Source organism: Tritonibacter horizontis (genome assembly GCF_001518015.1).
Classification (GTDB): domain Bacteria; phylum Pseudomonadota; class Alphaproteobacteria; order Rhodobacterales; family Rhodobacteraceae; genus Epibacterium; species Epibacterium horizontis.
The window spans coordinates 57,145-172,487 of record NZ_LPUY01000138.1; the positions used below are offsets into that span (position 1 = coordinate 57,145).

Annotated in this window: 98 protein-coding genes and 1 tRNA gene (2 of these 99 only partly in view); 50 read left to right on the top strand and 49 right to left on the bottom strand. The window is 61.5% G+C overall.

The window, feature by feature from the left end; genetic code table 11:
• The 12 genes from TRIHO_RS22235 to TRIHO_RS22290 all read right to left on the bottom strand — a co-directional run.
• Positions 1-2,119, bottom strand: the 5' portion of a protein-coding gene (locus tag TRIHO_RS22235) for a nitrate reductase (RefSeq protein WP_068248913.1). It extends 515 nt beyond the left edge of the window; only the first 2,119 of its 2,634 coding nucleotides appear in the window; its start codon is at positions 2,117-2,119; its stop codon lies beyond the left edge, outside the window.
• Positions 2,119-2,448 (bottom strand): nitrite reductase small subunit NirD, encoded by a 330-nt coding sequence (gene nirD, locus TRIHO_RS22240; RefSeq protein ID WP_068248917.1) that lies wholly within the window; start codon positions 2,446-2,448, stop codon positions 2,119-2,121. The genes TRIHO_RS22235 and nirD overlap by 1 nt, the downstream gene beginning before the upstream one ends.
• Complete coding sequence (gene nirB / locus TRIHO_RS22245; protein WP_068248918.1) at positions 2,445-4,874, bottom strand: nitrite reductase large subunit NirB; 2,430 nt, start codon at positions 4,872-4,874, stop codon at positions 2,445-2,447. Before nirB ends, nirD begins: the two co-directional genes overlap by 4 nt.
• Before the next feature lie 5 nt (positions 4,875-4,879).
• On the bottom strand, positions 4,880-6,556 hold the full coding sequence (locus TRIHO_RS22250) for an ABC transporter ATP-binding protein (protein WP_068248919.1): 1,677 nt from the start codon (positions 6,554-6,556) through the stop codon (positions 4,880-4,882).
• A 5-nt stretch (positions 6,557-6,561) separates the two neighbouring features.
• A complete protein-coding gene (locus tag TRIHO_RS22255; RefSeq protein WP_068248920.1) occupies positions 6,562-7,644 on the bottom strand; it encodes an ABC transporter permease in 1,083 nt (360 codons plus the stop codon).
• Positions 7,645-7,751: 107 nt separating this feature from the next.
• Positions 7,752-9,119 (bottom strand): CmpA/NrtA family ABC transporter substrate-binding protein, encoded by a 1,368-nt coding sequence (locus TRIHO_RS22260; protein WP_068248921.1) that lies wholly within the window; start codon positions 9,117-9,119, stop codon positions 7,752-7,754.
• A gap of 269 nt (positions 9,120-9,388) precedes the next feature.
• Positions 9,389-10,564, bottom strand: coding sequence for an ABC transporter substrate-binding protein (locus tag TRIHO_RS22265; protein WP_068248922.1), 1,176 nt, complete (start codon positions 10,562-10,564; stop codon positions 9,389-9,391).
• Complete coding sequence (locus TRIHO_RS22270) at positions 10,561-11,145, bottom strand: ANTAR domain-containing response regulator (protein WP_068248923.1); 585 nt, start codon at positions 11,143-11,145, stop codon at positions 10,561-10,563. Before TRIHO_RS22270 ends, TRIHO_RS22265 begins: the two co-directional genes overlap by 4 nt.
• Positions 11,146-11,341: 196 nt before the next feature.
• The gene (locus TRIHO_RS22275) at positions 11,342-12,643 is read right to left on the bottom strand and encodes a hypothetical protein (protein WP_068248925.1); all 1,302 of its coding nucleotides are present in this window, start codon (positions 12,641-12,643) and stop codon (positions 11,342-11,344) included.
• Positions 12,644-12,652: 9 nt separating this feature from the next.
• A complete protein-coding gene (locus TRIHO_RS22280) occupies positions 12,653-13,036 on the bottom strand; it encodes a hypothetical protein (protein WP_068248927.1) in 384 nt (127 codons plus the stop codon).
• A complete protein-coding gene (locus TRIHO_RS22285) occupies positions 13,033-15,825 on the bottom strand; it encodes a hypothetical protein (protein WP_068248928.1) in 2,793 nt (930 codons plus the stop codon). Before TRIHO_RS22285 ends, TRIHO_RS22280 begins: the two co-directional genes overlap by 4 nt.
• A 335-nt stretch (positions 15,826-16,160) precedes the next feature.
• Positions 16,161-16,472, bottom strand: coding sequence for an ETC complex I subunit (locus TRIHO_RS22290; RefSeq protein ID WP_068248929.1), 312 nt, complete (start codon positions 16,470-16,472; stop codon positions 16,161-16,163).
• Between the two features lie 194 nt (positions 16,473-16,666).
• Between TRIHO_RS22290 and uvrB the strand changes: the two genes are divergently transcribed.
• The 4 genes from uvrB to TRIHO_RS22310 all read left to right on the top strand — a co-directional run bounded on the left by uvrB (position 16,667) and on the right by TRIHO_RS22310 (position 20,839).
• A complete protein-coding gene (uvrB, locus tag TRIHO_RS22295; RefSeq protein ID WP_068249119.1) occupies positions 16,667-18,862 on the top strand; it encodes an excinuclease ABC subunit UvrB in 2,196 nt (731 codons plus the stop codon).
• A gap of 221 nt (positions 18,863-19,083) precedes the next feature.
• Complete coding sequence (locus tag TRIHO_RS22300) at positions 19,084-19,473, top strand: hypothetical protein (protein ID WP_068248931.1); 390 nt, start codon at positions 19,084-19,086, stop codon at positions 19,471-19,473.
• Positions 19,474-19,509: 36 nt separating this feature from the next.
• The gene (locus tag TRIHO_RS22305) at positions 19,510-20,100 is read left to right on the top strand and encodes a hypothetical protein (protein WP_068248933.1); all 591 of its coding nucleotides are present in this window, start codon (positions 19,510-19,512) and stop codon (positions 20,098-20,100) included.
• A 139-nt stretch (positions 20,101-20,239) separates the two neighbouring features.
• Positions 20,240-20,839 (top strand): hypothetical protein, encoded by a 600-nt coding sequence (locus TRIHO_RS22310; protein WP_068248935.1) that lies wholly within the window; start codon positions 20,240-20,242, stop codon positions 20,837-20,839.
• Positions 20,840-20,909: 70 nt separating this feature from the next.
• Here TRIHO_RS22310 and TRIHO_RS22315 read toward each other — a convergent pair whose 3' ends face one another.
• Complete coding sequence (locus TRIHO_RS22315) at positions 20,910-21,230, bottom strand: antibiotic biosynthesis monooxygenase family protein (RefSeq protein ID WP_068248936.1); 321 nt, start codon at positions 21,228-21,230, stop codon at positions 20,910-20,912.
• A gap of 110 nt (positions 21,231-21,340) precedes the next feature.
• Between TRIHO_RS22315 and TRIHO_RS22320 the strand changes: the two genes are divergently transcribed.
• Together TRIHO_RS22320 and TRIHO_RS22325 are read left to right on the top strand one after the other, a co-directional pair.
• On the top strand, positions 21,341-22,027 hold the full coding sequence (locus tag TRIHO_RS22320) for a hypothetical protein (protein WP_232367862.1): 687 nt from the start codon (positions 21,341-21,343) through the stop codon (positions 22,025-22,027).
• 107 nt (positions 22,028-22,134) lie between these two features.
• Positions 22,135-22,623: a HugZ family pyridoxamine 5'-phosphate oxidase gene (locus TRIHO_RS22325; protein ID WP_068248938.1), complete on the top strand. Its 489-nt coding sequence runs from the start codon at positions 22,135-22,137 to the stop codon at positions 22,621-22,623.
• A gap of 39 nt (positions 22,624-22,662) precedes the next feature.
• On the opposite strand, the gene TRIHO_RS22330 is transcribed toward TRIHO_RS22325, so the two are convergent.
• The 5 genes from TRIHO_RS22330 to TRIHO_RS22350 all read right to left on the bottom strand — a co-directional run bounded on the left by TRIHO_RS22330 (position 22,663) and on the right by TRIHO_RS22350 (position 28,879).
• Positions 22,663-24,948 (bottom strand): glycosyl hydrolase family 28-related protein, encoded by a 2,286-nt coding sequence (locus tag TRIHO_RS22330; protein WP_068248940.1) that lies wholly within the window; start codon positions 24,946-24,948, stop codon positions 22,663-22,665.
• Positions 24,949-25,081: 133 nt separating this feature from the next.
• Entirely contained in the window at positions 25,082-25,519 is a 438-nt protein-coding gene (locus TRIHO_RS22335) for a DUF4864 domain-containing protein (protein WP_082705286.1), read from the bottom strand.
• A 75-nt stretch (positions 25,520-25,594) separates the two neighbouring features.
• On the bottom strand, positions 25,595-26,716 hold the full coding sequence (locus TRIHO_RS22340; protein ID WP_131811245.1) for a hypothetical protein: 1,122 nt from the start codon (positions 26,714-26,716) through the stop codon (positions 25,595-25,597).
• 41 nt (positions 26,717-26,757) lie between these two features.
• On the bottom strand, positions 26,758-27,060 hold the full coding sequence (locus TRIHO_RS22345; protein WP_068248944.1) for a PAAR domain-containing protein: 303 nt from the start codon (positions 27,058-27,060) through the stop codon (positions 26,758-26,760).
• A gap of 163 nt (positions 27,061-27,223) precedes the next feature.
• Entirely contained in the window at positions 27,224-28,879 is a 1,656-nt protein-coding gene (locus TRIHO_RS22350) for a lysine--tRNA ligase (protein ID WP_068248946.1), read from the bottom strand.
• A 210-nt stretch (positions 28,880-29,089) separates the two neighbouring features.
• Here TRIHO_RS22350 and TRIHO_RS22355 point away from each other — a divergent pair, with 210 nt between their 5' ends.
• Entirely contained in the window at positions 29,090-29,512 is a 423-nt protein-coding gene (locus tag TRIHO_RS22355; RefSeq protein WP_068248948.1) for a tellurite resistance TerB family protein, read from the top strand.
• Positions 29,513-29,684: 172 nt separating this feature from the next.
• On the opposite strand, the gene TRIHO_RS22360 is transcribed toward TRIHO_RS22355, so the two are convergent.
• From TRIHO_RS22360 to ettA, 6 genes are all read right to left on the bottom strand, one after another.
• Positions 29,685-30,938 (bottom strand): ABC transporter permease, encoded by a 1,254-nt coding sequence (locus TRIHO_RS22360; RefSeq protein ID WP_068249124.1) that lies wholly within the window; start codon positions 30,936-30,938, stop codon positions 29,685-29,687.
• A 5-nt stretch (positions 30,939-30,943) separates the two neighbouring features.
• The gene (locus TRIHO_RS22365; RefSeq protein ID WP_068248950.1) at positions 30,944-31,750 is read right to left on the bottom strand and encodes an ATP-binding cassette domain-containing protein; all 807 of its coding nucleotides are present in this window, start codon (positions 31,748-31,750) and stop codon (positions 30,944-30,946) included.
• 79 nt (positions 31,751-31,829) lie between these two features.
• Positions 31,830-32,822: a taurine ABC transporter substrate-binding protein gene (locus tag TRIHO_RS22370; protein ID WP_068248952.1), complete on the bottom strand. Its 993-nt coding sequence runs from the start codon at positions 32,820-32,822 to the stop codon at positions 31,830-31,832.
• Positions 32,823-33,073: 251 nt separating this feature from the next.
• Complete coding sequence (gene dacB / locus TRIHO_RS22375) at positions 33,074-34,558, bottom strand: D-alanyl-D-alanine carboxypeptidase/D-alanyl-D-alanine endopeptidase (RefSeq protein ID WP_068248954.1); 1,485 nt, start codon at positions 34,556-34,558, stop codon at positions 33,074-33,076.
• A gap of 104 nt (positions 34,559-34,662) precedes the next feature.
• Positions 34,663-35,265, bottom strand: a complete 603-nt coding sequence (locus TRIHO_RS22380) for a nicotinate-nucleotide adenylyltransferase (protein ID WP_068248956.1) — start codon at positions 35,263-35,265, stop codon at positions 34,663-34,665.
• A gap of 133 nt (positions 35,266-35,398) precedes the next feature.
• Positions 35,399-37,066 (bottom strand): energy-dependent translational throttle protein EttA, encoded by a 1,668-nt coding sequence (gene ettA, locus TRIHO_RS22385; RefSeq protein WP_068248959.1) that lies wholly within the window; start codon positions 37,064-37,066, stop codon positions 35,399-35,401.
• Between the two features lie 721 nt (positions 37,067-37,787).
• On the opposite strand from ettA, the gene TRIHO_RS22395 reads away from it, so the two are divergent.
• Positions 37,788-38,024 carry a hypothetical protein gene (locus TRIHO_RS22395; protein ID WP_068248963.1) on the top strand — a complete coding sequence of 79 codons (237 nt, stop codon included), beginning with the start codon at positions 37,788-37,790 and terminating at the stop codon, positions 38,022-38,024.
• 199 nt (positions 38,025-38,223) lie between these two features.
• Here TRIHO_RS22395 and TRIHO_RS22400 read toward each other — a convergent pair whose 3' ends face one another.
• A complete protein-coding gene (locus TRIHO_RS22400; RefSeq protein ID WP_207498771.1) occupies positions 38,224-38,916 on the bottom strand; it encodes an arylesterase in 693 nt (230 codons plus the stop codon).
• A gap of 52 nt (positions 38,917-38,968) precedes the next feature.
• Here TRIHO_RS22400 and TRIHO_RS22405 point away from each other — a divergent pair, with 52 nt between their 5' ends.
• Both TRIHO_RS22405 and TRIHO_RS22410 read left to right on the top strand, forming a co-directional pair.
• Positions 38,969-39,673, top strand: a complete 705-nt coding sequence (locus TRIHO_RS22405; RefSeq protein ID WP_068248965.1) for an ABC transporter ATP-binding protein — start codon at positions 38,969-38,971, stop codon at positions 39,671-39,673.
• Positions 39,670-42,213: an ABC transporter permease gene (locus tag TRIHO_RS22410; RefSeq protein WP_068248967.1), complete on the top strand. Its 2,544-nt coding sequence runs from the start codon at positions 39,670-39,672 to the stop codon at positions 42,211-42,213. Before TRIHO_RS22405 ends, TRIHO_RS22410 begins: the two co-directional genes overlap by 4 nt.
• Here TRIHO_RS22410 and TRIHO_RS22415 read toward each other — a convergent pair.
• Positions 42,210-42,677, bottom strand: a complete 468-nt coding sequence (locus TRIHO_RS22415) for an RrF2 family transcriptional regulator (RefSeq protein ID WP_068248968.1) — start codon at positions 42,675-42,677, stop codon at positions 42,210-42,212. The genes TRIHO_RS22410 and TRIHO_RS22415 overlap by 4 nt on opposite strands.
• 97 nt (positions 42,678-42,774) lie before the next feature.
• Here TRIHO_RS22415 and TRIHO_RS22420 point away from each other — a divergent pair, with 97 nt between their 5' ends.
• Together TRIHO_RS22420 and TRIHO_RS22425 are read left to right on the top strand one after the other, a co-directional pair.
• Positions 42,775-43,344 (top strand): gamma-glutamylcyclotransferase family protein, encoded by a 570-nt coding sequence (locus TRIHO_RS22420; RefSeq protein WP_068248969.1) that lies wholly within the window; start codon positions 42,775-42,777, stop codon positions 43,342-43,344.
• Positions 43,341-44,519 carry a DUF2254 domain-containing protein gene (locus tag TRIHO_RS22425; protein WP_068248970.1) on the top strand — a complete coding sequence of 393 codons (1,179 nt, stop codon included), beginning with the start codon at positions 43,341-43,343 and terminating at the stop codon, positions 44,517-44,519. Before TRIHO_RS22420 ends, TRIHO_RS22425 begins: the two co-directional genes overlap by 4 nt.
• 140 nt (positions 44,520-44,659) lie before the next feature.
• On the opposite strand, the gene gltX is transcribed toward TRIHO_RS22425, so the two are convergent.
• The gene (gene gltX, locus TRIHO_RS22430) at positions 44,660-45,985 is read right to left on the bottom strand and encodes a glutamate--tRNA ligase (protein ID WP_068248971.1); all 1,326 of its coding nucleotides are present in this window, start codon (positions 45,983-45,985) and stop codon (positions 44,660-44,662) included.
• Between the two features lie 246 nt (positions 45,986-46,231).
• Between gltX and TRIHO_RS22435 the strand changes: the two genes are divergently transcribed.
• Positions 46,232-47,170 (top strand): MBL fold metallo-hydrolase, encoded by a 939-nt coding sequence (locus TRIHO_RS22435; protein WP_068248972.1) that lies wholly within the window; start codon positions 46,232-46,234, stop codon positions 47,168-47,170.
• A gap of 78 nt (positions 47,171-47,248) precedes the next feature.
• Here the strand turns inward: TRIHO_RS22435 and TRIHO_RS22440 are convergent, their stop codons facing one another.
• Together TRIHO_RS22440 and TRIHO_RS22445 are read right to left on the bottom strand one after the other, a co-directional pair.
• Complete coding sequence (locus tag TRIHO_RS22440) at positions 47,249-48,544, bottom strand: NAD(P)/FAD-dependent oxidoreductase (RefSeq protein ID WP_068248973.1); 1,296 nt, start codon at positions 48,542-48,544, stop codon at positions 47,249-47,251.
• A 134-nt stretch (positions 48,545-48,678) separates the two neighbouring features.
• The gene (locus TRIHO_RS22445) at positions 48,679-50,337 is read right to left on the bottom strand and encodes an NAD+ synthase (RefSeq protein WP_068248975.1); all 1,659 of its coding nucleotides are present in this window, start codon (positions 50,335-50,337) and stop codon (positions 48,679-48,681) included.
• A 170-nt stretch (positions 50,338-50,507) separates the two neighbouring features.
• Between TRIHO_RS22445 and TRIHO_RS22450 the strand changes: the two genes are divergently transcribed.
• The 4 genes from TRIHO_RS22450 (at position 50,508) to TRIHO_RS22465 (ending at position 55,057) form a co-directional block, all read left to right on the top strand.
• Positions 50,508-51,989: an MORN repeat-containing protein gene (locus tag TRIHO_RS22450; protein ID WP_068248976.1), complete on the top strand. Its 1,482-nt coding sequence runs from the start codon at positions 50,508-50,510 to the stop codon at positions 51,987-51,989.
• 14 nt (positions 51,990-52,003) lie between these two features.
• Complete coding sequence (locus tag TRIHO_RS22455) at positions 52,004-53,068, top strand: hypothetical protein (protein ID WP_068248978.1); 1,065 nt, start codon at positions 52,004-52,006, stop codon at positions 53,066-53,068.
• A gap of 9 nt (positions 53,069-53,077) precedes the next feature.
• The gene (locus TRIHO_RS22460) at positions 53,078-53,374 is read left to right on the top strand and encodes a hypothetical protein (protein ID WP_131811246.1); all 297 of its coding nucleotides are present in this window, start codon (positions 53,078-53,080) and stop codon (positions 53,372-53,374) included.
• 111 nt (positions 53,375-53,485) lie between these two features.
• A complete protein-coding gene (locus tag TRIHO_RS22465; protein WP_068248980.1) occupies positions 53,486-55,057 on the top strand; it encodes a 2-isopropylmalate synthase in 1,572 nt (523 codons plus the stop codon).
• A 105-nt stretch (positions 55,058-55,162) separates the two neighbouring features.
• Here TRIHO_RS22465 and TRIHO_RS22470 read toward each other — a convergent pair whose 3' ends face one another.
• Positions 55,163-55,945 carry a 23S rRNA (adenine(2030)-N(6))-methyltransferase RlmJ gene (locus TRIHO_RS22470; RefSeq protein WP_068248982.1) on the bottom strand — a complete coding sequence of 261 codons (783 nt, stop codon included), beginning with the start codon at positions 55,943-55,945 and terminating at the stop codon, positions 55,163-55,165.
• Positions 55,946-56,056: 111 nt separating this feature from the next.
• On the opposite strand from TRIHO_RS22470, the gene TRIHO_RS22475 reads away from it, so the two are divergent.
• From TRIHO_RS22475 to TRIHO_RS22510, 8 genes are all read left to right on the top strand, one after another.
• Positions 56,057-56,791 (top strand): lysozyme family protein, encoded by a 735-nt coding sequence (locus tag TRIHO_RS22475; RefSeq protein WP_068248983.1) that lies wholly within the window; start codon positions 56,057-56,059, stop codon positions 56,789-56,791.
• A gap of 223 nt (positions 56,792-57,014) precedes the next feature.
• The gene (locus TRIHO_RS22480; RefSeq protein ID WP_068248984.1) at positions 57,015-58,061 is read left to right on the top strand and encodes a rod shape-determining protein; all 1,047 of its coding nucleotides are present in this window, start codon (positions 57,015-57,017) and stop codon (positions 58,059-58,061) included.
• Positions 58,062-58,118: 57 nt separating this feature from the next.
• Positions 58,119-59,066 carry a rod shape-determining protein MreC gene (mreC, locus tag TRIHO_RS22485; protein WP_068248985.1) on the top strand — a complete coding sequence of 316 codons (948 nt, stop codon included), beginning with the start codon at positions 58,119-58,121 and terminating at the stop codon, positions 59,064-59,066.
• Positions 59,059-59,598: a rod shape-determining protein MreD gene (locus tag TRIHO_RS22490; protein WP_068248986.1), complete on the top strand. Its 540-nt coding sequence runs from the start codon at positions 59,059-59,061 to the stop codon at positions 59,596-59,598. Before mreC ends, TRIHO_RS22490 begins: the two co-directional genes overlap by 8 nt.
• Complete coding sequence (gene mrdA / locus TRIHO_RS22495; protein WP_068248987.1) at positions 59,595-61,541, top strand: penicillin-binding protein 2; 1,947 nt, start codon at positions 59,595-59,597, stop codon at positions 61,539-61,541. Before TRIHO_RS22490 ends, mrdA begins: the two co-directional genes overlap by 4 nt.
• The gene (gene rodA, locus TRIHO_RS22500; protein ID WP_068248988.1) at positions 61,538-62,677 is read left to right on the top strand and encodes a rod shape-determining protein RodA; all 1,140 of its coding nucleotides are present in this window, start codon (positions 61,538-61,540) and stop codon (positions 62,675-62,677) included. Before mrdA ends, rodA begins: the two co-directional genes overlap by 4 nt.
• Positions 62,678-62,749: 72 nt before the next feature.
• The gene (locus TRIHO_RS22505; RefSeq protein ID WP_068248990.1) at positions 62,750-63,160 is read left to right on the top strand and encodes a VOC family protein; all 411 of its coding nucleotides are present in this window, start codon (positions 62,750-62,752) and stop codon (positions 63,158-63,160) included.
• Complete coding sequence (locus TRIHO_RS22510; RefSeq protein WP_068248992.1) at positions 63,157-64,083, top strand: 2-hydroxyacid dehydrogenase; 927 nt, start codon at positions 63,157-63,159, stop codon at positions 64,081-64,083. Before TRIHO_RS22505 ends, TRIHO_RS22510 begins: the two co-directional genes overlap by 4 nt.
• Before the next feature lie 76 nt (positions 64,084-64,159).
• Here TRIHO_RS22510 and TRIHO_RS22515 read toward each other — a convergent pair whose 3' ends face one another.
• The 8 genes from TRIHO_RS22515 to TRIHO_RS22550 form a co-directional block, all read right to left on the bottom strand.
• Positions 64,160-66,175 (bottom strand): M3 family metallopeptidase, encoded by a 2,016-nt coding sequence (locus TRIHO_RS22515; RefSeq protein WP_068248994.1) that lies wholly within the window; start codon positions 66,173-66,175, stop codon positions 64,160-64,162.
• Between the two features lie 163 nt (positions 66,176-66,338).
• Positions 66,339-67,145: an amino acid ABC transporter permease gene (locus tag TRIHO_RS22520; protein ID WP_068248995.1), complete on the bottom strand. Its 807-nt coding sequence runs from the start codon at positions 67,143-67,145 to the stop codon at positions 66,339-66,341.
• A 72-nt stretch (positions 67,146-67,217) separates the two neighbouring features.
• Positions 67,218-68,009, bottom strand: coding sequence for a transporter substrate-binding domain-containing protein (locus TRIHO_RS22525; RefSeq protein ID WP_068248996.1), 792 nt, complete (start codon positions 68,007-68,009; stop codon positions 67,218-67,220).
• Position 68,010: 1 nt separating this feature from the next.
• Positions 68,011-69,090 carry a HesA/MoeB/ThiF family protein gene (locus tag TRIHO_RS22530; RefSeq protein WP_068248998.1) on the bottom strand — a complete coding sequence of 360 codons (1,080 nt, stop codon included), beginning with the start codon at positions 69,088-69,090 and terminating at the stop codon, positions 68,011-68,013.
• A complete protein-coding gene (gene dut, locus TRIHO_RS22535; RefSeq protein WP_456300662.1) occupies positions 69,087-69,551 on the bottom strand; it encodes a dUTP diphosphatase in 465 nt (154 codons plus the stop codon). Before dut ends, TRIHO_RS22530 begins: the two co-directional genes overlap by 4 nt.
• 551 nt (positions 69,552-70,102) lie before the next feature.
• A complete protein-coding gene (locus TRIHO_RS22540) occupies positions 70,103-70,477 on the bottom strand; it encodes a response regulator (RefSeq protein ID WP_068248999.1) in 375 nt (124 codons plus the stop codon).
• 313 nt (positions 70,478-70,790) lie between these two features.
• Entirely contained in the window at positions 70,791-72,002 is a 1,212-nt protein-coding gene (coaBC, locus tag TRIHO_RS22545; RefSeq protein WP_068249000.1) for a bifunctional phosphopantothenoylcysteine decarboxylase/phosphopantothenate--cysteine ligase CoaBC, read from the bottom strand.
• 267 nt (positions 72,003-72,269) lie between these two features.
• Positions 72,270-73,148 (bottom strand): RNA polymerase factor sigma-32, encoded by an 879-nt coding sequence (locus tag TRIHO_RS22550; protein WP_068249001.1) that lies wholly within the window; start codon positions 73,146-73,148, stop codon positions 72,270-72,272.
• Positions 73,149-73,329: 181 nt separating this feature from the next.
• Between TRIHO_RS22550 and cobU the strand changes: the two genes are divergently transcribed.
• The 4 genes from cobU (at position 73,330) to TRIHO_RS22570 (ending at position 76,783) form a co-directional block, all read left to right on the top strand.
• Entirely contained in the window at positions 73,330-73,863 is a 534-nt protein-coding gene (gene cobU / locus TRIHO_RS22555) for a bifunctional adenosylcobinamide kinase/adenosylcobinamide-phosphate guanylyltransferase (protein WP_068249003.1), read from the top strand.
• A complete protein-coding gene (locus TRIHO_RS22560) occupies positions 73,860-74,441 on the top strand; it encodes a histidine phosphatase family protein (protein ID WP_068249005.1) in 582 nt (193 codons plus the stop codon). Before cobU ends, TRIHO_RS22560 begins: the two co-directional genes overlap by 4 nt.
• Before the next feature lie 58 nt (positions 74,442-74,499).
• Positions 74,500-75,189: a glutathione S-transferase gene (locus TRIHO_RS22565; RefSeq protein WP_068249007.1), complete on the top strand. Its 690-nt coding sequence runs from the start codon at positions 74,500-74,502 to the stop codon at positions 75,187-75,189.
• 85 nt (positions 75,190-75,274) lie between these two features.
• Positions 75,275-76,783 carry a YifB family Mg chelatase-like AAA ATPase gene (locus TRIHO_RS22570; protein WP_068249009.1) on the top strand — a complete coding sequence of 503 codons (1,509 nt, stop codon included), beginning with the start codon at positions 75,275-75,277 and terminating at the stop codon, positions 76,781-76,783.
• 7 nt (positions 76,784-76,790) lie between these two features.
• On the opposite strand, the gene gshB is transcribed toward TRIHO_RS22570, so the two are convergent.
• The 3 genes from gshB to rsmI are packed head-to-tail and all read right to left on the bottom strand — an operon-like array spanning position 76,791 to position 79,019.
• Complete coding sequence (gene gshB / locus TRIHO_RS22575) at positions 76,791-77,723, bottom strand: glutathione synthase (RefSeq protein ID WP_068249011.1); 933 nt, start codon at positions 77,721-77,723, stop codon at positions 76,791-76,793.
• Between the two features lie 60 nt (positions 77,724-77,783).
• Positions 77,784-78,158, bottom strand: coding sequence for a YraN family protein (locus TRIHO_RS22580; RefSeq protein WP_068249013.1), 375 nt, complete (start codon positions 78,156-78,158; stop codon positions 77,784-77,786).
• 3 nt (positions 78,159-78,161) lie between these two features.
• Positions 78,162-79,019, bottom strand: coding sequence for a 16S rRNA (cytidine(1402)-2'-O)-methyltransferase (rsmI, locus tag TRIHO_RS22585; protein ID WP_068249134.1), 858 nt, complete (start codon positions 79,017-79,019; stop codon positions 78,162-78,164).
• 97 nt (positions 79,020-79,116) lie between these two features.
• Here rsmI and TRIHO_RS22590 point away from each other — a divergent pair, with 97 nt between their 5' ends.
• From TRIHO_RS22590 to murJ, 3 genes are read left to right on the top strand one after another with little or no spacing between them, the layout of a single operon-like run.
• Positions 79,117-80,292 carry a penicillin-binding protein activator gene (locus TRIHO_RS22590; RefSeq protein WP_068249132.1) on the top strand — a complete coding sequence of 392 codons (1,176 nt, stop codon included), beginning with the start codon at positions 79,117-79,119 and terminating at the stop codon, positions 80,290-80,292.
• Positions 80,252-83,080 (top strand): [protein-PII] uridylyltransferase, encoded by a 2,829-nt coding sequence (locus tag TRIHO_RS22595; protein ID WP_068249015.1) that lies wholly within the window; start codon positions 80,252-80,254, stop codon positions 83,078-83,080. Before TRIHO_RS22590 ends, TRIHO_RS22595 begins: the two co-directional genes overlap by 41 nt.
• The gene (murJ, locus tag TRIHO_RS22600) at positions 83,077-84,624 is read left to right on the top strand and encodes a murein biosynthesis integral membrane protein MurJ (protein WP_068249016.1); all 1,548 of its coding nucleotides are present in this window, start codon (positions 83,077-83,079) and stop codon (positions 84,622-84,624) included. The genes TRIHO_RS22595 and murJ overlap by 4 nt, the downstream gene beginning before the upstream one ends.
• A gap of 80 nt (positions 84,625-84,704) precedes the next feature.
• On the opposite strand, the gene TRIHO_RS22605 is transcribed toward murJ, so the two are convergent.
• Positions 84,705-85,391 carry a rhomboid family intramembrane serine protease gene (locus TRIHO_RS22605; protein WP_068249018.1) on the bottom strand — a complete coding sequence of 229 codons (687 nt, stop codon included), beginning with the start codon at positions 85,389-85,391 and terminating at the stop codon, positions 84,705-84,707.
• 118 nt (positions 85,392-85,509) lie between these two features.
• On the opposite strand from TRIHO_RS22605, the gene trpS reads away from it, so the two are divergent.
• Both trpS and TRIHO_RS22615 read left to right on the top strand, forming a co-directional pair.
• Positions 85,510-86,538 carry a tryptophan--tRNA ligase gene (gene trpS, locus TRIHO_RS22610; protein ID WP_068249136.1) on the top strand — a complete coding sequence of 343 codons (1,029 nt, stop codon included), beginning with the start codon at positions 85,510-85,512 and terminating at the stop codon, positions 86,536-86,538.
• 138 nt (positions 86,539-86,676) lie between these two features.
• Positions 86,677-88,413, top strand: coding sequence for an OmpA family protein (locus TRIHO_RS22615; RefSeq protein WP_068249020.1), 1,737 nt, complete (start codon positions 86,677-86,679; stop codon positions 88,411-88,413).
• Positions 88,414-88,606: 193 nt separating this feature from the next.
• On the opposite strand, the gene TRIHO_RS22620 is transcribed toward TRIHO_RS22615, so the two are convergent.
• The 4 genes from TRIHO_RS22620 to paaI form a co-directional block, all read right to left on the bottom strand.
• Positions 88,607-88,867, bottom strand: a complete 261-nt coding sequence (locus tag TRIHO_RS22620) for a glycine zipper 2TM domain-containing protein (RefSeq protein WP_068249022.1) — start codon at positions 88,865-88,867, stop codon at positions 88,607-88,609.
• Between the two features lie 204 nt (positions 88,868-89,071).
• The gene (locus TRIHO_RS22625; protein ID WP_068249024.1) at positions 89,072-89,668 is read right to left on the bottom strand and encodes a TetR/AcrR family transcriptional regulator; all 597 of its coding nucleotides are present in this window, start codon (positions 89,666-89,668) and stop codon (positions 89,072-89,074) included.
• Positions 89,669-89,674: 6 nt separating this feature from the next.
• Entirely contained in the window at positions 89,675-90,997 is a 1,323-nt protein-coding gene (paaK, locus tag TRIHO_RS22630; protein ID WP_068249026.1) for a phenylacetate--CoA ligase PaaK, read from the bottom strand.
• 45 nt (positions 90,998-91,042) lie between these two features.
• The gene (gene paaI / locus TRIHO_RS22635) at positions 91,043-91,498 is read right to left on the bottom strand and encodes a hydroxyphenylacetyl-CoA thioesterase PaaI (RefSeq protein WP_068249028.1); all 456 of its coding nucleotides are present in this window, start codon (positions 91,496-91,498) and stop codon (positions 91,043-91,045) included.
• A gap of 166 nt (positions 91,499-91,664) precedes the next feature.
• Between paaI and paaZ the strand changes: the two genes are divergently transcribed.
• The 13 genes from paaZ to galU all read left to right on the top strand — a co-directional run bounded on the left by paaZ (position 91,665) and on the right by galU (position 109,203).
• Complete coding sequence (paaZ, locus tag TRIHO_RS22640) at positions 91,665-93,695, top strand: phenylacetic acid degradation bifunctional protein PaaZ (RefSeq protein ID WP_068249029.1); 2,031 nt, start codon at positions 91,665-91,667, stop codon at positions 93,693-93,695.
• Between the two features lie 87 nt (positions 93,696-93,782).
• A complete protein-coding gene (locus tag TRIHO_RS22645; protein ID WP_232367863.1) occupies positions 93,783-94,559 on the top strand; it encodes a PaaX family transcriptional regulator C-terminal domain-containing protein in 777 nt (258 codons plus the stop codon).
• A 159-nt stretch (positions 94,560-94,718) separates the two neighbouring features.
• Positions 94,719-94,795 (top strand) — tRNA-Met (locus TRIHO_RS22650).
• A 438-nt stretch (positions 94,796-95,233) separates the two neighbouring features.
• Entirely contained in the window at positions 95,234-98,008 is a 2,775-nt protein-coding gene (locus TRIHO_RS22655) for a PAS domain-containing hybrid sensor histidine kinase/response regulator (RefSeq protein WP_068249030.1), read from the top strand.
• A 107-nt stretch (positions 98,009-98,115) separates the two neighbouring features.
• Positions 98,116-100,389 carry a methyl-accepting chemotaxis protein gene (locus tag TRIHO_RS22660; protein WP_068249031.1) on the top strand — a complete coding sequence of 758 codons (2,274 nt, stop codon included), beginning with the start codon at positions 98,116-98,118 and terminating at the stop codon, positions 100,387-100,389.
• 193 nt (positions 100,390-100,582) lie between these two features.
• The gene (locus TRIHO_RS22665) at positions 100,583-101,614 is read left to right on the top strand and encodes a LacI family DNA-binding transcriptional regulator (protein ID WP_068249032.1); all 1,032 of its coding nucleotides are present in this window, start codon (positions 100,583-100,585) and stop codon (positions 101,612-101,614) included.
• Between the two features lie 118 nt (positions 101,615-101,732).
• The gene (locus TRIHO_RS22670) at positions 101,733-103,034 is read left to right on the top strand and encodes an ABC transporter substrate-binding protein (RefSeq protein WP_068249033.1); all 1,302 of its coding nucleotides are present in this window, start codon (positions 101,733-101,735) and stop codon (positions 103,032-103,034) included.
• 102 nt (positions 103,035-103,136) lie between these two features.
• The gene (locus TRIHO_RS22675; protein WP_068249034.1) at positions 103,137-104,003 is read left to right on the top strand and encodes a carbohydrate ABC transporter permease; all 867 of its coding nucleotides are present in this window, start codon (positions 103,137-103,139) and stop codon (positions 104,001-104,003) included.
• Positions 104,004-104,017: 14 nt separating this feature from the next.
• A complete protein-coding gene (locus tag TRIHO_RS22680) occupies positions 104,018-104,848 on the top strand; it encodes a carbohydrate ABC transporter permease (RefSeq protein WP_068249035.1) in 831 nt (276 codons plus the stop codon).
• A gap of 12 nt (positions 104,849-104,860) precedes the next feature.
• Positions 104,861-105,868 carry an ABC transporter ATP-binding protein gene (locus tag TRIHO_RS22685; RefSeq protein WP_068249037.1) on the top strand — a complete coding sequence of 336 codons (1,008 nt, stop codon included), beginning with the start codon at positions 104,861-104,863 and terminating at the stop codon, positions 105,866-105,868.
• Entirely contained in the window at positions 105,865-106,635 is a 771-nt protein-coding gene (locus TRIHO_RS22690; RefSeq protein WP_068249038.1) for an L-iditol 2-dehydrogenase, read from the top strand. The genes TRIHO_RS22685 and TRIHO_RS22690 overlap by 4 nt, the downstream gene beginning before the upstream one ends.
• The gene (locus tag TRIHO_RS22695) at positions 106,635-108,131 is read left to right on the top strand and encodes a mannitol dehydrogenase family protein (protein ID WP_068249039.1); all 1,497 of its coding nucleotides are present in this window, start codon (positions 106,635-106,637) and stop codon (positions 108,129-108,131) included. Before TRIHO_RS22690 ends, TRIHO_RS22695 begins: the two co-directional genes overlap by 1 nt.
• A gap of 178 nt (positions 108,132-108,309) precedes the next feature.
• The gene (gene galU, locus TRIHO_RS22700) at positions 108,310-109,203 is read left to right on the top strand and encodes a UTP--glucose-1-phosphate uridylyltransferase GalU (protein WP_068249040.1); all 894 of its coding nucleotides are present in this window, start codon (positions 108,310-108,312) and stop codon (positions 109,201-109,203) included.
• Between the two features lie 45 nt (positions 109,204-109,248).
• Here galU and TRIHO_RS24270 read toward each other — a convergent pair whose 3' ends face one another.
• Positions 109,249-109,647: a hypothetical protein gene (locus TRIHO_RS24270; protein WP_232367864.1), complete on the bottom strand. Its 399-nt coding sequence runs from the start codon at positions 109,645-109,647 to the stop codon at positions 109,249-109,251.
• Between the two features lie 187 nt (positions 109,648-109,834).
• Positions 109,835-111,256 (bottom strand): alkaline phosphatase D family protein, encoded by a 1,422-nt coding sequence (locus tag TRIHO_RS22710; protein ID WP_068249044.1) that lies wholly within the window; start codon positions 111,254-111,256, stop codon positions 109,835-109,837.
• Between the two features lie 196 nt (positions 111,257-111,452).
• Here TRIHO_RS22710 and TRIHO_RS22715 point away from each other — a divergent pair, with 196 nt between their 5' ends.
• Complete coding sequence (locus TRIHO_RS22715) at positions 111,453-112,967, top strand: malonate--CoA ligase (RefSeq protein WP_068249046.1); 1,515 nt, start codon at positions 111,453-111,455, stop codon at positions 112,965-112,967.
• A gap of 116 nt (positions 112,968-113,083) precedes the next feature.
• Here TRIHO_RS22715 and TRIHO_RS22720 read toward each other — a convergent pair whose 3' ends face one another.
• Complete coding sequence (locus TRIHO_RS22720) at positions 113,084-113,770, bottom strand: fumarylacetoacetate hydrolase family protein (RefSeq protein WP_068249048.1); 687 nt, start codon at positions 113,768-113,770, stop codon at positions 113,084-113,086.
• A gap of 387 nt (positions 113,771-114,157) precedes the next feature.
• On the opposite strand from TRIHO_RS22720, the gene TRIHO_RS22725 reads away from it, so the two are divergent.
• The gene (locus TRIHO_RS22725; protein WP_068249050.1) at positions 114,158-114,937 is read left to right on the top strand and encodes an HAD-IIB family hydrolase; all 780 of its coding nucleotides are present in this window, start codon (positions 114,158-114,160) and stop codon (positions 114,935-114,937) included.
• Positions 114,930-115,343, top strand: partial view of a glycosyltransferase family protein gene (locus TRIHO_RS22730; RefSeq protein ID WP_068249052.1) — the beginning only. Its footprint extends 813 nt past the window's final position; only the first 414 of its 1,227 coding nucleotides appear in the window; its start codon is at positions 114,930-114,932; its stop codon lies off the right edge, out of view. Before TRIHO_RS22725 ends, TRIHO_RS22730 begins: the two co-directional genes overlap by 8 nt.

Genomic DNA, 115,343 nt, shown 5'->3' on the forward strand with positions numbered 1-115,343 from the left:
GCGACACGGCAAAGCCATACCAGGCCGCGCGATAGGGACGCACCGCAACCACGCTTGCCTTGCTTTCAGGCTGGCCAGAAACCGGGTCTGTCGCACCGGGCACCAGCGCATCAATGCGCGCGGATGGGGCCGTCTCGCCAGTCCAGTGCATCGAGGCAAAGACCTGCCCCGGCTGCACCGCGTCGGTGATCCGGGCGCGCAGGATCGCGGTGGCCAGCGGGCTTTGCACCTCGACCAGATCCGCCGGCAGGATTTGGAGCAAAGTTGCATCTGTCGGGTGGATTTCCAGAAACGGCTCCGCCAGATGCGCCGACAGCTTCGGACTGAGCGCCGTGCGCGTCATCGTGTGCCATTGATCCCGCACCCGTCCGGTGTTCAGCCGGAACGGATAGCGCGGTTCGGTTCTGGCCGCCGGCGGGCGGTGACGCACGGGCAACAGCCGCCCCTTGCCACCAGGGTGAAAGAAGCCGCCTTCTGCGAAAAACCGCCCCCCCTGCCGCTCTGCTGTGACGGGCCAGCGCACCGGCTCCAGCTGCTCGTAGGCGGCATCGCCCAGCGCCGCGAGGCCGGAGATGTCAAAATCGCGACCGAACTTGGCTGCAATCCCGGACAAAGCGGCATGCTCGCGGAAAATCTCCGCCGGGGTTTCGTAATCAAAGGCCTTGGTCCAGCCCATCCGCTGGCCGACTTCAGCCAGGATCGCCCAATCCGGCCGCGTGTTTCCCGGTGCAGGCAGGGCGGCGCGCTGGCGACTGATGGTGCGGTCGGAATTGGTGACAGTGCCGTCCTTTTCCCCCCAGGCGGTTGCTGGCAACAGCACATCCGCCAACCGCGCCGTATCGGTGGCGGCAGTGATATCGCTGACCACCGTGAAGGGACAGGCGGCAATGGCATCGCGCACCAGATCCGCTTCGGGCATCGAGACGACAGGGTTGGTGTGAATGATCCACAGCGCCTTGATCCGCCCGTCGCCGACAGCACGGAACATATCCACCGCCTTCAACCCCGGCGCATCCGGGATATCGGTCGGCGCATCCCAGCAATCGCGTACGGCGGCCCGGTGGTCGGGGTTTTCCAGATCCAGATGGCAGGCCAGCATATTGGCCAGCCCGCCAACCTCGCGGCCGCCCATCGCATTGGGCTGACCGGTGACCGACAAGGGCCCCATGCCCGGTCGTCCGATCCGGCCGGTCGCAAGATGGCAGTTCAGGATCGCATTCACCTTGTCAGAGCCGCTGGTGGACTGGTTGACCCCCTGGCTGAAGATGGTGACAACCTTTTCGGTCGTCCGCCACAGATCGCAAAACGCCGCAATCTCGGCCTCCTGCAACCCGGTCACCGCGACATCATCGGCCTCTGCCGCAGCCAGCGCGGCGTCAAACCCTTCGGTCCGGGCAAGATAGTCGTGATCAATCGCCCCATGTTTGGCCAGATCGCTCAGCAAGCGGTTGAACAGGGCCACATCGCTGCCCGGCGCCAGCGCCAGATGCATGTCCGCGCCATCACAGCTGGCGGTACGGCGGGGATCAACTACCACGATCCGGGTCCCGCGCGCCTTTTTCGCCGCCAGAAGCCGCTGATTGAGAACCGGATGGCACCAGGCCAGGTTGGACCCGACCAGCACCACCAGATCGGCCTCTTCGATATCCTCATAGGTGCCGGGCACGGTATCGGTGCCAAAGGCACGGCGATGCCCCGCCACTGTGGACGCCATGCAAAGCCTTGAATTGGTGTCAATATTCGCCGAGCCGATGAAACCCTTCATCAGCTTGTTGGCAAGATAGTAGTCCTCGGTCAGCATCTGCCCGGAGACGTAAAAGGCCACGCTGTCGCGCCCGTGTTCGGCGATGGTCTGCTTGAACCGGTTGGCGACCAGCTGCAAGGCGGCGTCCCAATCGGCCTCCTGCCCGTCGATCTGCGGGGCCAACAGGCGTGACTCCAGCCCCAGCGTTTCCGCCAACGCCGAGCCCTTGGAGCACAGACGCCCGAAATTCGCCGGGTGGTCCGGGTCGCCGCGCACCGACAGGCCGCCCTGCCCGTCCGCGCGCAGCAGAACGCCACAACCGACCCCACAATAGGGGCAGGTCGAGCGTGTTTCGGGCAGGCCTGCGCCATCCATCACGCCGCGCTCCGTTTGCCCAACGCGGTTCCGTCCAGAAAAATTCGACCGCTCTCCAATTTGACCGGATAGGTGTCGATCTGAGCGTCTTCGCCCACCGCCTGCCCGGTATTAAGATCAAACACCCAGTTGTGCAGCGGGCAGGTCACCTTGTTGCCATGCACGATCCCCTCGGCCAGGGGGCCGGCCTTGTGCGGGCAGGTGTTGGAAACGGCAAAAACCTCCTCGGGGGCGGTGCGAAACAGGGCAACACAGCCCAGCGGCGTTTTCACCACGCGGGCACCGCGCTCCGGGACGTCGTCGATTTGTCCAATGTCGATCCAGCTCATTCCGCGGCCTCCAGGGTCAGATCCGCAAGGGGGGCAAAGTCGCGGGACTTGTCCGCATGTTCTGCCCAGGGGTCCTTGCGATAGATGGTTTGTGACAGTTCAAAGGCGTCGATCAGCCGGCGCCGTTCCTCCAGATCCATGATCCGTTCGCGCACCCAGTCCAGCCCGACCTTGGCGACCCATTTGTAGGGCCGGTCGAGGTATTTCGCGGATTCGCGATAGAGCTGCACAAAGGCGACCGTGACGTCGATGGCCTCCTGCTCTGTCGGCACATCAAGCAGCCGCTCGGTTTCCTTCAGGTCCATGCCCGCCGCTCCGCCGACACCCACCTGATAGCCACTGTCGACACAGATGATACCGACATCCTTGCAAGTCGCCTCGGCGCAGTTGCGCGGACAGCCCGAGACCGCCAGCTTGACCTTATGCGGCGTCCACGATCCCCAGAGCATCTGCTCCAGCTTGATGCCAAGCCCGGTGGAATCCTGGGTGCCAAAGCGGCAGTGGTCGGTCCCGACACAGGTTTTGACGGTGCGCAGCCCCTTGGAATAGGCATGCCCCGACACCAGCCCGGCCCGGTTGAGATCGGCCCAGATGGCGGGCAGATCCTCGCCCTTGACGCCCAGAAGGTCGATCCGCTGGCCGCCGGTGACCTTGACCGTCGGCACCCCGAATTTTTCCGCCGCATCCGCAATGGCCCGCAGCTCGCCGGGGTTGGTGATCCCCCCCCACATGCGCGGAACCACGGAAAACGTGCCGTCTTTCTGGATGTTGGCGTGTTTGCGTTCGTTGACGAACCGGCTCTGCGGGTCGTCACGATATTCCAGCGGCCAATCCGCCAGCAGGTAAAAGTTCACCGCCGGGCGACAGACATGGCAGCCGTTGGGCGTTTTCCAGCCCAGCTCCTGCCAGACGGCGGCCTGCGATTTCAACTCCTGGGATTTGATCAGACGGCGCACATCCTCGTGGCACAGATCGGTACAGCCACAGACCGGTTGCACCGTCGGCATCTGGAAGTCATCGCCAAGCGTGACCTGCAAGAGCTGCTCCACCAGACCGGTACAGGTCCCGCAGGACGCACTCGCCTTGGTGACTGCCTTGACAGCCCCCAGATCGTTGGCCCCCGCCTGGATCGCCTCGACGATGGTGCCTTTGCAAACGCCGTTACAGCCACAGATTTCCGCCTCAGGCGGCAAGGCTGCAACGGCTGACAAAGGGTCCGATTGGGCACCCCCCTGAAACGCCGGGCCAAAGATGACCGTGTCGCGCATATCCTCGATCGAGGTCGCGTCCTTGATCAGGCCAAAGAACCAGTTGCCATCGGCCGTGTCGCCATACATGACGCAGCCCACCAGCCGGTCGCCTTCGATCACCAGCCGTTTGTAGACGCCGCGTGCGGGGTCGCGGAAAACAATGTCTTCGCGCCCTTCGCCCTCGGCGAAATCACCGGCGCTGAACAGATCGCAGCCGGTGACCTTGAGCTTGGTCGACAGCGTCTTTTGCACAAAAGTCGCCGCCTCGCCCATCAGGGTCTGTGCCGCCACGCGGGCCTGATCGTACAGCGGTGCAACCAGGCCAAAGATCGCGCCATCGTGTTCGACACATTCGCCAACAGCCAGGATATTCTCGTCCGAGGTCAGCATCTGGTCATCGACATGAATGCCACGCCCGACCGCGAGGCCGGCCTCTTTGCCCAGGGCGATATTGGGGCGAATGCCCACCGCCATCACCAAAAGGTCACAGGGCAGTTCGGTGCCATCGTCCAGCTGCAGGGCCCGGACCTTGCCGTTTTCGCCAAGGATCTGCTTGGAGTTGGCGCTGACGCGGACCGTGATGCCCTTCTCTTCCAGCGACTTCTTCAGCAGATAGCCTGCCGCCTCGTCCAGCTGGCGTTCCATCAGGTGGCCCATGATATGGATCACGGTGACATCCGCGCCGCGTGCGGCCATGCCGGCCGCCGCCTCCAGCCCGAGCAGGCCGCCGCCGATCACCACCACCCGGTTGCCCTCGGTCATGGTCATCATGCGTTCGGTGTCTTCCAGATCGCGGTAGGCGATCACCCCTTCCAGATCGTGGCCGGGCAATGGGATGATAAAGGGGTTGGACCCGCTTGCCACCACCAGCTTGTCATAGGACAGGGTGCCGTTCTCGCCCTCGACTTCGCGGTTTTCGCGATCGATGCGCAGCACTTTTTCACCAAACCGGCAGGTGACCCCATGTTCGGCGTACCAGGCATCGGAATGGGTCACGATCTCGTCGTAGGTCTTGTCACCTGACAAGACCGGCGACAGCATGATCCGGTTGTAGTTGCCGCGCGGCTCTGCGTTGAACAAGGTAATGTCATAGGCGTCAGGGGCATGTTCGAGCAGCTGCTCGATGACCCGGCCCGAGGCCATGCCGGCCCCGATGATAACAAGTTTCTGTTTCATGTGCGTCACTCCGCGGCCATGGTTTGGGTTTTGGGCTTGGGTTTCGCCCCGTGCTCGTATTCCTCAAGAAAATCGAGCACTTCCTGCCGATAGGCGTAGTAATCGGGATGTTCGAGCAGCGCCTTGCGGGTGCGCGGGCGCGGCAGGTCGACATGGGTGATCTTGCCGATGGTGGCCTGCGGACCGTTGGTCATCATCACCACCCGGTCGGCCAGCAGGATCGCCTCGTCCACGTCATGGGTGACGCAGATGGCGGTAACCTTGGTCCGGCTCCAGACCTCCATCAGCACCTCCTGCAGCTCCCAACGCGTCAGGCTGTCGAGCATGCCAAAGGGTTCATCCAGCAGCAGCAGTTTCGGCGACAGCGCAAAGGCGCGCGCGATACCGACCCGTTGCTGCATGCCGTTGGACATTTCCGCCGCCGGCTTGTCCATCGCATCGGCCAGGCCGACCCGTTCGAGGTAATATTCCACCACGTCCTGCCGCTCGGCCTGGCTGGCGCGCGGATAGACCTTGTCGGCGCCGATGGCGACGTTTTCCTTGGCGCTGAGCCAGGGAAAGAGGTTCGGGGACTGGAACACCACCGCGCGTTCCGGATCGGCGCCTTCGACGTGGCGGCCATCCAGTTTGATCGCGCCTTTTGAGATCGAGTTCAGCCCCGCCGCCATGGTCAGAACCGTGGATTTGCCACAGCCGGAATGGCCGATCAGGCTGATGAATTCACCCCGGTCGATCTTGAGGTCGAAATCTTCGACCACCGTCAGCGGGCCCTTTGGCGTCGGATAGATCTTGTGCAGTTGGCTGAAGTTCAGGAACCGCTCGTCGATCATGGTTTTCTGCGCCGTCTTGACCGCCGCAGGCAGGCTGTGGATCGGCGTCACCTCCGGAAGCAGGCGGGTGCCTTCGACCTTGGCTTCGATGCCGACATCCATCAGATACTTGGTGACTTCGGCCCGCAGATGTTTGAACGCTTCGTCGCTGTTCATGGCGCTGCGGTCGCGGGGGCGCGGGATCGTGACCCGGAATTCTTCCCCAAGCGTGCCATCAGGGTTCAGCGCGATGATGCGGTCCGCGAGGATGATCGCCTCGTCCACATCGTTGGTGATCAGCACGCAGGTCTTCTTGTCCTGTTCCCAGATCTGTTCGATCTCATCCGCCAGATTGGCCCGGGTCAGCGCATCCAGCGCCGACAGCGGTTCGTCCAGCAGCAACATTTCCGGGTTCATCGCCAGGGCACGCGCCACGTTGACCCGCTGGCGCATGCCGCCGGACAGTTCCGCCGGGCGACGTGCCGCCGCATGGCCGAGGCCAACCATCTGGACGTAATGGGCGACTTTCTCGGCCTTTTTCGCCTTGGACAGGCCGGGAAACACGGTATCGACCGCCAGCCCCACATTGCCGCTGACCGTCAGCCAGGGCATCAGCGAATAGGACTGAAAGATCACACCGCGCTCCGGGCCAGGGCCGGTGATCGGCTTGCCCTTGAAGGTGGCGCTGCCCTTGGTCGGGGCCTCCAGCCCCGCCATCAGGTTGATCAGGGTTGTCTTTCCGGTACCGGAAAAGCCCAGGATGACCAGGAATTCGCCTTCGGCAACCTCCAGATCAATGTTCTTCAGAACATGGGTTGCATGGGTGCCACTGCCAAAACTCTTGGACAGATTGTCGAATTTGAGAATGCTCATATCGCTCACCGGTTATTCGTGAAGGTAAAGAGCGACTGCAGAGCGAACATCACACGGTCCAGCATGAAGCCGATGATGCCGATGGTCACCACGGCGACCATGATCTTGGCGAGGCTGCTGGAAGAGCCGTTCTGGAATTCGTCCCAGACGAATTTGCCCAGTCCGGGGTTCTGCGCCAGCATTTCCGCCGCAATCAGAACCATCCAGCCCACACCAAGCGACAAGCGCAGCCCGGTAAAGATCAGCGGCAGCGCCGAGGGCAGCACCAGCTTGGTGATCTTGGTCCAGGTGTTCATCTTCAGAACCTTGGAGACGTTGACCAGATCCTTGTCGATGGAAGCCACGCCAAGCGCCGTGTTGATCAGCGTCGGCCACAGCGAACACAGGGTCACGGTGATGGCCGAGATCAGAAAGGATTTGGCGAACAGGCCGTCCTGCGACACGGAGACCGCGCTGACGACCATGGTGACGATCGGCAACCAGGCCAGCGGCGACACCGGTTTGAAGATCTGGATCAGCGGGTTCAGCGCCGCATTGGCCATCGGCGACAGACCGGCGGCAATGCCCAGCGGCACAGCGATGGCGGTGGCGATCAGGAACCCGAAAAACACGGTCTGGATCGAGGTCCAGATCTGGTGATAAAAGCTCGGCGCGCCGGTATAGGCGACAGTTTTGACCTCATCCGCACGCCCCGCCTCGATCAGGCGCTCGTTGCGCTTTTCGACCATGGCATCGAATTTTTCCTGCTTGGCGGCCTTGGCCTTGGCATCCTGATGGAGGTTCACCACCTCCTCCCAGACCTGCGCCGGGCCGGGCACCGCACCAAGGCTGGTCTGCACCTTCGGCGCCAGCGCCCCCCAGAGCAGAAGAAAGCCAAAAATCGCCAGCAGCGGCACCGCCAGCAGACGCCAGATTTCCTTGATCTGCGCGCGTGGGTTGTCACCGGCACAGGCTTTCAACAGCGGGGTGATCCAGCTCAGCCCAAGCACCTGGAACCACTTGTCGGCAACGTTAATACGGGTGAAAAGCCGCGCACGCCGCGCTTCGCGGTCGGCGGTTTCAGAGAAATTCGGATCGACGGTCGTCATTGTCATGTCCTCGTCCTGAGGGGCAAGGCCCCGGGGCTGCGCCCGGGGCGCGATGTTGATGAGATGGGAGCCCCGGATCCGCTCCGGGGCAGGCCTGTCTTCTGGGCTCAGCCCTTGACCTCGGTCCCGGCGATGGTTTCATCGCCCTTCAGACCGATCGGCAGACTGTCGAGATAGGCGTTCGGGGTGCGGCCGTCATAGACAATGCCGTCGATGATATCGGCCGCAGGTGTCGGGGCCTTGTAGCCGTCGCTGTCCCAGGGGAAATCCGCCTCGTTGGCGAGATTTTCGTCAACCAGCATCCGGGCCGCCTGAAGATAGATGTCGGGCTTGTAGACCGAGCGCGCGACCTCGTCATACCAGCTGTCCGAACGCGGCTCGGAGATCTGGCCCCAGCGACGCATCTGCGTCAGATACCAGACCGCATCCGAATAGAACGGATATGTAGCGTGGTGACGGAAGAAGACGTTGAAATCGGGGATGTCACGCTTGTCGCCCTTTTCGAATTCGAAAAAGCCGGTCATCGAGTTGGCAATCACCTCGGCATCCGCGCCGACATACTCCGGGCGGCTCAGGATCTCGACCGCCTCTTCCCGATTGGCGTTGTCGTTTTCGTCCAGCCAGATCGCGGCGCGGATCAGCGCCTTGGTCACGGCGAGCGTGGTATTGGGGTTTTCCTCGACAAAGGCGGCATTGAGGCCAAAGACCTTCTCGGGGTTGTTTTTCCACAACTGGTAGTCGGTGATGACCGGCACGCCGATCCCCTTGAACACCGCCTGCTGGTTCCACGGTTCGCCAACGCAATAGCCGTTGATGGTGCCGGCCTCCAGGGTGGCAGGCATCTGCGGCGGCGGGGTGACAGAAAGGAACACATCGGCGTCGATCTGGCCGGTGACATTCTCGGGGCTGTAATAGCCCGGATGCAGCCCGCCCGCCGCCAGCCAATAGCGCAGCTCGTAGTTGTGGGTGGAGACGGGGAACACCATGCCCATGTTAAACGGCTTGCCCTCGTCCTTGAACTCCTGGACCACCGGCGCCAGCGCGCTGGCAGAGATCGGGTGCTGCGGGCGGCCATCTTCCATCTTCGGGATATGCGGCAGCATTCTTTCCCACACGTCGTTGGAGACGGTGATGCCGTTGCCGTTCAGATCCATCGAAAAGGGGGTGACGATATGCGCCTCGGTGCCGAATCCGATGGTCGCCGCCAGCGGCTGACCGGCCAGCATATGCGCGCCGTCCAGTTGGCCGTCGATGACGCCGTCCAGCAGCACCTTCCAGTTGGCCTGCGCCTCCAGCGTGACAAACAGACCCTCGTCGAGGAAGTAGCCCTGCTCATAGGCGACCGCCAGCGGCGCCATGTCGGTCAGCTTGATAAAGCCAAACGTCAGCTCGTCTTTTTCCAGTTCCAGCATTTCGGCGAGCGCAGGGCTGGCCAATGCAGTTGATGCAACAAGGCTCATGATCAATTTATTCATCGTCTGTCCTTTCCATGGACCGGCGGAGGGGAGACCGCGATCTAAACGCAAAAAGGCCACATCACTGTCCACCGGAGGAGACCGGTAGAGAGTGAGCGACCTTGCTCAGCATTCCCTGTCATTGGGAGAATTTCGGATCAGTGCACGCCATTGTGCGCCGATGGTTCAACCTATGAAGATCGCGGATGCGGTTTCCAGAAAAACCTGCTGCGCTGCGGCACATCCGGCGCAATCATTGGATCAAAGAGAGAGGCGTGCCCGTTTTTTGGTCAGCTTTCGGCGTCTGGATCAAAAACCCAGCCATCAAAAAACGAATCTGGCAGCAACGTCAGCTGCCCTTTCTGGGAGGCCACCGCGGTGGGATAGCGAATCGAACCTTCCAGTTTTTCCGACGCGCCCGGCATATCCGCCTCGCTGCCGGACATATGGGTGCGAAAGAGATCGCTGCGATAGACCTGTGCGGCCCGATCCATGGCGTCCTCCGACGGCAACCCGTGGCGTTGGCTCAGTCGGTGGGCCATCCAGCGGGCCTGACTGCGCCAGGGAAAGCTCGCCGCGCCCTTGTGGAACTCGACGAAACACGACACTTCGCGCTGCTCCGCCTGTCCCGAAATGGTAAAGCGCCCGTGCAAGGCCCGGTCGATCAGCTCTGCCGGCATATCGAGATAGGCCTTGCGCGACAGGATTTCGGCGGCCGCGGTGCGGACCTCGGGCTGTGACAGCCACTGCCCCGCCTTCCAGACCGCCCGCATCAGACGCCGCAACAAATGGGGTTCGGTTTCGGCCCAGCCAGTTCGCACGGCCAGTACTTTTTCCGGGGCATAGGACCAGATCGCATTGCCCGGCAGCAGCAACGCGCCGGCCCCCTGATCCACCGCAACAGAGCCCCAGGGCTCCCCGACGCAAAAAGCATCCACATCGCCCGCCGCCAGAGCCTCCGCCATCAGCGGGGGGGGCACGGTGCGGATCTCGACTTCCGTCTGGCCCAGCTCGGACCGCTCGAACCAGTAGCGCAGCAATTCGGTGTGCATGGAAAATGGGAACGGCACGCCAAAGACCATCGGCCCGTCCGCCACCGCCGCCAGCGCCCTGGCCGCCGCCGCCGCATCCGCAAAGTCGAACCCATAGCCCGCCGCGCGCAGCCGGTCTTCCAAACTGCGGCCGACGCCGATCACATTGCCATTGACCGACAGCACCATCACCGCCGACACCGAGGTCGCCACCCCGCCCAGGCCCATGGTCATCGCCACGGGCACCGGTGACAAGAGATGCGCCGCATCGACACGGCCAAAGGCCAGCATATCGCGCACCGAGGACCAGGACGGGGCCGCGATGAGATCCAGCGCGATCCCTTCCGCCTCGGCAAAGCCCATTTCCTGTGCGACGATCAGCGGCGCCGCGTCGACAAGCGGCATATAGGCAACCGGCAAAGTGACCATTTTCATCGCAGCAATCCCGATGCGGTGACCAACGCCTCCGCCACATCAGCCACGCGCCGACCCTGGTCCATCGCCGTCTTGCGCAACAGCGCATAGGCGGCGTCTTCGTCAATTCCCTTGGCCTTGATCAACAGGCCCTTGGCCCGGTCGATCACCTTGCGTTCTTCCAGCGCGCGCCGGGTCTCGGCCAGCTCGGTGCGCATCTGTTTGACCATGCGAAAGCGGGCAATGGCGGTATCCATCACCGGTTTGAGCCGCTCTGGCGACAAACCGTCCACCACATAGGCCGACACCCCTGCCTCGATGGCGGTCTTGGCCAGACCGCCCGCTTCGCCGGAAACGAACATCGCCACCGGGCGTTCCAATGGGCCGGACGCCAGCGTCAGCTCTTCCAGCATGTCGCGGGTCGGGTTGTCGATGTCGATCAGCACGATATCAGGTGCATGGGCCACAATACGCCGGGCCAGCCCGCTGGCATTGGCTATCACCACAACCTCGTGGTTGCCCGTGGACTTCAACGCATCGACGATTGCGATCGCGCGGTCCCGGTCATCTTCGACGACAACAATGGTGAGTGCTGGCTCCATGGCTGTTGAATGGCAAGCTGCCAGCCAACAGACAAGCGAAATCCGTCGTCAATTGGAACACATATGCCAAAGTCCGCGCCCCGGCGCCGCCTTTGGTCAGGGAATAGGCGCCCCGAAGATCCGGGCGGCGGTTCCGGCAGCCGTGCGGGCGTCAATTCCCCCAGACAAGGGTAAGAATCACGTCGCAGGTTCCGGCTCAGGCCGCCTTGGCAATCATCGCCATCTGCCGCAGGGCCGCGCCCAGCGGCGCCTTGACCGGAACAGAAATCGAGAAGGGGTTGTTTTCGACCAACTCGATCACCGGATCGGACTTCAGAAAGGTGGAATAGGCGGCGATCTGCGCCAGCAACGCCTTTGCCGCCGTCTTGCGCGCATCGCCACTGCTGAATTTCATCTCGAACAGCGCCTTCATCAGCGCGGTCTGGTTGCCGTCGGTCACACCGGCCAGACCGGCATCTGCGATCTTGGCCAGCACCGGATGTCCCTGCCCGCGCAGCGCCGATTGCAGGGCCGAAATACCGTCATCCACATCTTCCTTGGCCGCCATCCAGATCGCCATCGGATCGCCCGCCGGATCACTCAACGGCGCGGCGTCCTGTGCGACGGGCGCATCAAGCGCGGCTGCCAGTGCCTTGAGCCCCGCGACCGCCCCGGTCAGGTCGCCCGCTTTCAGCTGGGCGTCGATCTCGCGCGCCTGCAATGCCAATGGGGCCGCTTGCGCGGGCGGTCGTGTCTTCAGCTTGGCGACCTGTGCCAGCAACAGTTTTTTCAGCTTTGCGGCCTGTTGCGACTGGCCCTCGCCACCGTCGCCAGCCTCCGGCCCTGTTTCTGGTCCGGTATCTGATCCGGTTTCTGGCCGCACCGCAAGTTTGGTCAGCGCCGCCTCCAGCCGGGTCAGCCGGGCATCGCAGCCCGGAAGATCCCCCTGCCCCAACAGCTGTGCGCAGGCCTTCACCTCCGGCGCCAGTTTTTTGGCCAGGTCCGGGTTCGGCAAGCCTTTGATCGCCGTCGCGGCAGCTGCCACGCGGCGCTTCAACAGGGCAGGATCCAGCGATGGGGTCGCCGGGCCACCCGGATCCGGCGCGCCGGGTTGCTCCGGGCCGGCGCCCTCTTCGATCTCCGCCTCATCGCCATCGGGCAGCATGTCCTCGTCAAGAACGCTGCCGTCCTCGGACAGCAGGATGGGGTTGTATTTCACCATCCCTTCGACGCGGAATTTCTTCTTCAGCTGTTTGACCATGCCCTTGAGCGGCTTCACCGGCTGCAGCCGCACATCGGTCTCCTCGACGCTGAGCACGCCAAAGCAGGTCTTTTTGATCGCGGCGTCCTTCTTGATCTGTTCGCGCAGGACCTTGCCCGGCTTGCGCAGATCAATCACCAGACCGCAGTCTTCGGCCTTTGTCGCCAACCCAAAGGCAAAAGGCAGCTCCCCGCCGGAAGACTTGGCCTTTTTCAGCAATTTCACGATGGCATCTGCGTCAAAAACCGAAGTCGACATTGCATTCTCCTAGTTGGCATCGCCCGAAACAGCGGCCCAGTCTTCCGGGCTCATGTCGACAAACTCCAGCTCCGCTTCATCGCCCGGCTCCGACAGGCTGCGATCAGGCCAGATCATCTCGTGTGCGTGGCGAAAGATCGCGACAAGGTCGCGCTCATCAAAGGGATATTGCAGACCGGCAAATTCCTCGATGCGGCCAGAGGGGTCGGCAATCAGGGCATCCAGCGCCAGCCGCAGCCAGTCGAGGTTGCCGTCCTGATAGGCCCGTTTGTGCATGGTCCGGATATCGGCATCGAAATTGGACAGATCCGACATCGGATCCGGCGCGTTCACCGCCCGCCCCGTGGTCAGCAGCCGGATATACTGGGCGATCATTTCCTTGCGAATTTTCATGGGATCATATTACTCGGGTTGGCGTTTTTATATGTCTTGGTTTCATTGTCCCACCCTTCCGCGACGGGGAATTGCTGCATCATCACCCAACGACCGGGAATGCTGGCCGGGGCCGTATTGTGGCGGATTTGGTAATGTTTGACATAGTCGGCATTATCCTGCGGCGTCACTTCGTCATGGACGGTTGGATCAACCGGAAAGGCGGTGGTTTCCGCAGGCAACGTCGCCGGCTCCCAGATGAAATTCACAAAGGCGCGGGTCAGCCCTTCGATTTCCTCGAAGGTTTCATAGGTCTTGTCGTTGATCACCTCACCGCTGTTTTCTTCAATCTTCACCTGACGCTTGTGCCCGATAAAGGCCTTGTCGATGGGGCGGCCGTGTTCCACCGTAAATTCCGCAGACTCCTCCGGCGCGGTCAGGGGATCGCCCGTATAGGTCATCACGGTCACGTCGAGGTCGATCCCCTTGGCGGCGGCGGCCTCTGCCGCGATCTGGCGGCCGGCCAGCCAGTCCTGGGCGCTGTGAAACTTTGACGAGGCCCCCGTAAACGAACGCTCGTCATCGGTCTTGGCGTTTGGCGGCTTGCCGGATTTCAACCGCTCGATCAAAGCGGCATCATCAACGGTCGGCCCGTGCCGGTCCAGCGAATGCCCGGCCCGACTGCCAGTCCCGTCCCGCGTCTCGCAGGCCTCGGCAGCGGCGGTGCACTGGACCGCCAGATCGGTGCGAATGCCCTCGAAAGCGGTCTCGGCGGTCTTGAATTCAAGCGCCTTGGCAGCCGTTTCCGCAGCGGTGATCCGGTCCTTGAACGGTTGCAACGTCGAAACATCAACCGCCTCATGTTCAAGCGCGCCAATGATGCCTTTGACCTGGAACCGCGCCGTCGCCATCGGACGCACGGTTTTCAGCAGCGCCTCGTGCTGGTCCAGCAGCAGGAAGGCATCGCCATATTCCTTGTCGGTCAGGGCGCGCGCTTTGGCCGCTGCCAGTTGCTGGTCCAGCGCGTCCTCCGCCTCCGGCAGTTTCAGATAGGCCTTGATCCGCGCATGGTCCTGTTCGACCCGTTTCAGCTTCTTGTCGAAATCGGCCATCGCCAGCGCCAGGTCGAGATAATCCGTACCATCCAGCACCGCCTGCAAATCCGCTGTGGCCTTGACCGGATCCCCCAGCACGGTCACAGCCGCAGTCTTGATTGCCGTGTCAAGCGGGCCGGTCAGCGCATCCTCGCCGGACGGCAGCACCGCCAATAGCGACTCTGCCGCGGCCTTCACCTCCAGATATTTCGGAACCAGGCGAAGCTGCGCCAAAACCGCAGGCACGGCGGCAATCGCGTCCATGTATTTCTCGGCTGCGATGTCATCGTTCAGGGGGGTGTGAAAATCAAAACCGGCAGCTTCGGGGTACTGGGCCAGGATCGCCGCGATCTCGTTGCGCTCATCCGCCACCTTTGCCAGCTGGAACAGGGCTTCGAGCTTGGGCAGATATTGCGCCGCGCCGGTGGTGGCCGTGAAATCCCCGGCCGTGACCCGCGCCTCATGCGCGGTCCATGTGGCGATCAGATCGCTCAGTTCCGGGTCCTTCAGCACTTTTTTCAGCGCCTCGTATTTGCTTTGCAAGCTGCTGAGAACCTGTTTCGAAAGGCTCTCGTTCATGACGGTGCCGTTGGTTTTCGCCCAGTTCACCAACCAGGTCCGCGCGGCTTTTGGCTTGTTGCCCTGGCCCAGCGCATCCTGTTTCTGCACTTCCAGCATGGCCGCCTTGAAGGTGGCGTCTGTTGGCATCATCGACATGTCAAATCCGCGCAGGTAGCGCGCCAGCCTGGTGCGCGCCGGCGTCGCGTAATCCATCAGCGCCTGCAGCAGGGCCCTGGCGGCTGTGTAGTCCCGTTCGGTCGCCTTGGTCTTGGCGTTCTTCAGGTGGCTCTTAAAGGTTTTGACGTCGCGCAGCTGGCTGGCCAGAATGATCTGACACCGGCTGTGGTACTTCTGCATATATGTCTCAAGAAGGGCATCGTAGGCGACAGCGTCGTCCAGGTCGTCCTCGTCGGCAAGGTTGCTTTTCCAGGCTTGCAGCGCCGACTTGGCGGTGGCGAAATCTCCGGTTTTCGAAGCGCTGGCCGCCGCCGTCATCTGGGTGTTGCGGGCGGTGGCCAATGTGTCACGCGCCGCGATCTCGACGGGATCACTCTTTGGCATGGACGAGATCAGCGCCAGTGTCGCCCGTGTCCAATTGTCAAAATATGCACCATAGGTCTGAGCCTCGGTGGCGCGGGTGACACAGTCGGTGGCATCGCTTTCGACGCCTTCGAAATCGGCCACGGAAACGGCGTTGCCCATCGCGACCCGCGCCGCATTGACCAGCCGCTCCAGATAGGTAAAGGCCCCCTGATCCAACGCATCACGGACCGCCTCGAATTTCGCTTCCGCCGCCGCAAGGGCGGTCTGCGCCGCCGCCCGTGCCAGCGCGATTTGGCGCTGCGTGGCAATCTGCGCCGCCAGATCGGCAATATCCGTATCCAGCCCGTCAAACGCCCCGATGTCGGTGGCGCCCGACACCTCCCGTTTCAGCGCCTTGCGCCCGCCAGCAAATGCACGGCGCGCGCCAGAGGCCAGTTCAGCGCCGATGCTGATCTTTGCAAGCTCCGCCAGGGCCGCCGTCCGGCGCGCTTCCAGGGCAAGATCCTCATCGCTCAGCGGGTCAGGAATGGTCCAATCCTTGATGCTGTAAAACCGTTCAGCCCATTGGCGAATGGCCGGATTGTTCGCAAGCGGATCAGGGGTATTGGCCAAAAGTCACCTCAATTCGATCTGCAGCGCGGCGCGATGAACAGGCAACGCCGATGCAGCCAACCACAACCATAGGTTACGGCTCGCCAACAAATCAACACATAAGGCCGCCCACTCAACATTCAGAGGTTTAGGACGCGTGGCGGCGGCACAGAGGTTGGTGACACACCGGCAGGCACGAAGGATCAACAAGACAACAGGCCAGAACAAAAGGCGCAGCCCGTCGGGTGCGCCTTTGGGTCGATACCATGTGGCACAAAGCACAAGGCACGAAAATCAACGCCATCTGCAGCCTGCCCCGACCTTAGGCAGCCTCAGACGGTTCGGTGGGCCGTGTCTCAGTGCGTCCAGGGGCCGCGCCGGTTGGTGGCGAAGTTTTCGCCATAGCCGCCTGCGCGCAGGTTTGGCTTGCGCGTCTTGGGCTCCTGGACCTCCGCCTCGATGCCGTGGTCCTTGGCGTATTCCAGCGCTTCTTCCTTGCTGTCGAACCGCAGGCGCACCTGGCTTTGGGTGTCAGAGGACGAGGTCCAACCCATCAGCGGATCCACTTCACGGGCGCTCTGCTGCGCAAACTCCAAAACCCATTTGCGTGTTTTTGCCATGCCAGAGGTCATGGCATTTCGAGCTGGCCGGTAAATCCGCGCGCGCATGGCTGTCTCCTCGAGTAGATTCCTTTGGCCTTGTATGCGATGGATGTGCCCGCGCGGCAAGATCGCAAATGTGTTGCAATGCACAGGGTTGCCCCATCGCACCCCGGTTTGCCAGGGCTTGTCTGTTTGACTCGCCGCTTGAAGTGGAACAAAAACAGACCAAACTCTCTGTGCATGCCGACAAGGAACCGCAGATGCCCTACGCCAATTCCGACACCTCTTCCCTGCCGATGATGGCTGACCGCGCGCCCGAACGCCGCGAGAAGCTGGAAGGCGGCAGACGGTTCACCATGAAAACGGAGTTCTCGCCCGCCGGCGACCAGCCCCGCGCCATTGCCGAACTGTCACAGGGCGTGCTGAACGGCGATCGCGATCAGGTCCTGTTGGGCGCCACCGGCACCGGCAAGACCTTTACCATGGCCAAGATCATCGAGGAGACCCAACGCCCCGCGATCATCCTCGCCCCGAACAAGACGCTGGCGGCGCAGCTATATGGCGAGTTCAAAGGCTTCTTCCCGGACAACTCTGTCGAATATTTCGTGTCCTTCTACGACTACTACCAGCCCGAGGCCTATGTGGCGCGGTCAGACACCTATATCGAGAAGGAAAGCCAGATCAACGAGCAGATCGACCGGATGCGCCACTCCGCCACCCGCTCGCTGCTGGAACGCGACGATGTGATCATCATCGCATCTGTGTCCTGCATCTACGGCATCGGCTCGGTCGAGACCTATTCGGCGATGACGCAGGATTTGCTGGTGGGCAAGGACTACGACCAGCGCCAGATCATGGCCGATCTGGTGGCGCAGCAATACAAGCGCAACGATCAGGCGTTCCAGCGCGGATCGTTCCGGGTGCGTGGCGACACGCTGGAGATCTTTCCCGCGCATCTTGAAGATCGCGCCTGGAAACTGTCGTTCTTTGGCGAGGAACTGGAGGCGATCACCGAATTCGATCCGCTGACCGGTGAACGCACCGGCAGTTTTGAAAAGATCCGCGTCTACGCGAATTCGCACTATGTGACGCCAAAGCCGACGCTCAACCAGGCTGTCATCTCGATCAAGCAGGAGCTGCGCCAGCGGCTGGATGCGCTGGTCGGTGAAGGCAAACTGCTGGAAGCGCAGCGGCTGGAACAGCGCACCCAATTCGACATCGAAATGCTGGAGGCCACCGGCCATTGCAACGGGATCGAGAATTACTCGCGCTATCTGACCGGCCGCGCCCCCGGCGAGCCGCCCCCGACCCTGTTTGAATTCATTCCCGACAATGCCATCGTCTTTGCCGACGAAAGCCACGTGTCGGTGCCGCAGATCGGCGGCATGTACAAAGGCGACTACCGGCGCAAATTCACGCTGGCAGAGCACGGCTTCCGCCTGCCCTCCTGCATGGACAACCGGCCGCTGAAATTCGAGGAATGGGACGCGATGCGCCCGCAATCGGTCTTTGTCTCCGCCACGCCCGCCGCCTGGGAGCTGGAGCAGGCCGGCGGGGTCTTTGCCGAACAGGTGATCCGCCCCACGGGCCTCTTGGATCCGCAGGTGGAAATCCGCCCCGTTGACATGCAGGTCGATGATCTTCTGGACGAAATCCGCAAGGTCACGGCGCAGGGCTATCGCACCCTGGCCACTGTTCTGACCAAACGTATGGCCGAAGATCTGACCGAATACCTGCACGAACAGGGGATCAAGATCCGCTACATGCACAGTGACATCGACACGCTGGAACGGATCGAGATCCTGCGCGACCTGCGGCTTGGCGCCTTTGACGTGCTGGTGGGGATCAACCTCTTGCGCGAGGGTCTGGACATCCCCGAATGCGGGTTGGTGGCCATTCTGGACGCAGACAAGGAAGGCTTCCTGCGCTCTGAGACCTCGCTGATCCAGACCATCGGCCGCGCCGCCCGGAACGCCGACGGGCGCGTCATCATGTATGCAGACCGGATCACCGGATCGATGGAACGGGCGATTGGCGAAACCGACCGGCGCCGCGAGAAACAGATCGCCTATAACATCGAACACGGGATCACGCCGGCGACCGTACGCAAGAACGTCGATGACGTGCTGGCCGGGCTTTATCAGGGCGACACCGACATGTCGCGCGTCACTGCCAGTCTCGACAAACCGATGCATGGCGCCAACCTGGAAGCCCACCTGGCCGGTCTGCGCGACGATATGCGCAAGGCGGCCGAGAACCTCGAATTCGAGGAGGCCGCCCGCCTGCGCGACGAGGTCAAGCGACTGGAGGCGGTCGATCTCGCCATCTCTGCCGACCCGCTGGCGCGCCAATCCGCGGTCGAGGCCGCAGCCGAGCAGGCCACCAAGACCCGCGGCCGCTCCACCGCCGGCAAGGCCGGACAACGCGGTGGCAATGTGAAACGGCGAGGACGGTGACCGGCGCGGGCCATCGGGGAAACGGCAACGGTGCGTCGGGCGCCCCTGCCGTGCCGCCGCAGCACGCCGCTGCCCCCTTGGCCGGTGGCGCCGCTGCCCGGCACGGCCGCGCCGGCACCCATTTGGTCAGCAGGACGGCCCTTGACATCGAATAACTTTCCACAATGTGGTGTTATACATACAGACGCCGTTTGTTTCACCATCCTCACAGGACATTTTTCATGCCCCGCTTGCTCCTGTCTCTTTCGATCTTGGCCCTGCTGACCGCCTGTGCCACGCCACAACAGCGCTGTATCCGGGAAGGCTCCGCCACCCAGAACCGGCTGGTGAAAGAGATCACAGAGACCGAAGCCAATATCGCCCGTGGCTACGCCATCCATCGTCAGACCGTGCCAGAGACGATTTTTCACACCTGCCGGCGGGTCAGGGACGGCACCGTCGTCGGCTATTACCCCTGCCCGGAAACCTACTACCGAACCATTGAAACCCCCGTTGCCATTGAGGTGTCTGAAGAGCGGAAAAAGCTCACTGGCCTCAAAGACGCGCTCCCCGGTGCCCAACGACGTGCCGAAGAAGCCACCGCTCAATGCCGTATACAATTTCCTGACTAAGCCCCCCTGGACACTCCGACCCCTGAGGAATTTTTTATGATCCGTTTGGCCCTCCCCATGACGCTCGCGCTTGTTCTGATCTCCTCCGCCGCGGTTGCGGATCGGGGGTTTGCCGGGCGGAAGGGGTGGAATCTGCAGCTGAACGACGACACCACCAACAGCATTGTGGAACAGCTGAAACGGGATTTTCGCACCTGTCAGAACAAACCCAAGGTCTATCGCTACGACTGCTATCGCCGCAGCTATCGGACCGGGGCACAAGAGCTGAACGGCAGCCGCGAATACGGCCCGGTGGCAGAGGCGCTGGCGCTGGTCGAAAAACGGATTGGCGCCGCCGTCCAGGCCAACCTCGATCCCAGCCAGCCGCCGCTTCGCGACAATATCTTTATTCAGCACCGCGCCGTCAAACCCGAGGCACTGCCCCTGATCAAACAGGCGACCCTTGCCGCAATGGAAGAGGCCACCACCATCCTGCTGCGCACCCCCGACAACGAACAGCAAAAGCACTTCCAGCGGGTCGCCGCCGTCATTCAGTCCAACAAGGTCCTGTTGCGCTCTGCCCTGTTGGCGCTGCCACGCCCGATGATCCGTCTGGCGCAGATGTTCGCCCCCAGCCTTCACGGCTAGCGCCCCCACCCCGCCCGGCCTGCCTGCGCCCGTGCCTGCCGGGCCACCGGATAGGACCAATCCCGGCCAACTCCGCCTAGGGAAATCTTTGCTCCCTATGCTAGGCTGGTCGCGATTGTGTTAGCGGGAGTATCAAGTCATGCGTTTTTCTCTGTCCATTCTGGCAATGGTCACCTGTCTTGCGGCCACCTCCGTCTCTGCCGGGGAACGGGGCGGCGACAGTTCCAGTGGCGATGCAAACTCGGCCAATACCGTCAACACCCGCACCACCACCGAACTGGTCCGCCAGATCACCCGCGACATGCAGGAGTGTTTTCAGCTGTTCGAAGCCTATCGGTTTGATTGCTACCACAGGGCCTTCAAATTCGCCGCCGTGAAGGTCAAGGGCAGCATCGACTATCAACCGGCCTATGAGGCGCTGCGCCATGCCGAAAACCGCATCAATGCGGCGGTGCAGGCCAATCTGGACCCCGGTGCCAAGAAGATCCGCAAGGGGTTTCAACGCTTTAGCGCGGTGAAACCGGCGGCGGTCGCGGCCGTCAAACAGGAAACCGTTCGCGCCCTGGAAGAGGCGCAAACCATCCTGCTGCGATCGCCGGCGCCGCATCAAAAACCCCATTTCCAGAAAATCGCCGCCGTGATCGATTCCAACAAGGTGCTGATCCGCTCGGCCCTGCGCGCCCCGCATCTGCTGTTGCGGCGTCTGGCGCTGGGGTTCTGGGCCGACCGTTTCGGCTGAACCGGGCCCGGCCGCGCGCGCCAGATCGGTGCGATCCCGCGCGCGCGGACGCGGACAGAGGGGTCATTGCCTAGTCGAAAGCAGCAACCACGTCATACATCACCGGCTCGAAACTGCGGCACAGCGTGTTCAGCACCCGGTTGCGCTTGCGCATTTCATCGCTACGCAGCATGTCCATGAAATCTTCCCGCTGCCGCCACTGCGAATAATTCGCAACCCGCGTCTGGGCATCGTTCACATGTAACGCCGCCGAGATGAACCCAGGCTGGTGCGAGATGAATTCCGCAATCGCCGCCTGCAGCGTATCAATGAGATCCTGACAGGTGCCCGGCGTCACCTCAAAGGTGGTGATAACCGTTTGCACCTCGGTTGATTTCGTAATCGTCGGCATGGTGGGCCTCCTTTGCGTCCTCCGGGTCAGACTATCCCCTCCGGCTTGAAAGTCGATGGTGTTCTGTTCTACCAAAGGTAGAACCTGACGGACAGAGAGAGGTCTGCCGCGTGCTGAGATCCGCAGCGCTTCTGGTGTTATTCTGCTCGGTCTTCCCTGTGGCGCTCCTGACCGGGCCACGGTCCCCACAGGCGGGCGCTTGGCTGGAGCAGACGCAGCGCGGGTTCATCTCTTCCAGCCTCCGGCTGCGCCCCTCCGGCCAAGAGCTCAGCGCCTATGCCGCCTATGGCGTCACCCCGACGCTGACCTTCGGGCTGGATCTCAACCAAAGCGACAGCGGCGGGGTTCAGTCCGCCCATGCGCTGGCCTTTGCTCGGCTGCCCCTGCGCCAGCACGACACCGGCTGGCAATGGGCGATGGAGCTGGCCGCCGGGCAGAGACGCCACAGCAGCAGCTGGTCCGGGGTCACGCGGGTGACCCTTTCGGCCGGGCGCGGCTGGCAACTGGCCGGACGCAGCGGCTGGATCGCGGGTGATCTGGCCCGGGAATGGGGCGGCCCGGACGCCACCCAGGCCTGGAAACTCGACAGCACGCTTGGCTTCAACGCCCGCAGCGGAGCAGCCCCGATCCTGCAAATCGAACTTTACCAACCGCGGGAGGCGGCGTTGGTGTCGAAACTGCTCCCCGGCCTTCGCTGGTCGCTCCGCAACGACAGAGAGTTGCTCACCGGGGTGGAGTGGCGGTCCTTTGGCGACACACGGCTTGGCCTGCGGCTGGAGCTATGGCACAGGTTCTAGGTGCCCCCGGCGCGGTCTGGACTGCTCTGGTCTGGGCTGCTCTGGTCTGGACTGGCTTGCGCTGGACTGGCATGACCTGCCCGCAGACCCCAATCAGGAACACCCGAATGGCACTAAGCCCCCTCCGCCCCACCGATGACGAGGCCCGCGCGCTGGCACATGAATTGCTGCGCGCCGCGCGATATGCATCGCTTGCCACCTTGACAGAGGCTGGCCACCCGATGCAGAGCCGCATCGCCTTTGGTCTGGATGGCGCCGGGCAGCCGATCTCTTTGGTTTCCACCCTCGCGGCCCACACGCAGGCGCTGCGCACCCGGCCCCAGATTTCGCTGCTGGTGGGGGAGCCGGGCGACAAGGGCGACCCTCTGACCCATCCCCGGCTGACCCTGAATGGCCGGGGCGAGATACTGCCCAACACCGGCGAGCGCCACGCCGAAATGGCCGCGCATTATCTGCGCAGCCACCCCAAGGCCAAGCTCTATATCGGGTTTGGCGATTTTCATTTCCTGCGGTTCCACATCACCGACGGGTTTCTCAACGGCGGCTTTGGCAAGGCGTTTCAGATGACGCAGGCGGATCTGTTCCAGGTCGAATAGCCCCTGCCACAGCCTCCCCCTCGCCTCTACCGCCACGCGTTAGCGATCCATACGGATCAGGACCCGCACCGTGCCCCGGACCGCTTCGGGCCAGACCAGGTCGATGCGGTCGTTGTTGCTGCCTTGATTGGTGCGCACATAGGGGGTCGGATACACCACCGAGCCGCCGGAGTTACGCATGGATCCTTCCATCACCACGCTGTCCACGCCACGGCTGTGACCGGAGAAGGGCAATGACCCATCGGTGTCCACCGACCAGGTGCTGGCGGCACTGCCCTCGTCATGTTCGACACGCAGCGGATTGCGCGACTTGGTGTCTACGTTGTGGAACGTGTTGCCGTCAAAGAAGACATCGCGGCTGCGGGTGAAATCCAGATCGGCAAAGCTGGTATCGACCCGTTCGGCGCGGTCAATCGTGCCGTTGATCGAGCGGAACTTGTTGCCGGTGACCGACACACCATTGAGAAAATGCCCGCTGCCATAGGGTTTGATCACGATATAGCTGAACCAATTCGCGACATCACCGCTGAGAAACACATTGTCGGTGATCGACATTGCCGAGAATGAAAACCCGGTGCTGAAATCCGGGGTCGCGTCATATTCGTTGGTCCACTCGACAAAGCAATTGTCGATGTAGTTTTCCGAAATCGTATGGGAGGCATAGGTATCCGTCACCACGATGCCTGCCGTGCGCACGCCGCCTGCGACGCTGTCGCCCTGAAAGAAATGGTTGCCGGTGATCGTGTGGTTGGAGCCGGCCATGACCGCCCAATGCAAAAACCGGGTGGCGCGGTTGTGGCGCAGTTTGACATCGTTGGAATTGGCGTTGAGCGCGATGCTGACCCGGTCCGAGACATCCTCGGCATCCTCATCCGACAGGAACTGGCAATTGTCCACCAGCATGCCCTGACAGCCATTGCCGATCGAGGTGATCGCGCGGGCCTTTGGTTTGGTGAAATAGCAGTCATGCAGCACAAAGACCGACCCGGCGGGGGCCAGCCGCAGGGCGCTGGCCTCGCCATTGCATTGAAACTCCACCCCGGAGATGCCGAATTTCTTGATCGCCGAGAAGCCGGAGAAATCCAGCATGTATTTGAACTGGGTGAAGGTGAAGTTCTGCCGCCCCTCGGCATCAAACAGCGGCTGGCTGAGGGTCAGCTCGCCCGCGCCGGTGTTCTTTTCCCGCACGTAGACCTCGCGCCCGACGCCTGCGCCTTCGACGAGGGCCCCGACCGGAATGGCCGCGATATTGTTGACATCTGTCAACTTTCGGTTGTCCGAGCTGCTGTAGGACGCCTGCGAAGTGACCACATCGTGATCCCAGGGCGCGCCGGCCTGCGCGGTGAACTGGCCATTGCGGATATAGCGCCGGGTGGCATAGCTGGTGCGGTTCGGCACCGCCGCCTGCATATCGATGGGTTCGTGCAGCGTGATACTGCGCCCGCCAAGATCCAGGCTTTCATGATCGACGCTGTTCAACAGCGCCTGAAACGCCTTTTTGAAGGCCAGCGCCTCGTCGTCAAATGCGGCGGCATAGGTCGGGTAGTTGTAGCTTTTGGTCAGCAGCAACATCGCGTCATCCGGCATCGACAGCGTGCCCTCGAACACCACGTCATGGTTGAGCGACAGGGTGCTGTTGATCAGGAACTCTCCCTCCGGGACCAGAATGCGCCGCCCGTCTGCGGCATCGTCGGCGGCCTCGAAGGCGGCGTGGCAATCGGTGCTGCCGTTTCCGACCGCACCATAATCGACAACATCCACGACGCTCAGCATGTCGCGCAGGAAAACACTGGTGACGTCCTCGATGATCAGGTCATCGACACGGATCACCCCGCCGTTGGGACCGGTCAGGTCCAGGCCAAGGTGGCCATAGGCCGCTGCGATCCCCCAGGGCATGTCTACGCCGGTCCGGGTGCCTGTGCCGACAATCGCCTGCACTTCGACCACCTCGCCATAGGCGGACAGGGTGACTCCGGGACCGACCTCGACCACGCCGGACACATGACTGTCGTTGCTGGCGCCGGCCCAGCCGGAAATCCGCACCGTTGGCAATGCGCCACTCATCGCTTTGACCCGCGCGGTCACCCGCAGATAGCAGCCCGGCAGGATCGGGGTTTCGCCCATGTAGCGCAGATGCTGGGTGCTGGCGGTCTTTTGCAGCTCAAGACAGCCCGCGAAATGCGCGTCCCCCGCCACAAGTGCCGCGTTTGCGGCCCCGTCGTAGGTGTCCGAACCGGGCGTTCCGTCGCCACTGGACCAGACATCAAGCCCCTGCGCAAATGCAGGCGGCATCAATTGCAGACCGTCGGTAATCGCCTTGTTCATGAGTAGTACCTTTCCTGTTCCAGCATGCCGGGATCGGGAAAAGGTCTATCAGTCCGGGATTAAATCCGGCTCAGGTGGGCGCACGCCGGGAGCGCAACACCCGCCCCTGGCCGCGCCCCTGGCCGGGCCGTGGTCAGACGCTGCCGGACGGGGCCTTGATCAGCTGTACCGCGTTGATTTTCCAACCAGTACCGGAGTTCACCATCTGGTAGTCAAGCAGATGCACCCCCCCCGATTTATCGGTCATCATGACCCGTTGCCACAGCTTGCCGGCAATCTCGCGCAGGTCGAGATACTGCACCTCTGCCGGGCGCCAGACCATGGGGTAGCCCTGTTCGACCATGGTGATGAAATTGCCCGGCGTGCCGAAATGTTTTTGGATGGAGGGCGAGGCATAGCCAAAGGCCGCCTGTGCATCCTCCGCCTGAAAGGCCTCCAGCTGGGCATCGATGACACCGATGATCTGGTCGCTCTGGGCGCTCTGAGCGCGCGCGGGCGCGAGCCAGGCCCCGGCAGCACATATGAAAACCGCCAGCCACACGCCGCATGTTCGTACAAGTTTCCGTCGCATCGCCACACTCCTTCAAGACAGCCCTGATGTGTCAGGAGCTAGCGTTGCGCAGGCTGTCGTCAAAGGGCGCGGGGATCAGGGCGCGAAATCGCAGGCCGAACAGGCGCCAAAGGGCTGCTGGCCCATCACCTTGGTCAGCACCGATCCAAGCGCCGCGATCACCTCCAGGAACGGGGTGATAGGCGGTGGCGGCATCAGGGTCGTCATGGAGGACATCAGCGCCAGGCCTGCGGCATTGGCGGTCTGCCCGCCGGCGATCACATCGTGCACATCCGGCAGCAGTTCAAACTGGCTAAGAAGGTCGGCGGCTGGCAGCGGAAACGGAATGCGTTTCTTGGACCAGTGGCTGTACATCGCATTGATCCGCGCCAGCCCGGAGGGGGTCAGCGCATCCTCGCCAAAGGCCTCGTGGATCACATCCAGGTCGGCCATCTGCGCCGCCAGCGCCATCAGCAGCGACAGAGGCGTTTTCATCCGGGGCACCGGGAAATTCTGCAATGCCGCGAACTGGCGCTTGAGCTGGTCGATAAAGGCGGGGGTCAACGGCGGCTTGTTCAGTGCCGCCGTGGTGGTGGCAAGCCCGGCCAGTTGGGTGGCCAGTTTCAGCTGCGGCAGCGGCAGGCCAAAGGCCGGCAGACGCATCTTTGGCAGGCGGGTGGCAAATTGCAGCGTCGCGGACTGGCGCGAGACGCTGGTGCCCGAGTCGCCCATGGTCATGGCCTCGCCCAGCTCGGCCTCCATCACCTCGAAGGGGCACAGGCCCTGGGTGCGCAACGCCAGCGTCATATGCGCGCCCATCGCAAGGTTGCTATAGGCCGGCGACGGCATCTGAGAAATCGAATGGGTCTTGGCCATCACGTTTTCCTCAAGGCTGAGGATCGCTTCGGTCAGCGCGTTCTTCAAGGCCTCAAGATCATCCAGCGGGAAAATCGCCGCCGGGATCGCCAGCCGCGCGGCCAGGGCCAGAACCGGGCCGCCGCGCGGCGGCAGCACCGCAGGCAAGGTGCCGTTCGGGGCCTGTGCGACGATATTGGCGGTGAGCCAGTTCTGATCCGTCGGAAGCATCTCGGCCAGGTTCAGATCCGTCCTGGCGCTGAGGTTCACGTTCAATTTCATCAGCTTGAGCATATTGGCAAGCTGGGGCGGCGGCGCATCCATCCGCAGGCTGTCGCGCTGAGGCGACGGCAGCGCCGACACCAGGTCGAGGTCTTTGCAAAAGCAAACCATCTGCTGTCAGCTCAGCCGCCGATGATGACGGTTGGGGCACCAACACTCACCATACCGCCATGGGCACAGGTATCGATCACAATCCGCACCGCAGGTTTTCCACACACAATCACCGTGGAAGATCCTTTTGCCAGCGTATCAGGTGGTCCGACACAGATTGCTGCGTCCCCCATAATTGCCTGAGGCAGACCGCAGGTCAGGACTGTCGTCGCGCTGGGTCCAGCCACCGGACCACCGACATGCGGAACGGGTGGGACAAGCGGCGACACCATGGGACAGACATGCATATCAGTAAGTCGCGCCGCTGGCATCATAATCCGATCCTCCAAAATATCCTTACTCTAGAGGATAAACACCTCAGCGCCCAAAAAGAAGTGAGTAGCTGTGGAAGTTTCTTGAAAAAGTTCGCCAGACGGCAAAACGGGCGCCGATTGCCGACGCCCGCCTGTCTGTTGCAGAGATCCGGAACCGGTCCGGTCAGGCAGTTTCGGACACCAGGTCGCCTGCCAGCGCCGTTTCGATCAGGGCGATGGTATCGCTGACCCCATACAGCGCGATGAAGCCGCCAAAACGCGGCCCCTGGGTCGCGCCCAGCAGCACCTCGTAGAGCGTCGAGAACCAGGCGCGCAGCGGATCGAACCCGTGGATCTTGCCGATGGCAAAGACCACCGATTGCAGGAATTCCTCGTCCGCGAAATCGGCCTCTGGCAGCGGGTCGTCATTGCCGACCAGTTCGTTCTTCCGGGCGATGGTCGCCAGGGCGGCCTCGGGGCTCTGCAGGGCAGTGGCAAGATCGCTCAGCGCCGCGCGTTCCTGATCGCTGGGCAGGCGGAACACCTTGGCCGGTTTCACGAAGTCCTGGAAATAGCGCACCGCGAACCCTGCCGCCTGATCCATGCCGGGATGGGTCGCAGCGGTGGCATCGGGGGCGTATTTGTTGATGAACCCCCACAGGGTTTCCTTGTCCTCGGCGCTGGAGGCGCTGGCGAGGTTCAACAGCATCGAGAAGGAAACCACCATATCCGACTGCGGTACAGCGCCGCCGTGGATGTGCCAGACCGGGTTGTTGAGCTGCCCCTTGAGGTCCTGACCGTGGTAGGCACGCAGCTGCTGATGATATTCGTCCACCGCCTTCGGGATCACGTCAAAATGCATCCGCTTGGCGGTTTTGGGCTTTTGATACATGAAATAGGACAGGCTCTCGGAGGAGGCATAGGTCAGCCATTCGTCAATCGAGATGCCGTTGCCGGAGGTTTTGGAAATCTTCTGTCCGTTTGCATCCAGAAACAATTCATAGGTGAAATGTTCTGGCGCGCGCTGGCCCAGCACCCGGCAGATGCCGTCATAGATCGGCGTATTGGTGGAATGGTCCTTGCCATACATCTCGAAGTCCACTTCGAGCGCCGCCCAGCGGGCGCCAAAGTCGGGCTTCCACTGCAGTTTCACATTGCCGCCGGTGACCGGCAGCGTCCATTCGCGGCCGTTTTCGTCGTCAAAGGTCACCTCGTAGGTCTCCGGGTTCACCTTTTTCATCGGCACATAGAGCACGCGACCGGTTTCCGGGTGGATCGGCAGGAAGATCGAATAGGTCTCGCGCCGTTCATCCCGCAAGGATTTCAGCATGATTTCCATGATGGCGTCATAGCGTTCGACGCAGCGTTTGAGCACCTCGTCAAACTGGCCCGAGGCGTAGAATTCGGTCGAGGAGTAGAACTCATACTCGAAACCAAACGTATCCAGGAACCGGCGCAACATGGCGTTGTTGTGGTGGCCAAAGCTGTCAAATTCGCCAAACGGATCCGGCACCGAGGTCAGCGGCTTTTGCAGATGATCCTTCAGGCCCTCGGCGTTCGGCACGTTGCCGGGGATCTTGCGCATGCCGTCGAGATCGTCCGAGAAACAGATCAGTTTGGTCGGGATGTCGGAAATCACCTCGAAGGCGGTTTTGATCATGGTGGTGCGGGCCACCTCGCCAAAGGTGCCGATATGCGGCAGACCGGAGGGACCGTAGCCGGTTTCAAACAACACATAGCCCTTTTCCGGCGCGCCCTTGGCGTAACGTTTGAGAACACGGCGTGCTTCTTCAAACGGCCAGGCTTTGCTCTTGAGAGCTTCTTCGCGCAGATCAGACATGATGTACTCCAGTCAGCGTCTTTTTCGGGATCATCGGCTGCACCATGCAACCCGACGCGCTTCTCTATTGTGCTGGTGCGGCACGAGTCAACACGGCGCCCCTCAAAGCGACCGGCGGAAAACCACTTTTTGCAAGGCTTCGGCGTTGAACGTGGCTGCTGCGCCCCCTATCCTACGCGCCGAACACACGGGCACAAAGGACGCCGGACAATGACAGAAGAGACCCTCCCCCTGCTGACACCGCAGGATTGCCTGGTGGCCGTCATGGTGGCGGTTTCCGCCTCGGACGAGGACATTCGCACCGTCGAGCTGGTCAAGATCCAGAACGCCGTCAACATGCTGCCGGTTTTTGCCGACTACGATGCCGACCGGATCACCGCCGTGTCGGGCACGGTGTTTGATCTGTTCGAGCAGGAGGACGGGCTGGATGCCTTGTTCGGGCTGGTGCGTGACATCCTGCCCCAGCGCCTGTTCGAGACATGTTATGCGCTGGCCTGTGATGTGGCGGCGGCAGACGGGACGCTGAACGACAACGAACTGCGCCTGCTGGAAGAGATCCGCTATGAGTTGAATGTGGAGCGTCTGCACGCGGCTGCCATCGAACGGGGCTCGCGCGCGCGCCACATGGTGTAAGGCGGGGCCTAAGCCGGGCCGCACGGGATCACGGAACCCAGTCGCGGCGCGGCCGGTCGGCCATCGGACGCAATCCGGACAAAAGGAAGGGGCCGCCCCAACCCGGCAAGAGGAAGGGGCCGCCCCATTTTTCACGCAACGGGCTTTGTTCGCCGCGGGCGCGGGTGCCGGGTCAGCTGCGCCCTTTCCAGGGCACCAGGAAATCCTCGGCCTTGCGCATCAAGATATCAATGCCGTAGCCGATGACCCCAATCAGGATGATCCCCATCAGGACGATATCCGTCAGCTGGAATTTCGACGCGGCGATGATCATCATGCCGGCCCCTTTCTGCGCCGCGACCAGTTCAGCCGCAACCACCGTCCCCCAGCAAACCCCCATGGCCACCCGCGCGCCGGTAAAGATCTCCGGCAGCGAATTTGGCACGATCACATGGCGCAGGATCTGCGGCTTGGACGCCCCCAGCGAATAGGCGGCGTGCACCTTGGTGATATTGACGCCCGACACCCCGGCCCGGGCCGCAATGGTCATGATCCACAGCGCCGCAAGGAACAGCAGAACGATCTTGCCGCTTTCCCAGATGCCAAACCAGATGATCACCAGCGGGATCAGCGCCAGCGGCGGCACCGGGCGCATGAATTCCACAATCGGATCGAACCAGCCGCGCACCCAGGAGCTGAGCCCCATCGCATAGCCAAGCGGGATCCCAACAAGCGAGCCAAGCACGAACCCCGCCAGCACCCGCAACAGCGACCAGCCCAGATGTTCCCAGAGGGTGAAGTTTTGATAGCCTTCGGAGGCGATCTCGACAAAGCGCGCGAACACGGCCTCGGGGCTGGGCATCCAGATCGGTTCCATCTGGAACCCCTTGTCGGGTTCAAAATTCAACGCGCCGCGCCGGGACATGGTGACATGGCCGTTGGGCACGGTCACTGTCTCTCCGGGGAGCAGCGGCTGGCCTTCGACCGCGGTCACGGTGACGTCGTCACCGTCGTTATCGGCCGCCTTGACCAGCACCGACCGCCAGGCCGCGACCTTGTCGGCATCGTTCTGGGCAAAGCCGGGGTTGGGAGCGATTTCCGGCGTCTCGGCCTCCGCGCCGAATTCATGGACCCGGATGACCACCGTCGCCTCGGCCGTCTCACCGGTCGCGGAGGTCGCGGTATAGGTGAAACTGGTGTCGCCGCGAAACGGGCCCGGCACATGGATCGGCACCAGTTTGGAGCCGGTGAAGGCCCCCCAGATCAAGAAGATCACCAGGATCGAGATAACCGAGGCCGCGCGGTTCGGGGTGATGGCGCTTTCGTCGCCAAAGGTCACTGTCTTGAGGCTGGTGAAATTCACCCCCGTGCGCATCCGGTCCTGCAGACGGTCAACAATGAAATAAGAGGCTGCGAACAGCGCCACATAGGCCAGAAGGATCAGCAGACCAGTCATGCCGCGCCCTCCGTCCGGCCCATGATTTCCTCTTCCATTTCCCAGATCATCGACAGGATTTCATCGCGGGTCTCGGCAAAACCGTCGAGTTTCTTGACGGCGCGCAGATCCATGTTGACCCCCTGTTCGGCAAAGGGCAGCCGGTATTCCTTGTGGATGCGACCGGGACGCGGCGCCATCACCAGCAGCCGTTCGCCCAGCAGCAGCGCTTCTTCGACGGAATGGGTGATCAGGATCACGGTCTTGCCGCTCTTTTTCCAGAGCTTGAGCACCAGCGCCTGCATTTTCTCGCGCGTCAGCGCGTCCAGCGCCCCCAGCGGTTCGTCCATCAGGATCACGTCGGGGTCATTGGCCAGGCACCGCGCCAGCGCCACCCGCTGCTGCATGCCGCCAGAGAGTTCATAGACCGCCTTTTCGCCAAAATCCTGCAGGCCGACGGTTTCCAGCAGCTGGTCGCAGATCTCGTTGCGCGCCGCCATTGCCATCCCTTTCATGCGGGGGCCGAATTCGACGTTTTCCCGCACGCTCATCCATTCGAAGAGGGCCCCTTTCTGGAACACCATGCCGCGTTCCGGCGCCGGTCCCCTGACGGTATGACCGTTCATCCGCACCGCGCCATCGGTGGGCGCCAGAAAGCCCGCGCAAATGTTCAGAAGGGTCGTCTTGCCGCATCCCGAAGGACCAAGAACGGACATCAGCTCACCCTTTCCGATCTCGATGGAGACATCTTGCAAGGCCTGGATATGCGTGCCGTTGGGCAAGTCAAATCGCATCGACAGGTGATCAATGTGGAGACCGTCCATGAGGAGCTCCTGCTCTCTGTGTGAAATGGAAAGGAAAGTGGCGCCAGATGCGGCGCCACTCTCGAAAGGCTGCGGCTGGTTAGTCCGCCACAGCCGCGAGGAAGCTCGCATCCACGGTGGAGGCATAGCTGTCCAGCGCCTTCGGGATCGAGCCCGCTTCGGCAAAGACGCCCGCCACGCCGATCATGAAGTCCTGAACCCCGCCGCCCAGCCATTTCTCGCTCAGCGCGTCTTCGGTTGAAGGGAAGGTGAAGGTGGCAATGGTCGCCTCGGTATCGGCGACATCCATGCCGGCGTCCTTGGCGATCACTTCGATCATCTTGTCCTTGTCGGTGCCCGCGTTCCACATCGCGTTGGCTTCTGCGGTGACCGCGAGGAATTTGGTCATCAGCTCGCCATCACTGGCAACAAAATCGGACGGTGCGGAGATCACATCGAACACCAGAATGCCGGCCGCTTCCTTTTCGGCCCCGGTCATCAGCACATTGCCGTGTTCTTTCATCCGGCGCAGCGCCCCGCCCCAGCCACAGACCATATCGAGCGAGCCCTGGGCAAAGGCCGCAGCGCCTTCTGGCGGGGCCATGTCAACGATCTCCATCGTGGTGATGTCTACGTCGAAATGCTCCATCTGCTTGAGAAACCCAAAATGCGCCGCCGTGCCAATCGGCACCCCGACGCGTTTGCCTTCCAGCTCCTTGGCCGAGGCACCGTCGATTTCCAGCGTCTCGGCCACCACGCAGTTGTCGTTTTCCGAGTATCCGACCGCGATGTCTGTGATCACCAGATCCTGTCCTGCGGAGGCCGCCACGACGAAGGGCGGCAGACCCTGGCTGACGGCGATCTGAACGTCGCCGGACGCCATCGCCGCGGACATAGCGGTGCCGGTGTCAAAAGCCACCCAGTTGATGCCGACCCCCATCGCCTCTTCATAGGTGCCCATCGCCTTGGCATATTGGAACGGCATCGGCCATTCGAGGAAATAGGCAACTGTAATATCTTCGGCCATTGCCGTGGTGCCCATCATCAGGGCGAGGGCCGTGGATGTGCCGCAAAGTGTGGTCTTGAAAGACATGTGGGTTCCTCCGTGTTGAACCGGTATCGCGATCAATCGCTTTTTCTGGAGGTCGCTCTTTTTAGAAATTTTTATGCTGACCTGCGCAAATGCTTACGATGAAGACCCGGTCTGACAACTGTCACAGCACCACTGGCCCCACGGAAACTGGATTCTGGGCTTATCCGTCAGGATTTTTTGCCTCTTTGGGGGCAAACTGGTCTTATCGGAGGGCACAGCTGCGGCGCGCGCGCACCGCCAGCGTCAACGGCTCAACTGCCGTAGACCTGCCCCCAGCGCAGCAGCAGCGCGTGTTGCAGGCGTTTGGCGCGGGCATTCCAGCTGCGCGCACCGGGCGGGCGTTCACGTTCGGCGCGGCTGATACGGTCACGCGCCGGCAGATCCGCCGAGAAAATGGCAAAGGCCAGCTCCCTGCCGTCTTCGGCGGTCACAAAGCCCCCCAGCCCGGAGACAAAATTGAGCGTTCCAGTCTTGGCGGCGATCTTGACCGGGTGACCCTTGATCGGGCGCCCCTTGTCATCCTGCAGGTAAATCGGTTTCAGCAACGGCTTTAACACGCCGCCCTGCTGGGCCACCACCAGCGCGCGCACCAGATCGTGTGCGGTCAGGCGAGAGGCCTCGCCCAGACCGGAGTGATCAACCAGATGGGTCTGCTGCATCCCGTAGGTCTGCGCGGCCCAATCGCTCATCCGGCGGCCAGAATCGGACAGGGAGGTCGGTCGCCCCCCGCGCTGCAGGCTGGCGGTCATGCCGATCATTTCCGCCATCAGATTGTTGGAGTATTTCAGCATCGCCAGCAAAAGCTGCGACAGTTGCGCGCTTTGATGCTGCGCCAGGACGGTGCCGGATGGCAGGCGGTCGATCTGTTTCGGGGTCGGCAGGGCAATGCCATGGGACCGCGCCAGCGTCTGAAACACGTCACCCACATAAAGCGCCGGATTGCGCACCGGCAACCAGCGCGAGCCGCCGTTGCCCAGCGCGCTGCTGGCCACGGTCCACTGGTCGATGCCGGAGTGTTCCGCGTAGGTATAGACCGGTGCCGCGCGGCGCACGACCGCCATTTTCGAGGTGAAGACCTCCGGGCGATATTTCTCGGTCCGGGCGTCCATGCTGACAGCCCAGGCGCTGCCGGCGCGTTTCCATTCAAAATGCACGCGGTTGAAATTGAGCGCGACCCCCGACACTGCGGGGCTGTAGCCGACATGATCCGGCTGACCGGGATCAATCGAGGCCACATGCGGCAACAGCCCATCCCAGATCAGGAACTGGCCGCGTATTTCGCGCAGACCGGCGGATTTCAATCCCGCCGCCAGCTCTGCCAGATCATTGGTATCAAGGGTCGGATCGCCGCCGCCGACAAAAACCAGATCGCCGTGCAAAATCCCGTTCTGAACCGGGCCGGTTGCGATCAGCCGCGTGCTGAACCGGTATCCGGCACCGAGACTGTCCAGCGCATAAAGCGTTGTCAGGATTTTTGCCACGCTGGCCGGGGGCAACCCCTTGTCGCCCTCAACCGTCTCCAACACCTGGCCGCTCCGGGCATCGGCCACGGCGCAGACCACCTCGCCAGAGATCTTGGCGCCTTGAAGCACCGCCTTCAGCCCATCCCGGCCCGGGCTGAGCGGATTGAGGCCGCGCATTTTCGGGCGCGGCGTATAGGTCGGAGCATTTGCAAACGCAGGGCCGGAACCGAGCGTTGCGAGAGCGGAGGAGATAAAGGCGCGACGAGAGATCATGGTGCGTATTTTGAATCAAATTCCCTGCCATTCGGCAAATGCTTTGATGGGAAAATGAAAAATAAGTGTCGTGACAGGACACCTTTGTCCCCAAACGGGTCAGCCTAACCCGACCACTCACCCCGGTTGCGGATCTCGGTCGAGGATGCATTGACCATCGGCACGTTCAGAAAACACCAGGCCGGGGCGTCGGCGCGGGCCAGCCGCTGGCTCTGGCTGGCGGGAATACGGGCGTTACCAAAAGCACGGGCGGCGGGCGACAGCCGTGCCGAGATCCGCTCGCCCGGGCGGGCCAGAACCCCAACCGGCACCGTGTTGAGGATATCGCGCCAGTCTTTCCAGCGGTGGAAATGGGCGAGGTTGTCCGCGCCCATCAACCAGACAAAGCGCACATGCGGATAGACCTGGCGCAAATGGCGCAGGGTCTGCGCCGTGTAGCGGGTGCCAAGCCGGGCCTCGATATCCGAAATCCGCACGCGCGGGTGATCCATCATGCGCGCCGCCGCCTGCATCCGCCGGGCCATCGACGCGGGCGGATTTTCCTTGAGCGGATTGCCCGGCGTAATCAGCCACCACAGCTGGTCGAGGTCGAACCGTTTGAGCGCGGCCCGCGAGATCTGCACATGCCCCTGATGGGGCGGATCAAAAGATCCACCCAAGAGACCCACGGTCATGCCGGGGCGCAGAAAGGGATACGCAGGTTTCATCGCGGAATTGATGCACAGATTTGGACGGCGATAGCAACGGCGGATGGCAGGGACGCGTGGCAGGGGGCAAAAAGAACGGGCCTCTCCGGATCGGAAAGGCCCGTCGCATCTGTCCTGTCTGAACCCGAGGCGGTTAGCGCACGAATTTCTTGTGCTTCAGGCGCTTGGGCTCCAGCGCGTCGGGGCCCAGACGGCGTTTCTTGTCTTCTTCGTAGTCCTCGAAGTTGCCTTCGAACCATTCCGCATGGGCATCGCCTTCAAAGGCAAGGATATGGGTGCAGATCCGGTCGAGGAAGAAACGGTCGTGCGAGATCACCACCGCGCAGCCCGCGAAATCCACCAGCGCATCCTCGAGCGCCCGCAGGGTTTCCACATCCAGGTCGTTGGTCGGTTCGTCGAGGAGGAGCACATTGCCGCCCTCTTTCAGCAGGCGGGCCATATGGACCCGGTTGCGTTCCCCGCCCGAGAGCAGCGACAGTTTCTTTTGCTGGTCGCCGCCCTTGAAGTTGAAGGAGGAACAATAAGCGCGGGAATTGACCTGCGCATCGCCCAGTTCGATGATTTCAGCGCCGCCCGAGATCGCTTCCCAGACCGTATCGCCGTCGTTGAGATCGTCGCGGGACTGGTCAACATACGACAGCTTGACCGTGTCGCCGTATTCCACCGTGCCCTCGTCAGGCTGTTCCTGACCGGTCAGCATCCGGAACAGGGTCGATTTACCGGCCCCGTTGGGGCCGATGACACCGACGATCCCGCCCGGCGGCAGGGAGAATTCCAGACCGTCGATCAGCAGCGTGTCGCCAAAGCCCTTTTTCAGGCCGCTGACCTCGATCACCTTGGAGCCAAGCCGCGGACCGTTGGGGATGACGATCTGCGCGCGGCCGACTTTTTCGCGTTCAGAGGTATTGGCCATCTCGTTATAGGCCGCGATCCGGGCCTTGGATTTGGCCTGACGGGCCTTTTGGCCCTGCTGCATCCATTCCAGTTCGCGTTCCAGGGTCTTTTGCTTGGCCTTGTCTTCGCGCGCTTCGTGCTGCAGGCGTTTGGCCTTCTGCTCCAGCCAGCTGGAATAGTTGCCCTCATAGGGAATGCCCCGCCCCCGGTCGAGTTCGAGAATCCAGCCGGTGATGTCATCCAGGAAATACCGGTCGTGGGTGACGCAGAGGATGGTGCCCTTGTAGTCGATCAGATGCTGTTGCAGCCAGGCGATGGTTTCCGCGTCCAGGTGGTTGGTCGGTTCGTCAAGAAGCAGCATATCGGGCGCTTCCAGCAGCAGCTTGCACAGGGCCACCCGGCGCCGTTCACCGCCCGACAGGTCCTTGATCGGCGCGTCGTCCGGCGGGCAGCGCAGCGCCTCCATCGACACGTCCACCTGACTGTCCAGATCCCAGAGGTTTTCGGAATCAATCGCATCCTGAAGGGTCGTCATCTCCTCCATCAGCTCGTCGGTATAGTTTTCCGCCATTTCAACCGCGATCTGGTTGAAGCGGTCCACCTTCGCCTTTTTCTCCGCCACGCCGAGCATGACATTCTCGCGCACGGTCAGCGTCTCGTCCAGCTGCGGTTCCTGTGGCAGGTAGCCAACTTTTGCGCCTTCGGCCGACCAGGCCTCGCCGGTGAAATCCGTGTCGAGGCCGGCCATGATCCGCATCAGGGTCGACTTACCGGAGCCGTTGACGCCGACCACACCGATTTTCACACCCGGAAGGAAGGACAGGTGGATGTTTTCAAAGCATTTCTTGCCGCCGGGATAGGTCTTGGAGACACCCTGCATATGGTAAACGTACTGGTAGGAAGCCATTCGTGTTGCTCCGTCATAAAGGGAAACTGGTTGGCAGGTGTGATAACGCGTGTGCCCGGCAGGGGCAATCGCTGCTGCGCAGACCGTGGCTGCGGTCGCACTTGCGGTGCAACCGGCAGTTTCGCGCTCAAATGACGTGCCATAGCGTCATTTTCCTTAGTTTTGCCGGATTTTTCGACGACACTCGATCCTGAGCCCGCCACGTCAGGCAGGCGACAGGAGATTCGCTATGGTTGTGGGACATATCCTCGTTGCAATTCTTGCGAGCATGACGGCCGCGCTGTCCGCAGGCTATGTCTTCGACGCATCCTTTTGGATCTGTTGTTTCATTTACGTTCTCTCCGGTTGTGTCAGCGCCTGTTGTGTCGCTGGCTTTTCCATCGCGAAACTGGCGCGGGACCGACGCATCCAAGCCGCGCATCCGCTTGCGAACGCCTAGACTTACTTCTCTGGCCTGCCAGGCCCGAGGCCATCGTCAAAGCAATACCCCGCGCAAGCGGCTGCATTTACCTTCGTTAAAATGGTCACAGGACCTCTCATCTGTTAACCTTTTGGAAAGGAAGACGACTTAATTTTTAGCCCTGAGGACCAAGGATTTTGACGCTTTCAAGCAAAAAGACAAACTGAGTGAGCGTTGAGCAGAAGTTTCGTGAGCACGTCGCGTATGGTGGATAGCCTGGGATAAACCCGGCTGTGGAAGCATAGGAAGAGGTCAGATCAAATGGCTATTCTAGGACTGCTTTTCGGTATGATTGCCGGTCTTGTGACCGGATCCATCGCCATGTTTTCCTTCGGTCTGCCGTTCTGGATCTGCCTCGGCATCTACGCGATCGTCGGCGCGCTCTCTGCACTCAGTGTCACCTGCATCGCCTATGTCCTGCGCAGCGAACCAGGCGCCGATCCAAGTGATCAGGACGGCTGGTCCGCGTCCAAGAAACAACGCACAGCCACCGGGTGAAGATGCCGCCTCTTGAAGATCTGGCATCTGCGTCGGCTTTCGGCGCCCCGTGCCCGTGACATGGGACCTGTGGCGCGGGACCTGTAGCAAAGGCTGAAACACGGGTCAGAACCTCAAGCCGGACCCTCAGGCAGAAACTCAACCCCACATTCAGGCCGAAGTTCAGACCAAAATCGCGGCTGGCACCAGGCCTGCCCCCCTACCCGTCTTCTCGGGTTTCATTCTGCCCGGCGTCGCGTGCCGCGATCCGGTCCAGCAGGTCGAGGACAACCGGGCCAAGCGCGTCAATGTTGGCCGCAACCCCTAACGCGTTGGGATGAATACCGTCGGGCTGCAAATAGGTCCCGAACGCCGCCGGGTCCTGACCTGCGGCCTTTACGATCCCTTCAAAGGCATAAGGGTGCAGCAGCACACCATGAGAGGCAACCAGCGCCGGGTAGATCTGGTCAAATTCCGCTTTGTATTCGGGGCCGAAATTCAATGGCGCCTCCATCCCGATCAGCATCACCTGTGCACCGGCTGCCTGCGCCGCATCTACGATCTGGGTGAGATGACGCCGTGCCGCCGCCGGAGGAAGGCCGCGCAGCACATCGTTGCCGCCCAGCAGGACGATCACCCCGTCGGGCGCTTCTGCCAGCGTCCAGTCGATGCGGGCCGCGCCCCCCGCCGTGGTATCGCCGGAAACGCCGGCATTCAGGATGTCGACATCCCCGCCCTGCGCTTCGAGCCAGGCCTCCAGCTGTGGCACAAACCCCTGATCCTGCGGCAGGCCATAGCCCTGCACCAGACTGTCGCCAAAGGCGGCCAACCTGACCGGTTCCGCCGCAGTCATCGCCCCCGACACCGTAAATACAACCAAAGTAGCTGCAATTTTCTTCAGGAACTTGTGCATAGCTGTGGAACCTCCATATCCAATGAGAGCAAAACAAACAGGTTGCATCCACATGAGCACTGACGCCCGCCCCGTTCTCTCGCTTCAAGATGTGCATTTGTCGCTGAATGGCAATACCGGCCCGATCACCATCCTGCAGAACATCACGCTTGATGTCACCCGCGGCGAGACATTGGCCCTGGTCGGGCCGTCGGGTTCGGGGAAGTCGTCCTTGCTGATGGTGATGGGGGGGCTGGAGCGGGCCAGCGGTGGCGAGGTCGCCGCCATGGGTCAGGATCTGACCCGCCTTGACGAGGACGCGCTGGCGCGGTTCCGCAGGCATCACATGGGCGTGGTGTTCCAGAGCTTTCACCTGATCCCGACCATGACCGCACTGGAGAATGTGGCGACGCCGCTGGAGCTCTCTGGCGCGCGCGACGCGTTTGATCGGGCGCGGGCAGAACTGGAGGCGGTTGGCCTTGGTCATCGCTGCGACCACATGCCGGCGCAGATGTCGGGCGGCGAGCAACAGCGCGTGGCGCTGGCGCGGGCAGTCGTGACGCAGCCGGATATCCTGCTGGCGGATGAACCCACCGGCAACCTCGATCAGGCCAATGGGGCGCAGGTGATGGACCTGCTGTTTGACCTGCGCGACCGCCACAACTCCACCTTGGTGATGGTCACCCATGCGCCAGAGCTGGCCGCGCGCTGTGACCGGGTTGTACGCCTGCGCGATGGGCGCATTCACGGCGACGCGGCGCAAGAGGCGGCAGAATGAGTGCTGGACGCGGCCGCGTCCCCGGTCCGTTCCGTCTGGCCTGGCGGTTTGCATGGCGGGAATTGCGCGGCGGCCTGCGCGGATTTCGCCTGCTTCTCGCCTGCCTCGCATTGGGCGTCGGTGTCATCGCCGCCATCGGGTCAATTCGTGCCTCGATCGAGGCCGGGCTGGCGCGGGAGGGCGCGAGCCTTCTTGGCGGCGATGCGGAGCTGACCTTTACCTATCGGTTCGCCACAGAGGCCGAACGGAGCTGGATGGCCGAGGTTGCATTGGCGCAGTCCGAAGTGGTGGAGTTCCGGTCCATGGCGGTCGTCGGCGAGGAACGCGCACTGACGCAGGTCAAATCCGTCGATGCCGCCTACCCGCTGCGCGGGACAGTGTCTTTGACCTCCGGCCTGCCTCTGGCGGCGGCCCTCGCGGAACAGGACGGCCTGCCCGGCGCGGTGATGGAGCGGGTGCTGGCGGACCGGCTGGGCCTCACTGAGGGCAGCCTCTTTCGGCTTGGCAGCCAGGAGTTCCGGCTAAGCGGCATTTTGGACTGGGAACCCGATGCGGCCGGCTCCGGGTTTTCCATCGGGCCGCGCACCCTGGTGCGCACCGAGGCGCTGGCACAGTCGGGGTTGCTGGCCCCGGGGACGCTCTATTCGACCAAATACCGCCTGAACCTGTCGCCCGACCAAGACCTGACCGCGCTGGAACAACAGGCGAAATCGCTTTTTGCCGAGAGCGGCATGCGCTGGCGCGATGCCCGCAACGGCGCGCCCGGTATCGCGCGTTTTGTCGAACGGCTCGGCGCGTTTCTCGTGCTTGTCGGCCTGTCTGGACTGGCTGTCGGCGGTGTCGGCGTGTCGACCGCAGTGCGGGCCTATCTCGCCACCAAGACCGAAACCATCGCCACCCTGCGCACGCTGGGGGCGGAACGGCGGGTGATCTTTCTCACCTACTTCCTGCAGATCGGGGTGTTGTCCCTGTGCGGGATCGCGCTGGGTCTGCTGCTGGGCGGGCTGGTTCCGGTCTTGCTTGGTCCCGTGATCGCCGCGCAGCTGCCATTTCCGGCAATTTTCTCCGTCTTTCCCGACGCCCTGCTGGAAGCCGCACTTTATGGCGTTTTGACCGCGCTGTTGTTTACGATCTGGCCGCTGGCCCGGGCAGAGCGGATCCGGGCCGCCGCGCTTTATCGCGATGCCGTGGCGGGCGGGGTCACCTGGCCTGCGCCCCGCTATATCATTGCAACCTTGCTGACGCTGGCAATCCTCGTGGGATCCGCCGCCGGGATGAGCGGCGCGCCGCAACTGGCCCTGTGGACGGCTGCCGGTTTGATTGCCGCGCTGCTGGTGCTGTTGATGGCCGGGGCGGCCATCGGCGGGCTGGCAAAGCTGGGCAACCGGCTGGCACGCGGCCGCCCGGCGCTGCGCTGGGGGCTGGCCTCGGTTGCGGCCACCCGCGAAGGCGCGATGCCCACGGTGCTTGCCCTCGGGCTGGGACTGACCGTTCTGGCCGCCATTGGCCAGATCGACGGCAACATGCGCCGTGCCATCGCTGGCAATCTGCCAGATGTGGCGCCCTCCTATTTCTTTGTCGATATCCAGCGCGATCAGATCCCGGCCTTTCTCGACCGGGTCGAAGGCGATCCGGCGGTCAGCAAAGTCGACAGCGCGCCGATGCTGCGCGGGGTCATAACCCGGATCAACGACCGTCCCGCCCGGGAGGTCGCAGGCGATCACTGGGTCATCCGGGGCGATCGCGGCGTGACCTATGCCGCCGCCAAACCGGCCACGACCACGGTCACGGCCGGCGCATGGTGGCCCGAGGATTACGAGGGGGCGCCGCAGATCTCCTTTGCGGCGGAAGAGGCCGAGGAAATGGGCCTGAGCCTGGGCGACAGCATGACCATCAACGTGCTGGGCCGGGACATCACCGGCACCCTTACCAGTTTCCGCGAGGTGGATTTTTCCAACGCTGGCATGGGGTTCATCCTCACCATGAATGAGGCCGCCCTGCGCGGAGCCCCCCACAGCTATATCGCCAGTGTCTATGCCGAAGCCGATGCCGAAGCCGGGATCCTGCGCGATGTGGCCCGGGCGATGCCGAATGTGACCGCGATCCGGGTGCGCGATGCGATCGACCGCGTGTCCGAGATCCTTGGCCAGCTGGCAACCGCAACCGCCTATGGCGCGGCGGCGACGCTTTTTACCGGCTTTCTCGTCTTGCTCGGCACGGCCGCTGCGGCGGAACCCGCGCGCCGCTACGAGGCAGCCCTGCTGAAAACACTCGGCGCCAGTCGCGGTCAAATCCTGCGCAGCTTTGCCCTGCGGTCGGCCATTCTGGGCGCGGCGGCGGGCGGCGTGGCATTGCTGGCTGGCATTCTGGGTGCCTGGTCGGTCAGCCGGTTCGTGTTTGAAACCGACTATGCGGTGATCTGGCCCAATGCGCTTGGCGTGATCGGCGGCGGCATACTGGTGACCCTGCTGGCAGGTCTGGCCTATGCCTGGCGGCCGCTGATCGCGCGTCCGGCGCAGGTATTGCGCGCGCGCGACTAGCCACGCGGCATCGCCTGCGCTTGCCGACAAGGCGCGGGCGCAAGCAACTGGTAGAGATCGAAATTGTCACAGGTCAGGCTATCAAGCGTGACATGATCCAGCGCGACATAGAACGCCTCGCCCGCGCGCATCAAGGCATTGCGCAGACGGCAGGCCGACACCAGCGGGCAGGTGTTGTCCAGGTCGGCAAAACACTCCACCAGGGGCAGCTTGCCCTCAAAGGCGCGAAAGATTTCGCCGATGCAGATCTCGGCGGCCGGACGCGCCAGTTGCAGGCCACCATTGCGGCCGCGTCTGGTGGCCAGAACCCCCACCTGCCCCAGTTGATTGACCACCTGCGCCAGATGATTTTCCGAAATATTGCATCGCGCCGCGACTTCTGACCGTGTCACAAGGCGCCCCTCATGGACGGCACAGTACATCAGCAGGCGGACCGCGATATTGGTTCTCTTGGTGATACGCATCGCAATCTCCCTGCATGGTCGCCCCCGCAGTGTTGCAAATCCCGTCAAAACGCGGTTTGACATATATCAATTGGCGCAGAGAATATCGAAAGGCCTCATGACACCTCATTTTTTCGGCTTCGGCAGCCTCGTGAACACGGCAACACATGTCTACGGCAATACCCGTCCGGCTCGCCTGCAAGGCTGGCGGCGCACCTGGGTGCATACCGGCGACCGATCGCAGGCCTTTCTGAGTGTCACGCCCACCGAGGGACATGCCATCGACGGCCTGATCGCCGCGGTCCCGGATGGGGACTGGGCGGCGTTGGACGAACGCGAAATCGGCTATGTCCGGGTCGATGTCACCGCGCAGGTCGGTCATGACATGCTGCCTGCGCCGCAGATCTCGCTCTATCAGGTGCCGCAGGACAGTCAGGGCACCGACACCGGCCTGCACCCGATCCTGATGAGCTATCTCGATGTTGTCCTGCGCGGCTACACCGAAGTTTTTGGCCAGGAGGGCGCGCAGGCCTTCATGACCAGCACCGATGGCTGGGAAACGCCGATCCTCGACGACCGTGCGGATCCGCTGTATCCCCGTCACCAACCCCTCAGCGACAGCGAGCGCGCATTTCACGATGCGCTGATCGCCGGTATCGGCGCGTCGTTTCTGACGGACAGCGGCTGATGTCGCGCCTGCTGCTGTTCTTGCGCCGCCTGCCACGGCAGCTTTGGTTCAGGGTTGTTGCCCTGTCCTTGTTTTCCCTGCTGGCGCTGGCGATGGCGCCGCTGATGACGCCGTTCCTGTCGGATGATCTGTCGGATCGTTTCGGGCGCGAGGCGGTCCTGCCGGTGCTGACAATCCTGGCCTCTGGCATGCTGGCCGTGACCACCTTTTCCCTGAACGTGATGGTCAGCGCCTACCGCACCGCTTCCAGCACGGCCACCCCGCGCGTCTACCGCCTGCTGCTGGAAGACACGGTCACCCAGAGTGTCCTTGCGACCTTCACCGGCGGCTTTGTCTATGCGTTGAGCGCCATTATCCTGTTTCGGGCAAAGGTTTACACGCCCGAGGCTGCGGTCATCGTATTTGGGCTGACGGTCTTGATGGTGGTGCTGATCGTGATCGCGATCCTGCGCTGGATCGACCACCTGTCGGACCTCGGCAGTATGGATCACACGCTGCGGCTCATCGAAACGCGCAGCCGCGACAGCCTGCAGGCCCGCAAGACCACGCCCTGCCTTGGCGGGCGGTGCCACACCGGCGCCGAGGTGCCCGAAGGCCCCCCCATTCCCGCCGCCCGGAGCGGTTTCGTGCGGGTCATCGACATGGCGGCCATCAATGCCCGGGCGCAGGATGCGGATGTTGATGTCTATCTGACGCGCCTGCCCGGTGAATTCGTCCTGCGCGGGCGGCCACTGGCCATCGCGCCACAAGCGGATGACGACTTCTGCCAAGCCATTTCAGAGCTGGTGGACATTGGCGATGTGCGCAGTTTCGAACAGGACCCGACCTTCGGGCTGACGCTTCTGGCGGAAACCGCGCAGCGGGCGCTGTCGCCCGGTGTCAATGACCCCGGCACCGCAATCGAGGTCATGGGACGGATCGAGCGGTTGCTGTGGGAAACCCTGCCCGAGGACACCGACGCCCGGGATGACGACGCCCGGTTCGCGCGGGTTCACCTGGCGCCGGTGACGGCTGCCGCGCTGCTCAAGGCGAGCTTTCCGCCCATTGCCCGCTGTGCCAAAGAGGCGCCCGAGGTTCTGGCCTGGATGGACAAGGCGCTGACCGCGCTGGAGCACCATCCCAACGCCGAAATGCCCGGCGCGGTACAGGACCTGCGCAAATCCCTGTTGGGCTGACCTGTGCGGCCGCCAGAACAACAAAAACGGGCAACGCCCATCGGCCCTGCCCGTTCGATACCCCACCGGTTCCCTATCCCAGCGATTTCAGATCCGGCAAGCTGTACTCAGCCACGCAGGCCTTGCGACCGGGCCTGTGATTAGCCGCGGGCCCGCACCACTTGCATCAACGACAACAGTGCCGACATGTCCGGGCCACGTTCCATTCCGGTAACCGCCTTGCGCAGCGGCATAAACAGGCCCTTGCCCTTGCGACCGGTTTTTTCCTTCACCTCGGCGGTCCATTTGCCCCAGCTTTCGCTGTCATAGGGGCCTTCGGGCAGCAGCGCCATTGCCTCCGCGATGAAATCCTTGTCTTCATCGGCGATCAGCGGCTCAGCCCCGTCGCGGCAAAGGATCCACCAGCCCTCAAGATCCTTGAGCGTGGTGATGTTTTCCTTTGCTACCGCCCAGAAGGTGTCCTGCTGGTCGGCAGGCACGCCAATGGCATCAAGCTCTGTCGTGACGGCGGCAAGCGGCAAGGTCTGCAGATAGCGCGCCGTGAGCGGATAGAGGTCCTCGGCATCGAATTTGGTCGGGGCGGAGCCGAACCGGGTGATGTCGAACCCCTCGATCAGCTCGGCCATGTCGGTCCGCAGCTCAACCGGGTCCGACGAGCCAAGCCGCGCCATCAACGACAGCAACGCCATCGGTTTCACGCCCGCCTCACGCAGGTCGCGCAGCGCCAGCGTGCCGAGGCGTTTGGACAGCGCCTCGCCCTGCGGACCCGTCAGCAGCGAATGGTGGGCAAACTCCGGATGGCCATGGCCAAGGGCGGCCATGATCTGGATCTGCGTCGCGGTATTGGTCACATGGTCAGAGCCGCGCACCACATGGGTGACCCCCATGTCGGTGTCGTCCACAACGGAGGCAATGGTATAGAGCACCTGCCCATCGCCCCGGATCAGCACCGGATCCGAAACAGAGGCCGCATCAATGGAGATGTCGCCAAGGATGCCATCGGTCCATTCGATGCGTTCCTGATCAAGCTTGAACCGCCACACGCCATTGCCGCGCTCGGCCCGCAGCGCGTCCTTATCCGCGTCGGACAGTGAAAGCGCCGCACGATCATAGACGGGTGGCTTGCCCATGTTGAGCTGTTTCTTGCGCTTGAGGTCGAGTTCGGTCGGGGTCTCGAAAGCCTCGTAAAAGCGGCCGATCTCGCGCAGTTTGTCGGCAGCCTCCGCATAGCGGTCGAACCGTTCCGACTGGCGTTCGACCCGGTCCCAGGTCAGGCCGAGCCATTCGAGGTCCTGCTTGATCGCGTCAACATAGGCCTCTTTGGACCGTTCCGGATCGGTGTCGTCGATGCGCAGGATGAAGGTGCCGCCGGCCTTGCGGGCTATCAGAAAGTTCATCAGCGCGGTGCGCAGGTTGCCAACATGGATATAGCCGGTGGGCGACGGCGCAAAACGGGTGGTGGTCATGACAAATCTCCTGTTGGCGTTGCTGTGTCACAGGCACGCGGAATTGTCCAGTTTCGCACGATGGCCAAACACGATGGCCAAAGGAGAGATGTCATCAGGAACGCGCTCCCTGCCCGGCCTCCCCCGCCGCCGGTTGAGGTCGTTTGAAGACGGTGAACCTCCCACGCATTCGTGATGGGGCTGAAACAGACTTGTGCTTCTGTCGTGCTAGCCTTTGGCTCATCATCACAAACAGGGAGTTTCAGGATGACATTGAACTTGACCCGCCGCGCCGCTCTGGCCGGTGTCGCCGCCGCGCCGCTGACCGCTGGCCTTTCGTCCCCATTGCACGCCGCCGGGTCCGGTGAGGCGCCAAAGCCCCTGCATGCGCGGGCCTTTCAGGTTGGCGATTACACCGTGCACAGTCTGCTCGCCGGCAGCGCCGCCCGCGACGGGGTGCAGGACATTTTTGGCGGTGGCGCGACGGATGACGCTTTTGCCGAGGTCGCTGCCGAAAACTTCATTTCTGACGACAAGGCCCAGTTTTATTTTACGCCGACGCTGGTCGACACCGGCAGCCAGAAGATCTTGTTCGACACCGGGCTGAACGCGGCCGGCATCACCCAGGCGCTGGCCGATGCCGGGGTGACACCGGACGAGATCGACGTGGTTGTGCTGACCCATATGCATGGCGATCACATCGGCGGCATGACCACCGAAGCTGGAGCGGTCACATTCGCCAATGCCAGCTATGTGACGGCAGCGCAGGAATACGACCATTGGGTCGGCCTGCCCGAAGGCAATGGGGGCGCGGACCGGGTGCGGGCCAATGTTGCGCCACAGGCCGAAAAGATGACCTTTATCGAGGATGGCGGCAGCGTTGCCTCTGGCATCACGGGGATGGCGGCCTATGGGCACACGCCCGGCCACATGGTCTATATGATCGAAAACGGAGGCCAGCGGTTGCTGCTGACGGCGGATCTGGCCAACCACTATGTGTTCCCCTTTGCCAATCCGGAGTGGCAGACCAGTTTTGACACCGACAAGGACGCGGCTTCGGCCTCGCGTCGGCGGGTGCTGGAAATGCTGGCAGACAGCCGCACGCCGATGATCGGCTACCACATGCCCTTCCCCGCTGCGGGCTTTGTCGAGACACGCGGCGATGGGTTCCGCTTCGTGCCAGTCAGCTATCAGATGATGGGCTAAACCACCGTGGCCCAAACCACGTGGCCCCGGTCATCGTCCGGGGCCTCCCTGCCGTCAAGGCGACCGCGGGGCGCGCGCCTAGAACCGGCTGAGGCGGAAGGGGCGCGGATCGACGATGGGCGTGTCACCAGTCACCAAATCAGCGGTCAACCGTCCGGCTGCGGGACCGAGCCCGAACCCATGGCCGCTGTAACCGGTGGACAGGAACAGGCCGGGTCGGTCCTGAACTTCAGAGATCACCGGCAGCTCGTCCGGGGTCACGTCAATCAGCCCGCCCCAGCTTTGGGTCACATCGGCCTGTGCCAGCGCCGGGAAGGCATCGCGGGCTGCCACGAGGGCCCGGCGCATGGATTTTTGTGACGGCTGAGGGTCAAGCACCCGCGTCTGCTCAAAGGGCGAGCGATCCTGCGGGCCCCAGGGCCGGGCCTCTGCTGTTTCGATCGCCCAGCGGTCGGAGAGGCGAAAGCCCACAGCCGTCACATCCTGCAAAAAGGCCGGCAAGAAACGATGCCCGATCCGGAAGGTGTCCGGCACGATATCAAAGGTGTTTTCGCCCCCCGCAGCCACGGTAAAGCCCCCATCGGCGCGTTTGCGAATCGCAAACCCTTTGGCCCAGATCGCCGTGTCCGGGACCCCCTCGACCGGCGAGAGGCGCATCACCGAGTTCAGCACCTTGAGTTGCGGCAGGAACAGGCCCTCGTTGCGCAGGAACAGGCGCGACCATGCGCCCCCGGCCAGCACAACGGCGGTGGCGCTGACGCGGCCCTTTTCGGTGATCACCCCGCGAATGCGCCCCGCCTCGACATCAAGCGCCCGCACCGCGCAGCCGGTGATGATCGCCGCCCCCTTGTCGCGCGCGGCCGCGGCAATGGCATGGGTCGCCATCTGCGGCTCTGCGCGGCCATCCTCGGGGGTGTGATAACCGGCCCGCAAGCGGCTCCCGAAACCGGGTGCAACCGCCTCCAGCGCCGCCCCCGTCAACATGTGCCCGCCGAGATCGAAATCGTTCAGATGCGTCGCCCATCGGGCCAGTTCCGCCTCGCGCCGCCGGCTGCGGGCGGTAAAGAGGATGCCGGATTTCACATAGCCAGTGCTATAGCCGGTGCGGGTGTCCAGCGTGTCCCAGATGTCCAACGCATGGGCCATCAATGCCATTTCACGGGGGTCACGCTGAGACATGCGAACCCAGCCCCAGTTGCGCGAGCTTTGTTCGCCCGCGATCTGGCCCTTCTCGCAGAGCAGCACACTGTGCCCCCGCTCTACCAGCTCCAGAGCGGTGGACGCACCAATGATACCGCCCCCGATGACGACGACATCGACCGCAGGTGGCAGCGTACGATCCGCATTGAAGTGAGGCAGCTGAGGAGCAGGCATGGGTTTGTTCTAATCCGCGTGGATTTGACGGGTCTAGCCGTCAATAACGACAGGGAGCCGGTTCCCCCCGCCTGTGCTCTTGTAGCCGCAATCGAGTTCGGGCCGATCCTGTTTTTTGAGGCCGAAAACGAAGGTCAGCTTGGGTCGCGCCAGCGGTTCACAATCGGGTAGCGCCTGTCGAGCCAGAACGCCCGTTTCGTCAACCGTGCCCCGGGTGCGGACTGAAAGCGTTTGTATTCGCTTATGTAAATCAAATGTTCGATCCGCTTGGCAACCGCGCGGTCAAATCCGGCGGCGACACAATCGGCGACCGAGCCGTCCTGATCCACGAGAATATCAAGCAAGGCATCCAGTTCGGGATAGTCCGGGAGGCTGTCACTGTCTTTCTGATCCTCGCGCAATTCGGCAGAGGGGGGCTTGTCAATCACGTTTGGATGAATCACCTCGCCCTCCGGCCCCATCATCCAGTCGCGATGATTGGCGTTGCGCCAGCGGCAGGTTTCAAAAACGCGGGTTTTGTAGAGGTCCTTGATCGGGTTATAGCCGCCGTTCATATCGCCATAGATGGTGGCATAACCAACGGCGACCTCGGATTTGTTGCCCGTTGTCAACAACATCTCGCCGAACTTGTTCGACATCGCCATCAACAGCAGGCCACGCAGGCGGGACTGGATGTTTTCCTCCGTTACGTCGGCGGGGCGATCCGCGAAGAGGGGCGCCAGTGTTTCGGTGACAGCGCTGCGTGCGGGTCCAATGGGCACATAGTCATAATGGACGCCGAGCGCCTTTGCGACGGCTTCTGCATCCGCGAGTGATTCTTGCGAGGTGTATTCCGAGGGCAACATCACGCAGCGGACGTTCTCTGCCCCAAGCGCATCCACCGCGATCGCCGCTACGATGGCAGAATCAACGCCGCCAGACAGACCCAGCAGCACCTTTTTGAACCCGGTTTTCGCCATGTAGTCGCGCAGCGACTGCACCATCACGCGGTAGTCCTGCTCCCAGGCGTCAGGCAGCGGCGCCTTTTCGCCAGCGACAATGCGCCAGCCCTCGGCGCCGCGGACCAGATCGAGCTGCGTCACCGCCTCGTCAAAGACCGGCATCTGCAGCGCCAGCTCGCCGCCGGGATTGAGCGCAAAGCTGCCACCGTCAAAGACCTGATCGTCCTGACCGCCAACCATATTGAGGTAGATCACCGGCAGCCCCGTTTCGACCGTCCGCGCCACCATGTGGTTGACCCGGGTGTCCATCTTGCCGCGGTAATAGGGCGAGCCATTGGGGATCAGCAGGAACTCCGCACCGGTTTCTTCGAGCGTTTCGGAGACATCCTCGTGCCAGCCATCTTCGCAGATCGGGCTGCCGATGCGGGTGTTTCCGACCGAATAGGGACCGCCAAGGGGCCCGGCGTCAAAGATCCGCACCTCGTCAAATACCGTTTCGTTCGGCAGGTGATGCTTCAGCAGTCTGGAGGCGACCTTGCCGTCCTTGAGGATCAGATAGGCATTGTAGAGCTTGCCCTCCTCGACCCAGGGGCTGCCGATGGCGAGCGCGGGCCCCTCCGCCACCGCCTGCGCCAGCGTTTCGATTTCGGCCATCGCGGCGGTGTGAAACGCAGGTTTCATCACCAGGTCCTGGGTGTTGTAGCCGGTGATAAACATCTCGGGCAACGCCACCAGATCGGCTCCGGCGGCGCGCCCCTGTTCCCAGGCGGCGCGCGCCTTGGCAGCATTGCCTGCCAGATCGCCCACGGTCGGGTTCAACTGCGCCAAAGTTACGCGAAATCTGTCGGCCATGGTCCCGGGTCCCCAAAACTGTATCGTCTCAAGCCATTTAACAGATCCGTGCTGAAGGAAAAGACCACCAAGGCAAAACCGTTGCGACATGACGACCCGTCGCATAAGTTCTGGGACAAGCAACCCATTCACAGGCAGCTCTCGCATATTCTGAGGCAACTGAGGTTACCATGACCCGCACCGGCTCCACTCTTGTACTTTCCGCTCTGCTGGCCCTCGCGGCGGCAGGCGTGTTGTCGCCCCTTCCGGCCCAGGAGGCGCAGGTCCTGACGACCCAGGACGAGATCGGCGGGGTGTACGACGGCGAGTTCAAGGGCGGATTGCAACACGGTCAAGGCACCTACAAGCTCCCCAATGGGTATGAATACACGGGCACCTGGGTCGAAGGCGAAATCCTGGGTCAGGGGATGGCCCGTTTTCCCAATGGATCGGTCTACGAAGGCGAATTTGCCAAGGGCAAGCCCGAAGGCATCGGCAAGATCACCTTTGCCGACGGCGGCACATATGAGGGCGAATGGCAAAACGGCATCATCAATGGCCACGGCATCGCGATCTATGCCAATGGGGTTCGCTACGAGGGCGACTTTGTCGATGCCAAGCACCAAGGCCGTGGCGTGATGCAAAACCCCGGTGGCTATGAATACGAGGGCGATTGGGTCGAAGGCCGCAAGGAAGGCCTGGGCAAGATCACCTATCCCAACGGCGCCACCTATCAGGGCGGTGTGGTGGACGGCAAACTAGAAGGCCTGGGCACATTGGTGATGCCGGATGGTCTGAAATACGAAGGCGAATGGGCCGCCGACCAGATGAACGGCATGGGCACCCTGACCCAGCCCAATGGCGACGTCTACGAAGGCCCGCTGGTCAACGGCCGCCGCCACGGCGAAGGCAAGCTGACCTATGCCAATGGCGACGTCTATGAAGGCATGTTCGAAGAGGATCTGCGCCAGGGTCAGGGCACCTTCACCGGCACCGATGGCTACATCTACAGCGGCCAGTGGCAAGCCGGCCAGATCGAAGGTCAGGGCAAGGTCACCTACCCCGACGGTTCGGTCTACGAAGGCGCGTTTCGCGATGATCTTGCGGATGGCACCGGCAAGATCACCTACCCCGATGGCTCCACCTATGACGGCGAATGGATCGCCGGCGTGATCGAGGGCGAAGGCGTCGCCACCTATCCAAATGGCATCACCTACGAGGGCACGTTCCGCAATGCCAAGAACGATGGCGAAGGCGTGATGACCTACCCCGATGGTTATCGCTATGAGGGCGGTTGGAAAGACGGTGTGCGCCATGGCACAGCCAAGGTGACCTATGCGGACGGTTCGATCTACGAGGGTCAGTTCGAGATGGGTCAACGCCATGGCCGCGGCAAGATCACCATGCCGGACGGGTTCAGCTATGAAGGCGACTGGGCCGAGGGAAAGATCAGCGGTCAGGGGGTCGCCACCTACGCCAATGGCGATGTCTACGAAGGCAGCTTTGTGAATTCCAAGCGGCAGGGTCCGGGCACCATGCGCTACGCCTCTGGCCAGCAGGCCGAGGGGACCTGGGACAACGGCGCGCTGACCAGCAATGACGAGGCCACGCCGAGCGCGACTGACGACACCTCTGGTGACACATCAGACGACACGCCGGCCGAGAGCGAATAAGGTACCGACCGCCAGTGCCGACCCTGGTCTATGTCGTTCGCGGCGATGCTCCCCGCGCCCAGCAGGAGCTGTCCTACAGCGTTTTGTCCGCGCTCAAGCATGGGCTTGGCGATGTCGAAATCCTGCTGATCTGCGACACGGCCAACCAACGGCCGGATTTGCCGGTGAACCATCACATTCTGCCCCCCGACGTCCTGGCGGACTGGACGGGGCGGGCTGCCCCGTCAGCGACGGCCGGGCCTCCGCCTGATGCGGTAGGGCTGGCTGACGCGGCAGGGCTGGCGCTTGATCTGACGCAGGGACCGATTTGCCTGATGGCAACCGCCACTGCGTTTCGCGCCCCGCCCCAACGGCTGTTTGATCAGTTCAGGCCTGGTGTGGTTTTGGTACAGGACCAAGATGGCTGGCTGGCCGGGCGACCAGATTGCGCCACGGTGATCGCCGCCACCAGAGAGAGCAGCGACGAAGCAGCCGTCCACCCCGGTGCCGCGCTCTATGACTTGGGTGTTCTGGGCATTTATCCACAGGATGCTTCATGTCTTAAGTCGTCAAATTTACTCGGGTCACGGCTGATTTTCCTGCCTGAAATATCAAATATAGAACAACTATCGCTTTCCCTTGCCCTGGGCGACCCTGACAGGGAGGTTCGGTTCGCACGCGACCTGCTGGAGCACTACAACGGGCCAATGCGCCATGTTTATCATGGTCGCTTTGACGTGATGTTTCCGGCCAGGGCGCCGGTCAACCTACAGATGGCGGGCCAGCTGCCTACCATAACAGAGCCGCCCAAACCTCTGTTCTTGCGATGGAAAGCCAAGCTGGTCGCGATCTGGCGGCGGATGGGCCCCGGCACGCAGGCGGGCTATCTTGCCTATCTGTGCGCATTTGCAGCCCCGACGGCCGAGGGACGCGACGTCTGGGCCAATATCGCGCTGGACCATCTGCACCGATCACAGCGCCCCCGCATGAAACTGCGGCAAGAGTTTTCCAAACTGGCCCCCGGCGCATTTGAGACCGCAGGAGTGAAACCCGCCACCGCCGCGCGCTGGCTCCGTTTCTGGATGAGTTCCGAAGCCTAAGCACTTTTGGTGGCGGAAAATTCCTGTTCGTCGGCTGCGGCCATCCGCTTCAAATCCTCTGGTACCGTGTCGCGGACGCCGCTATGGCGCGACCGGAACCGTTCCCTCGCGGCGCTTTTCACCGAAGCGATCTGTCAGATCCACGTCGATTTCTCAGGTGCTGCACCGCAGAACATTTTGACCCTTTTCATTCGATCCATGGCCTGTATAAATCCACGCATGACCATGTATGCCGATATCCAGATTGCCGACGCTGCCACCCGCAGCGCGCTTTCGCGTGGTCTACTGCTCCTAATCCGCCTCTGAGCGTGCCATCCGGCGCGCCCGCTCAGAGGATGTGCACGCGCGCCACGGATTGACCCTTCCCCCGAAATGACCAAATGATCCGCGGGGATCAGAGCAAGAGAGATTTTTCACATGACCAGCCTTCCTGACCAAGATCGCGTCCTGATCTTTGACACCACTTTGCGCGATGGCGAACAAAGCCCCGGCGCCACCATGACCCATGACGAAAAGCTCGAAATCGCCGAGCTGCTGGACGACATGGGTGTCGACATTATCGAAGCCGGTTTTCCAATTGCGTCCGAAGGCGATTTTCGGGCGGTCAAGGAAATCGCGGACCGGTCAAAGAACGCGATGATCTGTGGCCTTGCGCGGGCCAACCTCAAGGATATCGACCGGTGCGCCGAAGCGGTGCGCAGTGCTGCAAAACCACGCATCCATACCTTTATCGGCACCTCGCCCCTGCACCGCGCCATCCCGAACCTCACCATGGATGAGATGGCAGACCGCATCCACGAGACGGTGACCCATGCCCGCAACCTGGTCGACAACGTGCAATGGTCGCCGATGGATGCGACCCGCACCGAATGGGACTACCTCTGCCGTGTGATCGAGATCGCGATCAAGGCTGGCGCCACCACCATCAATATCCCCGACACCGTCGGCTACACCGCCCCGCGCGAAAGCGCCGACCTGATCCGTCGCCTGATCGAAACCGTGCCTGGCGCGGATGACGTTGTCTTTGCAACCCATTGCCACAACGACCTTGGCATGGCGACGGCGAACTCGCTGGCCGCAATCGAGGCCGGTGCCCGTCAGATCGAATGCACCATCAACGGCCTGGGCGAGCGCGCCGGCAATACCGCGCTTGAAGAGGTGGTCATGGCGATGAAGGTCCGCAACGACATCATGCCCTATGCAACCGGCATCGACACCCGCAAGATCATGCATATCTCGCGCCGGGTCGCTGCTGTTTCCGGCTTCAACGTGCAGTTCAACAAGGCCATCGTCGGCAAGAACGCCTTTGCCCACGAGAGCGGCATCCACCAGGATGGCATGCTCAAAAACAAGGAAACCTTTGAAATCATGCGGCCAGAGGATGTCGGCCTTTCAGGCACCTCCCTGCCGTTGGGCAAACACTCCGGCCGGGCGGCGCTGCGCGACAAGCTCAACAACCTCGGGTACGAAATTGGCGACAACCAGTTGAAAGACCTTTTTGTCCGCTTCAAGGAACTGGCGGACCGCAAGAAAGAGGTCTTTGACGACGATATCGTGGCGCTGATGCGGACCGGTGGCGACAAGGACGACCACCTGCAACTGGTGTCGATGAAAGTGGTCTGCGGCACCGGCGGCCCGGCTGAGGCCACCGTTGAGATGGAAGTCGAGGGCAAGGACGTGACCGAAGTGGCCGAAGGCGATGGTCCGGTGGACGCGACCTTCAAGGCGATCCGCAAGATCCATCCGAACGCCGCGCATCTGCAGCTTTATCAGGTGCATGCCGTGACCGAAGGCACCGACGCGCAGGCCACGGTGTCCGTCCGGCTGGAAGAAGACGGCATCATTGCGACCGGCGACAGTGCCAATACTGACACGGTTGTCGCCTCGGCCATGGCCTATATCGGGGCGCTGAACCGGCTGATCGTACGACGCAGCAAGATGGGCGAAGATGCCGACACGCGCGAGATTTCCTACAAGGATGTCACCTAGATCCGCGATCTATTCTGCCACCAGAACCGCAATTTGGCCCCCTTGCGGGGGCCTTTGCACATCCCCTGCCCGGCAGGCACATCGCAGCACAGAACGACCGGCAGCTCAGCCCAGTGCGGCAAATTTACGGTCGAGAAACGCCGCTTCGTCCGCGAGACCAAAAGGCGCGTTGACGACAAACAGGCCCGAGCCGATCATCCGATGCCCGTCGCGCGCCGGTGGGAAGGTCACCTCGTGCCGCAGGGCACCTGGAAAAGTCTGCGCCTCAAGCGCGCGCAGCATCTGCCGGTGGGCGCCATCCTTCAGGATCGGATACCACAACGCGATCACCCCGACGTTCCATTTCCGGTGCAACTTCGTGATGATGCCGGGAAGGCGCGCGTAGTCGGATTTGATTTCGTAACTCGGGTCGATCAGCAACAGGCCCCGGCGTGGCTCTGGCGGGGCCAGCGACTGTGCCATTTCAAACCCGTCCTGTACGTGTACCTTCGCCCCGGTTCCGCGCATGGCCGTCCGCAAGGCCTGGGCCTCTTGCGGGTGCAGTTCCGCCAGGTGGACCGAATCCATCGGGCGCAACAGGTCTACGGCGATCCGCGGCGATCCGGGATAGCTCGACGGCCCTTGGTCCTTTTGCACCGCGCTGAGCACCCGAGTATAAGGATGATCCGGCGCAAACCATCCCCGCGCGATGTCGATCCCGCTTGCCGCCTCTCCCGTTTTCCTGGCTTCGGCGGAAGACAGATCATAAAGCGCCCGGCCCGCGTGGGTTTCGATATAGCTGATCGGTTTATCCTTGCGGGTCAGGTAGTCCAGCATCCACGCCAGGAGCGCATGTTTTTGAACGTCGGCCAGGTTTCCCGCGTGATAGATATGTTGGTAGGACAGCATAAAGCTCCCTTACCGGCAAATGAGGCCCGGTGGAAGAGCGGCTTTTAAACGATTTCTAAATCCCGAGCGGTCACCTTGGGGGTCACTTTCCGCCCGCAGAAGCAGGTTGCGATGACCCTCAGAACGAGCCTTTTTTCCGGCGCGACTGTCGCGCTTTCACTGATGTCCCCCGCCTGGTCCAATTCGGGTGGGTATTCTCTGGTTGGAGATGGCAGTTTCTTCATGCGCACGTCTGCCCCAGCGGCGCCCTCTATGGATCTCGAAGACGAGGAAGAGGGGCGCGGGGCGATCTCTTTGAACCCGCGCGCCGCCAGTCTGTTTCGCGGCCGCAGCAGCGGCAGCCTATTTGCCAGCCCACCCATGGTGTCAATCGACGTGGCCGAGATCATGAATGTGATCGCCAAGGCCGAGGCAGGCAAAGCCGACTACAATGCGGTTCAACACGGGGCCAAGATCAAACCGCCCACCGCGCCAACCCAAATGACGCTGCAGCAGATCTATGCATGGATCAAGGACACGCCCGGCCAGCCCCATGCCATCGGCCGCTACCAGTTCATCCCGGCCACGTTGAAACGCCTCGCCAGCCACCAGGAGGTGCCGCTCAACCGCCGCTTCACCCCGGCGCTTCAGGATCAACTTGCACATCAGCTGATCGAAGAGGCGGGCCTGTCGGCCTTCAAGGCGGGCGAGATGACGCAAGTCACCTTCATGAACAATCTGGCAAAGATCTGGGCGGGGCTGCCCACATCGAGCGGAAAGTCGCATTATCACAATTACGCCGGCAACAAGGCCACCGTCACTTGGGCTAATTTCAAGGCACAAATGGATCAGATCTTCTCCGGATAGCCTTGCAGCAAGGGCAAATTGCCGGTTTCATGTGCGAATGCGCACCGGGTCGGCGATTCTCGGGGCGAGCCATCGGATTCGGGGGAAACCGCAAGCGAAAAGACGCTCTGACACCCGAATACGCCCTTTTACGGCAGCCGCGCGCTGCTTATAAGAACTGAAGCTGCGACCCGGCGAGAGAGTCGCGGTTGGAAATCAGCAGTACTCACAGGATCCCTCTTACATGGCCTTCTTTGGAAATCTCGGCGGTCTGTTCACATCGGACATGGCCATTGACCTCGGCACTGCGAACACGCTGGTATACGTCAAGGGCCGGGGGATCATTCTATCAGAGCCGTCCGTCGTGGCCTACCACGTCAAGGACGGGGTGAAAAAAGTTCTCGCCGTCGGTGAAGATGCAAAACTGATGCTGGGCCGGACGCCTGGCTCGATCGAAGCGATCCGTCCCATGCGGGAAGGTGTGATTGCCGACTTTGATACCGCCGAAGAAATGATCAAGCATTTCATTCGCAAGGTTCACAAGCGGTCCACCTTTTCCAAACCCAAGGTCATCGTCTGTGTTCCACATGGCGCGACCCCGGTAGAAAAACGCGCGATCCGCTCGTCTGTTCTGGCAGCAGGCGCCCGTCGTGCCGGGCTCATTGCCGAACCGATTGCGGCGGCGATTGGTGCGGGCATGCCGATCACGGATCCGACCGGCAACATGGTTGTTGATATCGGCGGTGGCACCACCGAGGTGGCCGTGCTTTCGCTGGGCGACATCGTCTATGCGCGTTCCGTGCGCGTCGGCGGCGACCGTATGGACGAGGCGATCATCTCCTACCTGCGTCGCCAGCAGAACCTGCTGATCGGTGAGGCCACGGCCGAGCGTATCAAGACCTCTATCGGCACCGCCCGCATGCCTGACGATGGCCGCGGCCAATCCATGCAGATCCGCGGTCGCGATCTGCTGAACGGCGTCCCGAAAGAGATCGAGATTTCTCAGGCGCAGGTTGCCGAAGCTCTGGCAGAACCGGTGCAACAGATCTGCGAAGCAGTGATGACCGCGCTGGAAACCACGCCGCCGGATCTGGCGGCGGATATCGTGGATCGGGGCGTGATGCTGACCGGCGGCGGCGCCTTGTTGGGCGATCTTGACCTGGCGCTGCGCGAACAGACCGGACTGGCGGTTTCCATCGCGGATGAAAGCCTCAACTGCGTCGCGCTTGGCACCGGCAAGGCGCTGGAATACGAAAAACAGCTGCGCCACGCGATCGACTACGAAAGCTGATCCCAGCTGCCCGAGCGGGCATCCTCTGGTTGACCCCCGACGGTTGAAAGGAGTGCCTTGGCCAAAGACCGGTCACAGCGCGAAGACTATACCGGACCACTCAGGCGCTTGCTTGTGGGGATCTTGGTGCTGGCCCTTGCCATCATTTTCCTGGTCTGGCGGATCGACAGCCCCCGCGTCGAGCGTTTTCGTGCGCAGGTCGTCGACGCGGTTGTTCCCAACATGCAATGGGCAATGGTTCCCGTCACCGGGGCGATCAACCTTGTGCGCGACTTCCAGAGCTATCAGCGTCTGTCGGAACAAAACCAGGAACTTCGGTCCGAGCTGCGGCAGATGCGGGCCTGGAAAGAGGCCGCCTTGCAACTGGAACAGGAAAATGCGCGGCTGCTCGATCTCAACAATGTGCGGCTGGATCTGCAATTGACCTATGTCACCGGGGTTGTCATGGCCGACAGCGGCTCTCCGTTCCGGCAATCGGTTCTGTTGAACGTTGGGGCGCGCGATGGCATTCGCGATGGCTGGGCCGCCATGGATGGGATCGGTCTGGTCGGGCGGATTTCCGGCACCGGGCTGGAAACCTCGCGGGCGATCCTGTTGACCGATGCCGCAAGCGCGGTTCCGGCGACGCTGCAACCCTCGGGGCAAACAGCCCTTGTCAGTGGTGACAACACGGCCGCGCCCCTGCTGAATTTTGTCGAGAACCCGGAACTTGTCCGGCCTGGCGATCGGGTCGTGACCTCCGGCGACGGGCATGTCTTCCCCCCCGGATTGCTGATCGGTCAGGTGGCAGAGGATCGGGCTGGCCGCCTCCGGGTGCGACTGTCGGCAGATTACGAGCGCCTGGAATTCCTGCGGGTGCTCCGCCATCAGGGCAGTGTGCCGATTACCGATCCCGGCGCGCTGATTGCCCCGGTGCCGGACGACATGATACCGCTGCCGCGCCCGCAGAGCCTGCTGGATGGTATCGCGCCGACGACGACACCCGACGGGGCCGAAAATGGCTAGGACCAGCACCGCAGGGATCTGGTTGATGCGCGGCGTCTTCGTCGCGGTCGCTCTGGTGATCTTGTTCTTTCACCTGCTGCCCCTCGATACGCTGCCCCGCCGGTGGAGCCCGCCTGACCTGCTGGTGGCACTGGCGTTTGCCTGGTCGGTGCGGCGCGCGGATTTCGTGCCTCCGCTGCTGATCGCGGCGGTGATGCTATTGGCAGATCTGCTGATGCAGCGCCCCCCCGGACTGTGGGCCCTGCTGGTGCTGCTGGGGAGTGAGTTCCTCAAATCGCGCCTGCCGGCCAGTCGGGAGACCTCTTTTCTGGGAGAATGGTTTGCAGTCGCGGTTATCATCGTCGGCATCACTTTGCTCAACCGGATGATCCTTGGTATCCTGGCGGTTGAACACGCCCATATTGCCCTGTTGATGATCCAGGTTATCATGACAATTGCCGTCTATCCGATTGTGGTCCTGCTCAGCCAAACACTGCTGGGCGTGCGGCGGCTCTCGGCGGCGGATGCTGAAACCATGGGAGCCCGCCTGTGAAACGCAATCCAAAAGAACTTGACGGCAGCCACCGTATACTGACGCGCCGCACCCTGGTTCTTGGTGGGCTGCAAATGGGGTTTGTCGGAGCGCTGGCAATGCGCATGCGTTTTCTGCAGGTCGAACAAGCCGATCAATTTCGCCTGCTGGCAGAGGAAAACCGGATCAACATCCGTCTGATCGCGCCGAGCCGCGGTGAGATATTTGACCGCAACGGGTTGATCGTAGCGCAAAATACACCGTCCTACCGCATTGTTCTGGTGCCAGAAGATGCCGGCGATGTGGAACAGGTGATCGCCAATTTGGCCCGTCTCATCACCATTGATGAGGAAGATCTTGAGCGTGCCCGTACCGAAATGCGCCGCTCGCCCCCTTTCCTGCCCATCACACTTGCCGACCAGATTTCCTGGAGCGACATCTCAAAGGTGGCGGTGAACGCTCCTGCCCTGCCCGGCATCACACCCGAGGTCGGCCTGACCCGGGTCTATCCTCTGCAGGACGATTTCGCCCATGTGGTCGGCTATGTGGGACCGGTATCTGACTATGACCTGTCCCGGATGGAAGACCCGGAACCCATTTTACGCATCCCCCGGTTCCAGATCGGCAAGGTCGGGCTTGAGGCCAAGCGCGAGGATGCCCTGCGCGGCAAAGCGGGTGCGAAACGGGTCGAGGTGAATGCAATGGGCCGGGTGATGCGGGAGCTTGACCGGCGCGAAGGCGAGGCCGGCGCCGACACGCAACTGACGCTGGATGCGGAATTGCAAAGCTACGTGCAGGCGCGGCTCGGGACAGAAAGCGCGGCCGCTGTGGTGATGGATGTCGAGAATGGCGATCTGCGGGCCATCTGTTCCAGCCCAAGTTTTGATCCGAACCTTTTTGTGCGCGGCATCTCGGTCGGCGACTATCGCGGGCTGACCGAAGATCCCTACCGGCCGCTTGCCAACAAGACCGTGCAGGGCACCTACCCTCCTGGTTCGACCTTCAAGATGGTGACCGCTCTTGCCGGACTGGAAAATGGAGTGATCGGCCCGGAGGAAACCGTCTGGTGCCCCGGCCATCTCGAGGTATCCGGACGGCGCTTTCACTGCTGGAAGCGCGCCGGTCACGGTCACGTCAACCTCTTGGAATCGCTCAAGGGATCCTGCGACGTTTACTTCTACGACCTGGCCATCAAGGTGGGGATCGACCGGATTTCCGAGATGGCCAACAAGCTTGGTCTTGGCATTCGCCATGACCTGCCGATGTCGGCGGTGGCCGAAGGCCTGGCACCCGACCGGGCATGGAAGTCCCGCGTCCATGGGCAGGACTGGCTGGTCGGGGACACGGTGAACGCCTCCATCGGGCAAGGTTTCATGCTCGCGTCGCCCTTGCAGCTGGCAGTGATGAGCGCGCGGATCGCATCGGGGCGGAGCGTGACGCCACGGTTGGTCAAATCCGTTGACGGCGTCGAGGAGGCCTCTGGTGCAGGTGCGCCGCTCGAGATCAACGACATCCACCTGCGCAACGTCCGCAAAGCCATGTTCGCCGTCAGCAACGACCGGCGCGGCACCGGCTATCGCTCGCGCATTATTGCCGAGGGCATGCGCATGGCAGGCAAGACCGGGACAAGCCAGGTCCGCAACATCACCGCTGCTGAACGCGCCGCCGGCGTCATCCGCAACGAGGATCTGCCCTGGGACCGGCGCGATCACGCCTTGTTTGTCTGTTTCGCGCCCTATGAGAACCCGAAATACGCGGTCTCGGTTGTTGTCGAACATGGCGGCGGCGGCTCGACCGCGGCCGCCCCCATTGCGCGCGATGTGATGTTGCAAGCGCTCTATGGCGGAACCCCACCGCTGGACGCCTATCCCACCAGCGACCGCGACAAGGTCAAAGCCCAGCAGGAGCGGCTGGAACGCGAAAGACTGAAGCGGCGTGAAACCAGTGGTAACGATCAGGCATGAGCTATCTAGAGTATAACGCCAAGTCGACACCGACCGGCCTGCGCAAGATCTTCTTTCTCAACTGGCCGCTGGCGCTGTTGCTGGCTGCGGCAGCCGGTGTCGGCTTTCTCATGCTCTATTCCGTGGCCGGCGGCTCTTTCAGCCCCTGGGTGGAACCTCAGGCCAAACGATTTCTTCTTGGCATGGCGGTCATGATGATGATCGCAATGGTCCCGATCTGGTTCTGGCGCAATATCTCAGTGCTGGCTTATCTGGCGGCGCTCGTCTTGCTTGTCGCGGTCGAGTTTTTCGGATCCGTCGGCATGGGCGCGCAACGCTGGATCGATCTGGGCCCCATTCGACTGCAACCGTCGGAGTTGATGAAAATCACACTCGTGATGATCCTCGCCGCCTATTACGACTGGCTACCGACCAATCGCACGTCGCGACCGTTCTTTGTGTTGCTGCCTGTCGCGCTCATCCTGATGCCGACCTTTCTGGTCCTGAAACAACCCGACCTTGGGACCTCGATCCTGTTGTTGGCGGCCGGCGGCGGCGTGATGTTTCTGGCCGGCGTCCACTGGGCCTATTTCGTGGCTGTCATCAGTGCGGCCGTTGGTCTCGTGGCGGCGGTCTTTCAAAGCCGCGGCACCGATTGGCAGCTTTTGAAAAATTACCAATACCGGCGCATTGATACCTTTCTCGATCCCTCGCAAGACCCGCTGGGGGCGGGCTACCACATCACCCAATCCAAAATCGCGCTTGGCTCTGGCGGATGGTCGGGGCGAGGTTTCATGCAAGGCACGCAATCGCGGCTGAACTTCTTGCCGGAGAAGCATACCGATTTCATCTTCACCACTTTGGCAGAGGAGTTCGGCTTTGTTGGCGGCATGACACTGCTGTCCATCTATATCCTCATCATTGTTTTCTGCGTCTCGACAGCCATCGCCACCAAGGATCGTTTTTCCTCTCTCGTGACCCTGGGCATTGCGCTCAACTTCTTTCTGTTTTTTGCCGTGAACATGTCGATGGTCATGGGGCTGGCCCCGGTTGTGGGCGTGCCCTTGCCAATGGTCTCCTATGGTGGGTCGGCCATGCTTGTCCTGCTCGCCGCCTTTGGCATCGTCCAAAGCGCAAATGTTCACCGCCCAAGATAGCGATCACCGTCGCGCCATCGTCAACTTCTGCCATTCCTTCGCCTCGCGGCACCATTTACAAAGGACCTCCGCATGAGCATCTTTCACCTCGCCTACAACGTCGACGATCTGGAGGCCGCCCGAAAATTCTACGGCGAAATCCTGGGCTGCCGGGTCGCACGCAGCAGTGACAGCTGGATCGACTTCGACTTCTTCGGGCATCAGATCTCGCTGCACCTTGGCACGCCCTTCGTCACAGCGAAAACCGGGCGGGTGGGCGAACATCTGGTCCCCATGCCGCATCTCGGCGTCATTCTGCCCCAGGACGACTGGGCGACGCTGGCGGAGCGCTTTCATGAGGCGGGGGTCGAATTCGAAATCCCCCCAACAACCCGTTTCAAAGGCGAGCCGGGCGAACAAAGCACCATGTTCTTTTATGACCCCGCAGGAAACCCCATTGAAATTAAGGGCTTCTCCGACATGTCCGGAGTTTTTGCCACATGATCAATGCCCTCTTTGCCGCACATGACACGCGTTGGGACACCTACGCCGCGCCGCTGAAAGCCGCGTTTCAGGCCAAAGGGCTGGAGGTGGATCTGCGGCAGGATTTCCCTCCGGAGGCCGTGGATTACATTGTCTATGCGCCCAACTCTCCGCTCCAGGATTTCGCCCCCTATACCCGGTGCAAGGCGGTCCTGAACCTCTGGGCAGGCGTGGAGCGGATCGTGGGCAACCCGACCTTGACACAGCCTCTGTGCCGGATGGTCGACCCCGGCCTGACCCGGTCCATGGTCGAATGGGTCACCGGCCATGTCTTGCGCTACCATCTCGACATTGACGCCTCGATCGCCCGACAGGACCGCTGGCAGCCCTTTGTGCCGCCGCTGGCAGAGGAACGCCCTGTTACGTTTCTCGGGCTTGGAGAGCTTGGTCAGGCCTGCGCGCAGGCCCTGACGCAACTGGGCTTTCCCGTCTCCGGCTGGGCCCGCACCCCAAAGGACCTACCTGGCGTTACCTGTTATCACGGTCCTGATGGCCTGGAACCGGCACTGTCCGCGGCAGAGATCGTGGTCCTTTTGTTGCCCGACACCAAAGAGACCGAGAATATCCTCGGCGCCAGAACCTTGGCCGCGCTGCCCAAAGGGGCCCGTATCCTCAATCCGGGGCGGGGGCCGTTGATCGACGACGCGGCATTGCTCGCCGCACTTGATACCGGCCAGGTCGCCCATGCCACATTGGATGTCTTTCGCACCGAACCCTTGCCGGCCGAACACCCCTACTGGGCCCATCCCCGCGTCACCGTAACGCCGCATATTGCGGCAGAGACCCGCCCGATCACAGCGTCGCGCGTGATTGCAGAGAACATTCACCGGGGTGAGACGGACCAGCCATTGCTATATCTGGTCGACCGCCTGCAGGGATATTGAGCGCAAAGGGCGACGGCCCAGCACGGCCTCGCCCTTTGCTTTCATCTTGTGCGGACATATCCGCGGCCTGCGGCATTCATTTCGCCGCGAGGCCGCGCCCCTTCAAAAGCGCCTCGACACCGGGCAAGCGACCCCGAAACGCGGTGTAAAGCTCAGCTGCATCGCGCGACCCGCCGGTTGACAGAATAGAGGTCTCCAAAGCCTTGGCCTGCACCGGATCAAAGGCGTTCCCGGCCTCCTCGAACGCCGCGAACGCATCGGCGTCCATGACCTCGGACCACATGTAGCTGTAATAGCCGGACGAATAGCCGTCGCCGGAAAAGACATGGGCAAAATGTGGTGTCGCATGGCGCATGACGATGGCAGTCGGCATGCCCAGCTCCTTCAGAACCTCGGCCTGTTTCGCCATCGGATCCGCCGGAGCATGGCCATCGTGGAACTCCAGATCGACCAGAGCAGAGGCAAGGTATTCCACGGTCTGGAACCCCATGTTGAAGGTCGCCGCCCCAAGAACCTTGTCAAGCATCGCCTTTGGCATCGCCGCACCGGTTTCCGCGTGGGTGGCAAACTCTTGCAGAACCTCGGGAACCTCCAGCCAGTGTTCATATAGCTGGCTCGGCAATTCGACGAAATCGCGCGCGACCGAAGTCCCCGATACGCTCTCGTAGGTCACATCCGACAGGATCTGATGCAGGGCGTGGCCAAATTCGTGAAACAGCGTGCGCGCGTCATCATAGGACAACAGCGCAGGGTCGCCTTTGGCAAAATTGCAGACATTGACCACGATCGGGCTTTGCTCCTCGGGAAACTTCGCCTGCGCGCGCATCGCGGAGCACCAAGCGCCAGATCGTTTCGACCCACGGGCAAAATAGTCGCCGATGAACACGGCCAGGTGCTTGCCGTTCCGAGTCACCTCCCAGGCGCGGCAATCCTTGTGGTACAGCGGCACATCGAGCGGCGCGAACTCCAGTCCGAACAAGCGGTTGGCGCAGGAAAACGCCGCATCAATCATCCGGTCAAGCTGCAGATAGGGCTTCAGCTCAGCCTCATCGAGGTCATGTTCGATCTTGCGACGTTTTTCGGCGTAGTAGTGCCAGTCCCAGGGTTCCAGATCGCCGTTGATACCGTCTTCATGCATCATCCGGGTCAGGACGGCCGCATCTTTGTCGGCCTGGGCCTTTGCCGGGCCCCAGACATCCAGCAACAGCCCGCGCACGGCCGCAGGGGTTTTCGCCATTTCGGTTTCCAGCTTGTAGGTCGCGAAGTTTTCGTAGCCCAGAAGCTTTGCCCGTTCTTCGCGCAGCGCCAGAATTTCAGCCGCAATCGCTCGGTTGTCGTGTGCACCGCCGTTGGCGCCTCTCGAAACATAGGCACGATGGGCCTTTTCACGCAGATCGCGACGGGGCGAGAACTGCAAAAAGGGCGTTACGATGGACCGTGCGAGGGTCAGAACCGGCCCCTCTGCCCCTTTTTCCGTGCCGACAGCCCGGATGGCCTTGACCGCGAAATCCGGCAGGCCTTCCAGGTCCGCATCTGACAGCGGCAGCGACCAGCTGCGCTCGTCCGCCAGAAGGTTCTGCGTAAACTCCGTCCCCAAGGTGGCAAGGCGCGACTTGATCTCTTGCATGCGGCTGTCGGCAGCCCCCTCCAGTGCTGCGCCCGCGCGCACGAAGCCGCGATAGGTCAGCATCAGCACCCGCGCCTGTTCGTCGCTCAGATCCAGGGCATCGCGCTGATCCCAAACGGCCTTCACCCGGCGAAACAGCGCCTTGTTGGCAGTGATGGCGGAAAAATGAGCCGCCAGTTTCGGTGAAAACGCCCGTTGCAGTTCTTCGCGTTGCGGGGTGCTATCCGCGCCGGAAACGGCAAAAAACACCGACAGAACCTGTTCCAGCGGCGCGCAGGGGGTTTCCAGCTTTTCAATGACATTGGCAAAGCTTGGCGGCTGCGTTGTGGTGGCGATCGCCTCGATCTGACGCGAATGGGCTTCTAGCGCTGCGTCCAGAGCGGGGGCAAAATCATCGTCTGAAATCTGATCGAACGGCGCAATCCCATAAGGGGTGTTCCAGTCGGACAAGAACGGGTTTGTCATTGGGGGTCTCCTTTGAGGCGACGCTAGCGGGTCTTGATCCGGGCTGCAATCCGCTCCGCCGGACGTCATTACCAACGCCAGCGCCTGCGATCCGGGGTGTCCCTGCGAAAACCCGTTGGCCCAGACGCCGAACGCCCGATTGTGCGCCGCGTGAGCCTGCGCTTCAGCGATGGCCCTGACGGTTGCGCAAGGACCGCTCCAACCCGCGCAAGGCCAGGGAAAGGGAAATCGTCATCCCAAGGTAGACCAGCGCCACCATGTTATAGGTTTCGAAATAGCGAAAATTGCTGGCCGCAGTCACCTTCCCCAGTTGAGTGATATCAAGAACCCCCAGCACCGACACCAGAGAGCTGTCCTTGACCAGCGCCACGAAATCATTCCCCAGGGGCGGCAGCACCGTTCGGATCGCCTGTGGAAACACGATAAACCTGAACCGGTGCAGCCCACCAAGACCAAGCGCCTTTGCCGCCTCGATCTGGCCCGGGCTGACAGACAGAAGGCCGGCCCGGAACACTTCGGCGATGAAGGCCGAATAGGCAATCATCAATGCCAGCACAGCGCGCCAGAGCAATGGGAAGTTTCGGGTTCGGATCGGGTCGATCCCGAGGAACCCCATGGCCCAGTTTCGCAAGTCGACGAGGGCAGGTGCCAGGACAAATGCGACGTAGAGCAAGAGCACGATGATGGGAATACCGCGCACCACCTCGACATAGAACCGGCAGATCTGGCGCAGGATCAGCCACCGCGAGGTCCCGCCCAGCGCCAGCAACAGCCCCACCGCGGACGCAGAGAAAAAGCTGACGAATGTCACAAGCAGCGTGACCCCCACACCGCGCCAAAGCGTCGTCATGATTTGCGCGTAGATATCGCTGCGCGCCACCTCAACCCCAAGATAGAGCGCGCCGCCCACGACAGCGAGCAACCACCATGGAAAGTCATCTTTGTTTTCGCCTTTACGGTGGTGCGCCATGACCCTGCCCTGTTACGACAAACCCCGGCCGAATGCGGCCGGGGCACTATTCCTCACGCTGAACTGACGGGCTTATTGCCCCATCTTGTAGTCCAGAAACCACCTTTTGTTGAGCGCATCCAGCGTGCCATCCACACGCATATTGGCAAGGGCTGCATTCACAGCCCCCGCAAGGTCGCTGCCTTTGGGAAAGATAAAGCCGAAATCCTCGGTGCCAAGCGGATCGCCGATGATCTTGAGCGCGCCGTCAGAGGCCGCAACAACCCCGTTGGCAGCTGTGCTGTCAGAGAGCGCCAGATCGACATCGCCGGTGCGCAGCGCCTGAAGGGAGGCGCCAAAGGTTTCAAACAGCTTGATCCGGGGATTGCCCTCGTCGCCATCCAACACGTCATAAACGGTGACGTAAAAGGGGGTCGTGCCGGGCTGTGCGGCGGCCAGAAGGTCCGGATCGGCCGCGAAACTTGCGGCATCCTCGAACCGGTTTTCATCGCCCGCGACGATCATCCGCATTTCGGACGTCAGGTAAGGTTCTGAGAAATCGACCATTTCACGACGATCCTCGCGGATGGTGATACCGTTCATTGCCAGGTCATACTGACCAGCACTAATGGCCGGGATCATCGCGTCCCAGCTGGCATTCTCGTACACGACCGTGATGTTGATGCGCTCGGCTATTTCGGCAATCGCATCATATTCCCAACCAATCGCCTGTCCGGTCGCCGGGTCGATAAACTGCAACGGCGGATAGGTATTTTCGGTGACCACAACCACCTCGCGGCCGCCGAGGTCCGGCAGTTCGGCGGCAAACACACTGGTTGCCAGCACCGCCGAAGCAGCAGCGGCAAGGGCTAGGTAAGGGTTCATGTCAGGTCTCTCCTGTCGGGGCCGAAGCACTGGTATTGTGTCCACAGACCGGGCAATCGGGTCGTGATTTCAGTGCAATTCGGCGGGTTTCACCATATAGACCATCGTAGATCAACATCTGTGAGCGCAAGACCTCTCCGGCGCCGGTGATCTGTTTTACCGCCTCGACCGCCATCATCGACCCCAACACCCCAGGCAATGGGCCAATCACCCCCGCCTCGGCGCAACTGGGCGCCAGCCCATCCGCCGGGGCCACAGGAAAAATGCACTGATAGCAAGGTCCGCCACGTGCCGGATCAAAGACAGAAATCTGCCCCTCCCACTGGCTCAGCGCCCCGGAAATCAGCGGCTTGCCTTGTGACACGGCGACCCGGTTTGCAAGATACCGGGTGGCAAAATTGTCGGTTCCATCAAGGATCAGATCATAGTCCGCAAAGAGCGCTACCGCGATATCATCGGTCAGACGCCGCGCGTAGGGTCGAACCGTCACAAACGGATTTTGCGCCTCCATTGCGGCCTTGGCCGAGACGACTTTGGCCACACCGATATCGCGATCCCGGTGGATGACCTGGCGTTGCAGGTTGGCGTTTTCGACCAGGTCGTCATCAATCACACCGATGGTGCCGACGCCAGCCGCCGCCAGATATTGCAAAGTCGGCGCCCCCAAGCCGCCCGCACCGATCACCAGGACCCTGGCATCTTTCAACCGTTTCTGACCGAGGCCGCCGATTTCGCGCAGTACGATATGCCGGGCATAGCGATTGAGTTCGACATCCCGGAAGGGCGCATCTGTCGCGGGGTCCGACGCTGTTGCGCCCGCGTCCCGACCGGCGCGCCCACGCAAATATCGAAGCAAAACCGAATAGGCCGCGACCACACCTGCCAGGCCGAACAGAATGAACCACAGACTTGCGGTTCCACCGGTGGCCGTCTTCAGCGGCGCACCATCCGGCAGGGTCAGCTGGAGGGCGATCACGGCGGCGAACAGGACCAGCTCCAGCCCGAACCGCAACCGGCGTGCGACCCCGAACAAGCGCCCGCCCCACCATATCAGGCCGGCAAGCCCCAGAACCAGGATCATGCCGCGCCTCCGCCCGTTCCGGTGGAGCCGAATCCGCCTGCCCCCCTTTCGGTGGTCTGAGCGAATTCATCGACCACAGTCAGATTGGCACGCAGGATGGGAACAAACATCATCTGGGCGATCCTCTCGCCGGGCTGGATCACAATTGTCGCGCTTCCAGCGGGGTTTCTGTTCCACACACTGACATAGACCTGACCGGTATAATCAGCATCAATCAACCCGACGCTATTGCCCATCACAAGACCTTTTTTGTGCCCCAGGCCCGACCGCGGCAAGACAAGCGCCGCGCAGGACAAGTCTTTCATGTTGAACGCTAATCCGGATGGGATCAAAATGGCTGGCGCCTGCGGTTCTATCGCTGTTTCCTGCTCGACGCAGGCATATAGATCAATTGCCGCCGCACCGCTGGATTGATAGTCTGCTAGCCCCCAGGCCTTGATACGCGGGTCCAGAATCTTCACGTCTACCGACAGTTGCCCTTGTGTCATCGCATCGCCCTTTTGTCTTCGGCTCACCATGGACGGTCTTGATCTGACCGGCCGCGCAACGGTTATGCCCCGGATCGACCTCCGAATGCCACCTACCAATTGGAGACCTGCAACGGCTGGCGACCACATCCATGGTCCGCCGTGCCCGATGGCAATCAGGCCTTGGGCGATGAGACCTGTCCGCCGCCACATGTGCGATGCCTTTCGCGCCTTCCGCGGGCAAGGGCAGTCATGGCGCGAGAGCTTCTTTTGCAAATGGCGCTGGACTGGCGCAGGCTGCATTGGTGCCGCCGCCCTGACCGTGTAGATATGCTGGAAACAGCGACGCGCCACCATCACGTCAGAACCGACAACGATCTGGACGGAAATCGCGGCGTGGCGCGCGGCTTTCGCCGCACGAAGCGATCCCTTGTGGCAGAAAACTCTGCTCAGAGCACAAAAGCCATAGTATTCAGAGGCGCGCCCCTGTTTCTGCACGCCTGTTGTCAAACCGCGCTTCGCTGGATCGCGGATGAACCTACAACTTACCGCACGGCTTCGTTGCCCAGAAGTTCAACAGCTGCCAGCCTGATATCCTCTTCCGAGGCGGGTTTGCGCACAATCCGGCATTCGGTGGGGGCAAGGTTCAGTTCGGAGGCATCATTCCCGTCGGTCAACAACAGCATGGGCAGGGCATTCTGGTTGGCCATTGCCACCGCCCGATGGCAGACTTCCCCCCGCAGGCTTGCATCTACGATGCACAGGTCAAACTTGTGGCTGGCCATCATCTGGCAGGCATCGACTTCGCTGGTCGACAAATGGGGCGAGCCAATGCGATGCATGCGGATCATGTCACAAAGAAGCTGCCCCAGCAGAATGTCATCTTCCAGGACGAGTATCTCCCGGTCGCCACGCGTCATGACTGCGCGCTCCACATCAGCCACAACGGGCCCAAAACCACTGGCCACAAAGGCTCAACCCCGAGCCGACTACCTAGCAACACCACAACCTCCAACATCGCCCAATTCGGTATGCGACATAAGGAAAACACAGGAAAAACGTCTGCCACATGTGCAGCAAACTTACCGTATGCTGCACATGATTTAGCGACAAAAGAGTTAACCCGCGGCCCGGTTTCCGTAAAAAAATCGCGCCTGAATGTTTTACGGCAGGCCTGTTTTGCAGGGCCGGACGGCGCCCTGGCCCGGCTCAGCCGCCATTAAACTTTTGCGCTCAGTCGGAACGATCCAGGTCGGTCAGGGCCTGTGCAATTTTCTGCGCCAATCGGGCAGCGACGTCGTCCTTTTTCATGCGCGGCCAGGTTTCGGCGCCAACGTCGCGAATAAGGGAGATCGCGTTCTCATCGCCGCCCATAATTCCGGTGGCGGGCGAGACATCATTGGCCAAAATCCAATCGCAGCCTTTGCGCACCCGCTTCGCGGTGGCGTTTTCAAGCACGTCATTGGTTTCCGCCGCGAAGCCAACGACCAATGATGGGCGGCCCGCTTCCAGATTCGAAATCCGTTTGAGAATGTCCGGATTTTCCGCAAATTTCAGATCCGGCACGCCGCCCTTGGATTTTTTCAATTTTTGGTCCGTGGGAGAGATCACCCTCCAATCTGCAACCGCCGCAGCGAACACAGCGGCATCAACCGGCAGCGCCGCCAGGACCGCGGCCTCCATTTCTTGGGCGGTTTCAACCGGAACCACCTCCACGCCCTCAGGCGGGCGCACGGCTGCCGGGCCCGTGATAAACACCACCTCAGCACCCAATGCGCGCAGAGCACGGGCCACCGCTGTCCCCTGCGCCCCGGACGACCGGTTGGCGATGTAGCGGACCGGGTCAATCGGTTCGTGCGTCGGGCCGGATGTCACCAGGACACGCTTGCCGACCAATGGGCCCTGGCTCAGCCTCGATGTGATCGCAGCAACGATCTCTTCGGGTTCTGCCAGGCGACCCGGTCCAAATTCGCCACAGGCCATCCCGCCGTCGTTCGGTCCGACGAATTGAATTCCGTCCGACGTCAATTGTTCAATATTGCGCCGCGTGGCTGGGTGGGTCCACATCCGGACATTCATCGCGGGTGCGAGCAGCACCGGCGTATCCGTCGCCAAAAGCAAGGTCGAGGCAAGATCATTGGCATGCCCCTGCGCCATCTTGGCCATCAGATCCGCCGTCGCAGGTGCCACCACCAGCAGGTCCGCACTGCGGGAAAGCTGGATATGCCCCATCTCGGCCTCTGAGGTGAGATCGAACAAATCACGGTGAACAGCCACACCCGCAAGCGCCGAAACCGAGAGCGGCGTGACAAATTCTTCGCCCGCGCGGGTGAGAACTGGGGTGACGCGCGCGCCCTGTTCCTGCAGACGACGGATCAGCTCGAGGGCCTTATACGCGGCGATCCCGCCCCCGATAACAAGGAGAATATGTTTACCTGCCAGCATGATACGCCCCAGCTGCCTCATTTGCCGCAACCCTATCGCGCTCCCGCGACAGAAGGAACCGCTTTTGCGTGCCCTTTGACGCAAGCCGCCACAGGTGGCCGCTCGCCGGGGGGCCTCGGGGGGTGGCAAGCTTTAAATCGCCGTTTTCATGCCACCTGCGATCGCAAGTGCAACTGACTAAAAAGAAGAAACAAAATTCAAGAGGCACCACATGGAACGCGCGCCCAATGCTCTGGCTCTCTCGGCCAGGTGCCGCATACGCATGTTTCACACGAGAAAATTCTGAACCTCACGCGATTGGCCTTCGAGACATTTCCGCATTTTCTGAAACGCGGCGGCTTCCAGCTGCCGGACGCGCTCTTTGGACAACCCCAGCTCATTGCCGAGGCTCTCTAGCGTTCTGGGATCTTCCCTCAGCTTACGCTCTCTGACAATGAACCGCTCGCGCTCGTTCAATCCATTCAGCGCCGTGATCAACCACTCGCGCAACTGACGGGTGTCATGATCGCTTTCCACACGCTCCGCAGCCTGTTCGCTGTCATCTTCCAGCGCATCAATCCACTCTCGCCCATCCTCATCAGCCGATTGCACGGCGTTGAGCGAGAAATCGGCGCCGGCCAGACGACCATCCATCATCTCGACATCGCGGAGCGGAACGCCAATCTCGACCGCGATCATTTGTTGCAGCTTGTGACGGTCCAGCGAGACCCCTTCGGTCTGCGCCTCGCGCTCCAGCTGAGCCTGCACGCGTCGCATGTTGAAGAACAGGGATTTTTGCGACGACGTCGACCCGGTGCGCACCATGGACCAATTGCGCATCACATAGTCCTGGATAGATGCCTTGATCCACCAGACCGCATAGGTTGAAAACCGCACGCCACGATCCGGGTCGAATTTTTCGGCGGCTTTCATCAAGCCAAGCCCGGCCTCCTGGATGAGGTCATTCATCGGCGCGCCGTATCGTCTGAATTTCGATGCCATCGAAACGGCCAGGCGCATATAGGCGGTGATAAGTCGGTGCAGGGCCTGGACATCCCGTTCGTCTCGCCAGGCGTAGGCCAGGGCCAACTCGGTTTCCGCATCCAAAAGCTCAGCCTTCATGGCCCGCTTTGGGAGGGGGTTTTCAGAGGAATCGTCCAGTGCCATGTTAAACTCCCTGTTCTAAGAACTACGTAATCAACGTGCGAGGGGCGGCTTTGGTTCAAAAAAAGTTTTGAGACGTGTCGAAAGTGGCCTTCGGATCCGCTAGGAGGTCAGCAAAACGTCGCAAATTTCTCTGTTGCTTCCGGTGTTCGGTGGCGGCAAAGCGTGCAGCACGCTTACAACCATGAGGGTAGACATCTTGGCAGGCAAAGTCACAGTCATTCTCGGCGGCGCAGCGTCCGGAAAATCGGCTATTGCCGAGCAAGCCTGTGTGAGCACAGGGAAAAATCGCTTTTACTGGGCAACATCACAAATACTTGATTCTGAAATGCACCAACGGGTGAACACCCATATCGCGCAGCGTGGCAGCGGCTGGACCACCATAGAGGAGCCATTTGAATGCGCGACAGCCATCTCGCAAATGACACGGGATGATATCCTGTTGATGGAATGCGCGACCATGTGGCTGAGCAACCATATGATGGCGGACCATGATCTGGAACATCAGACCGAGGCCTTGCTGCGCAGCTTCGCAACCTGCGCTGCAGACATTGTGGTGGTGACGAACGAAACCGGCCTTGGCATCGTCCCCGAAAACGCCCTCGCCCGCAGGTTCCGCGAGGCGCAGGGCCGTCTGAATATCGCCCTCGCGGCACAGGCTGATTGTGTTGTCCTGGTCACGGCTGGGTTGGCCCAGACCCTCAAGGGTGTGATGTGACCACCCGGTTTCATTTGTTGCGCCATGGTCCGACCCACGCGCGCGCTATGGTCGGATGGTCCGACGTGCCCGCTGACCTGTCGGATCTGGCCCGGCTGGAGCGATTGACTGCCATCCTGCCGCCGACAGCCATCGTGGTGTCGTCGGACCTGTCGCGCGCGGTCGCCACGGCGGATGCCATTCAGGGCACGCGTCGGCGCCTGCCCCATATCTCCGGCCTGCGTGAAATCCACTTTGGGGCCTGGGAAATGCGGACCTGGGCCGAGGTCGACGCCGTGTCTCCCGATCACATTCGCGCGTTCTGGGACAAACCCGGCGATATCGCACCGCCCGATGGCGAAAGCTGGAACGCGCTTTTACGCCGGGTTTCGGCTGCAATGGACGGTTTGGCGCAGGACCACAGCGGGGCCGATGTGATCGTGGTTGGACATTTCGGGCAGATTCTCACCCAGGTGCAGCGCGCCGCAGGCCTCTCCGCCGTCGAAGTATTTGCCCAGAAGATCGACAATCTGTCACTGACGCGCGTGGATCATCACCAGGGGAGCTGGAGGCTTGGGGCGATAAATCAAACTCCGTGATGCCTGACAGGAAAACAATGAATTGTACTGAAGCTTGGACAGGCGCTAGCGTTTTGGCATGACATATACACTCTACATCGGTGATCGCATGTTCTCCAGCTGGTCTCTGCGCGGCTGGCTCATGCTCGAGAAATTTTCTCTGCCCCATCAGGTTCAACTGGTCGGGCTATACTCTGGCACGATGGCGCAGGATCTCGCGCCCTTGGCCCCGGCCCGACTGGTTCCAACCCTGCGCTTGCCCGATGGCACCGTTGTCGGAGAGACCATGGCGATGGCGGAAACGCTGGCCGAACGCCATCCGGAGGCCGGAATGTGGCCGCAGGATCCGGCAGCGCGCGCCACCGCCCGTTGGTTGTCCGCGGAAATGGCCGCAGGGTTTGGCGCGCTGCGCTCAGAATGTCCGATGCAGCTGCGGCACGTCTGGCAGGGGTTTGCCCCCTCAGCGCCCGTGTTGAAAGATCTGGACCGGATCGAAACGCTCTTTGCCCATGCCCGCAAGATATCCGGCCATTCCACGGGGCCGCTGTTCGGCGACTATTGTCTGGCCGATGTGTTCTACACGCCTGTTGCTGCGCGGATCATCGGGTTCAACCTCCCGGTTTCAGAAAGCACCCGGTCCTATTGCATGACCCTGCTGGACGATCCCGCCGTTCGCGCCTGGCGCGCGCTGGCCCTGCAGGTGCAGTACGATCCCGATCCCTATCCGCAAGACCTGGCGCAGCTGCCCTGGCCAAGCGATGCAATTTAGCGACCGGTTTACGGCCGAATTAACCCTTCAGTAACCACGATTTCCAATGCTGGCTCCCGAGACCCATAGGTCTCTGGGAGCTGTTATGATTTCGCGCGCGCATACCGTCGCCTTTCAGGGCGTTGAGGCCACTCCGATCGAGGTACAATGCGCGGTCGCACCGGGTTTGCCCGCCTTTTCCATCGTCGGGCTGCCCGACAAGGCCGTGAGTGAGGCCCGCGACCGTGTCCGCTCCGCCCTTGCGGTGATGTCGATCGCCCTGCCGTCGCGGCGGATAACCATCAACTTGTCACCGGCCGACATCCCAAAGGAGGGAAGCCATTTCGACCTGCCAATCGCGGTTGCGCTCCTGGCCGCGTTGGAGATTTTGCCCCCCGAGGCGGCGGAAGAGACGCTGGCCTTGGGCGAGCTGTCCCTTGACGGCACCCTGGTGGCGATCAACGGCGCATTGCCGGCCGCGCTCGCCGCTGCGGAACAGGACCGTCGCCTGCTGTGCCCCAAGGCATCGGGGCCAGAGGCGGCCTGGGTGGAGGCGACACCGGTCATTGCCGCCGCCTCGCTGACCGATGTCATCCGCCACTTCACCGGCCAATGCGTGATTGCCCCCGCCCAACCCGGCGAAGTGATCGACCGGATCGACGACAAGGATCTGGCGGATGTCAAAGGCCAGGACAGCGCCCGCCGCGCCCTGGAAATCGCGGCCGCCGGGCGACATCACCTGCTGATGAGCGGCCCCCCCGGTGCTGGGAAATCCATGCTGGCCGCGCGGTTGCCGTCGATCCTGCCACCGTTGTCGCCGCAAGAGGCGCTCGAGACGTCGATGATCCACTCGATTTGCGGGCTGATCGAAGCCGGAGGCGTCAGTCGCACCCGGCCCTTCAGGACACCGCATCACACGGCTTCGATGGCAGCGATCGTCGGGGGCGGGCGACGCGCCCAACCGGGAGAGATCAGCCTGGCCCACAACGGCGTGCTGTTCCTGGATGAGCTTCCGGAATTTGCCCGTGCGGTCCTGGAAACCCTGCGCCAGCCGCTTGAGACTGGCGATGTCATGGTTGCCCGCGCAAATGCCCATGTGCGATACCCCAGCCGGTTCATGCTGGTCGCCGCAGCCAACCCATGCCGCTGCGGTTACTTGACCGATCCCAACCGGGCCTGTGCCAAGGCACCCGGCTGCGGCACAGACTATATGGCGCGCATCTCCGGCCCACTGATGGATCGGTTTGATCTGCGCATCGATGTAGAGCCGGTGGCCGTCACGGACATGGACCGTCACCAACGGGGCGAAGCATCCGCCGACGTGGCCAGGCGTGTCGCAGACGCCCGTGCCATCCAGGCAGACCGATACGCGGATTGTGAGGGGATCGCCTCAAACGCCGATGCAGAGGGCCGAGTGCTGGATCAGGTGGCCGCGTTGGACACCCCAAGCCAGACACTCATGCTGAAGGCCGCAGAGCGGTTCCGCCTGAGCGCGCGCGGATATCACCGGGTTCTGCGCGTGGCCCGCACCATCGCGGACCTTGACGCCGAACCCGATATTTCGCGCGACCACCTTGCCGAAGCGCTCTCCTACCGGCTGCCCGGTTCGTCCTAAACTTTGCTCAGAGCTTCGCTTCGATGGCCAGCCAGATCTTTTCAGCAATGTTGACGCCATCGAACCGCTCAAGCTCCTGAATGCCGGTGGGCGATGTCACGTTGATTTCGGTCAGATAATCGCCAATGACGTCGATGCCGACGAAGAGCTGGCCGCGCTCTTTCAGCAAGGGCCCGATCGTTGCGCAAATTTCCAGGTCTCGCTCGGTAAGGCCAATTTTTTCAGGACGCCCGCCCACGTGCATGTTGGAACGCGTCTCGCCCGCTGCAGGCACGCGGTTGATCGCCCCGACCGGTGCGCCATCCACCAGGATCACCCGCTTGTCGCCATTGGACACATCGGGCAGGAATTTCTGTACAATTAGCGGCTCACGGCTGAAACCGGTGAACAGTTCATGCAGCGATGACAGGTTGCGGTCATTCACATCGAGACGAAAAACACCGGCGCCGCCGTTGCCATAAAGGGGTTTTAGGATCACATCGCCATGCTTTTCCTTGAAGGCCTTGATGGTCGCAAGATCGCGGGCAATCGTCGTCGGCGGTGTCAGCTGCGGGAAATCAAGAACCAGCAGTTTCTCCGGGTAATTGCGGACCCAGAACGGGTCGTTCACCACCAGCACATCCTCCTTCAGACGATCCAGAAGATGCGTCGAGGTGATATAATGCATGTCAAACGGCGGGTCCTGACGCAGCCAGATCACGTCGAACTCTGACAGGTCCACTTCGCGCAGCGGGCCGAGCTTTGCCGGTTCACCCACGACCCTTTGCACCGTCATGTCATGGCCGCGCGCGGTCACCCGCCCCTCTTGGTAGGCCAACTGGTCCGGCGCGTAGTAAAAGAGCGTATGACCGCGCTTCTGGGCCTCTTCCGCGATGCGAAAGCTGCTGTCGGCGTTGATGTCTACACCCATGATCGGGTCCATCTGGAAAGCGATTTTCATGACATGCGTCCCTTGTCGTGTTGGTGGTACATGGCGCAGCGGCCACGGCGGTTCAATGGGTCACCCCTGACCAAAGGCATTTTCGAGGATTTCGACCTCGCCTGTGCCCCAGACCAGCACCACATCAAGCCGTGTTTCGGTCAATTGCCCACGCGGCTCCTGATCGAGGAAAGCCGCAGCGCTGGCCATCACCCGTTGCATTTGCTGTGGCGTGATGCGGGCGGCGGCAGCGTCGCGGGTTTTGCTGGATTTGACCTCGGCAAAAATCACCTCGGCACCTTTGCGCAGGATCAGATCAATCTCGCCCTGCGGGCCACGCCAGCGCTGCTGCGCCAGAGTGTAGCCGCGATCGGCATAGGCCCGCACCGCGATGTCTTCGGCCGCGGCACCCGACAGATGCGCACGCAGGCCGCGCCGCTGGTCCCCGGCATTCACGGCTCAGGACTCTCGGGCGATCTGCAACGCCCATTGGTATATCTTGCGGCGCGGCGCATCATGGGCTTCGGCCACGATGGCCGCCGCGTCCTTGACGGAGTTGTCGCGCAACGCGGCCCTCAGGTCCGCTTCGAGATCGGCATCATTGCCCGCGGCCTCGCGCTGGCGGTCAACCAGGACAACGATTTCCCCCTTGACCGAATCCTCGGCAAGATCCGCTGCCAGATCGGGGAGAGAGGCGCGCCGGACCTCTTCGAATTTCTTGGTCAGCTCGCGGCAAAGCGCCGCCTCGCGGTTGCCAAGCACCTCGGCCATATCCTGCAAAGACGCGGCGATCCGCTTGGGCGATTCGTAAAACACCAGCGTGCCCGGAATACCGGCGAGCTCTTCCAGCCGCTTGCGCCGGGCACCGGTGGCATTTGGCAGGAAGCCTGCAAAAAAGAAGGCATCTGTCGGCAGCCCCGCCAGGGTCAGCGCGCACAAGGCGGCCGAGGCCCCCGGCGCCGCCGTCACCAGATGCCCGGCCCGTGCGGCGTCCCGGCTGAGATCATAGCCCGGATCAGCAATCAGCGGCATGCCCGCCTCAGAGGCATAGGCCACGGATTTGCCTTCGGAAAGCGCATCCAGCAAGCGCGATCTGGCCCCCGCGCCGGAATGATCGTGATAAGCGATGACCTGTCGGTCCCCCAGCGGCACGCCGTGGATCTCCAGGAGGCGGCGCATCGAACGGGTGTCTTCTGCCGCGATCAGATCCGCCGAGGCCAGCACGTCCAATGCCCGCAACGTAATGTCACGCGCGGTCCCTATGGGTGTCGCAACAAAGTATAACCCCGGCAACAATCTGACCATCTTGTGATTCACGCTGGACCCGCTTTCTTCGTCGTCTATGATCGCCCCGAACCAAAACGGGTGCGCGCAATCCAAGGCCGTGACCCGGAACAGGGAGTTTATGCGCTTTATGTTTGCTGTTTTCAATCGGGCCCGCAAATTTGTACTGACCGCTACCGTCGTTGCCGCCTCTGCCATCGTGGCGGCCTGTGACCCCGGCGCGATTGGCGGCGGCGGGCCGTCCATTAATACGTCCAAACCCGTCCCCGTCGCTCTTTTGGTTCCGCGCGGCTCCGCCCAGCACGGCGATGATGTCCTCGCCCAGAGCCTGGAGAATGCGGCGCGCCTGGCCATTGCGGACCTCAACGGCGTCGAGATCGACCTGCGGGTCTATGACACGGCTGGCAACCCGCAGATGGCGACAGCCATGGCGACGCAGGCCGTACAAGATGGCGCGCGCATCATTCTGGGGCCGGTCTATGCCGAAGCCGCCAACGCGGCAGGCATTGCTGCGGCGAAACGTGGCGTCAATGTTCTGGCCTTTTCGAACAACACTTCGATTGCCGGCGGCAATGTCTTTGTGCTGGGCCCCACCTTCGAGAACACCGCGACGCGTCTGGCGCAATATTCCGCCCGTCAGGGCAAACGGACGATGGTAGTGGTGTCCGGCAATAACGCCGCAGGCCAGGCCGGGCGCGCGGCGGTGCAGCAAGCCGCCGTTCAAACCGGTATGACCCTCGCCGGCAACGTGAGCTATGATCTGTCGCAGCAAGGCGTGATCAACAGCATCCCGACAATTACCAACGCTGTGCGCCAGTCCAACGCCGATGTCATGTTCATGACCGCCACCACGGCAGGTGCGCTGCCGCTGTTGACCCAATTGCTGCCCGAAGCCGGGATCAAGACCACGGATGTGCAATACGTCGGTCTGACACGCTGGGATATCCCGGCACAAACGCTGGCATTGCCGGGGGTCCAGAACGGCTGGTTCGCGCTGCCGGATCAGGGCAAATCCGAAGCCTTCCGCACCCGCTACCAGTCCACCTATGGCGCCGCGCCGCACCCGATCGGCGGGCTTGCCTACGATGGGATTGCTGCGATCGGGGCGCTGGTGCGTTCGGGCAATTCCGATGCACTGACCGGCGCGGCGCTCACGCAGCCTGCCGGTTTCCAGGGTACAGGCGGGATCTTCCGTCTGCTTCCTGATGGCACCAATGAACGCGGCCTCGCGGTCGCCACGATCCAAGACCAGAAAGTCGTCATAATTGACCCAGCGCCAAGAAGTTTCGCCGGGGCCGGTTCCTAAACCGTCCAAGGCGCTCGCCAAGATCCATCCCGAACCACTGGGGTCGCTGATTTGCGACCCCAGTGCGATTTTTGACGCCGACGCGATCCGTGAACAGATCACGGAGCTGTCGCAGGACCTGCAGGGTGCGGAGTTTCGCGCCGCCGTTGTTGCCTTGCTGCGCGAGGCCAATTCCACCGGTCGCGCTGCCATTGCCGAAGCGTTTGAGCTTCAGCCCTTCGGCGCACGCGAAATGGCCCGGTCCTACAGCTATCTGACCGATGGGCTGATCACCGCCGCCTGGATGGCCGCCTCGACCATCCTGCACCCGATTGCGACGCCAACCAAAAGCGAACGGATTTCGGTCTTTGCCGTGGGCGGATATGGCCGGGGAGAGATGGCGCCTTTCTCGGATGTCGATCTTCTGTTTCTGACCCCGTATAAAATCACCGCCTGGGCCGAGAGCGTGATTGAATCCATGCTCTATATCCTTTGGGATCTGCGGCTGAAGGTCGGCCATTCCAGCCGGACCATCAAGGATTGCATCCGGCTTGGCGGCGAGGATTTCACGATCCGAACGGCAATGCTGGAAAACCGCTTCATCGCCGGCCATGCACCGCTGGCAGCAGAGTTCGAAACGCGCCTTGCGCAGGATCTGTTTTCCAAGGAAGCCAAGGAATTCATCGATGCCAAGCTCGCCGAGCGCGACGCACGCCACCTGAAACAGGGCGAGCGCTACATGGTCGAACCCAACGTCAAGGAAGGCAAAGGCGGCTTGCGCGACCTGCAATCCCTGTTCTGGATCGCCAAGTATCTCTATCAGGTGCAGGATGTGGCAGAGCTGGTTCCGCTAGGCCTGTTTCGCCCCGAAGAGTTCGATTTTTTCGCCAAGGCCGAGAATTTTCTCTGGGCAGTGCGCGCGCATTTGCACCTGAGTGCCGGCCGCGCCATCGAACATCTGACCTTTGACATGCAGGTCCAGGTGGCCGAACGGCTGGGCTATGCCGATACCTCCGGCCGCCGCGCGGTCGAGGTTTTCATGCAGGACTATTTTCGCCACGCGACCCAGGTCGGGGATGTGACGCGCATCCTGATGACGAAACTCGAAGACAGCCACCTCAAGAACGAGCCAATCCTGGAGCGGATTTTCAGGCGCAAGCCACGGGTCAAGGAGGGGTTCAAGGTAACCCACAACCGGCTCGAAATTGCCGATCCGGGCACGTTCCTCAAGGATGGCCTGAACCTGCTCCGCCTGTTCGAGGAAGCCCTGCGAACAGGCATGTTGCTGCATCCAGACACCATGCGCCTGGTGCGCGCCAATCTGCACCTCATCAACGAAGACCTGCGGACCTCTGCGGACGCGCAACGGACCTTTCTTGACCTGTTGCTGAAACACGGCAACCCAGAGCGGGTTTTGCGCCGGATGAACGAACTTGGTGTTCTGTCTGCTTTCCTGCCGGAGTTCGAACCCATCGTGGCGATGATGCAGTTCAATATGTATCACTCGTATACGGTGGACGAACATACGATCCAGGTGATCTCCAACTTCTCCGCGATTGAACGTGGCGAACTGGAAGAAGAGCTGCCGCTTTCCTCCTCGCTGATCAAACAGGGCGTCAATCGCAAGGTGCTGATCATAGCGATGCTTCTGCATGATATCGGCAAGGGGCGACCCCAGGACCATTCGATCCTTGGCGCCCAGATCGCGCGCAAGGTCGCGCCCCGGCTTGGCCTGAACAAGAGCGAAGCAGAAACCGTGGAATGGCTGGTCCGCTACCATCTGTTGATGTCGGATACCGCCCAGAAACGTGACATCGCCGACCCGCGCACGATCCGCGACTTTGCCAAGGCGGTGCAGACCGTCAAGCGGCTCGACCTGTTGCTGCTGCTGACCGTCTGCGACATTCGCGGCGTCGGGCCGGACACCTGGAACAACTGGAAGGCCGTGCTGCTGCGTGCGCTCTACAACCAGACCCGGGAAGCGCTTGAAAACGGGCTTGAATCCTTCAACCGCGAACACCGCGGCACCGAAGCGAAAAAACGCCTGCGCGACGCCCTGCCGGACTGGGACAAAGCGGACATCAAACGCGAAACATCGCGGCACTACCCGCCCTACTGGCAAGGGCTGCATGTTACCGCCCATATTGATTTTGCCAATATGTTGCGGCAGCTGGATGCGCTGGACGACCCGTCGGCGATGCTGGTGCAACTCCACCCCGACGAGGATCGCGACGCCACGCGTGCGAGTTTCGTCATGCCGGACCATCCGGGGATCTTTGCCCGAATTGTCGGTGCGCTGGCCCTCGTCGGGGCCAATGTCGTGGACGCCCGCAGCTACACCACCAAAGACGGGTTCGTCACCGATGCCTTCTGGATCCAGGATACGGACGGCCATCCCTTTGAACTTTCCCGTCTGCCGCGCCTGCGCAAGATGATCGAGAAGACACTGAACGGCGAGGTGATTGCCCGTGAAGCGCTGAAATCACGCGACAAGATCAAGAAACGAGAGCGCGCCTTTCGGGTGCCCACGCATATTCTGTTCGACAACGACGGCTCCGATATCTACACGATCATCGAGGTCGACACCCGTGATCGACCGGGTCTGCTTTATGATCTTGCGCGGGCGCTTGCGTCGTCCAACGTCTATATTGCCAATGCAGTGATCGCGACCTACGGCGAACAGGTTGTCGACAGCTTTTACGTCAAGGATATGTTCGGGTTGAAATACCATTCTGCCGCCAAACAGCAGGCGCTTGAGAAGAAGCTCCGGGACGCCATCTCGGAAGGTGCCAAACGAGCCGACACATGAAGCAGATCAAATTGATGTCCGGCTTTATGACGGTCGGTTTCTGGACCCTGGCGAGCCGGGTCCTGGGGTTTCTGCGTGAGATCCTGATTGCCGCTTACATCGGCCCCGGTCCGCTTCTTGATGCGTTTGTGGCAGCGTTCCGACTGCCCAACCTGTTTCGCCGCTTCTTTGCGGAGGGCGCGTTCAACGCCGCCTTCGTGCCGATGTTTGCCAAGCGTCTGGAGGCGAACGATGGCGCGCACCGGTTTGCCCAAGATGCGTTCAACCTCCTGGCGGTTGCCGTTCTCGGGCTGGTCGGGCTTGGCATGGTTTTCATGCCTGCGCTGGTCTGGGCCACGGCTGGCGGCTTTGTCGGCGATGCCCGGTTCGACCTCGCGGTCGGCTTTGGCCGGATTGCTTTTCCCTACATCCTTTGCATGTCATTGGCGGCGCTGTTCTCCGGCGTTCTGAATGCGACAGGGCGTTTCGCCGCTGCCGCCGCTGCGCCGGTTCTGCTGAATATCCTCACCTGCGCTGCCATGATCACCGCGGCAACGCTGGGCCGAGATGTGATCGTTTGGCTGATTTGGACGATCCCGCTCGCAGGGGTCGCCCAGCTTGCACTGGTTTGGTATGCGGCCGCTCGGGCTGGTATTTCGCTCCGTATCGGGCGGCCACGGCTCACCCCCGAAATGCGCAATCTGGTGCGGGTGGCGCTGCCGGCCGCGCTGGCGATGGGGGTGACCCAGGTCAATCTGGTGGTGGGGCAGCTGGCCGCCTCGAACTATGAAAATGCCGTCAGCTGGCTGTTCATTGCCGACCGGCTCTATCAACTGCCGCTGGGCGTCGTTGGGATCGCGGTTGGAATTGTGCTCCTGCCGGACCTGTCCCGGCGTCTGCGTGCTGGTGATGACACCGGCGCACAAAGCGCGCTGTCGCGGGCCGGTGAGTTCTCCTTGCTGCTGACCGTCCCCTGCGCTGTGGCTTTTGTCGTCATCCCGCTGCCTCTCGTCTCTGTCCTGTATGAGCGCGGTGCCACCGGGCCGGAGGATGTCGCCGCAATCGCCCTTGCTGTTGCGATCTACGGTGCGGGCCTGCCGGCCTTTGTGCTGCAAAAGGTGCTGCAGCCGCTCTTTTTCGCGCGCGAGGACACCCGTAGCCCGTTCCGCTATGCCATTGTGGCCATGGTGGTGAACGCTGGTCTGGCGCTTGGGCTGCAACCGCTGCTTGGCTGGATTTCACCAGCCGTCGCGGCGACCGTGGCCGGTTGGGCGATGGTTCTGTTGTTGTGGCTTGGCGCGCGTCGCATGGGCAAAGCGGCCGAATTTGACCCCCGGTTCTACCGTCGGGCGGTGCGGATCCTGATTGCATCCTTGGTGATGGGGGCCGGTCTTTATGCGGTTGCCGCGATTTTCGCCCCGGTGCTGTCCCTGCCCTACTGGCGCTATCTCGGGTTGCTGGGCCTGATTATTGTCAGCGCGGTTCTCTATTTTGGATTGGGCCAGCTGATCGGTGCCTTGCGCCTGGCCGAATTCAAATCCGCCCTGAAACGCGGCAAGACATAACAAAACCGCGCCCGTGTTAGGCGCGGTCTGTCGCGTGACGTTCATGTCCAGGCCAGCCTCCAGGCGGCAATGGCGTGGCGTCAGCGTTCCTGGCGCAGCTTGGACAGGATCCTCTGCCATCCACCGGGCACCAGAAAGAACGACATCAGGAACCCAGTGGCAAAGCCCGCCAAATCCGCCACCCATTCCGGGCTGCCACCAAAGATAAGCCCGAACAACAGTTGGATCCCCATCAGGAAGGCAATCAACGAAAACGCCCGGTATTGCTGCGCGCCAACCTGGGCCAGCGACAGCCACAACAGATGGGTAAAGCCGCCGATCAGCCCGTAGACCGCGGGAAATCCACCGATCAATGCGACCTGCCCGCCGACCAGCAGGGCATAGACCAGCGCGCCACCGATGGCAGATCCGACAAAAATCACCACAACGGCAATTTCGCCCATGGCTTCGCCCACCATTTTGCCCATCGCCAATAGGAAAACGCAGACAAAAATCGTCTGGGTGAAAGCCCCGTGGACAAAGGCATAGGTCACAAACCGCTTCAGCAAGTCAAAAGGCCAGATGCCATTTTCCCACATCCACCAGAAGTATTGTGCGCCGAACCCGTATTCCTGCAAGGCGGACAGACGCCAGCCCACGGCCTCGGGTCCACCAAGAATGCCCCGTGATCCAAGCGAGAAAACGATCTCCAGTCCGAGGATTACAATCACCAGCGCAATCACGACGGGCGGCAAGGCGTTAAAGGGCGATTGATTGGGCTCTTGCATGGTGTTCCTGCTCTTGAGAGCGCCGCAGACCCGGTTGCACGGGACGGCGCCTGTTGACGATACTCTGCGCCATGGGTAAGCGACGATGGTGCATAATTCCAGACGGGAGTTTTCGACGATGAGCGAAACCAGCTTCACCCCGCGTGTCTTTTCAGGCATCCAGCCCTCGGGCAATCTGCATCTGGGGAACTACCTCGGTGCCCTGAAGCGGTTCGTTGACTGGCAAGCCCGCGACGTGGAATCCATCTATTGCATGGTGGACCTGCATGCGATCACGGTCTGGCAGGACCCAAGCGATCTGAAAAAAGCCACCCGCGAACTCTGTGCCGGGTTCATCGCCGCCGGGCTGGACCCGGAAAAATCGATCCTGATCAATCAAAGCCAGGTGCCAGAGCACGCGCAATTGGCCTGGATCTTCAACTGCGTCGCCCGGATGGGCTGGATGCAGCGGATGACCCAGTGGAAAGACAAGGCCGGCAAGAACCAGCAGAATGCCTCGCTTGGTCTTCTGGCCTACCCGGCGCTGATGGCGGCAGATATCCTAGTCTATCACGCCACCCATGTTCCGGTCGGCGAAGACCAGAAACAACACCTCGAGCTGACCCGCGACATCGCGATCAAGTTCAACCACGACTATGGGGTCAACTTCTTTCCCGAAACCGAGCCGGTGATCGAAGGGGCTGCCACCCGTGTCATGAGCCTGCGCGATGGCGCCAAGAAGATGTCGAAATCGGACCCGTCGGATGCCAGCCGCATCAACCTGACCGATGATGCCGACACCATCGCCAAAAAGATCCGCAAGGCGAAAACCGATCCCGAGGGGTTGCCATCGGACGCCAAGGGGCTTGAGGACCGTCCCGAAGCCCGCAACCTTGTCAATATCTATGCCGCCCTGTCCGAACAGAGCGTCGATCAGGTTCTGGCCGATGTGGGCGGGCGTCAGTTTTCGGAGTTCAAGCCGATGCTGGCGGATCTGGCTGTCGCAAAGATGGCGCCAATCACCACGGAAATGGCGCGGCTTATGGAAAACCAGGACGAGATCGACAAGATCCTCGCGCGCGGCGCCGAGCGCGCGCGCGAAATCACTGCACCGATCCTGCGCCGCACTTACGAAATCGTCGGCATGGTGGGCCCGTCAGAGATCTGATCCGCTTTTCCAAAACGCCAGCGTGCCTTATGACCGCCCCTGCCCGGGGGCGGTCTTTTTATGCAGGCCATGCAACATTTTCCGGTTTCGCGCGTTTAAGTCTCGACAGTCATGTGCTGACAACAGAAAGGACGCCCGATGAACAAGGGATTTTTCAAATCCGCCACGGCGCTCGTCATGATCGCTTCGATAGCGGCACCGCTACCCGGTATGGCGCAGGGGAACAGCAACGCAAATGCCAATGCGACCGGAAACGCCGCAATTGACATTTCTCAGATGAGCGACGCCGAAATCTCCGAACTCGTGGAGCGCTGCCGCAAGCGCGCGGAACGGGACGCGCGTCGTCAGGCGCAGGGGAAAGAAACCAAGGACAACGATGGCCGTGTCGCGCAGTTTTGCGACGACTACGCCCAGAACACGTTTGACGCTGGCCTCCCGGCGGACCTGCAAGCCGCCACGGTTCTGGCAGGCATCGATGCAGAGGCCGAAAGCAACACCGACATCGACGTCACCAACCTCGCGGATGTGATCGAGAGAACCACGGATTCATTGCTCGATCCGACAGCCGATGCGGCCGCAAACGCTGAGGCCGGCGTAGAAGAGCTGGCGCAGGCCCTCGCCGGTCAGCGCGCCGAACTGAACGCCGCAGCGGAAGCAGAAGCCGAAGCTCAGGCTCAGGCTCAGGCTGAAGGAGAAGCCGAGGCAACCGCGGACACCACCGCTGATGCCACCGTCGTGGACAATCCCGAAGTGACCGAACAAAATAGCCAGCAACAGGCTGATGCCCTGGCCGAATCTGACACGGAAACAACGGCGGCAGCGGCGGCTGCGGATGGCGATGCCTCTGCCAATGCCGAAGTCACCGAAGAAACCGTGACCGAAGAGTCCGCCCGCAGTTCGGACGAGGAATTCGACACCAAGGTCAATGAAACCGCAGAGGCCAAAGCCGCGCCAAGCACCCGCGCAAACGACGATGACGATGGTTTGTCAAAGTTGGAAAAAGCCGCCTTGCTGGGTCTTGGCGCCTTCGCCGTGGGTCAGTTGCTGAAATCCGGCGAGACGGTCGTTTCCAACAGCGGTGATCGCGCTGTCGTCGAGCAGGACGGCACCTACCGGGTCATCAAGAACGATGACGCCTTGCTGCGCCAACCGGGGTCAAACGTCAAAACCTATCAGTTCGACGACGGCTCGACCCGCACCGTTGTTACCCGTGAGGACGGGACAGAGGTGGAAACAATTCGCGCCTCGGACGGTCGCGTTCTGCGCCGCAGCAAGACCCTGCAGGATGGGCGTACCGTGGTTCTGTTTGACGACACCCGCGCCGCAGAGAAGGTGGTGGTAACCGATCTGCCGGAGAACACGCAGCCCCGCGCGGCCTTCCGGTCGGACAGTACGATTTCCTCTGATGAACTGGCGGCCGCCCTGGCGGCCCAGCAGCCTCAGGGTGTTGACCGCCGCTTCTCGCTGGCACAGATCCGCAATATCGACGCCGTGCGTCAACTTGTGCCGGTTATCAACGTGGACAAGGTGACCTTTGAAACCGGATCAAGTGCAGTACGCGCAGCCCAGGCTGAGGAGCTGTCTCAACTTGGCAATGCATTGGCGAACCTGATCGACAAGAACCCCAGCGAGGTTTTCCTGATCGAGGGTCATACCGATGCCGTGGGCGCAGCTACCTATAACCTGGCCCTGTCTGACCGTCGCGCGGAAACCGTGGCGCTGGCCTTGACCGAGTATTTCAACGTCCCGCCAGAGAACATGGTGATCCAGGGCTATGGAGAAAGCGATCTGGCCATTCCCGTTCTTGATGCAGAGCGCGCCAACCGCCGCGTAGCTGTGCGCCGGATCACGCCCCTGCTGGCCGAAAGACAGTAAGAGGCACCAGAAATACCAAACCTGCCCCGGCCCAGCGCCGGGGCATTTTTTTGTCCCAGCCAACAGGGTCAGACCGCCATCGCCACGCAGCTTTCCCCACCCTGTCTTTTTCGCCACGCCCCCATGCGCCACCGCAAAAAAACAGCCGCTCCTTTCAGAGCGGCTGTTTTCAATTTCAACAGGTGCGAACAGGTTACGGGCAAGCTGCCTTGTAGGTTTGACCTGCGCTGTTGCGATAGGTGCACTGACGCGGTGCGTTTGCGCCGACCTGTGCGCCAACCGCGCCCCCGATGAGGGTTGCCGCGGTCTTGCCGCTACCCGACCCGACCTGGTTGCCGACAGCGGCGCCAGCCAGCGCGCCGGTGACCGCATTGATGTCCTGATTGTCAGAGCAGCCAGCCACAAAAACACTTGCTGCAAATATCGCCGCGAGAACGCCAGACGTCTTAGACATAGTCCCATCTCCTCTTTGATTGCCGGGGCGGTGAAAGACCGGACAGCGCAAAACCATGTGCTGTCACGTGTCCCAGCCGGACCACCGGTGATGGATAATCATCTTTGACATAACGTAGCACAGACAGGAATGTTCCAAAGTTTTTCCACCGATGCCACACGCGGCGAAAGCAGGCTTCCGCCGACGCGCCACGGCAGAGACCGGCTAAAGCCCCGCCACCCCTGCCAGCGTCAGCTGCGCGACCAGATCCGCATAGCCTTTGCGATCTTCGGTGTCTGCGGCTGCGTTCCACATATAGTGCCAGTTCAGCATGCCAAAAACGGACATGGCCACCGCGCGAAGCTTCGCTTTGTCATCGGCAAAAACATCCGGCGCGGCCGCCCTCAGGATCGCGCTCAGCCGTTTCAGCATATCGCGTTGATAGGCCCGCAGGTGCTCCTGTTGCTCGTCAGAGAGGGCTGCCATCGCGTTGAGCTGCACCTTGTGTTCGTGGTCGGCCCCTTCATAGGCCAGCAGCACCTCGGTCAGCAGGCTGCGCAGACCGGTTGCCGGATCCAGCCCCGCCAGATCCAACCCGCAGACGCGATCCCGCAGGCGGCGTAGATAACTGTCCAGCAAATCGAACAGCAGCGCATCCTTGCCATCGTAGTAATGGTAGATATTCGCTTTTGAAATGCCGCAGGCCCGCGCGATCTGGGACATGGAGGCCCTGTCATATCCTTCCTCCGCGAAGAGTCGCGCCGAGGCCGCAAGGATCTGCGTCCGCTTCTGGTCGTGATCTTTGGCAATCGTCCGGGCCAAGAGGTTCTATCCTTTCTCGCGGGCGTCGACCACACGGCGCGCCTTGCCTTGTGACCGCTCGACGCTGCCAGGCTCACCCACTGAGACCTCGGCCGAGATGCCAACGATGTCCTTGATCCGCTTGGCCAGTTGCGCCTTGCAGGCTTGGTTGTGACCTTCGCTCTGGCCGGAGGCGACCGCCGCGGGCAGCAGCTCCACATGCACCCGCATCGCATCCATGCGACCGACCGTGACCAGTTCGATCTGATAATAGGGGGCGAGACCCGGCACCTGCAGGACCTGTTCCTCGATCTGGCTGGGAAAGACATTGACGCCGCGCAGGATGATCATGTCGTCCGAGCGGCCGGTAATCTTCGCCATCCGCCGCATCGACCGCGCCGTGCCGGGCAAAAGCCGCGTCAGGTCACGGGTGCGATAGCGCACCATCGGCAGGCCTTCTTTGGTGAGAGTCGTAATCACCAGTTCGCCCAGTTCGCCATCCGGCAACACCGCCCCAGTTTCGGGGTCTATGATCTCCGGCAGAAAATGATCCTCCCATATGACCGGACCGTCCTTGGTCTCCACGCATTCATTGGCGACCCCCGGCCCCATGATTTCGGACAGACCATAGATATCCACCGCATGCATATCAAAGGCCGCCTCGACTTCCCGTCGCATGGCATCGGTCCATGGCTCCGCGCCAAAGACACCGACCTTCAGGGAAGAGCCGCGCGGATCAAAGCCCATGCGATGATACTGTTCCAGAATGTTCAACATATAGGACGGCGTGACCATGATCCCATCGGGGCGGAAGTCTTCGATCAGGGCGACTTGTTTCTCGGTCTGGCCGCCAGACATCGGCACCACGGTCGCGCCCAGACGCTCAATCCCGTAATGGGCGCCAAGGCCGCCGGTAAACAAACCGTAGCCATAGGCGTTGTGCACCATATCCCCCCGGCGCAGGCCAGAGGCCCGCAGCGACCGCGCCATCAGGTCCGCCCAGTTGTCGATGTCCTTTTGGGTATACCCCACGACCGTCGGCTTGCCCGTCGTCCCGGACGACGCATGTACCCGCAGGATCTGCCCACGCGGAACCGCGAACATGCCAAAGGGGTAGGCCTCGCGCAGGTCGCCCTTGGTCGTGAACGGAAATTTGGCCAGGTCGCTAAGCTGCGTCAAATCCTCTGGGTGCACCCCCAGCGCATCAAAACGCGCCCGGTACATCTCCACGTTGTCGTAAGCGTGGCGCAACGACCACCTGAGCCGCTCCAGTTGCAGGCTGCGGATTTCGTCAATCGACGCAATCTCGATCGGGTCCAGCTCGGACCGCTTGGGCGTTAAATCATGCATTGGCGTCCTCCATCGCCTCGTGGTCGTCTGTCATCCCGGACCTCTTCAGTCCCGAGAAGGCGGCGCGGCTGTCTCCTCAAACAGCTGGCCGCTGATCGCGCGGGAGCAGCCCCGCATTTCAGCGATCAACTGCCCCTTCTGGTTGGTGACACTGACATCGTAGAGGCCACTGCGACCGGTCAGGGAAACCTCGCGCGCCGTCGCGGCCAACCTGTCTCCCTGATGGCCCGGCGCGATAAAACTGATCATGTTGTGTTGCGCCACGGTGACCTGATTGCGGCTGTTGCAGGCAAAGGCAAAGGCACTGTCAGCCAGCATGAAAATCACCCCGCCGTGACAAATGCCGTGGCCATTGCAATGATGCGGTGCGACGGTCAGGGCAAGGGTGGCCTCGCCCTCGGCGACGGCCTCTATCTCCACCCCGAGCCATTTGGACGCGAGATCATTGGCCCACATGGCGGCTGCAGATTGCTCCGCCCGATCTTTTGCTGAAAGTGACATTCGCTCTCCCCCCGGAAGTCTGGCCTGCGCGTTTCCTCAGGCGCCGCGCGCAACCTCTTGGGGAAAATCCTTGCATAAACCGACCGGACGGTCAATATTTCTCTGTGACGAGTCGACCCGGCCCCGTGGGACGGATTGACCGGCACAAATCAGGGAGGCACGCAGCATGAGCATCAGGGATGTGGCAAGTTTCGCCGCCGGGCACTGGATTGCCCCGGACAAGACGGCACGGGAGATCGCCTCTGCCATCACCGGCGAGGTAATCGCCCGCGCCGGAACGGCCCGCCTCGATACTCAAGCCATGCTGGACCACGCCCGCACGGTCGGCGGCCCTGCCTTACGGGCAATGACATTCCACGACCGGGCCCGGATGCTCAAAGGCGTGGCGCAACACCTCGAAGCCAACAAACACCTTCTGTATGATCTGAGCTTTGACACCGGCGCGACCCAGGGCGACCATCTGTTTGACGTGGACGGAGGCATCGGCACGACGTTTGTCTTTGCATCCAAAGGCCGGCGCGAAATGCCAGACAGCCATGTCTACTGCGATGGTCCGGTGGAACACCTGTCGCGGCACGGCAGTTTTCTGGGTCAGCACATCTGCGTCCCCCTTCAGGGGGTTGCGGTCCATATCAACGCCTTCAATTTTCCGGTCTGGGGGATGCTGGAAAAGCTGGCGCCGACCCTCCTGGCGGGGGTCCCGGCCATCGTCAAACCAGCAACCTCCACCTGCTATGTCACCGAGGCCGCCGTGCGCCTGATGCTCGACAGCGGCCTGTTGCCTGCCGGCGCGGTGCAACTGGTCAGCGGCGGGTTGGGCGACATGCTGGACCGCCTGACCTGTCAGGATGTCGTCAGCTTTACCGGCTCTTCGACCACCGCGCACAAGCTGCGCCAGACCCCGGCACTCGTTGCAAATTCCGTCCGCTTTGTCGCAGAACAAGACAGCCTGAATGCCTCCATCCTGGGGCCTGATGTCCTGCCCGACACAGAAGAGTTCGACCTGTTCCTCAAGGAAGTACAGCGCGAAATGACGACAAAAGCTGGACAGAAATGTACGGCAATTCGTCGGATCCTCGTCCCACAGGCGCAGGTCGACGCCGTCATCGACGGGCTGCGCGCCGCTTTGCAAGGGGTGACGATTGGCGACCCTCGTGCGCCAGAGACCCGCATGGGGGCGCTGGTTTCCGCAGCCCAAAAGCGCGATGTGCTCCAGCGCGCCGCCCAGATCGGCACCGAGGCCACCCGCGTTTTCGGCGACCCCGACGCCTTTGCCGTTGTCGGCGCAGACAAGGACCGTGGCGCCTTTGTTCCGCCGATGCTGTTTCATTGCCCGGACCCGGATCAGGCCATCCACGTCCATGAAACCGAAGTCTTCGGCCCGGTGTCGACGGTCATGGGCTACCGCGATCTGGATCATGCGGTGGCGCTGGCCAACCGGGGCCAGGGGTCCTTGGTTGCGTCTTTGATCACCGCCGATCCAGCAGTGGCGCGCGATGTCACCCTGAACATCGCCGCCTATCACGGGCGGGTCTATATCAACAACGCAACCTCGATGAAGGAAGCCACCGGGCACGGCGCGCCTTTGCCCCATATGGTTCATGGCGGGCCCGGACGCGCCGGCGGCGGCGAGGAGCTGGGCGGGCTGCGTGCAGTCAAACACTATATGCAGCGCACCGCAGTGCAGGGCAGTCCCGAAATCCTCAGCGCAATCACCGGCACCTGGATCCCCGAAGGCCCGGAATACACGACGCCAGATCACCCGTTCACGCGCCGCTTTGGCCAACTCCGAATTGGCGAAACCCTGCACACAAAACCGCGCCAGGTCACCAGCGCCGACATCACACAGTTTGCCCAATTCACCGGCGACACGTTCTATGCCCATATGGACGACGACGCCGCAGCGCGAAATCCGTTCTTTCCCGGACGTGTCGCCCATGGCTACCTCTTGCTCTCCTTTGCGGCGGGTCTTTTTGTGCAGCCGGACGAGGGACCTGTTCTGGCCAATACCGGCTTGGACTCATTGCGTTTCATGAAGCCGGTGCAGCCGGGAGACAGCATCAAGGTGCGCCTGACGGTCAAAGCCAAAACCCCGAGAAATGCAGACTATGGCGAGGTCCGCTGGCATGTGTCACTGCGCAACCAGAACGACGCGCTGGTCGCAGAATACGAGCTTTTGACCATGGTTGCCCGCTAGAGCATCGCGTCAGTCCCCATGGGGCTGGCGCTTGTTCACGCCAGCCACTACGCTGCGCCCATGACACGCGATGCGCAGGACTGGTTTATGACGGTGGTAGAGGCGCTTGCGGACCCGCAAGGGCAGCGCGTCTGGTCGATCATCGTCTCCTTCCTGGGGGACATGGCGCAATCCGATGGGGCGCGTATCAGCAGCGCCGCGCTGACGCGGGTGATAACGCCGATCGGCATCAAACCCGAAGCCATTCGCGTTGCCTTGCACCGGCTGAGAAAAGACGGCTGGACCGACAGCGAACGGCTTGGACGTGGCTCGGTTCACTTTCTCACCCCCTTCGGCCGCGCACAGTCGCTGGCCGTCACGCCGCGCATCTTCAATCGGGCCAGCTGCGCCACAACAGACTGGCATGTGCTGATTGCCGGAACGCCCGCTGGGCTTGAGCTCATGGATGCGATGGAAGCCAAATCAACCGATACGCTGGTCCGCATCAATCGCCACACGGGCATCGCGCCCGGCCCTGCCCCCCGTGCGCTCAGCGATCTGTTCGTGATCGACGCCACAATCGCGGCTGTCCCCGCCTGGCTCCAGACGGAACTGTTTCCGCCTTCACTGCACCGCGCCTGTGCAGCGTTTGATGATGCGTTGCACGGATTTGGTGCGCCACCAGTCGAACTGGACCCGCTCCAACGCGCCTGTCTCAGAACCCTGATCGTCCACCGCTGGCGCCGGATTGTTCTCCGTCAGCCTGATCTGCCCGAAAGCTTTCACCCGGTCGGCTGGCCCGGTGAGGCCTGTCGAAAAAAGGTCTTTGCCATGCTCGACGCGCTGCCGCGCCCGCGCCTCTTGGACCTCGAACAGGCCAGCTGACCGTCGTTTCCCGATTGCCCCATTCAAACCGGCGACATGACAAGTTGAAAATCCGGAAAAGTCCGTGGACTTAAAAAACTTCTGCCAAACCACTGGTTTTGACGATTCAACTCTTGACCCTATCTGCGGCTTTCCGTACATCGCCTCCACACAGCGAGCGGCGGAGTAGCTCAGTTGGTTAGAGCAGCGGAATCATAATCCGCGTGTCGGGGGTTCAAGTCCCTCCTCCGCTACCAAAGCTCACTGTTTTCAAACAGATTTGCAGATCTGTGAATGTTAGGTCCAGTATCCAAACAATTTGGACACCAGTGACCGCTGGCAGGGCGTGACGGGTGTCTGGCGCCTCAAAGACTTCAATCGCAAAATTGAAGACCAACTGAACAGGTCTTGTGATCTGTCAAACCGGACGACGTCGCAACTCGCGCCTACGGCTCTGGAGCGCTGCCGCGCAGGCAAACCATTGCGGATCTCCCAAAGACACCAGCAGGATAGACGCATCCGAAGCGACAATAGCGGCCGCCCCACCTGGACAGGTTGCCCCGCCCCGGTCGACCAACGTCCGGACCCGCTGGCCAGATCCTGCACCGCCTAGCCGCTCCGGCGGGCAATTTTACCTCCAATGCGAGACAAAGATTCCACCGATCCTTAAGGAACGCCGACGTAGGCTCTGGCCTATGAGCGTTCAACCTGACCCTTTTCCGCAAGGCGACTTGCAATCAAAGCTGGCTGCGCTTGACCGCAGGCGGCGGCAGGATGCGCGCGAACTGAAGATCTCTCGCGCGCTTCTGGATGGGATCCAGGCCATGTGTGACGCAGCGGATCGTGACATGGTCTTTGCAGCGCTGGACGCATTGCTGAAATCCGCGATTGGCGCGAAGGAGATCGCTGTCGTCGGCAACAGCATCGAGGGGTTTCTTGACTTGCCGCACCGCGCACCGCGGGTTCTTTTTCCCCAAACCAGCCCGGCGGAACTGGACGCGCAGCAGCTCGATTGGTACGCCTCGCCGCGTGATGTCAAAGATCTGCGGCAATGCCGCGATCCGACACCCAGACGGGCCAGTGGAAAAGAGACCGGCAGCCTGATTACGACCCCCCATCTGCGGCAGGATGGACAGTTCCTTGCTCTCATGTGCTGGCATCCCAGCGCCGGTTTTTTCGACGCCGGCAAAATCGCAATCCTGGAACGGGTCATCACCCATTTCTCGCATGCCCTGCGGGGGTTGCAGGCCGATGACTGTCAGATGCTTCTGGCATCCGTGCTCGAACAAGCCGAAGTGCCGGTGATGCTGGTTGATCCCGACCACGGCGGCGGCGAGATTGTTTTTGCAAATCATGCCTTTGAAGAGATGACTGGGCATCGCCTCTCTGATGGGTCCGAGCCGCATCTGATCGCCGCCCCGCTGCGCCCCGGTATAGATCGGGACGAAATGGAACAGGCGTTGAACGCAGGTCAGCAGGGACGTTTTCGGATCTGGAACACCCGCGGGGACGGCAAACCCTTTCTCGACGATATTTCCTTGACCCCGATCCGCAGCAGCAGCGGCACCCTGCGCTATATGATGGTCACGCATTCTGATGTGACCGAGCAGTCGCAGACGCAACAAACTGTAAAGCGGCTCGAAAAACGCATTGAATACGCCATGGAAGCGGTCACCAGTGCGATCCTCGCGACAGAGGCCGACGGGACAATCCTATACGCAAACAAAGCCATGCAAGGCCTGCTGCGGGAGATGTATGGCCCCGGCCTTCGACAACGCCAGATCATCTCGACCTTTTGCAAATCCATTGATGACGGCCTTGAAAACCAGGAGGTGACTTGCAAGGACGGCACCGTTTTCCTGATCCGCAGCTTTTACAGCAACGAAGGCGGGCGCGTGATCACCGGGACCGATGTGACCGAAATCAAGCGCGCGGAGCGCAAGCTGAAACAGCGTGCCGCAGCCATGGACAGCACCACAGAAGGCATTGCCATCGTCGAACTGGACGCGCGGATCACCTATGCCAACCCAGCCTTCGCACGCATATTCGGAACGCCGGAGCCGACGGCCGTCCTGAACAAGAACTGGAGCTCGGCCTTTCTGCCCGAAGATGTCGAAGAACTCTTGCCGGATCTGCAATCAAAGGTCGAAACGGAAGGCAGCGCCCAGATCGAAATGCGGGTCAATCTGGACGGCGACATCCTGAGCTACGAAGTCTGCGTGACACGCATCGACGATCAGATGCGCATCGTCGTGGCCCGCGACATTACCCGCCGCATCGAATACGAAAACGCCCGCCGGAGCTTTGAGAAAAAGCTGCACGACTTTGAAAAGAACGAAAGCATCGGTCGCCTCGCAGCTGGTGTTGCACATGATTTCAACAACTTGCTGGCCGTGATCAACGGGCACTCCGCCCTGCTGAACGAGCGAACGCCGCCCGAAAAAGTACAGCTTTATTCGGCGCGCATAAACGAGGCCTCCTCGCGCGCGGCCAAGATGATCAATCGCTTCCTCGATCTCGGTATGTCCGCAGACAGCCAAAACATGATCGACCTGCGCAACCTGATGACCGAATCGCAGGACTTGCTGCAAAGCGCCCTCTCCGCCGACACCACCTTCACGCTCGAAATGGGCGAGGAGGAGATGGAGATGCTTTGTTATCCGTCGGATCTATTGCGGGTTGCCCTGAATCTGGTGCAAAACGCGCAGGATGCGTTGGGCGGCAAACCCGGGCAGATCTGCCAATATCTGACGCGTCATACCGGCGCAGACCTGATGGACATGCGGATGGACGTCGGGCCGATAGATCCCGATCTCAGCTATGCCTGCTATGCCGTCCACGACAGTGGCAGCGGGGTCCCTCCGGAGGTTCGCAAACGCTTGTTTCGGGAACATTGTTCGACCAAGGGGCAGCGTGGCAGCGGCATCGGCATGATGGCCATCGCCGAAATCATCCGCAGCCACGACGGCGCGATACGTCTTTTGAGCGACATCGACCAAGGAACACGGGTCGAAATATACCTCCCGCTGAGCGACTATTCCGTTGCCCGTGCCAGCGAAGAGGATATTGGCACAGTACGGCTGGACGGTCAGCTGGTGCTCCTGGTTGACGACGACGCCCAGGTCGCAGAATCGATTGCCGCGTTTCTTGAACGCCTGGGCGCAGAGGTCAGCATTTGCCTGCACCCGGACGAGGCGCTCGCCGCAATCGAAGAAGACCCCGGCATGTGGTCGTTTCTGGTTTCGGACTATAACATGCCCGGCCAGAACGGCGGCCAACTTGCACGGGCAGCGAAGACGGCGGATGGAGACCTGCCGATTGTAATCGTCACTGCCCTGGCCCGAAAACTGTCGGACCCCAACCTGACGGAAGACGTGATCAATGCGCTACTTGGCAAACCGGTGGACCTGAACGCGCTGGCGCATCTGATCGCCCAGCATGGACGGTCCCTCTTTGCCAACAACGGCTAACGGACGCCGCTCCGACGCGTGGTTTTGCCAGTCGCCACATAAAATATTAGGACTTCTTCGCGAAAATCAGAGGCTATTGTGCGCTGCCTATACGAAGGAGGCCGAATGTGCCGCTGAAGTCCTCTTCCATTTCGCTCAAACTGAAACTCCCTTTGCTTATGGTTGCCCTGACCGTTGTGTTTGTCGTCACGGTTTCGTTCCTGATCTATTCCATGGCGGAGCGGAGCATTCGCGAAAATGTTGCAACGGCGCAGGCATCAAAGGCACGCGCTGGGGCACAGGCGCTGCAATTCAGCATCGGTGCGGCGCAGCGCGATGTGGCCAACCTTGGTGCACTGCCAACGGTCTTTCGCGCGATGAATAATTTCGAACGCGTGGTCGGCATGATCGAGGACGACGATCCGATCGGCTATATGAAAAAGCACTACGTGAGCGAGAACCCGAATGCAGCCGATCAGCGTGCGGACCTCGTCGATCCTGGCGATGGGTCCTACTATAGTCAGTCTCATGCTACCTATCACCCGACATTCCTGCAAACCCTTCAACTGAATGGGTATTCCGACATATATCTGGTCACAACTGCGGGTCTGGTCGTGTATTCCGTCCAAAAACAAGGCGACTTTGCCGAAGACATCGGGGGCGAGCAACTGGCAGGCAGCGCGCTCGCCCGGGTGGTGGACGCCGCCTTGGCCACCGAACCCGGAACCGTGGTGACAGAGGATTTTTCACCCTACGCCCCGGCCGACAGCAATGATGCCTTCCTTGCCTCACCCGTTTTGAACAAAAAGGGCGACCCTGTGGGCGTCATCGTCGTGCGGCTCGGCAGCGATATGGTCTTGAGTGCGCTTTCGGCAAACCTTGGGGACAAGGCGCATGAAAACATCTTTTTGGTCAGCCCGGATGGGCTTGCCCGCAGTCCAAGCGTCATACCTGATGCTTTCGCCATGCTTGACCCGCTGCCGGATGCCCCTCACATCGCAGCCGCCCGGGCCAGGGAAAGTGGCCAGTACGAGGATGTGATGACGGCCAGCGGGCATCACGCCACCGCCGTGGTCCTGCCGCTTGCGCTTGAAGGGTTTGACTGGTCCCTGGTCATGGAAACCGACGTTTCCTCCGCATTTGCGCGGGTTTATCAGATCCGCTGGATGGTCCTGTCCTTGATTGGCGCCTCTATCGTGGTTTCGATCGGGGTATCCTGGGCTGCGGCAAATCGGGTCACGCGCCCAATCCACAAATTGCGCGACGCGACAAACGCACTCAGCAACGAAGATTATGACATTGAAGTCGCAGGCCGCATGCGCGGCGATGAATTTGGCGATCTGGCCCGCAGTCTCGACAGTTTTCGCGACAAGCTGAAGCGCGCGGACGACGCCAGTGCCCGTGAAATTGCTGCCCGGTCTGAAACTGATCTGGTTGTAGATGAGATGAGCCAGGCGCTCACCGATCTGCAGAACGGAAACCTGATCGCCGAAATCGAACGGCCGTTTTCCTCTCATCACGAGGCGTTGCGCGAGAACTACAATCGCAGTTTGCGCAACCTGCGGGACTCACTGCGTGAAGTTGTCGAAGCAGCCCAGCATGTCGACCGGTTCGCACAGGAACAACGCGCCGCCGCCAATGAAATGGCCGAACGCACGGAAGGCCAGGGCGCGACGCTGGAAAAAACGGCAACAGCCATGCAGGATCTCACTGAACGGCTGCGCCAAACAGCGGAAAAAGCTGGCGAAGTCGACAACACCATGCGCGGCACCCGGCGTCAGGCCGAACAGAGCAACGATGTCGTGCGCTCCGCGGTGGAGGCGATGGACAAGATCCAGCAGGCCTCTGCGGAAATCTCCAAGATCATCTCCATGATCGACGATATTGCCTTCCAAACCAACCTGTTGGCGCTGAACGCCGGGGTCGAGGCAGCGCGTGCCGGACCGGCCGGCGCCGGGTTCGCTGTTGTGGCATCCGAGGTTCGCAACCTCGCCCGTCGCGCGTCCGAGGCGGCAGGAGAAATCAAAGCCCTGACCAATGCCAGCGAGGAGCATGTGGCCCATGGTGTTTCCATGGTCGACCGGGCCGGCGACGCACTCAGCAGCATCATCCAGCAGGTGACATCGGTCAGCGATCTGGTCTCCGAGATCGCAGGCGGTGTGCAACACCAGTCCAAAGGCCTCGAAGATATCAACACAGCCATTCGGGAACTGGATTCGGTCACACAGCAAAATACGGCAATGGCAGAAGAGGCCTCGGCCTCCAGCCAGTTGCTCCAGAGCGAGGCAAAAACACTGACCCGTGTCACGGGACGTTTTCAGATCGACCCGTCGATGACCGCGGACGCCCCTGCCACCTGGGCAGATGTCACGCCGCAGGACACGGTTCGCCACAGCGGCTGACACCGATAAAACGAGGGCCGCAACAGATCGCGGCTCTCGAACGATGTACACAAAACCTATCTTTCCGTTACAAAGGGGCAGCCAAATATGGCGGCGCAAAAACTTTGCGCACGTAAATTTTTGACCTGATAAACCCCGGCAGAAAGCGCAGGTTGCCAACACGCCTGCAGCAAAGGGGCACGAAAGGATCGCCATGAAGAGCGACAGGATCCGCAATATGGAAGAACTCGCGAACGTCAGCGGGATCTCTCGTCCGACCCTTTCGAAATACTTCAACGACCCGGAGAGCGTCCGCAACTCGACGCGCAAGAAGATCGAAGAGGCGTTGGAGACCTACCACTACCGCCCCAATATCTACGCCATGAACCAGAACCGTCGGTTGACCAAAAATATTGGCATCGTCGTCCCCTATCTGGCAGATCCCTTCTTTGCAGAGATCGCACGGGTGATTGAAAATCTGGTCATCGAAGGGGGGTTCCGCCCGATCCTGCTCAGCTCTCACGGCGACACACAGCAAGAGATCGAAAACCTCAATTCATTGCAGTCGATCCGCCCGGCCGGGGTATTGATGGCGCCGCTTGGGCGCAGCTCGGACATTGCCGCCGCCGAGCGGTTCTGCGCCGAGGTTCCCACCGTACTGTTCGACAATTCCATCGGCGATCTGGGCGAGGCTTTCTTCGGGCTCGACAACCCTCAAAGTGTTGGAATTATGGTAGAATATCTCTGCCAAACCGGCGAACCACCGGTTTTCTTCGAGATGAAAACCCCCACGAACCCAAACGCCTACAAACGCCGGAATTCGTACATAGAGACGATGGAACGCTTGGGGCAGACACCGCAGCTCATCCAGGTGGATGGCGATACTTGGGATTTTGAACAGATCGGATATCAGGGCGGGCTGGAGACGATTCAACGGCGCAAATTGTCCTCCAACACGGTTCTATGTTCGAATGACCGTCTGGCGATCGGCTTTCTGGCGGCGGCCTACGAATGTGGGCTTCGGGTTGGTCGGGGAAACAGCTTTGCCCTGCGCGTCGCGGGCCATGACGACCACCCCTATGCTCGGTTCACCTGCCCGCCGCTGACGACCGTTGCGCAGGATTACGCCGCGATTGCCACAAAGAGCGTGGAGGCGATTCTCTCGCTGATCGAATCAGAAGAACGTGCCGTTTCCCGCGTTACGACCCTGTTTTCCGGCAAGCTGATTGAAAGGGCATCCGCCTAAGGGATTGAGAATCCAAACAATCAATCATAATTTTACGCGCGTAAAATTTTTGATTGACCAAACCTTAAGCATCCCACTACCGTGTCTGCACAACATCCAGACATCAGGGAGGATTAGGATGTACTCGAAGTACGCTTTTCGGGCGGCGGCGACGCTGTCGCTTCTCATGACGTCTTCAGCCTTTGCAGAAACGATAACCATTGCGACCGTGAACAACGGCGACATGATTCGCATGCAAGGTCTGACAGACGATTTCACCGCAAAAACCGGCCATGACGTCGAGTGGGTTACACTCGAAGAAAACGTTCTGCGCCAACGTGTTACCACGGACATCACCACAAACGGTGGTCAGTTCGACATCATGACCATTGGCATGTACGAAACGCCGATCTGGGGTAAGAACGGCTGGCTTGTGCCACTGAACGATCTGCCGGCAGATTATGACGTCGACGACATCCTGCCCGCCATGCGCGGCGGGTTGAGCTATGACGGGACGCTTTATGCGGCACCGTTCTATGGCGAAAGCTCCATGATCATGTATCGCACCGACCTGATGGAAAAGGCCGGTCTGGAGATGCCCGAAGCCCCGACCTGGGAATTCGTCGCAAATGCCGCGCGTGCCATGACCGACAAAGACAACGAGATCTATGGCATCTGCCTGCGCGGCAAAGCAGGCTGGGGCGAGAACATGGCCTTCCTGACCGCGACCTCCAACGCCTTTGGCGCGCGCTGGTTCGACGACAACTGGACGGCGCAATTCGATAGCAAGGAATGGGCCGACACCCTGAACTTCTACATCGACCTGATGAACGATGCGGGCCCTCCGGGTGCCTCCAACAACGGGTTCAACGAAAACCTGTCGCTGTTCCAGCAGGGCAAATGCGGCATGTGGATCGACGCCACTGTGGCGGCGTCTTTCGTGACCAACCCGGACGATTCCAGCGTCGCGGACAAGGTTGACTTCGCCCTCGCACCCGATACCGGGCTGGAGCGTCGCAGCAACTGGCTCTGGGCCTGGGCATTGGGCATTCCTGCCGGAACCCAGAAAGAAGGCCCCGCCAAGGAATTCATCCAGTGGGCGACATCCAAGGACTACATCGAACTTGTCGCCGAGAACGAAGGTTGGGCGAATGTGCCTCCGGGTGCGCGGACCTCGCTGTATGAGAACCCGAACTATCAGGAAGTGCCGTTTGCGGAAATGACGCTGAAGTCGATCCAATCCGCAGACCCGCTCAACCCGACGGTTGAACCGGTGCCCTATGTTGGCGTCCAATTCGTCGCCATCCCGGAATTTGCGGGCATCGCGTCGCAAGTGGGCCAAGAGTTCTCTGCCGCTCTGGCCGGTCAGCAGACCGCCGAGGAAGCACTGGAAAAAGCGCAGGCTCTGACCACTGAAGAGATGGAAGCCGCCGGCTACTAAGCTCCTCCTCCTGGACCAGGGACCGCGCCACTTGCGATCCCTGGTCTTTTTTTCTCCCATCGCGTTCCGAGACGGGCCCGCCCGTCCAATGATGAGGCTCCCATGGCTACCCAGCATTCCCGCTCAGCCGCGCGCATCATGATGGCCCCCGCCGTCATTCTGCTCCTCGGCTGGATGCTTGTTCCGCTGACAATGACCGTGTTGTTTTCGTTCAAGAAATACCTCCCCCTCAGAGGGGGCGACCTTGGTTGGGTCGGCTTTGACAACTACATTCGTTTCTTCAGTTCTTCGGCCTTCTGGCCCAGTGTTCAGGTCACGTTGGTGATCGTCGGCGGCGTCCTTGCGATCACGGTTGTATTCGGTGTCCTGCTGGCGCTGCTGCTGGATCAGCCGATGTGGGGCCAGGGCATCGTGCGCATTCTTGTCATTGCGCCGTTTTTCGTGATGCCGACCGTTTCCGCGCTGGTGTGGAAGAACATGTTCATGGATCCCGTGAACGGGCTCTTTGCGCATCTTTGGAAATTCTTCGGGGCGGAGCCGCTGTCATGGCTGTCCGAGGCCTCCATGCAGTCGATCATCCTCATTGTCAGCTGGCAATGGCTGCCTTTTGCAACGCTGATCCTGCTAACGGCCATCCAATCCCTCGACAGCGAGCAACTGGAAGCCTCCGAAATGGACGGCGCCAGCCCCCTCGCCCGTTTTATCTATATCATCCTGCCGCACCTGGGCCGGGCGATTACCGTCGTGGTGCTGATCCAGACGATCTTCCTGCTGTCGATCTTTGCCGAGATCTACGTCACCACCCAAGGCGCCTTCGGGACCCGCACTCTGACCTACCTGATTTTCCAGCGCGTTCTGGAGAGCCAGAATGTCGGCCTCGGCTCTGCCGGCGGTGTCTACGCCATCATCCTTGCCAATATCGTTGCCGCGTTCCTGATGCGCATCGTCGGCAAGAACCTCGACTCATAAAGGGGACCTGACACATGGCACGCTCCATTACGCAACGACGCAAGGCGATCAACACCGCCGCGGCCTGGGCGGTTGGTCTTTTGATCTTCTTCCCGATCCTCTGGACCATTCTCACCTCGTTCAAGACAGAAGCGCAGGCGATCAACGACCCGCCGCTGTTCCTGTTCTTCGACTGGACGCTGGAAAACTACGCTGTGGTGCAGGAACGCTCGGATTATATGCGGTTCCTGTGGAACTCGATCATTGTCGCCGGCGGCTCCACCATCCTCGGCATCATCATCGCAGTGCCGGCGGCCTGGTCGATGGCTTTTGTCCCGTCGAACCGGACCAAGGACATCCTGTTGTGGATGCTCTCGACCAAAATGCTGCCCGCCGTTGGTGTGCTTTACCCGATCTACCTGATCTTTATCCGGCTTGGCCTGTTGGACAGTCGCATCGGTCTGGTGGTGGTTCTGATGTTGATCAACCTGCCGATCATCATCTGGATGCTCTACACCTATTTCAAGGAAATCCCCGGCGAGATCCTGGAAGCCGCCCGCATGGACGGTGCCACGCTCAAGGAGGAGATCCTCTACGTGCTGACACCTATGGCCGTGCCGGGAATCGCGTCGACTCTGTTGTTGAACATCATTCTCGCCTGGAACGAGGCCTTCTGGACCTTGAACCTGACCGCAGCCAAGGCGGCCCCGCTCACCGCATTTATCGCCAGCTATTCCAGCCCCGAAGGCCTGTTTTACGCAAAACTCAGCGCCGCCTCCACCATGGCCATCGCGCCGATCCTGATCCTTGGCTGGTTCAGCCAGAAACAACTTGTGCGCGGCCTGACCTTTGGCGCTGTGAAATAAGGACAAAGACTTATGGGACGTATTACTCTCGACAAAGTGACCAAGAGCTTTGGCACGGCGCAGGTCATCCCGCCCCTGGACCTGACCATCGAAGACGGCGAATTCACCGTTTTTGTCGGCCCCTCTGGCTGCGGCAAATCCACTCTTTTGCGGCTGATTGCCGGGCTTGAGGATGTCTCCTCGGGGCAGATCCGCATCGACGGCGAAGACGCAACCATGACGCCGCCCGCAAAACGCGGCCTGTCCATGGTGTTCCAATCCTATGCGCTCTACCCGCATATGTCGGTGCGCAAGAACATCGCCTTTCCGATGCGCATGGCCAAAATGCCGCAAGAGGAACAGGACCGGCGGATCGAAGCCGCCGCGAAGGCGCTCAATCTGACCGACTACCTCGAACGCCGTCCTGGCCAGCTGTCTGGTGGCCAACGCCAGCGGGTTGCCATTGGCCGGGCCATCGTGCGTGAACCTTCCGCGTTTCTCTTTGACGAACCGCTCTCGAACCTCGACGCGGCGCTGCGTGTGGGTATGCGGATGGAGATCTCCGAGCTGCATAAAAAGCTCGCGACAACAATGATCTACGTCACCCACGACCAGGTCGAAGCGATGACCATGGCCGACAAGATCGTGGTGTTGCGGGCCGGCTATGTGGAACAGGTCGGCTCGCCGTTGGATCTTTACCGCGCTCCGCGCAACCTCTTTGTGGCGGGCTTCATCGGTTCGCCCAAGATGAACTTTATCGAAGGTCCCGAGGCCGCGAAATACGACGCCCACACCATCGGCGTGCGCCCGGAGCATATCTCCATCAGTGCCGATGAAGGTCCCTGGTCCGGCGTCGTTGGTGTCTCCGAACACCTCGGGTCCGATACGTTTTTCCACATCCATGACACGGGCCTGGCGGAGACCATTACCGTGCGGGCCGACGGCGAGGTGAGTTTTCATCACGGCGACCGGGTTCATCTGACCCCGCGCACCGATGTCATCCACCGGTTCGACACCGCAGGTCTGAGGATCAATCAATGAGGCTAGACGGCAAGACCGCCTTGATTACAGGCGCGGCGCGCGGCATCGGCAGGGCCTTTGCGGAGGCCTACGTCCGCGAGGGCGCTCAGGTTGCAATCGCCGATATCGACATCCAGCGCGCCCAGGCCACCGCCAAGGAAATCGGCCCGGCCGCAATCGCAGTGGAATTGGATGTGGCGCGTCAGGACAGCATCGACGCGGCGGTGTCCACGACGGTTGAAAGCCTGGGCCGGATAGATGTTCTGATCAACAACGCCGCCGTTTTCACCGCCGCCCCTATCGTCGAGATCACCCGCGAGGATTTCGACCGGACCTTCGAGATCAACGTCTCTGGCACCCTGTTCACGATGAAAGCCGTCGCCAAACATATGATCGCGCGTGGCGGCGGTGGCAAAATCATCAATATGGCCAGCCAGGCCGGTCGGCGTGGCGAGGCCCTGGTCGGCGTATACTGCGCGTCCAAGGCGGCGATCATCAGCCTGACCCAATCGGCGGGCCTGAACCTGATCACGCATGGGATCAATGTCAACGCGATCGCTCCCGGCGTCGTGGACGGGGAACATTGGGACGGTGTCGACGCCTTCTTTGCAAAATATGAAAACAAGGCCCCCGGCCAGAAAAAGCGCGAAGTGGGCGACGCCGTCCCCTTTGGCCGCATGGGGACAGCGGCAGACCTGACGGGAATGGCGGTGTTTCTGGCCAGCTCCGACGCTGATTATGTCGTGGCGCAGACCTACAATGTTGACGGCGGGAACTGGTTGAACTGATGACTACTCACCCCCATCCCCCCATCCCGCTGACCAACGCCACGCTCGTCGACCTGCCGGACGCGATTGCCCGCCCCCAATACGACCGCAGCACCTTGACGCCCGGCATCGTCCACATCGGTCTTGGAAACTTCCACCGTGCTCACCAATCCTGGTATCTGCATCGGCTGATGCAACAGGGCGACGCGCTGGATTGGGCCATTCTGGGCGCCGGCGTTCGTGCCTATGACGCGACCATGCGTGAGAAACTTCTGGCGCAGGACGGATTGACGACATTGATCGAATTGTCGCCAGAAGCCACCAAGGCCGAGGTCGTCGGCTCCATGATCGACTACCTTCCCATCGAAGATGACAACGGTGCCCTCATCGCCGCCATGTCCCGCAAGGAAATCCGCATCGTCGCGCTGACGGTAACGGAAGGTGGCTACTACCAGGACCCGGTGACGGCCGCCTTCAATGCGACCGATCCGGATATTTGCCATGACATTGCCCACCCGGACCGCCCCCGCACGGCGTTTGGCGCAATTGTGGCAGCGCTGGCGCGTCGCCGGACCGCCGGAGACGGCCCTTTTACCGTGCAAAGCTGCGACAACCTGCAAGGCAACGGCACGATCACCCGTCAGACCATTCTCGGCTTGGCCCGCGCCATGGATGCAGATCTCGCGGAGTGGATCGAACAGCAGGTCAGCTTTCCCAATTCGATGGTCGATTGCATCGTGCCCGCCACCGGCCCGGCTGAAATCACCCGCGCCGAACAATGCGGCATTGCCGACCTGGCTCCGGTGACACATGAACCCTTCCGGCAATGGGTCATCGAAGACGACTTCTGCGCGGGACGCCCGGACTGGGACAAGGTTGGGGCGACCTTCACCGATGCGGTGCATGACTATGAAACCATGAAGATCCGCATACTGAATGCCGGCCATCAGGTCATCGCAAATGCCGGCGAGCTATTGTCCCGCACAACCATAGCAGATTGCATGAGCGACGCCGACATCGCGGGCCTGTTCCACAAGGTCCAGGCCGAGGAAATCGCACCCTATGTCAAAGCCGTGCCGGAAATCACGCCATCGGCATACATCAGCCTGATTGCCAGCCGGTTTTCCAACCCGGCAATCCGCGACACAACCCGCCGGGTGGCCTTTGACGGCTCGTCGCGTCACACCGGTTTCATCCTGCCGATCCTGCGGGATGCGCTGGCAGCCGGGGGGCCGGTGTCTGGCCTTGCCCTGGTCGAAGCGCTCTGGGCCCGCATGTGCGCCGGGACCCGTGACGATGGCAGTGTGATCGAACCCAACGACCCCAAGTGGGACGAGCTGAACGCCGTCGCAATCGCCGCCAAAACGCAACCGGAGCTTTGGCTGGCGCAATCGGATCTCTATGGCGCGTTCACGGCCAATTCCAGTTTCACACTGGCATTTGAAAACTGGCTGGCACTGCTCTGGCAGGACGGCACCCGCGCCACCCTGCGCAACTATCTCGACGATCTGCTGTAGTCAGCGCGAAAACAAAACAGCCAGCTGCCCGCATTCCGGGCAGCTGGCGATTTTTTGCCGCAGTGTTTGGGTGTCGGGTGAAATTCGTCTATCATTTCCAGTCAATTGCCACAGGCCCGTAACAAGGCCTTATTATGCAGGTGCAGAATCTGTACCCAAATTTTTCTGGAGTGTCGCTATGCGCAAGAAGGTCACCAAAGCAATTTTCCCGGTTGCCGGACTTGGAACCCGGTTTCTGCCCGCAACCAAATCCGTTCCCAAGGAGATCATGACGCTGGTGGACCGCCCGTTGGTTCAATACGCCATCGACGAGGCCCGCGCGGCCGGGATCAAAGAGTTCATTTTCGTCACCTCGCGCGGCAAAGGCGCGCTGGAAGATTACTTTGACCATTCGCCCGTCCTGGAGCAAGAGCTGCGCAAGAAGGGCAAGGATGAGCTACTGGACATCCTCAAGGACACCAATATGGACTCCGGCGCGATCGCCTATATCCGCCAGCATCAGGCGCTTGGCCTCGGGCATGCGGTCTGGTGCGCGCGCCGCCTGATCGCCAACGAACCCTTTGCCGTTATCCTGCCCGATGACGTGATCGCGGCTGAAAAACCCTGCCTGCAGCAGATGATCGAAGCCTATGAAGAGACCGGTGGCAATATGGTTGCAGCGATGGAAGTGGCGCCGGAACAGGCGTCATCCTACGGGGTGCTTGATGTCAAAGAGGACATGGGCAAGATCGTTTCCGTCGCCGGAATGGTGGAAAAACCAAAAGCCGGAGAAGCCCCGTCCAATCTGGCGGTCATCGGGCGTTACATTCTGACCCCGTCGGTAATGAAGAACCTAAAACAATTGAAAAAGGGATCTGGCGGCGAGATCCAGCTGACCGACGCAATCGCGCAGAACATCGGCCAGGAAGACCCGGTTTACGGCTATCGATTTGAAGGCAAACGCTTTGACTGCGGCTCCAAGGCCGGGTTCCTGCGGGCGACGGTCGCCTTTGCCTTGGCGCGCGACGATCTGCGCGACGACCTGATGGCCTATGTCAACAACATCGCCCTGAACGCCAGCGCTGCCGAATAGCGCCTGACCACAAGCGTTCGCGCCAGAACGTTGGCCCGCTCTGCCTTAGCAGGTCGGGCTGACGTAGGCCTCGGCCAAACCAAGGTCACTCAGCGATTTCAGGGCCGGTTGCGCCTGCGACAGGTGGTCAAGCGATTGCGCCAACCCGCTGAGCCGCGGATCTTCCAGCATGAGACAGCGCTGGCGGACATGTCCTGACGCATCGCAGGTCGACTGGCATCGCCAACCGGCGCTCCGGTCCATCACGCTTTGTCCCCGCGTGCGCGCACGGGGCTGCAGATGCAATATGGCCTCGGGCGACCACTGCCCTTCCGCGCCTGTTGCGTTGGATTGGGGCAACCGGGCGTCTGTGGCGGAACCAAGCGCCGCGGCGGTGCAGACCGTCCAGGCCAGGACCTGCATCCGTTTGCCAATGCGCCTTGCGGCGGGCCGCAAAATAGACATGTGAACGATCCCCACCCTTGTTGCGCCAAACACCCGTGCCGGCCAAATCTGGCGGCGCTCGCCCCGAAGCCGCCCCTTCGACGTGGTGTCACATTAAAGCAGTCAGGCCTTAAGGTTCACTTGTGAGACCACGGCGACTGGCACCATTTCTTCAAACAACTTTAACAACAGCGGCGCGCCGGGTCCGTTAGTCCAGCGCCAGGGACGGTGTCGCGCCGCTGTCTTCGAGATGCCAGATCGCGCTCCAGCGTCCTTGGCTCCGCTTCAGCTCCAGAAAATTCCGCTCGGCTGTGTAGCGGTGGCGCTGCCCGGGCAAGGGATGGATCCGGATCGGATATCCTTTGACCGGCGCGTCGCCAAGCCCGGCCAGGGTCCCCAGACTGCGCGCATAGCCCTTTGGCGGCGCGCGGTGAGCAATGCCCGAGGCCACCAGTTGATGGATGCGGCTGTCTGCGCTGCCCATTTCGGCGCGGGTTGCCAGATGTATCTCGCCAGAGAGCACCGTGACCGGCGCGCGCTGACGCCATTTCAGCGCCTGTTTCAGCATTCTGGCCCATTCCTCGCGATGTGCCCGGCTTTGCCATTGGTCCCGCAGGTCGTCTTCGTATTTCTGCATCCACGGGATCACCAGCATGAACCGTTCGACCAGGGACAAGCGCGGCCCCAACAGCGGCACGCTGGAGATCACAAACGTATGTGTCTCGCCGGGGGACATGGCTTGGGTCGCGGACCAGCCATTGGCCCCCATGACCCGACGACGCCCCCGTTCGGCCCGCAAATCCGGGGCCAGAAACTGCACCCCCGGCAGGCCCCGTTCCCAGGACAGCGAGGTCCCGCTGGCGTCAAGAAAGAGATCGGGGATATCCGCCTCTGTCGCGGCATGCTGGAACAACAGATACATTTCGCGGGCGACGCGGAACAGGCATTGGCCTACCTCGGAATAGGTCCGGCTTCGGTACAGGGACCCCCAGCCATCGCAGATGTCATGGTCGTCCCAGATCGCGAGCGTCGGCACCCGCGACATGATCCAGGCCGGGGACTCGCCAAACAACGCCTGGACATAGCGTTCCGCAAAGCGCTGGCGCAGATGATCGGCCAGATCTTCCAGATCGGCGGCGGAGTGCGGCCGCTCCACCTTGTCCGGCCATTGATCGCTCAGGGGATGGCCCTGGGTGGCTTCATCGGCATAGATCTGATCGCCGCCCTGCAACAACAGGGCAAAGGGCGCCTTTTTATGGCTTTCGCACATCCGGGCCCACATGGCGTTGCGCTCGTCCTCGTCCCGATCCAGATCGCCCTCTTCCTCGCCGTTGCAGGACAGGAACGCGATCCGAAGATCGTCTGTCAGCTCGGTCTGAACCGGATAGACCTCGCCGCCATAACTATAGCCGCCCGCGCCCTCCGGCAGCGTGAAGTCAAACCGCCAGATCGCATTGCGCCCGATCTCGCGCAGGCAACTGGGGTCGTGATCCGTTCCATCCGCCCGGAGCGTCTTGGGGGCTTCGCCAATCGGCAACAGAACCAGCGCCGCCAGTTTCAGCACCCCGTCGTCATACCCTCGATAATAGAGAATGGGCCCCAGTCGCGCTGCCCCGAATTCTGCCGTCATTTGTTATCTCTCTGCTTATGGGTTGCGTCGATCGACCGGATCCCTCCATCAATCAGACATATGCGTTTTGCAAGACGGTCAGACGTTTTGAAACCGGGCGCGCCCGGCCCGAGCTGGACGAGGGCTTTACCCGGCTTTCATTTTTGCCCAGAAACAAAGACGGATCCGCCCTTTTCCAAGCCCAAGGTCTTTGGTCATGCCTAATTTGCTCTATGATACGCTCTTTGGTCGCCACACCAACTCCGACGCGCCCTTTCTGTTCCGGCCCGGCACGCAAGAGCTGACCTATCGACGCTTCCTCGCCCAAAGCGCGCAGTTTGCGCATGCGTTGGAGGAAGTCGGCGTCCAGAAGGGCGACAGGGTTGCCGTGCAGATACCCAAATCCGCCGAAGCGCTGGCCCTTTATGCCGCCTGCGCTGCCAAGGGGGCAATTTTTCTGCCTCTCAATACCGCCTATACCACGTCAGAAGTAACCTATTTTGTCGAGGACAGCGGCGCCACCCTGTTGGTTGTCGACCCTGAGCGGGCCGAGGCCCTGCAACCGCTGGCGCGCTCCTCAGGCGCGCAGCTGCTGACCTTGGGCGCATCGGGCGAAGGCAGCTTGCCCGCGCGCGCGGCTGACAAGCCAGAGCAATATCAACCCGTTGACCGCAGCGCCGACGATCTGGCGGCGTTTCTCTATACCTCCGGGACCACCGGGCGCTCCAAGGGCGCAATGCTGACACAGGGCAATCTATTGTCCAATGCCCAAACGCTTGTGGATCTGTGGCGGTTCAGCCGCGACGATGTCTTGCTTCATGCGCTGCCGATCTTTCACACGCACGGCCTGTTTGTGGCGACCAATGTGATGCTGCTGGCGGGCGGGGCGATGATCCTTTTGCCCGGATTTGACAGTGACGCGATGATCCGGAACCTGCCGAATGCGACCGCAATGATGGGCGTGCCAACCTTCTATACCCGGCTCCTGGACGATCCGCGATTTGATCGCGACCTGGTGGCGGGCATGCGGCTCTTTGTGTCTGGTTCTGCGCCCCTGTTGTCCGCGACCCATGAAACCTTCGAAGCGCGCACCGGTCACCGTATTCTGGAACGTTATGGCATGACCGAGACCAACATGAACACATCCAACCCCTACGACGGCGACCGCCGCGCCGGCACCGTGGGTCTTCCCCTGCCGGAGGTGGAGCTTCAAATCTGTGATCCCGACACCGGTGCCGTCCTGCCCAGCGGCGCGGTCGGCGTCATCGAAGTGCGCGGCCCCAACGTGTTCAAAGGCTATTGGAACATGCCAGAGAAGACCGCCGAAGAATTGCGCGACACGGGTTTTTTCATCACCGGTGATCTCGGCCAGTTAAGTGATGATGGTTATTTGACAATCGTGGGCCGCAGCAAGGATCTGATCATTTCTGGCGGCTACAACATCTACCCCAAAGAAGTTGAACAGGTGCTGGACAGGCTGCCCGGCGTTCTGGAAAGCGCGGTGATCGGCGCGCCGCATCCCGATTTTGGCGAGGGTGTCGTGGCCGTTCTTGTTCCCAAACCGGGCGTGGAAATTGACCTGGACGCCATCTGGGCGGGGCTGCGCGACGCGCTGGCGAAGTACAAGCAACCCAAGGTGATCGAGGTCACATCCGCGCTGCCGCGCAACACTATGGGCAAGGTGCAGAAAAACCTGCTCCGGGCGCGTTTCGACGGCGCGTTTACCGGCTGAGGTTGCCCTGAGCCTCCGGGCCTCGCCTCAGTCGTCGCCCCTGTCGTCGCCCCGCGCCATTTCCGCCTTGCCGTCCTTGCCATCAGGCGCCAGACGGCAAGGTCCAATCAGGGGCGTCAGACGACATCGACCCGCAATGCTGCAAGGGGATCACAGGTCACCTCCAGCACATCTCCGTGTTGGACCGGACCAACACCCGATGGCGTGCCGGTCAGGATGACATCGCCTGCCGCCAGCCTGTAGTAGCGCGACAGATGCGCGATCATTTCAGGGATTTTCCAGATCATCTGGTTCAGGTCACCCTGCTGTCGGATCTCACCATTCACGCGCAGCGTCAGCGCTCCGCTGGTGGGGTGCGACGCACCGCGAACCGGCGTCAGCGGCGCCACTGGCGCGGAAGATTCAAATGATTTTCCAATCTCCCACGGTCGCCCAGCCTTCTTGGCAACCGCTTGCAGGTCGCGCCGGGTCATGTCGAGCGCCAGACCATAGCCCCAGACATGATCAAGCGCGTCCGCTTCGGGGATGTCGGTTCCGCCCCGGCCCAGAGCGACCAGCATTTCCGCTTCGTGATGCACATCGGTGCTCATCACCGGATAGGGAAACCGGCCAGAGGCGTCGAGGGAGTCTGGGGATTTCTGGAAAAAGAACGGCGGTTCACGGTCAGGATCATGACCCATTTCCACTGCGTGGGCCGCATAGTTACGCCCGATGCAGTAAACCCGGCGCACCGGAAAGAGCGCCTCGCTGCCCGCGACGGGAATTGCCGCCTGCGGGGGCGGAGTGATGACGTAGTTGGACATGCAACGTTCCTTTTTTGCGTCTTGCAAGGTGATACCCGCTTCGCTCCCCCGCGCCAAGCGGAGCACGCACAACACCGCAGCATCGCGGCAAAAACGCCGAAAACATCAATTCCCCGAAATCCGAAAAATCATCCTTAGGTTGAATTTCGATCTAAAGGTTTGCCGCTCAGCCTCCGTCACCCTAAGAACCGTCGCGGATCAGATTACATCGCATTTTCTCCGCCGGTCCCCTCCGCCTCTGACCAAGGACCGACCTCTAGTGCACAAAAAATACGCGCTTCTTACGCAAAATAGGCATAATGTGATAAAATGCAGGTGCCCGTCATTTGCCTCTCGCTGTTGGCGTCCTAAGCTTTGTGTAAGGCCCGAACAGTAAAGAGGCGTCTCATGCACCAGCTCCTTGTTTTCAGTGACCTTGACGGCACTTTGCTGGACCATGATACCTACGACTATGGCCCGGCTCTGCCAGCAATCGCGCGGATCAAAGCGCTTGGCGGGCTTCTTATTCTCGCCAGCTCAAAAACCGCATCTGAAATTTCACCTATACATCAAGAACTTGACCTAGGGGATGCGCCGATGATTGTCGAAAACGGCGCCGCCTGTGTGCGTGCATCGGCCATCGGGACGCAAGATGCCGACTATCGCGCCATCCGGCAGGTCCTGCGGACTCTCGATGCGCCCTTTCGCGGGTTCGGTGACATGAGTGTCGAGGAAGTCAGCGAACAGACAGGTCTGTCCCCCGACGCAGCAGAGCGCGCCAGAGCACGGCAATTCAGTGAACCCGGTCTCTGGCACGGGGACGCGCATCAGCGGGCTGGTTTCCTCGCAGCCCTCGCCCGGCATGGCATCACTGCGCGCGAGGGCGGCCGGTTTCTGACGCTTTCGTTTGGCGCCACAAAAGCAAATCAAATGCAACGCATGCGCGAGCAGCACGCCCCCTGTTTCACCATCGCGCTTGGCGATGCCCCGAATGATACGGAAATGATCGCCTCTGCGGATCGGGGCGTCGTGGTCCGCAATGACCATAGCCCTCAAATGCCGATTTTACCGAACGAACAGCACGTACTGCGCACCGAATTACCCGGCCCTTCGGGCTGGTGCGCCGCGATGTTTCAGCTCCTCGCGGAGTGGGACGACAACGAGAAAGGAACCGCCTCGCATGGCTGATTTTCACCAGAACGGCAATATCGCCCAATTTCACAACCTGCGCAGCCGCCCGGTGGAAGAGCTTGAGTATGAACTGTCAACCTTTGCCCAGACCCGCAAGATTTCACTGATCCTGCCCTGTCTCTATTCCGAACTCGAAGGCCCTGCCCTGGGTCACATCCTCGAAGAACTGGCCAAGGTTCCCTATCTGCACCACATCGTGATCGGTCTGGACCGGGCCTCCGAAGCGGAATATCGCCACGCGCGGCAGTTCTTTTCGGTCCTGCCCCAGAGCCATCGCGTGCTTTGGAACGACAGCCCGCGCATGCTGGAACTTGGCGCGCAACTGAACAAGCAAGGGCTCGCGCCGCCCGAACCCGGCAAGGGCAAGAACGTCTGGTCCTGTATCGGCTATCTTCTGGCCAAT

What these genes read in the sequence shown, in the direction of transcription:
- nirD (WP_068248917.1), bottom strand. Translation starts at nt 2,448, where the DNA reads ATGAGCTGGATCGACATTGGACAAATCGACGACGTCCCGGAGCGCGGT.
- nirB (WP_068248918.1), bottom strand. Translation starts at nt 4,874, where the DNA reads ATGAAACAGAAACTTGTTATCATCGGGGCCGGCATGGCCTCGGGCCGG.
- TRIHO_RS22250 (WP_068248919.1), bottom strand. Translation starts at nt 6,556, where the DNA reads ATGAGCATTCTCAAATTCGACAATCTGTCCAAGAGTTTTGGCAGTGGC.
- TRIHO_RS22255 (WP_068248920.1), bottom strand. Translation starts at nt 7,644, where the DNA reads ATGACGACCGTCGATCCGAATTTCTCTGAAACCGCCGACCGCGAAGCG.
- TRIHO_RS22260 (WP_068248921.1), bottom strand. Translation starts at nt 9,119, where the DNA reads ATGAATAAATTGATCATGAGCCTTGTTGCATCAACTGCATTGGCCAGC.
- TRIHO_RS22265 (WP_068248922.1), bottom strand. Translation starts at nt 10,564, where the DNA reads ATGAAAATGGTCACTTTGCCGGTTGCCTATATGCCGCTTGTCGACGCG.
- TRIHO_RS22270 (WP_068248923.1), bottom strand. Translation starts at nt 11,145, where the DNA reads ATGGAGCCAGCACTCACCATTGTTGTCGTCGAAGATGACCGGGACCGC.
- TRIHO_RS22275 (WP_068248925.1), bottom strand. Translation starts at nt 12,643, where the DNA reads ATGTCGACTTCGGTTTTTGACGCAGATGCCATCGTGAAATTGCTGAAA.
- TRIHO_RS22280 (WP_068248927.1), bottom strand. Translation starts at nt 13,036, where the DNA reads ATGAAAATTCGCAAGGAAATGATCGCCCAGTATATCCGGCTGCTGACC.
- TRIHO_RS22290 (WP_068248929.1), bottom strand. Translation starts at nt 16,472, where the DNA reads ATGCGCGCGCGGATTTACCGGCCAGCTCGAAATGCCATGACCTCTGGC.
- uvrB (WP_068249119.1), top strand. Translation starts at nt 16,667, where the DNA reads ATGCCCTACGCCAATTCCGACACCTCTTCCCTGCCGATGATGGCTGAC.
- TRIHO_RS22300 (WP_068248931.1), top strand. Translation starts at nt 19,084, where the DNA reads ATGCCCCGCTTGCTCCTGTCTCTTTCGATCTTGGCCCTGCTGACCGCC.
- TRIHO_RS22305 (WP_068248933.1), top strand. Translation starts at nt 19,510, where the DNA reads ATGATCCGTTTGGCCCTCCCCATGACGCTCGCGCTTGTTCTGATCTCC.
- TRIHO_RS22310 (WP_068248935.1), top strand. Translation starts at nt 20,240, where the DNA reads ATGCGTTTTTCTCTGTCCATTCTGGCAATGGTCACCTGTCTTGCGGCC.
- TRIHO_RS22315 (WP_068248936.1), bottom strand. Translation starts at nt 21,230, where the DNA reads ATGCCGACGATTACGAAATCAACCGAGGTGCAAACGGTTATCACCACC.
- TRIHO_RS22325 (WP_068248938.1), top strand. Translation starts at nt 22,135, where the DNA reads ATGGCACTAAGCCCCCTCCGCCCCACCGATGACGAGGCCCGCGCGCTG.
- TRIHO_RS22330 (WP_068248940.1), bottom strand. Translation starts at nt 24,948, where the DNA reads ATGAACAAGGCGATTACCGACGGTCTGCAATTGATGCCGCCTGCATTT.
- TRIHO_RS22335 (WP_082705286.1), bottom strand. Translation starts at nt 25,519, where the DNA reads ATGCGACGGAAACTTGTACGAACATGCGGCGTGTGGCTGGCGGTTTTC.
- TRIHO_RS22345 (WP_068248944.1), bottom strand. Translation starts at nt 27,060, where the DNA reads ATGATGCCAGCGGCGCGACTTACTGATATGCATGTCTGTCCCATGGTG.
- TRIHO_RS22350 (WP_068248946.1), bottom strand. Translation starts at nt 28,879, where the DNA reads ATGTCTGATCTGCGCGAAGAAGCTCTCAAGAGCAAAGCCTGGCCGTTT.
- TRIHO_RS22355 (WP_068248948.1), top strand. Translation starts at nt 29,090, where the DNA reads ATGACAGAAGAGACCCTCCCCCTGCTGACACCGCAGGATTGCCTGGTG.
- TRIHO_RS22365 (WP_068248950.1), bottom strand. Translation starts at nt 31,750, where the DNA reads ATGGACGGTCTCCACATTGATCACCTGTCGATGCGATTTGACTTGCCC.
- TRIHO_RS22370 (WP_068248952.1), bottom strand. Translation starts at nt 32,822, where the DNA reads ATGTCTTTCAAGACCACACTTTGCGGCACATCCACGGCCCTCGCCCTG.
- dacB (WP_068248954.1), bottom strand. Translation starts at nt 34,558, where the DNA reads ATGATCTCTCGTCGCGCCTTTATCTCCTCCGCTCTCGCAACGCTCGGT.
- TRIHO_RS22380 (WP_068248956.1), bottom strand. Translation starts at nt 35,265, where the DNA reads ATGAAACCTGCGTATCCCTTTCTGCGCCCCGGCATGACCGTGGGTCTC.
- ettA (WP_068248959.1), bottom strand. Translation starts at nt 37,066, where the DNA reads ATGGCTTCCTACCAGTACGTTTACCATATGCAGGGTGTCTCCAAGACC.
- TRIHO_RS22395 (WP_068248963.1), top strand. Translation starts at nt 37,788, where the DNA reads ATGGCTATTCTAGGACTGCTTTTCGGTATGATTGCCGGTCTTGTGACC.
- TRIHO_RS22400 (WP_207498771.1), bottom strand. Translation starts at nt 38,916, where the DNA reads ATGCACAAGTTCCTGAAGAAAATTGCAGCTACTTTGGTTGTATTTACG.
- TRIHO_RS22405 (WP_068248965.1), top strand. Translation starts at nt 38,969, where the DNA reads ATGAGCACTGACGCCCGCCCCGTTCTCTCGCTTCAAGATGTGCATTTG.
- TRIHO_RS22410 (WP_068248967.1), top strand. Translation starts at nt 39,670, where the DNA reads ATGAGTGCTGGACGCGGCCGCGTCCCCGGTCCGTTCCGTCTGGCCTGG.
- TRIHO_RS22415 (WP_068248968.1), bottom strand. Translation starts at nt 42,677, where the DNA reads ATGCGTATCACCAAGAGAACCAATATCGCGGTCCGCCTGCTGATGTAC.
- TRIHO_RS22420 (WP_068248969.1), top strand. Translation starts at nt 42,775, where the DNA reads ATGACACCTCATTTTTTCGGCTTCGGCAGCCTCGTGAACACGGCAACA.
- gltX (WP_068248971.1), bottom strand. Translation starts at nt 45,985, where the DNA reads ATGACCACCACCCGTTTTGCGCCGTCGCCCACCGGCTATATCCATGTT.
- TRIHO_RS22435 (WP_068248972.1), top strand. Translation starts at nt 46,232, where the DNA reads ATGACATTGAACTTGACCCGCCGCGCCGCTCTGGCCGGTGTCGCCGCC.
- TRIHO_RS22440 (WP_068248973.1), bottom strand. Translation starts at nt 48,544, where the DNA reads ATGCCTGCTCCTCAGCTGCCTCACTTCAATGCGGATCGTACGCTGCCA.
- TRIHO_RS22445 (WP_068248975.1), bottom strand. Translation starts at nt 50,337, where the DNA reads ATGGCCGACAGATTTCGCGTAACTTTGGCGCAGTTGAACCCGACCGTG.
- TRIHO_RS22450 (WP_068248976.1), top strand. Translation starts at nt 50,508, where the DNA reads ATGACCCGCACCGGCTCCACTCTTGTACTTTCCGCTCTGCTGGCCCTC.
- TRIHO_RS22465 (WP_068248980.1), top strand. Translation starts at nt 53,486, where the DNA reads ATGACCAGCCTTCCTGACCAAGATCGCGTCCTGATCTTTGACACCACT.
- TRIHO_RS22470 (WP_068248982.1), bottom strand. Translation starts at nt 55,945, where the DNA reads ATGCTGTCCTACCAACATATCTATCACGCGGGAAACCTGGCCGACGTT.
- TRIHO_RS22475 (WP_068248983.1), top strand. Translation starts at nt 56,057, where the DNA reads ATGACCCTCAGAACGAGCCTTTTTTCCGGCGCGACTGTCGCGCTTTCA.
- TRIHO_RS22480 (WP_068248984.1), top strand. Translation starts at nt 57,015, where the DNA reads ATGGCCTTCTTTGGAAATCTCGGCGGTCTGTTCACATCGGACATGGCC.
- TRIHO_RS22490 (WP_068248986.1), top strand. Translation starts at nt 59,059, where the DNA reads ATGGCTAGGACCAGCACCGCAGGGATCTGGTTGATGCGCGGCGTCTTC.
- rodA (WP_068248988.1), top strand. Translation starts at nt 61,538, where the DNA reads ATGAGCTATCTAGAGTATAACGCCAAGTCGACACCGACCGGCCTGCGC.
- TRIHO_RS22505 (WP_068248990.1), top strand. Translation starts at nt 62,750, where the DNA reads ATGAGCATCTTTCACCTCGCCTACAACGTCGACGATCTGGAGGCCGCC.
- TRIHO_RS22510 (WP_068248992.1), top strand. Translation starts at nt 63,157, where the DNA reads ATGATCAATGCCCTCTTTGCCGCACATGACACGCGTTGGGACACCTAC.
- TRIHO_RS22515 (WP_068248994.1), bottom strand. Translation starts at nt 66,175, where the DNA reads ATGACAAACCCGTTCTTGTCCGACTGGAACACCCCTTATGGGATTGCG.
- TRIHO_RS22520 (WP_068248995.1), bottom strand. Translation starts at nt 67,145, where the DNA reads ATGGCGCACCACCGTAAAGGCGAAAACAAAGATGACTTTCCATGGTGG.
- TRIHO_RS22525 (WP_068248996.1), bottom strand. Translation starts at nt 68,009, where the DNA reads ATGAACCCTTACCTAGCCCTTGCCGCTGCTGCTTCGGCGGTGCTGGCA.
- TRIHO_RS22530 (WP_068248998.1), bottom strand. Translation starts at nt 69,090, where the DNA reads ATGATCCTGGTTCTGGGGCTTGCCGGCCTGATATGGTGGGGCGGGCGC.
- TRIHO_RS22540 (WP_068248999.1), bottom strand. Translation starts at nt 70,477, where the DNA reads ATGACGCGTGGCGACCGGGAGATACTCGTCCTGGAAGATGACATTCTG.
- coaBC (WP_068249000.1), bottom strand. Translation starts at nt 72,002, where the DNA reads ATGCTGGCAGGTAAACATATTCTCCTTGTTATCGGGGGCGGGATCGCC.
- TRIHO_RS22550 (WP_068249001.1), bottom strand. Translation starts at nt 73,148, where the DNA reads ATGGCACTGGACGATTCCTCTGAAAACCCCCTCCCAAAGCGGGCCATG.
- cobU (WP_068249003.1), top strand. Translation starts at nt 73,330, where the DNA reads ATGAGGGTAGACATCTTGGCAGGCAAAGTCACAGTCATTCTCGGCGGC.
- TRIHO_RS22565 (WP_068249007.1), top strand. Translation starts at nt 74,500, where the DNA reads ATGACATATACACTCTACATCGGTGATCGCATGTTCTCCAGCTGGTCT.
- TRIHO_RS22570 (WP_068249009.1), top strand. Translation starts at nt 75,275, where the DNA reads ATGATTTCGCGCGCGCATACCGTCGCCTTTCAGGGCGTTGAGGCCACT.
- gshB (WP_068249011.1), bottom strand. Translation starts at nt 77,723, where the DNA reads ATGAAAATCGCTTTCCAGATGGACCCGATCATGGGTGTAGACATCAAC.
- TRIHO_RS22590 (WP_068249132.1), top strand. Translation starts at nt 79,117, where the DNA reads ATGTTTGCTGTTTTCAATCGGGCCCGCAAATTTGTACTGACCGCTACC.
- murJ (WP_068249016.1), top strand. Translation starts at nt 83,077, where the DNA reads ATGAAGCAGATCAAATTGATGTCCGGCTTTATGACGGTCGGTTTCTGG.
- TRIHO_RS22605 (WP_068249018.1), bottom strand. Translation starts at nt 85,391, where the DNA reads ATGCAAGAGCCCAATCAATCGCCCTTTAACGCCTTGCCGCCCGTCGTG.
- trpS (WP_068249136.1), top strand. Translation starts at nt 85,510, where the DNA reads ATGAGCGAAACCAGCTTCACCCCGCGTGTCTTTTCAGGCATCCAGCCC.
- TRIHO_RS22615 (WP_068249020.1), top strand. Translation starts at nt 86,677, where the DNA reads ATGAACAAGGGATTTTTCAAATCCGCCACGGCGCTCGTCATGATCGCT.
- TRIHO_RS22620 (WP_068249022.1), bottom strand. Translation starts at nt 88,867, where the DNA reads ATGTCTAAGACGTCTGGCGTTCTCGCGGCGATATTTGCAGCAAGTGTT.
- paaK (WP_068249026.1), bottom strand. Translation starts at nt 90,997, where the DNA reads ATGCATGATTTAACGCCCAAGCGGTCCGAGCTGGACCCGATCGAGATT.
- paaI (WP_068249028.1), bottom strand. Translation starts at nt 91,498, where the DNA reads ATGTCACTTTCAGCAAAAGATCGGGCGGAGCAATCTGCAGCCGCCATG.
- paaZ (WP_068249029.1), top strand. Translation starts at nt 91,665, where the DNA reads ATGAGCATCAGGGATGTGGCAAGTTTCGCCGCCGGGCACTGGATTGCC.
- TRIHO_RS22645 (WP_232367863.1), top strand. Translation starts at nt 93,783, where the DNA reads ATGACGGTGGTAGAGGCGCTTGCGGACCCGCAAGGGCAGCGCGTCTGG.
- TRIHO_RS22655 (WP_068249030.1), top strand. Translation starts at nt 95,234, where the DNA reads ATGAGCGTTCAACCTGACCCTTTTCCGCAAGGCGACTTGCAATCAAAG.
- TRIHO_RS22665 (WP_068249032.1), top strand. Translation starts at nt 100,583, where the DNA reads ATGAAGAGCGACAGGATCCGCAATATGGAAGAACTCGCGAACGTCAGC.
- TRIHO_RS22670 (WP_068249033.1), top strand. Translation starts at nt 101,733, where the DNA reads ATGTACTCGAAGTACGCTTTTCGGGCGGCGGCGACGCTGTCGCTTCTC.
- TRIHO_RS22675 (WP_068249034.1), top strand. Translation starts at nt 103,137, where the DNA reads ATGGCTACCCAGCATTCCCGCTCAGCCGCGCGCATCATGATGGCCCCC.
- TRIHO_RS22680 (WP_068249035.1), top strand. Translation starts at nt 104,018, where the DNA reads ATGGCACGCTCCATTACGCAACGACGCAAGGCGATCAACACCGCCGCG.
- TRIHO_RS22685 (WP_068249037.1), top strand. Translation starts at nt 104,861, where the DNA reads ATGGGACGTATTACTCTCGACAAAGTGACCAAGAGCTTTGGCACGGCG.
- TRIHO_RS22690 (WP_068249038.1), top strand. Translation starts at nt 105,865, where the DNA reads ATGAGGCTAGACGGCAAGACCGCCTTGATTACAGGCGCGGCGCGCGGC.
- TRIHO_RS22695 (WP_068249039.1), top strand. Translation starts at nt 106,635, where the DNA reads ATGACTACTCACCCCCATCCCCCCATCCCGCTGACCAACGCCACGCTC.
- galU (WP_068249040.1), top strand. Translation starts at nt 108,310, where the DNA reads ATGCGCAAGAAGGTCACCAAAGCAATTTTCCCGGTTGCCGGACTTGGA.
- TRIHO_RS24270 (WP_232367864.1), bottom strand. Translation starts at nt 109,647, where the DNA reads ATGTCTATTTTGCGGCCCGCCGCAAGGCGCATTGGCAAACGGATGCAG.
- TRIHO_RS22710 (WP_068249044.1), bottom strand. Translation starts at nt 111,256, where the DNA reads ATGACGGCAGAATTCGGGGCAGCGCGACTGGGGCCCATTCTCTATTAT.
- TRIHO_RS22715 (WP_068249046.1), top strand. Translation starts at nt 111,453, where the DNA reads ATGCCTAATTTGCTCTATGATACGCTCTTTGGTCGCCACACCAACTCC.
- TRIHO_RS22720 (WP_068249048.1), bottom strand. Translation starts at nt 113,770, where the DNA reads ATGTCCAACTACGTCATCACTCCGCCCCCGCAGGCGGCAATTCCCGTC.
- TRIHO_RS22725 (WP_068249050.1), top strand. Translation starts at nt 114,158, where the DNA reads ATGCACCAGCTCCTTGTTTTCAGTGACCTTGACGGCACTTTGCTGGAC.